The organism is Phascolarctobacterium sp. (assembly GCF_045124115.1).
Classification (GTDB): Bacteria; Bacillota; Negativicutes; order Acidaminococcales; family Acidaminococcaceae; genus Phascolarctobacterium_A.
Map to the genome: position 1 here is coordinate 1 of NZ_JBGVLF010000018.1, position 80,971 is coordinate 80,971.

79 protein-coding genes and 5 tRNA genes are annotated in these 80,971 nt (G+C 45.1%); 42 read left to right on the forward strand and 42 right to left on the reverse strand.

Annotated features, from left to right (window positions below):
* Positions 1–153: 153 nt before the first annotated feature.
* Complete coding sequence (locus ACJMM4_RS02645; RefSeq protein ID WP_405378842.1) at positions 154–693, reverse strand: flavodoxin family protein; 540 nt, start codon at positions 691–693, stop codon at positions 154–156.
* Positions 694–888: 195 nt separating this feature from the next.
* On the opposite strand from ACJMM4_RS02645, the gene ACJMM4_RS02650 reads away from it, so the two are divergent.
* The 4 genes from ACJMM4_RS02650 (at position 889) to ACJMM4_RS02665 (ending at position 6,140) form a co-directional block, all read left to right on the forward strand.
* A complete protein-coding gene (locus ACJMM4_RS02650; RefSeq protein ID WP_405378845.1) occupies positions 889–2,160 on the forward strand; it encodes a metallophosphoesterase in 1,272 nt (423 codons plus the stop codon).
* Positions 2,161–2,609: 449 nt separating this feature from the next.
* Complete coding sequence (gene serC, locus ACJMM4_RS02655) at positions 2,610–3,683, forward strand: 3-phosphoserine/phosphohydroxythreonine transaminase (RefSeq protein WP_405382940.1); 1,074 nt, start codon at positions 2,610–2,612, stop codon at positions 3,681–3,683.
* A 227-nt stretch (positions 3,684–3,910) separates the two neighbouring features.
* Positions 3,911–5,497 (forward strand): phosphoglycerate dehydrogenase, encoded by a 1,587-nt coding sequence (serA, locus tag ACJMM4_RS02660; RefSeq protein WP_405382942.1) that lies wholly within the window; start codon positions 3,911–3,913, stop codon positions 5,495–5,497.
* 1 nt (position 5,498) lies between these two features.
* Complete coding sequence (locus ACJMM4_RS02665) at positions 5,499–6,140, forward strand: histidine phosphatase family protein (protein WP_405382944.1); 642 nt, start codon at positions 5,499–5,501, stop codon at positions 6,138–6,140.
* A gap of 83 nt (positions 6,141–6,223) precedes the next feature.
* On the opposite strand, the gene ACJMM4_RS02670 is transcribed toward ACJMM4_RS02665, so the two are convergent.
* The 3 genes from ACJMM4_RS02670 to ACJMM4_RS02680 all read right to left on the reverse strand — a co-directional run bounded on the left by ACJMM4_RS02670 (position 6,224) and on the right by ACJMM4_RS02680 (position 9,592).
* Entirely contained in the window at positions 6,224–7,264 is a 1,041-nt protein-coding gene (locus ACJMM4_RS02670) for a virulence RhuM family protein (protein WP_405382946.1), read from the reverse strand.
* An 87-nt stretch (positions 7,265–7,351) separates the two neighbouring features.
* Positions 7,352–8,437 (reverse strand): M48 family metallopeptidase, encoded by a 1,086-nt coding sequence (locus ACJMM4_RS02675; protein ID WP_405378861.1) that lies wholly within the window; start codon positions 8,435–8,437, stop codon positions 7,352–7,354.
* 12 nt (positions 8,438–8,449) lie between these two features.
* Positions 8,450–9,592: a CaiB/BaiF CoA transferase family protein gene (locus ACJMM4_RS02680; protein WP_405382948.1), complete on the reverse strand. Its 1,143-nt coding sequence runs from the start codon at positions 9,590–9,592 to the stop codon at positions 8,450–8,452.
* A 137-nt stretch (positions 9,593–9,729) separates the two neighbouring features.
* Between ACJMM4_RS02680 and thiW the strand changes: the two genes are divergently transcribed.
* Both thiW and ACJMM4_RS02690 read left to right on the forward strand, forming a co-directional pair.
* Entirely contained in the window at positions 9,730–10,221 is a 492-nt protein-coding gene (thiW, locus tag ACJMM4_RS02685) for an energy coupling factor transporter S component ThiW (RefSeq protein WP_405378867.1), read from the forward strand.
* A gap of 1 nt (position 10,222) precedes the next feature.
* Positions 10,223–10,504, forward strand: coding sequence for a hypothetical protein (locus ACJMM4_RS02690; RefSeq protein WP_405382950.1), 282 nt, complete (start codon positions 10,223–10,225; stop codon positions 10,502–10,504).
* A gap of 402 nt (positions 10,505–10,906) precedes the next feature.
* Here the strand turns inward: ACJMM4_RS02690 and pdxT are convergent, their stop codons facing one another.
* Positions 10,907–11,479, reverse strand: a complete 573-nt coding sequence (gene pdxT / locus ACJMM4_RS02695) for a pyridoxal 5'-phosphate synthase glutaminase subunit PdxT (protein WP_405382998.1) — start codon at positions 11,477–11,479, stop codon at positions 10,907–10,909.
* The gene (gene pdxS, locus ACJMM4_RS02700) at positions 11,476–12,348 is read right to left on the reverse strand and encodes a pyridoxal 5'-phosphate synthase lyase subunit PdxS (RefSeq protein ID WP_405382952.1); all 873 of its coding nucleotides are present in this window, start codon (positions 12,346–12,348) and stop codon (positions 11,476–11,478) included. Before pdxS ends, pdxT begins: the two co-directional genes overlap by 4 nt.
* A 191-nt stretch (positions 12,349–12,539) precedes the next feature.
* Between pdxS and ACJMM4_RS02705 the strand changes: the two genes are divergently transcribed.
* Positions 12,540–13,952, forward strand: a complete 1,413-nt coding sequence (locus ACJMM4_RS02705) for a PLP-dependent aminotransferase family protein (protein ID WP_405382954.1) — start codon at positions 12,540–12,542, stop codon at positions 13,950–13,952.
* 1 nt (position 13,953) lies between these two features.
* On the opposite strand, the gene ACJMM4_RS02710 is transcribed toward ACJMM4_RS02705, so the two are convergent.
* On the reverse strand, positions 13,954–14,574 hold the full coding sequence (locus ACJMM4_RS02710; RefSeq protein WP_405382956.1) for a YigZ family protein: 621 nt from the start codon (positions 14,572–14,574) through the stop codon (positions 13,954–13,956).
* 234 nt (positions 14,575–14,808) lie between these two features.
* On the opposite strand from ACJMM4_RS02710, the gene ACJMM4_RS02715 reads away from it, so the two are divergent.
* The 5 genes from ACJMM4_RS02715 (at position 14,809) to ACJMM4_RS02735 (ending at position 20,699) form a co-directional block, all read left to right on the forward strand.
* Positions 14,809–15,789 (forward strand): bile acid:sodium symporter family protein, encoded by a 981-nt coding sequence (locus ACJMM4_RS02715; protein WP_405382958.1) that lies wholly within the window; start codon positions 14,809–14,811, stop codon positions 15,787–15,789.
* 162 nt (positions 15,790–15,951) lie between these two features.
* Entirely contained in the window at positions 15,952–16,422 is a 471-nt protein-coding gene (locus ACJMM4_RS02720; protein ID WP_405382960.1) for a pyridoxamine 5'-phosphate oxidase family protein, read from the forward strand.
* Between the two features lie 18 nt (positions 16,423–16,440).
* Positions 16,441–18,459 (forward strand): TonB-dependent receptor plug domain-containing protein, encoded by a 2,019-nt coding sequence (locus tag ACJMM4_RS02725; RefSeq protein ID WP_405378887.1) that lies wholly within the window; start codon positions 16,441–16,443, stop codon positions 18,457–18,459.
* Positions 18,460–18,538: 79 nt separating this feature from the next.
* Entirely contained in the window at positions 18,539–20,101 is a 1,563-nt protein-coding gene (locus tag ACJMM4_RS02730) for a ClC family H(+)/Cl(-) exchange transporter (protein WP_405378889.1), read from the forward strand.
* A 223-nt stretch (positions 20,102–20,324) separates the two neighbouring features.
* Complete coding sequence (locus tag ACJMM4_RS02735; RefSeq protein WP_405378892.1) at positions 20,325–20,699, forward strand: PBECR2 nuclease fold domain-containing protein; 375 nt, start codon at positions 20,325–20,327, stop codon at positions 20,697–20,699.
* A gap of 280 nt (positions 20,700–20,979) precedes the next feature.
* Here the strand turns inward: ACJMM4_RS02735 and ACJMM4_RS02740 are convergent, their stop codons facing one another.
* The 19 genes from ACJMM4_RS02740 to ACJMM4_RS02830 all read right to left on the reverse strand — a co-directional run bounded on the left by ACJMM4_RS02740 (position 20,980) and on the right by ACJMM4_RS02830 (position 40,323).
* Positions 20,980–24,609: a YadA-like family protein gene (locus ACJMM4_RS02740; protein WP_405382962.1), complete on the reverse strand. Its 3,630-nt coding sequence runs from the start codon at positions 24,607–24,609 to the stop codon at positions 20,980–20,982.
* 470 nt (positions 24,610–25,079) lie between these two features.
* Positions 25,080–26,384 (reverse strand): diaminopimelate decarboxylase, encoded by a 1,305-nt coding sequence (locus tag ACJMM4_RS02745; RefSeq protein WP_405382964.1) that lies wholly within the window; start codon positions 26,382–26,384, stop codon positions 25,080–25,082.
* Between the two features lie 5 nt (positions 26,385–26,389).
* Positions 26,390–27,085, reverse strand: coding sequence for a TrmB family transcriptional regulator (locus ACJMM4_RS02750; RefSeq protein ID WP_405382966.1), 696 nt, complete (start codon positions 27,083–27,085; stop codon positions 26,390–26,392).
* A gap of 348 nt (positions 27,086–27,433) precedes the next feature.
* Positions 27,434–29,182, reverse strand: a complete 1,749-nt coding sequence (locus tag ACJMM4_RS02755) for a Na(+)/H(+) antiporter subunit D (RefSeq protein WP_405382968.1) — start codon at positions 29,180–29,182, stop codon at positions 27,434–27,436.
* Entirely contained in the window at positions 29,175–29,414 is a 240-nt protein-coding gene (locus ACJMM4_RS02760; RefSeq protein WP_405380876.1) for a hypothetical protein, read from the reverse strand. The genes ACJMM4_RS02755 and ACJMM4_RS02760 overlap by 8 nt, the downstream gene beginning before the upstream one ends.
* On the reverse strand, positions 29,415–30,920 hold the full coding sequence (locus tag ACJMM4_RS02765) for a monovalent cation/H+ antiporter subunit D family protein (RefSeq protein WP_405380878.1): 1,506 nt from the start codon (positions 30,918–30,920) through the stop codon (positions 29,415–29,417). It lies immediately after the preceding gene.
* Positions 30,917–32,410 carry a monovalent cation/H+ antiporter subunit D family protein gene (locus ACJMM4_RS02770; RefSeq protein ID WP_405382970.1) on the reverse strand — a complete coding sequence of 498 codons (1,494 nt, stop codon included), beginning with the start codon at positions 32,408–32,410 and terminating at the stop codon, positions 30,917–30,919. Before ACJMM4_RS02770 ends, ACJMM4_RS02765 begins: the two co-directional genes overlap by 4 nt.
* Entirely contained in the window at positions 32,407–32,784 is a 378-nt protein-coding gene (locus tag ACJMM4_RS02775) for a sodium:proton antiporter (RefSeq protein ID WP_405380882.1), read from the reverse strand. The genes ACJMM4_RS02770 and ACJMM4_RS02775 overlap by 4 nt, the downstream gene beginning before the upstream one ends.
* Positions 32,765–33,217, reverse strand: a complete 453-nt coding sequence (locus ACJMM4_RS02780) for an MnhB domain-containing protein (RefSeq protein ID WP_405380884.1) — start codon at positions 33,215–33,217, stop codon at positions 32,765–32,767. Before ACJMM4_RS02780 ends, ACJMM4_RS02775 begins: the two co-directional genes overlap by 20 nt.
* Positions 33,214–33,540, reverse strand: coding sequence for a hydrogen gas-evolving membrane-bound hydrogenase subunit E (gene mbhE, locus ACJMM4_RS02785; RefSeq protein ID WP_405380889.1), 327 nt, complete (start codon positions 33,538–33,540; stop codon positions 33,214–33,216). Before mbhE ends, ACJMM4_RS02780 begins: the two co-directional genes overlap by 4 nt.
* Positions 33,540–33,782 (reverse strand): Na(+)/H(+) antiporter subunit B, encoded by a 243-nt coding sequence (locus tag ACJMM4_RS02790; protein WP_405380891.1) that lies wholly within the window; start codon positions 33,780–33,782, stop codon positions 33,540–33,542. The genes mbhE and ACJMM4_RS02790 overlap by 1 nt, the downstream gene beginning before the upstream one ends.
* Before the next feature lies 1 nt (position 33,783).
* Positions 33,784–34,215, reverse strand: a complete 432-nt coding sequence (gene mnhG, locus ACJMM4_RS02795) for a monovalent cation/H(+) antiporter subunit G (protein ID WP_405380893.1) — start codon at positions 34,213–34,215, stop codon at positions 33,784–33,786.
* On the reverse strand, positions 34,212–34,475 hold the full coding sequence (locus tag ACJMM4_RS02800) for a monovalent cation/H+ antiporter complex subunit F (protein WP_405380895.1): 264 nt from the start codon (positions 34,473–34,475) through the stop codon (positions 34,212–34,214). The genes mnhG and ACJMM4_RS02800 overlap by 4 nt, the downstream gene beginning before the upstream one ends.
* A complete protein-coding gene (locus ACJMM4_RS02805; protein WP_405380897.1) occupies positions 34,475–35,050 on the reverse strand; it encodes a Na+/H+ antiporter subunit E in 576 nt (191 codons plus the stop codon). The genes ACJMM4_RS02800 and ACJMM4_RS02805 overlap by 1 nt, the downstream gene beginning before the upstream one ends.
* Before the next feature lie 181 nt (positions 35,051–35,231).
* A complete protein-coding gene (gene murI, locus ACJMM4_RS02810) occupies positions 35,232–36,035 on the reverse strand; it encodes a glutamate racemase (protein ID WP_405382972.1) in 804 nt (267 codons plus the stop codon).
* 144 nt (positions 36,036–36,179) lie between these two features.
* On the reverse strand, positions 36,180–37,337 hold the full coding sequence (locus ACJMM4_RS02815; protein WP_405380901.1) for a type III PLP-dependent enzyme: 1,158 nt from the start codon (positions 37,335–37,337) through the stop codon (positions 36,180–36,182).
* A 178-nt stretch (positions 37,338–37,515) separates the two neighbouring features.
* Positions 37,516–37,833 (reverse strand): helix-turn-helix domain-containing protein, encoded by a 318-nt coding sequence (locus ACJMM4_RS02820; RefSeq protein ID WP_405380903.1) that lies wholly within the window; start codon positions 37,831–37,833, stop codon positions 37,516–37,518.
* A gap of 237 nt (positions 37,834–38,070) precedes the next feature.
* Positions 38,071–39,351: a serine--tRNA ligase gene (gene serS, locus ACJMM4_RS02825; protein WP_405381464.1), complete on the reverse strand. Its 1,281-nt coding sequence runs from the start codon at positions 39,349–39,351 to the stop codon at positions 38,071–38,073.
* Positions 39,352–39,450: 99 nt separating this feature from the next.
* Positions 39,451–40,323, reverse strand: a complete 873-nt coding sequence (locus ACJMM4_RS02830; protein WP_405381462.1) for an NAD(P)/FAD-dependent oxidoreductase — start codon at positions 40,321–40,323, stop codon at positions 39,451–39,453.
* Positions 40,324–40,496: 173 nt separating this feature from the next.
* Here ACJMM4_RS02830 and ACJMM4_RS02835 point away from each other — a divergent pair.
* The 11 genes from ACJMM4_RS02835 (at position 40,497) to ACJMM4_RS02885 (ending at position 45,000) form a co-directional block, all read left to right on the forward strand.
* A tRNA-Lys gene (locus ACJMM4_RS02835) sits at positions 40,497–40,572 on the forward strand.
* Positions 40,573–40,578: 6 nt separating this feature from the next.
* Positions 40,579–40,653 (forward strand) — tRNA-Glu (locus ACJMM4_RS02840).
* Positions 40,654–40,660: 7 nt separating this feature from the next.
* A tRNA-Val gene (locus ACJMM4_RS02845) sits at positions 40,661–40,736 on the forward strand.
* Between the two features lie 50 nt (positions 40,737–40,786).
* A tRNA-Asp gene (locus tag ACJMM4_RS02850) sits at positions 40,787–40,863 on the forward strand.
* Positions 40,864–40,867: 4 nt separating this feature from the next.
* Positions 40,868–40,943, forward strand: a tRNA-Phe gene (locus ACJMM4_RS02855).
* A gap of 73 nt (positions 40,944–41,016) precedes the next feature.
* Positions 41,017–41,193 carry a hypothetical protein gene (locus ACJMM4_RS02860; protein WP_405381460.1) on the forward strand — a complete coding sequence of 59 codons (177 nt, stop codon included), beginning with the start codon at positions 41,017–41,019 and terminating at the stop codon, positions 41,191–41,193.
* A gap of 82 nt (positions 41,194–41,275) precedes the next feature.
* Positions 41,276–41,971 (forward strand): uracil-DNA glycosylase, encoded by a 696-nt coding sequence (locus ACJMM4_RS02865; protein WP_405381458.1) that lies wholly within the window; start codon positions 41,276–41,278, stop codon positions 41,969–41,971.
* The gene (locus ACJMM4_RS02870; protein ID WP_405381456.1) at positions 41,968–42,765 is read left to right on the forward strand and encodes a threonine/serine exporter family protein; all 798 of its coding nucleotides are present in this window, start codon (positions 41,968–41,970) and stop codon (positions 42,763–42,765) included. The genes ACJMM4_RS02865 and ACJMM4_RS02870 overlap by 4 nt, the downstream gene beginning before the upstream one ends.
* 27 nt (positions 42,766–42,792) lie before the next feature.
* Positions 42,793–43,287: a threonine/serine exporter family protein gene (locus tag ACJMM4_RS02875; RefSeq protein ID WP_405381454.1), complete on the forward strand. Its 495-nt coding sequence runs from the start codon at positions 42,793–42,795 to the stop codon at positions 43,285–43,287.
* A gap of 9 nt (positions 43,288–43,296) precedes the next feature.
* A complete protein-coding gene (locus ACJMM4_RS02880; protein WP_405382974.1) occupies positions 43,297–43,854 on the forward strand; it encodes a manganese efflux pump MntP family protein in 558 nt (185 codons plus the stop codon).
* 18 nt (positions 43,855–43,872) lie between these two features.
* The gene (locus ACJMM4_RS02885) at positions 43,873–45,000 is read left to right on the forward strand and encodes a M20/M25/M40 family metallo-hydrolase (RefSeq protein WP_405381450.1); all 1,128 of its coding nucleotides are present in this window, start codon (positions 43,873–43,875) and stop codon (positions 44,998–45,000) included.
* A 242-nt stretch (positions 45,001–45,242) separates the two neighbouring features.
* Here ACJMM4_RS02885 and ACJMM4_RS02890 read toward each other — a convergent pair whose 3' ends face one another.
* Together ACJMM4_RS02890 and gluQRS are read right to left on the reverse strand one after the other, a co-directional pair.
* The gene (locus ACJMM4_RS02890) at positions 45,243–45,461 is read right to left on the reverse strand and encodes a hypothetical protein (RefSeq protein WP_405379443.1); all 219 of its coding nucleotides are present in this window, start codon (positions 45,459–45,461) and stop codon (positions 45,243–45,245) included.
* Positions 45,462–45,485: 24 nt separating this feature from the next.
* A complete protein-coding gene (gene gluQRS, locus ACJMM4_RS02895) occupies positions 45,486–46,460 on the reverse strand; it encodes a tRNA glutamyl-Q(34) synthetase GluQRS (protein ID WP_405382976.1) in 975 nt (324 codons plus the stop codon).
* A gap of 181 nt (positions 46,461–46,641) precedes the next feature.
* On the opposite strand from gluQRS, the gene ACJMM4_RS02900 reads away from it, so the two are divergent.
* Entirely contained in the window at positions 46,642–47,214 is a 573-nt protein-coding gene (locus ACJMM4_RS02900) for a hypothetical protein (RefSeq protein ID WP_405379441.1), read from the forward strand.
* Between the two features lie 245 nt (positions 47,215–47,459).
* Here the strand turns inward: ACJMM4_RS02900 and ACJMM4_RS02905 are convergent, their stop codons facing one another.
* Positions 47,460–48,107 (reverse strand): HAD family hydrolase, encoded by a 648-nt coding sequence (locus tag ACJMM4_RS02905; RefSeq protein WP_405379440.1) that lies wholly within the window; start codon positions 48,105–48,107, stop codon positions 47,460–47,462.
* Between the two features lie 142 nt (positions 48,108–48,249).
* On the opposite strand from ACJMM4_RS02905, the gene ACJMM4_RS02910 reads away from it, so the two are divergent.
* The 3 genes from ACJMM4_RS02910 to ACJMM4_RS02920 all read left to right on the forward strand — a co-directional run bounded on the left by ACJMM4_RS02910 (position 48,250) and on the right by ACJMM4_RS02920 (position 52,539).
* Positions 48,250–49,056, forward strand: a complete 807-nt coding sequence (locus ACJMM4_RS02910; protein ID WP_405379439.1) for an HAD-IIA family hydrolase — start codon at positions 48,250–48,252, stop codon at positions 49,054–49,056.
* Between the two features lie 10 nt (positions 49,057–49,066).
* On the forward strand, positions 49,067–50,296 hold the full coding sequence (locus tag ACJMM4_RS02915; RefSeq protein ID WP_405379438.1) for a M24 family metallopeptidase: 1,230 nt from the start codon (positions 49,067–49,069) through the stop codon (positions 50,294–50,296).
* 227 nt (positions 50,297–50,523) lie between these two features.
* The gene (locus ACJMM4_RS02920) at positions 50,524–52,539 is read left to right on the forward strand and encodes an AAA family ATPase (RefSeq protein WP_405379437.1); all 2,016 of its coding nucleotides are present in this window, start codon (positions 50,524–50,526) and stop codon (positions 52,537–52,539) included.
* A 183-nt stretch (positions 52,540–52,722) separates the two neighbouring features.
* Here ACJMM4_RS02920 and ACJMM4_RS02925 read toward each other — a convergent pair whose 3' ends face one another.
* The 4 genes from ACJMM4_RS02925 to ACJMM4_RS02940 are packed head-to-tail and all read right to left on the reverse strand — an operon-like array spanning position 52,723 to position 55,673.
* Positions 52,723–53,199 (reverse strand): DUF4446 family protein, encoded by a 477-nt coding sequence (locus ACJMM4_RS02925; protein ID WP_405379436.1) that lies wholly within the window; start codon positions 53,197–53,199, stop codon positions 52,723–52,725.
* 13 nt (positions 53,200–53,212) lie between these two features.
* Positions 53,213–53,908, reverse strand: a complete 696-nt coding sequence (locus ACJMM4_RS02930; RefSeq protein ID WP_405382978.1) for a DUF554 domain-containing protein — start codon at positions 53,906–53,908, stop codon at positions 53,213–53,215.
* 18 nt (positions 53,909–53,926) lie between these two features.
* Complete coding sequence (locus ACJMM4_RS02935; protein WP_405379434.1) at positions 53,927–54,919, reverse strand: ParB/RepB/Spo0J family partition protein; 993 nt, start codon at positions 54,917–54,919, stop codon at positions 53,927–53,929.
* Positions 54,912–55,673 (reverse strand): ParA family protein, encoded by a 762-nt coding sequence (locus tag ACJMM4_RS02940; RefSeq protein ID WP_405379433.1) that lies wholly within the window; start codon positions 55,671–55,673, stop codon positions 54,912–54,914. The genes ACJMM4_RS02935 and ACJMM4_RS02940 overlap by 8 nt, the downstream gene beginning before the upstream one ends.
* Before the next feature lie 210 nt (positions 55,674–55,883).
* On the opposite strand from ACJMM4_RS02940, the gene ACJMM4_RS02945 reads away from it, so the two are divergent.
* On the forward strand, positions 55,884–56,408 hold the full coding sequence (locus ACJMM4_RS02945) for a hypothetical protein (RefSeq protein WP_405379432.1): 525 nt from the start codon (positions 55,884–55,886) through the stop codon (positions 56,406–56,408).
* A 134-nt stretch (positions 56,409–56,542) separates the two neighbouring features.
* Here the strand turns inward: ACJMM4_RS02945 and ACJMM4_RS02950 are convergent, their stop codons facing one another.
* From ACJMM4_RS02950 to rpmH, 9 genes are all read right to left on the reverse strand, one after another.
* Entirely contained in the window at positions 56,543–57,421 is an 879-nt protein-coding gene (locus tag ACJMM4_RS02950; RefSeq protein ID WP_405379431.1) for a ParB/RepB/Spo0J family partition protein, read from the reverse strand.
* Between the two features lie 11 nt (positions 57,422–57,432).
* Positions 57,433–58,152 carry a 16S rRNA (guanine(527)-N(7))-methyltransferase RsmG gene (rsmG, locus tag ACJMM4_RS02955; RefSeq protein WP_405379444.1) on the reverse strand — a complete coding sequence of 240 codons (720 nt, stop codon included), beginning with the start codon at positions 58,150–58,152 and terminating at the stop codon, positions 57,433–57,435.
* Positions 58,152–60,032 carry a tRNA uridine-5-carboxymethylaminomethyl(34) synthesis enzyme MnmG gene (gene mnmG, locus ACJMM4_RS02960; protein ID WP_405379430.1) on the reverse strand — a complete coding sequence of 627 codons (1,881 nt, stop codon included), beginning with the start codon at positions 60,030–60,032 and terminating at the stop codon, positions 58,152–58,154. The genes rsmG and mnmG overlap by 1 nt, the downstream gene beginning before the upstream one ends.
* 447 nt (positions 60,033–60,479) lie before the next feature.
* On the reverse strand, positions 60,480–61,856 hold the full coding sequence (gene mnmE / locus ACJMM4_RS02965) for a tRNA uridine-5-carboxymethylaminomethyl(34) synthesis GTPase MnmE (RefSeq protein ID WP_405379429.1): 1,377 nt from the start codon (positions 61,854–61,856) through the stop codon (positions 60,480–60,482).
* A 58-nt stretch (positions 61,857–61,914) separates the two neighbouring features.
* Positions 61,915–62,841, reverse strand: a complete 927-nt coding sequence (gene jag, locus ACJMM4_RS02970; RefSeq protein WP_405379428.1) for an RNA-binding cell elongation regulator Jag/EloR — start codon at positions 62,839–62,841, stop codon at positions 61,915–61,917.
* A 20-nt stretch (positions 62,842–62,861) separates the two neighbouring features.
* Positions 62,862–63,491 carry a YidC/Oxa1 family membrane protein insertase gene (locus tag ACJMM4_RS02975; RefSeq protein ID WP_405379427.1) on the reverse strand — a complete coding sequence of 210 codons (630 nt, stop codon included), beginning with the start codon at positions 63,489–63,491 and terminating at the stop codon, positions 62,862–62,864.
* A 41-nt stretch (positions 63,492–63,532) separates the two neighbouring features.
* Positions 63,533–63,742, reverse strand: a complete 210-nt coding sequence (gene yidD / locus ACJMM4_RS02980) for a membrane protein insertion efficiency factor YidD (RefSeq protein WP_405379426.1) — start codon at positions 63,740–63,742, stop codon at positions 63,533–63,535.
* A gap of 11 nt (positions 63,743–63,753) precedes the next feature.
* Positions 63,754–64,113 carry a ribonuclease P protein component gene (gene rnpA, locus ACJMM4_RS02985; protein WP_405379425.1) on the reverse strand — a complete coding sequence of 120 codons (360 nt, stop codon included), beginning with the start codon at positions 64,111–64,113 and terminating at the stop codon, positions 63,754–63,756.
* 57 nt (positions 64,114–64,170) lie between these two features.
* Positions 64,171–64,305, reverse strand: coding sequence for a 50S ribosomal protein L34 (gene rpmH / locus ACJMM4_RS02990; RefSeq protein WP_021718820.1), 135 nt, complete (start codon positions 64,303–64,305; stop codon positions 64,171–64,173).
* Positions 64,306–64,674: 369 nt separating this feature from the next.
* Here rpmH and dnaA point away from each other — a divergent pair, with 369 nt between their 5' ends.
* From dnaA to ACJMM4_RS03060, 14 genes are all read left to right on the forward strand, one after another.
* Positions 64,675–66,066: a chromosomal replication initiator protein DnaA gene (dnaA, locus tag ACJMM4_RS02995; RefSeq protein WP_405382980.1), complete on the forward strand. Its 1,392-nt coding sequence runs from the start codon at positions 64,675–64,677 to the stop codon at positions 66,064–66,066.
* A gap of 264 nt (positions 66,067–66,330) precedes the next feature.
* Complete coding sequence (gene dnaN, locus ACJMM4_RS03000) at positions 66,331–67,440, forward strand: DNA polymerase III subunit beta (protein ID WP_405379423.1); 1,110 nt, start codon at positions 66,331–66,333, stop codon at positions 67,438–67,440.
* An 18-nt stretch (positions 67,441–67,458) separates the two neighbouring features.
* Positions 67,459–67,686: an RNA-binding S4 domain-containing protein gene (locus tag ACJMM4_RS03005; protein WP_405379422.1), complete on the forward strand. Its 228-nt coding sequence runs from the start codon at positions 67,459–67,461 to the stop codon at positions 67,684–67,686.
* Positions 67,683–68,822, forward strand: coding sequence for a DNA replication/repair protein RecF (gene recF, locus ACJMM4_RS03010; protein WP_405382982.1), 1,140 nt, complete (start codon positions 67,683–67,685; stop codon positions 68,820–68,822). The genes ACJMM4_RS03005 and recF overlap by 4 nt, the downstream gene beginning before the upstream one ends.
* The gene (locus tag ACJMM4_RS03015) at positions 68,812–69,582 is read left to right on the forward strand and encodes a DUF721 domain-containing protein (protein ID WP_405379420.1); all 771 of its coding nucleotides are present in this window, start codon (positions 68,812–68,814) and stop codon (positions 69,580–69,582) included. Before recF ends, ACJMM4_RS03015 begins: the two co-directional genes overlap by 11 nt.
* The gene (gene remB, locus ACJMM4_RS03020) at positions 69,569–69,808 is read left to right on the forward strand and encodes an extracellular matrix regulator RemB (protein WP_405379419.1); all 240 of its coding nucleotides are present in this window, start codon (positions 69,569–69,571) and stop codon (positions 69,806–69,808) included. Before ACJMM4_RS03015 ends, remB begins: the two co-directional genes overlap by 14 nt.
* 39 nt (positions 69,809–69,847) lie before the next feature.
* Positions 69,848–71,788, forward strand: coding sequence for a DNA topoisomerase (ATP-hydrolyzing) subunit B (gene gyrB / locus ACJMM4_RS03025; protein ID WP_405382984.1), 1,941 nt, complete (start codon positions 69,848–69,850; stop codon positions 71,786–71,788).
* 14 nt (positions 71,789–71,802) lie between these two features.
* Entirely contained in the window at positions 71,803–72,102 is a 300-nt protein-coding gene (locus ACJMM4_RS03030) for a hypothetical protein (protein ID WP_405382986.1), read from the forward strand.
* Positions 72,103–72,140: 38 nt separating this feature from the next.
* Positions 72,141–72,806, forward strand: coding sequence for a thiamine diphosphokinase (locus tag ACJMM4_RS03035; RefSeq protein WP_405382988.1), 666 nt, complete (start codon positions 72,141–72,143; stop codon positions 72,804–72,806).
* A gap of 21 nt (positions 72,807–72,827) precedes the next feature.
* A complete protein-coding gene (locus ACJMM4_RS03040; RefSeq protein WP_405382990.1) occupies positions 72,828–73,604 on the forward strand; it encodes a sulfite exporter TauE/SafE family protein in 777 nt (258 codons plus the stop codon).
* 29 nt (positions 73,605–73,633) lie between these two features.
* Positions 73,634–76,078 carry a DNA gyrase subunit A gene (gene gyrA / locus ACJMM4_RS03045; RefSeq protein ID WP_405379414.1) on the forward strand — a complete coding sequence of 815 codons (2,445 nt, stop codon included), beginning with the start codon at positions 73,634–73,636 and terminating at the stop codon, positions 76,076–76,078.
* 216 nt (positions 76,079–76,294) lie between these two features.
* Positions 76,295–76,699, forward strand: a complete 405-nt coding sequence (locus ACJMM4_RS03050; protein WP_405382992.1) for a (deoxy)nucleoside triphosphate pyrophosphohydrolase — start codon at positions 76,295–76,297, stop codon at positions 76,697–76,699.
* Between the two features lie 17 nt (positions 76,700–76,716).
* Positions 76,717–79,596, forward strand: a complete 2,880-nt coding sequence (locus ACJMM4_RS03055) for a DUF3427 domain-containing protein (RefSeq protein ID WP_405382994.1) — start codon at positions 76,717–76,719, stop codon at positions 79,594–79,596.
* A 340-nt stretch (positions 79,597–79,936) separates the two neighbouring features.
* Complete coding sequence (locus ACJMM4_RS03060) at positions 79,937–80,845, forward strand: Rpn family recombination-promoting nuclease/putative transposase (RefSeq protein ID WP_405382996.1); 909 nt, start codon at positions 79,937–79,939, stop codon at positions 80,843–80,845.
* Positions 80,846–80,971: the final 126 nt, after the last annotated feature.

Genomic DNA, 80,971 nt, shown 5'->3' on the forward strand with positions numbered 1-80,971 from the left:
TTGATGAATTGTGGTATCTTGAGATTGATCCATGGTGGTCAGTCCTTTCTGCTGATTTTGTGTAGCAACTTTATTTTAACAGAAAGATACCACCATGGATCTTTTTTATTCAGTTGTGCAACTTCATTTTACAACTAACCAGAATAAATATTATTAAATTTTCCCACCCATTTCTCTAGCTTCTTCCATATACTTGGTAGAATTAACTTCACCGGGTTTCCACACGCCCATAGCATAGATAATACCGCGTTCTTGGGTACCTTCTAAGCACAAATCACTAAAGCCGCGCAGTGCATCAATAACACGCTCCACATTAGCTTGCTCATCATCAGCAGCAGTAATGATAAAATAGAACTCTTTGTTAGTCAGCTGGGTATAGATGGGAACAGTGCGGTCAATTAAAGTCTTCAGTTGAGCGCTCATGCTGTAGAAATATACAGGAGTTGCCAAAACGATAACATCCGCTGCCAACATCTTATCCAAAATTTCCGGTGCATCATCCTTCTGCACGCATCTAGCAGTAGTGGTGCAGGCTCTGCAGCTCAAGCAGTAATTAACTTCATAATCACGCAGGAAGATTTTTTCTACACTATGCCCTGCTTCCTTGGCACCTTTGGCAAATTCATCACAGAGAGTATCGGAATTACCATATCTTTGGGGACTGGAAGAAATAATTAAAACTTTTTTGCTCATATCAAAAGCCTCCTTTGTTAGCTCAATTATACTACCTGAACCATACTTTAAGTCAAGGGAAAGCGTCAGATTAACTTGCGTACTTTCTTCCGCATCTCCAATATCTACACGAAAAAAGTATTGACCTAAAGCTTACTTTAGATGCTAGAATATAGACACAATATAAGCTTAATTTTGCAAACTTGGAGGAAGCATATGAAAAAATTTACTAAACTTTTATTATTGCTCCTGTGCCTAATGCTACTCTTTACCGCAGGCTGCACAGACGGAAGTTATAATTCAAAGGAAATTCAAGGCAACGACAGCGCTGTAGGAGTACAGCATGTGCGCCAAATTGTTGCTGCCGATAATAAAACCGGTCGCACTATTATGTGGCAGGCAGAAGCAGAACAGGAATATACTCTAGAATACCGCCTTGCTGGCAGCAATGACAGCAAAACCATCTCTACTAAAAAGAAAACTTTTCAGGAAGCAGGCACAACCTACATCCAATACGCTGCCTCTTTAAGCGATCTTGAAGCAGGTAGCAAATATCAATACCGCATCAACACCGTCAAGGAAAAAGGCGCGTGGCATGAGCTAACCACGGATAGCGGCAAAAACTTTACCGCCCTCATCTTCCCTGACTCCCAAAGCAATGACTACAGCGGTTGGCAAAAGCTAGCTCGCGATGCACAGACGCGCCACCAAGAAACACAGCTTTATATCAACTTAGGCGACTTGGTGGACAATGGACAGGATGCCAGCCAATGGCGTGCTTGGTTCAACAGCGTAGAACCATTTAGCGATAAATTAGCCTTTGCTCCTGTTATCGGCAACCACGAAGCCTATTCCCTCCAATGGAAGACTACGCAGCCTGTATCCTACACTAACCTTTTCCAAGTTCCTGCCAATGGCTTAGCTAAATACCCTAACCAATTCTACAGCTTCGATTACGGCCCTGTCCATTTCGCAGTGCTAAATACTAATTTTTATGAAGCCAAGGATTGGCAGCCCCAACTTTTACAAGACCAACTTCAATGGCTCACCCAAGACTTAGCTCAAAGCAAAGCCAAGTGGAAAGTAGTTTTACAGCATCGTGACATCTTTATGTACACCTTTGGTAAAGAATCAGGCAGACCTCAACGTCCTACAGAGTTTCTCGACTTTAGCAGAGAATTAATCCCCATTTTTGAAAAATATAACGTGGATGCAGTCCTTAGCGCCCACTTGCACACCTATCGTCGCAGAGTTCCCTTGCGTAACTTTGTCCCTGCAAACGATGGTATTACATATATTTTGGCAGGCGTAGCAGGCAACGTGCGCTATCCCAAATTGTGGGGCGAATTTGCTTGGGATGCAGCACGCGCTCCCCAACCGGAAACAGCCAATTATATGACTTTGGAAGCAGAAGCCAATAAACTAACCTTTAAAGCCTACCTCTCTGACGGCAAGCAATTTGACGAAGTCGTTATTAGCAAAGGCTAAAACGAAGGCCAAAAACAGCAAAATATTGTAACCTTTTATACAAAAAGCGTAAATTCTGTGTATACATACGGATTTTACGCTTTTTTGCTTGACCTTATGAAGGAACGTGCTATAATCAACCTTAATACAACACAGCAACGCAAAGAAGGAGAAGCTGTTTGCCAAGTCTTTCAGAAAGTTGGCGGTTGATGCAAGCCAACAGCAAGGTAAATCAGTTCCGCTCCGGAGCGGTAGGTGAAGAATCTAACGGGTGCGCCCGATACAGCGTGCAAAAGTTGGCCGTTGGCAAGTTGGGTGGCACCGCGAGATAGAAGTTCGTCCCATGAGGGATGGGGCTTTTTTTATTTTAGGAACACGTAACAGACGGCAATTTGGGTGGTACCGCGAGAACAAGAGAAGCTCGTCCCAAAGGGACAGCTTCTCTATTTTTATATCAAGGAGTACGAATCATGAAAAGAGCCTATAATTTCAACGCCGGTCCTTCTGCCATGCCTTTGGAGGTACTGCAGGAAGCCCAAGCAGAATTTTTAAACTACGCCGACACCGGCATGAGCATTATCGAAATGAGCCATCGCAGCGCTGACTACGCAGCCATGCACGCAGAAACAAAAGCCCTCCTGCGTGAGCTAATGGAAATCCCCGAAGATTACGAAATCCTCTTCATTCAAGGTGGTGGCAGTACCCAATTCTTAATGACCGCTGCCAACTTCCACACTAAAAAATACGCCGCCTATATTAACACCGGCGTATGGGCAAAAAAAGCTATGGCCGAAGCCAAATTCTTTGGCGAAGCCTACGAAGCAGCCTCCAGTGCTGACCGCAACCACTGTTATATTCCCCAAGAATATAATTTCAAGGAAGATACTTCCTACGTCCACATTACCGCCAACAATACCATCTATGGTACCGAATGGCAAAGCTTCCCCAAATTTGACGTTCCTGTAATCTGCGATATGTCTAGCGACATTCTCTCCCGTAAAGTCAACGTAGCAGACTTTGATCTAATCTACGCAGGAGCGCAAAAAAATTTGGGACCTGCAGGCGTAGTTATCGTCATTGCAAAGAAAAGCTTCTTGGCAACAGCACGCAAAGAACTGCCCACCATGCTTAAATACAGTACTTTTGCCGACAATGACTCCCTCTACAACACGCCCCCCGTCTTCGCCATCTACATGGTTAATAAAACCTTACATTGGATTAAGAACCAAGGCGGCGTAGACGCCGTTGCGAAAAACAACGCAGCCAAAGCCAAAGTCATCTATGATGTAATCGACAACAGCAATGGCTTCTACAAAGGTCATGCAGATAAAGATGCTCGCAGCCTCATGAACATCACCTTCAACCTGGCAGCACCGGAGATGGAAAAAGATTTTGTTGCTAAAGGCAAAGCTGCCGGGTTCGTCGGCATCGGCGGACATCGCTTAGTAGGCGGTTGTCGTGCATCCACCTATAACGCAGTTCCCATGGAAGCCTGCGTGGCTCTCGCCGAATGTATGAAACAGTACCAAGCAGACCACCAATAGTAAATTGAGCAATTGCTATATTTCGGAGCGAATAGAACTTTTAGCTCATAAGTGCTTAGTACAATAGAAGCAAGGGTGCAGGAAAGTATAATCCTCTGCTAACAGATTTTTCCCGCAGCTTCGTTATTGTACTGCACGCAATGAGCGTTAAGAAAGCTCTTCTGAGCGCAGAAATATACAATTGCGAATCACATACACTGAGCGAACATATTAAGGAGGAACATAAAATGAAGATTTTTGTAAGCAACGATATTAGTGAAAAAGGCGTAGCATTGCTCCGCGAACATTTCGACGTAGACGTAATGCCTAATATGAAGCCCGAAGAACTCATTAAAGTAATCAATAACTACGACGGCCTCGTTACCCGCTCCATGACCAAAGTCACCAAAGAAGTAATCGAAGCCAGCACCCGTCTGAAAGTCATCGGCCGTGCAGGCGTAGGCGTTGACAACATCGACATCCCCGCTGCTACCGCCAAAGGCATCGTTGTCCTCAACACCCCCGAAGGCAACACCATGGCTGCTACCGAACACACCGTAGCCATGATGATGGCCATGACCCGTCACATCCCCCAAGCCCATCAATCCATCCAAGAAGGCAAATGGGACCGTAAATCCTTTGACGGCATCCAAGTACAGGGTAAAACCCTGGGCATCATCGGCGTAGGCCGCATTGGTAGCCGTGTTGCCAAACGTATGCAGGCTATGGAAATGACCACCATCGGCTATGACCCCTACATTACGGAAGAACGCGCTAAACAGGTTGGCGTAGAACTGGTTGATTTTGACACCCTGCTGGCAAAATCCGACTATATCACCATCCACACCCCTTTGACCAAAGAAACTGAAAAAATGCTCAACGATGAAGCCATTGCCAAGATGAAAGACGGCGTCCGCATCGTTAACTGCGCTCGCGGTGGCTGCATGGATCCCCAAGCCATTGCTGACGGTGTAAAAAGCGGTAAGATTGCCGGCGCTGCCATCGACGTATACCCCAGCGAACCCCTGACCAAAGAAAACAACCCCTTCCTGGGCCTGTTCAATGTAGTACAAACTCCCCATTTAGGTGCATCCACTATCGAAGCACAAATCGGTGTAGCTGTGGACGTTGCTTATGGCGTAATCGATGCCTTAGAAGGTCGTCCTGTTATGACCGCTGTTAATATGGCTCCCATTCCTAAAAGCGTTGCTGCCGTTATCCAACCCTACTTCGGTCTGGCAGAACGCATGGGCACAGTTGGCATCTACTTGGCAGAAGGCCCCATTAAGAGCGTAGAAATCGAATACACCGGCGACTTGGCTGCCACCGAAACCGGCGCCCTAACCACTGCCTTCCTCAAAGGTCTGCTGAACCCCATTCTCCAAGAAAGCGTCAACTTCGTCAACGCTCCCGGCATTGCTAAAAAACGCAACATCGAAGTTAAGGAAGTTAAAGCTAACCGCGCAGGCTACTTTACTACCGCTATTAACGTCAAGATTACTACAGAAAAAGGCTCCCACAAAATTGAAGGCACCCTTTTCGACGGCAAAACTCCGAAAATTGTCCAACTGGACCAATACTATCTGGACTTCAAACCCGAAGGCTACCTGCTGCTTGCTCCCCACATTAACAAACCCAATATGATCGGTCAAATGGCTACTATTTTGGGTAAAGCAGGCATCAACATCAACAGCATGCAGGTTGGCAGCACTACCAAATCCGACACCAATATTATGGCCATCGCCGTTGCTAACGACATCCCCAATGATATTATGCTCCAGCTCCGCGGCGTAGAAGGCATTATCGATGTAAAACTTATTAACTGCGAGGGTTAAGATGACAAGAATTATTTTAGTTCGCCATGGCGAAACCACTTGGAATATTGAAGGCCGCTATCAAGGGCAAGAAGACACTCCCCTTAGCGAACGTGGTCTAAAGCAGGGACACCTGCTAGCGGAAGGTCTGCGCAACATCCCCATCGATGCTGCCATCTCCAGCCCCTTGCAACGCTCCTTCCAAACCTGCAAATTCTGCGCTGACTTGCACAATCTCCCCGTTGCCACGGATGAGCGTCTTTTGGAAATCAACCATGGTAGTTGGGAAGGCGTTTTGGCAGGAGATATTGCCAAAACCTATCCGGTAGAATTTGCCCAGTGGCATTCCACTCCTGAAAAAGTGCAAATGCCCGGTGGTGGCGAAAGCTTGGAGGACGTGCGCAAACGTGCTCGCGCTGCCTTTGATGAATACGCTACAAAGTACGCAGGCAAAACACTCTTAGTAGCAGCCCACGATGCAGTCAATAAAGCTATTATCTGCGATTTGCTGGGCCTAGGCATGGAACACTTCTGGCAAATCAAGCAGGATAACACCTGTATCAATGTGCTGGAATACAACGAAGGCGTGTGGCGCGTGGTACTCTTAAACTCCACTAACCATTTAGGTTTTCTCTTTAGCGGTATCGAGCAAGCCGGACTATAAAACAAACGAGGCTGTTCACGAAAAGTGAACAGCCTCTACTTTTTCTGTTTACTTGTACCAATCTACAAATTCACTCAGCTACTTTACTTATCAATACCGGCAGAAGCAATGAGTCTATCAAAATCGCTTTGATATAGCTTATCCTGAATAACTCTGTACTGCTCAAATTCACTTTCTGCAAAAGCTTTTGCAATAGCTGCAGTGACCTTACCTTTATCCTGAAGAATCTCAGCATCATTAAACTGTAAAAATGCATCTAATTTAGAAGCCCAATCTGCCATTGTCATAGGAATATGACGCCGCGCCTGACGTGTAGCATAATCAAGATACATAGTAACTATTTCATTTAATTCTTGAATTTCGCTTACAGATAAATAATTCTTGGCAACTGCTACATCTGCTTTTACAATTTTCCCATAAGGCGCATTATGCCATGACGTCAACCCCATATGCTCCTTGGTATGGTCTGCTCTTGCCATAATAACCTCAGCTGCGGTATTACCATGAACAGCGTAATGCATCTTATTTTGAACCGTTGCAAAAAAGCTCTTTGTAGTTTTGCTGTCTAAAGAATAGTCTACAGCTGTAGCGTATATATCAGTAATCTTTTGATAGAAACGGCGCTCGCTGGCACGAATTTCTTGAATCTCAGAAATAAGATGTTCAAAGTAATCTTCGCCGAAAACCTGTCCATTAACTAATCTATCCTTATCTAATACATAACCTTGCTGAGCAAAAGTCTTTAGAACCTTTGTTGCCCATTGCCGAAACTGCAAGGCTCTATCAGAATTGATACGATAGCCAACAGCAATAATAGCAGCCAAGGAATAGAACTTATAGCGATAAGTTTTTCCATTATCCGCAACTTGTGCAAAATTTGCACAAGTTGAAATTTCAGCTACCTCCCCACTCTCATAGGCGTTTTTTAAATGTTTTGAAACAACGCTCCTATCTACAGCAAAAAGCTGCCCTATCGCTTTTTGGGTAAGCCAAACATCGTTATCTTGTACGCGAACTTCAATACCTTCTTCATTAGCATCTCTTGTGAAGACAAGAAAATCAACGGTACTGTTGCGTACTTGCAAACTATTATCACCCTGAGATGAGGTTTGCTTTGTTTTCATTTTTCGACAACCCTTCTTTGCTTTCATTATTTCTTAGCTACAAAAATTACACGCTAGAAATTTGATAGCTAGATCACTTTCCAGCCCCTACTTTTTCTTCTTATCCTTGGCTACTTTAGCCTTAGCATCGTTGGCGTTAGCGATAGCTGCCCAATCACGTAGCATATCGGCACATGCGCTGGCGTAGGCACCGGCACTGCCAAAAGCGCCTGCATCCTGATTATACAAGGTCAACACTTGGATATCATCATAATAGATGTGAGCATAACTGCCATTATCATAAACCACAAAATAGTTAGGATTAATGGTACCACGTTGGCGCACCGTCCACAAATTACCTGCCAACATATACGCACGATATTTTGCCTTGGTATTGCCAATACTTTGGTTAATATTGAAGCTCCAACTACCTTCCGTAACAGTAGCGTAATCATCATCCGTAACTGCTACATCAGGATGAATATTGTAGCTTTTCAACTGCTTCATAACGCGTTTCACACGTTCTTCCGGTTCCGGATGGCTGCTGAACAAGCCATAGGAAGCACCGCCGCCCTGCTTGGACAAATCATCCAGCTTCTGCACCGTAACCAACATAGCATAAGGATTGAAGCCTGCTTTAATAGTATTATTAACGCCTTCCTTATCGGCACCACGTTCATCCGTACGGCTGTAACCTGCAAACAGCGCTGCCTGTGCAGCCTGTACCAAGCCCAGACCTTGACCTCTGGTCGCTACTGCCAAAAGCAGCGTGGTCCACATCTGCTTTTCAATAGCATTTACCGTATGCTTTTTGGCAACGTGACCAACTTCGTGGCCTAATACCCCGGCTAACTCTGCATCAGTAGGCATATAATCCAACAACCCGCGGAAAACATAGATAAATCCACCGGGACAAGCCAAAGCGTTGACTTCATCGCAGTTCAGTACTTTGAAGGAATAACTGATTTCGTTACGTCCGCACACCGCTGCCAAACGCTGACCAATGCGGTCAACACGTTCTTGGGCATAACTATCCTGGGAAAGACCATACTTTGCTTCCAAGGACTGGGCTGTTTCCCTGCCCATCTTGATTTCATCTTCCAGACTAATCATGCCTGCCTCAGCCGGATTGATGCCTACAAATACGCAGCAAGCCACGGCAAAAGCCAGTAACATTCTATATAGCTTCTTCATAGAGTCATCCTCCTAAATTGCTCCTTCTTCCTGCAGCGCAGCCACTGCCGCTGCATCATAGCCCAAATCCGCTAAAACTTCCTTAGTGTGCTCCCCAAGGTAAGGTGCTCTGCGGCTAATAGTGCTTTGGGCATCGCTGAACTTGACAGGTCCCCCCATATAGCGCAGCGTACCTAAATCGCACTCCGCTTCCTGCAGGATATGTTCCTGCTCCGTCAGTTGGCTTTGCAGCGCTTCATCAAGACTGCACACAGGCGTAACGCAGAACTCTGCCCCGCCAATCAGCTCCAGCCACTCTGCCTGAGTCTTGGTGGCAATTTTAGCAGCGATAAAATCCTGCAATTCTTCACCATGAGCAAAATCGTATTGACTCTTTTCCAGTTCAGGACACTCAAGCAAATCGCAGAAACGCTGCCAAAACTTGGGCTCAATGGTACCTACAGTGAGGAAACGGTCATCCTTAGTACGGTAAATATTGTAATAATGGGCAATGCGTCCGAAAGGTTTATCCCCTGTTTCCTTACAGCCCCACAAAGAGCTTACCCCTGTCACCTGCATGGATAAGGCTGTAGCGTAAAGGTTGACATCCAACCATTGGCCTGCTCCCGTGCGTTCCCGTGCCAAAAGCGCCATGGCAATACCGCTTAAAGCGTTCAAGCCACTGCCAATAGCGCTCACCTGCACTTCACTAACGCAGGCACCGCCCACATCGTCAAGACTGTTGAGTCCTGCCAATCCAATAACGTTCAAATCATGGGCAGGTTTATGGCAGTTCTGCCCGAAGCCTGTAATAGAACAGTACACCAGTCGGGGGTTAAGCTTATGAATCGTTTCGTAATCCAAACCGTAGCGGGCAAGATAACCGGGACGAAAGCCTTCGAGAAACACATCCGCCTCCGCAAGCAGCTTGCGTAACAACTCCGCGCCCCCTGCCTTTTTGATGTTTACTGCTACGCCCCGCTTGTTGCGGTTCAGCATCAAATGCCAATAGCTCATGCCAGGTGCTTTCTCCGGCCAAAACTTGCGGGTAGCATCCCCAGCTAAATCTTCAATCTTAATTACATCAGCACCGTAGTCACCAAGCAGCATACCGCAGTATTGCCCGGGCAACCATTTGGAAAAATCTACAACCTTGATGCCTTCCAATAATTGCATATATCTCACTCCAATTTACAAAGGTAATTGCTCTAACTAATTCTACAAAAATGTAGCTTTTCCCTTTAGGAATCATCCACGAAGTGAGAAAAAATGGTATAATAAAAATGAAAATCCTATGAAAAGAGGTATCCTCCATGCAAGCACGTAAATTGACATCCGCAGCGCTCTTGGTAGCCATTGGCACTCTCAGCGCCCACTTAATCTATATTCCTGCAGGCGTTTCTAAATGTTTCCCTGTCCAACACACCATCAACGTTATCGGTGCCGTACTTTTAGGTCCGGAATACGCTGTGTCCATCGGCTTTTTGATTGCCTGCCTGCGCAATATGTTCGGTACAGGCTCCCTTTTAGCTTTCCCCGGCAGTATGATTGGCGCTCTTATCGCCGGTCTTGCCTATAGCAAATGGAAAGCCATCCCTGCAGCTATGGCAGGCGAGATCTTCGGTACAGGCATCTTGGGAGGTTTGGCTGCGTGGGTAATTGCCAGCGCTGTTTTAGGCAGCAAAGCCGCAGCTTGGTTCTTCATCCCGCCCTTCCTCGTAAGCACCATTGGTGGCAGCATTATCGCCGGGTTGCTTTTGAAAAGCGGTCTCTTTGCGCAGATTATGGCAAAGGAAGGTAAATAAGATGTCCTTCAGCCAAATAGTTACCTACCTGCTCTACGGCCTCAGCGGGTTCTTCTTCGGCATCTTCGCCTCCCGCTACAGCGTTCTCAGCTGTCTGCATATCCGCAGCAAATATCAAGAAGAAGGCATCAGCTGCTTATTTAGCTGCCTTCCCCAACTGCTTTTCCTAAGCTGCAGTTTCTTCCTCTTCCCCAGCTGGTTCGCCACCAGGACCACTACAGGAGCATTCTTCTACTATGCCTGCCTGCTGTTTTTCTACAGCAAAGGTATGCGCAGCAAATAACATTGCAAAAACATAACGCCCTTGACCATCGGTCAAGGGCGTTCCTTTTATGTGTTTCTATTTTTTGTTTTTGAGTTTCAGTCTTTCAGCAAGGCTTATTCAAAAGCGCACATAACAACCAGTGCAAACAAGAATACACAAGTAACACCAACAGTCGTGAACATAGTGCTTCACCTCCACATGCCTTTCACCATCATATTTCTATCACCTTTGCAGGTGACGATCTCAATCTTCATCTTGAACATATTATACCACAGTTTTGTATTTTGTATACAATATTCTTGCGAAAATTTTCTGTTATTTTTGCAAATCCTGTGTTTTAGGATATGGCTTTTGTGCACACTAAAAAGAGTGGAACACTTTGCCCCACTCTCTTCATTCACACTATGATTTTTAATGTATTTACTCCTTACACATTTGCCGGAAAAGCTTGTGTACTGCAACACTTTCCTGTACATCTAACTCCGGATGGAACGCTAAGGCTAATTGCTTGCCATAGCGTGCAGCCACAACCTTATCATCTACTGTAGCCAACACTTCTACCCCCGCACCAACCTTTTCAATATAGGGAGCACGAATAAAAGTCATGGGCACGCTGCCCAATCCGGCAAAATCACCGTAGGTTCGGAAACTACCTAATTGACGGCCATAGGCATTACGGCGTACAGTAATAGGCATAGTAGCAAAGTGTACCTTGTCATCATTGCTCAAATGCTCTGCCAATAAAATCATCCCTGCGCAAGTTGCCAATACAGGCAGACCTTGCTCAATTTTCTGCTTGAGAATATCGTACATCCCCAGTTCACGGAGCAATTTTCCCTGCACGGTACTTTCCCCACCGGGAAGGACAACCCCCGTTAAGGGCAGCTCCAAATCCTTGGCTTGGCGCAGTTCTACGCAAGTTGCCCCCAAGGACTCCAACGCCTTAATATGTTCGACAAAAGCGCCCTGCAGCGCCAGTACGCCAATCATTATTTACCACGCTCCGCCATCAACAGTTGGATTTCTTGTTCGTTGATACCAACCATGGCTTCGCCCAGATTTTCGGAAAGCTCTGCCAACATCTTGGCATCACGGAAATTAGTTACTGCTTTCACAATAGCCTGGGCACGTTTAGCAGGATTGCCGGATTTGAAAATACCGGAACCTACGAATACGCCTTCTGCTCCCAACTGCATCATCAAAGCTGCATCGGCAGGAGTAGCTACACCGCCTGCAGCAAAGTTGACAACGGGCAGACGTTTATGCTCGTGTACGTATTGCACCAAATCATAAGGAACTTGCAATTCTTTCGCAGCATTAAAGAGTTCGTCTTCACTCATAGCAGCAATTTGGGCGATTTGACGGTTCATCATGCGCATGTGGCGCACAGCTTGCACTACGTCACCGGTACCGGGTTCGCCCTTAGTACGGATCATGGAGGCACCTTCGCTAATACGACGCAGCGCTTCACCTAAATCCTTCGCACCGCAAACAAAAGGCACTTTAAATTTAGTCTTATCTACATGGTAAACATCATCCGCAGGGGACAGCACTTCACTTTCGTCAATATAGTCTATTTCCAAAGCTTCTAAAATTTGCGCTTCTACAAAATGACCGATGCGCACCTTAGCCATAACAGGAATGGTTACGGCATTTTGGATTTCTTTAATCAGCTTAGGGTCGCTCATGCGGGCTACACCGCCTGCTGCACGGATATCCGCAGGAATACGCTCTAGAGCCATAACTGCACAAGCACCTGCTGCTTCCGCAATTTTAGCCTGCTCCGCATTGGTAACGTCCATAATGACGCCACCTTTCAGCATTTGCGCCAATTGCGCATTTAATTTATAACGTTCATTCATTTTGATTTCCTCCTTGATATTTTGTAGTTATATTTTCTCGCCCACGAGAAAATGTAACCTAACGTTGCCATTTGTAAAATAGATTTAACTTTACAGCAACAATTATACGTAGTATTATACTAGCATCTGAATATAACAATATACTCATTTTTTAACAAGTTTCTAATACCAGTTGGAGGAAATTCCGCAAAATGCTTACCTATAGCTTTGCTAATTTAAAAGGCGTCAGCATGTACGCCCACCTTTATCAATGCATTAAAAACGATATTGTCGCAGGCACACTGAAGGCGCAGGAAAAGCTCCCTTCCAAGCGCACTTTAGCTAAAAATTTAGGCATCAGCCTTATCACCGTAGAAAACGCCTACGCCCAGCTTTTAGTGGAAGGCTATATCTATTCCAAACCTCGCCGCGGCTACTTCGTCGCCAGTCTGGAGCAACAGACACCACTGCCCCAAAAACAACTCCCCACTCCGATACAGAATCCTTCCCCAGAGCGTACTCTGACCAGCTTCGTCCGCAGCAGCGTACCTCCCGACACCTTCCCTTACAACACTTGGGCGCGCCTATTGCGCCACACTTTGACCAGTGCTGACGAACACGCCCTCATCAGCGACAGTTCTGCCGGCGGTGTACTTGCTTTGCGCCAAGCTTTAGCCAAGCACTTGTACCAATTCCGCGGACTCAATGTCAACCCGGAACAGATTATCATCGGCGCAGGCACCCAGACACTGTACAACTTGATTGTACAGCTTTTAGGCCGCAACCGCATTTACGCCTTAGAGGATCCCGGTTATCCCCAATTGGCAGCCATCTACCGCACCAATGACGTATTCTGCCGCTACCTGCCTATGGACGAGAAAGGTATCACTGCCGATGTTCTCGCAGTCAGCGGTGCAGATATTCTGCACATTACTCCGTCCCACCAATTCCCCACAGGCATCACTATGCCCGTTAGCCGCCGCTACGAACTACTGCGCTGGGCAAACGCAGGCACTAGCCGTTACATTATTGAAGATGACTATGACTGCGAATTCCGCCTTTTCGGCAAACCAGTACCACCCCTGCAAAGTATCGACCACGGCGAAAAGGTTATCTACATCAATACCTTCTCCAAAACACTGGCACCCACCTTCCGTATCAGCTATATGCTGCTGCCTCTCCATCTGGCTACACTTTTTTATCAAAAACTGGGCTTTTATTCCTGTACCGTATCCAATTTTGAGCAATTTACCTTAGCAAAATTTATTGAAGACGGTTATTTTGAACGCCATTTAAACCGTATGCGTACCTATTACCGCAATAAACGCGATACCTTGCTCAACTATCTGGCTACCTGCCCCGCTGCTCCCGCCCTGCAGGTGGAAGGAGAAAACAGCGGCCTGCACTTTTTGCTCCGCTTAAAAACAGAAGCCGGCGACAGCCTGTTAAAACAGGTCGCCGCCGACGCAGGTTTAGAGATTAAATTTTTGTCCGATTATTATCACGAAAAGCTTAACGATACCAGCCACACCATGCTGATGAATTACACAGGACTGGAGGATGCACGGCTGTACCCCGCCTTGGACAAGCTTTTCACCGCACTCCTGCCCTATTTAAAGGTATAAGCTACTTTACAGGCACTTCCGCGTATTCGCTGCCTTCTAGCTCCAGTTCCATGGGCATATTCAACCGCTCCGTCAGCCACGCTTCTGCTTCTTCTTTCTGGCTGTGCTGCATGCCTAAAATCACCTTGGCACGCAAGTCGTACTCTACATCCGCCACAGTGAATAAATTCTGCTGGTAGAGAATGTTCAAAATACGGCCTACGCTGTTCACGTCGCAGCGGAAACTGAATTTGCTCATAAGGATTTTTTCCGCAATGCCGCATTCTTTGACCGCTTGGGCCACACTGCCGCTGTAAGCGCGGACTAAACCGCCTGCCCCCAGCTTGATACCGCCAAAGTAACGGGTGACAACTGCTGCCGTACCGGTCAGATTGTTCTTCCGCAGCACCTCTAGCATGGGGATGCCTGCCGTACCGCTGGGCTCGCCATCATCACTGGAGCGTTGCGCCAAATCATCCACAATATAAGCAGAGCAATTGTGAGTTGCATCCCAATACTCTTTCTTTATAGCACGGATAAACTCCTGAGCCTCCGCTTCGCTGGCAACTTTTTTCAAAGTACAGATAAAGCGGGACTTTTCAATCACTATTTCATTGCGATAATCCTTCACTATCGTATACAAGCAGTGTACCTCCGTCCCTTGATTTTTTCCAAATTATGATACTATTATAACACATTTACCCATTACAAGTAAAATTTTACACTTTTTTCACCATTTCTCTTCCTTTTTTGTCACAATTATTGTATAATAACGTACGTTTAATACAGAGAAGAAAAGTGCCCCCACACTTATTCTTCCTAGGGCAGCTGCCCTGCATTTATTTTATTTTTAAGGGAAAGAAAGAAGGTTTTCGTAATGAAACAAATCTGTGCAATGATCGGCAAGTTCTTCGGCATCATCGCCTTAGTCTTCCTGATCCTGGGTATGACCATGCCCCAAAACTTCTTGTGGGTACTGGGTAAAGTTGGTGGCTTCAGTGTATTGAGCTGCTTACTTGGTGTCGTAATGTTTGGTATGGGTACCACCTTGGACCTGAAAGACTTCGCTTTAGTTTTGAAACGCCCTGTGGACGTGCTTGTTGGCGCTTGCGCACAATTCTTGATTATGCCTTTCTTGGCATACCTGTTAGCTACTGCATTTAATCTGGACCCTGCTCTGACCGCAGGCGTTGTACTGGTTGGCACCTGCCCCGGCGGTACTTCTTCCAACGTAATCACCTTTATGTCTAAAGGCGATATTGCTCTGTCCGTAACCATGACCAGCGTATCCACCGTCCTGAGCCCTATTTTGACTCCTTTCATCACCTATTTGATTATCGGTCAAAAAATCGCTTTCGACCCCGTTGGCATGTTCTTCTCCATCGTTCAAATCGTAATCCTGCCTATCTGCTTGGGCTTGGCTGTTAAATCCTTCCTGCCTGCTTTGGCAAAAACTGCTACCGATTACCTGCCTGCAGTTTCCGCTATCGCCATCTCTCTGATTATCGCTGGCGTTATCGGTGCAAGCCGCGACCTGATCCTGAAGACCTCCGGTCTGATCATTCTGGTAGTTGTACTCCACAACTGCTGTGGTTACGCTCTTGGTTTCGGTATTGCCCGCCTGTGCGGTATGAGCTGGAAAAAGGCTATTGCCCTCTCCGTTGAAGTTGGTATGCAAAACTCCGGTCTGGCTACCGGTTTGGCTAAAGCTCACTTTGCAGCAATGCCTGCAGCAACCGTTCCCGGTGCTGTATTCTCCGCTTGGCATAACCTGTCCGGTGCAATGCTGGCATATATCTTCCAAAACTATCTGAACCCCAAATATCATCCGGAATACACCGGTGAAGAAGAAGCGTAACCGTCCCCATCCAAAAAATTTGGCAGTCTGCAAAAGCAGGCTGCCTTTTTTACAATATTCAGCAAATTCATGCAGCAAAACTTAGTTGCAGTCTAATTACTGCGTCTGGGTATTATGTTATAATATTTGAAACAATGATTAAAACTTAGGAGGTTATAAATTATGAGAAGAAAAGATAGAGAAGTTACTGATGTCGCCAAAATCAATGAAATCATCTCATCCTGCGAATGTATGCGCGTAGGCTTTAATGACGATGGTCAGGTGTATATCGTTCCCCTAAATTATGGTTATTCCATTGTTGAAGGCAAATATGTTTTTTATTTCCACGGAGCCAAAGAAGGAAGAAAGATAGACTTGATTCATAAAAATCCTTACGTTGGCTTTGAAATGGATACTAATGTGAAGATAAATACAGCAGATGTTGCCTGCAACCATTCTACTCGTTTTCAAAGCATTATTGGCAATGGCAAAATGAGTATTGTAGAAGATTTTGTGGAAAAGAAAAACTGCCTGTTAGCAATTATGAAACAAAACACAGGCAAAGCAGATTGGGACATTCCCGATAGGGCTATAGATGCTGTTTGTGTCTTCAAAATGATTGTATACCAACTCTCCTGCAAAGAACACGCCTAAGAAAAGGAGAATATAACAATGACAACAAAGATTTCCAAGAAATCTTTGCAACTTTTAGCTATCTGCGTACTATCCTCTATAGGAACTACAGGTAATGCGGCAGATGCTGAACTTATGACCTTCGAGGTCCCAGAATACATTGTTACTGCTACCAAAACCAAGCTGAATAGCAAACAAGTTCCCATGACCATAGAAGTTCTAGAGCAAAAAGATATCCAAAACCTTGGTGCCTATAGCGTACAAGATGCGTTGCGTCTTTCCCTGAGCTTAAACGTACAAGATAATGTTATGAGCGGTAATCCTAACAGTATGTCCGGAAATCAAGTGCAGATACGCGGCATGGAAACACGACATACTTTGATTTTGATAGATGGTAAAAGAGTTGCCAGCGAGAATACCGGTAGCACTACCAATGTCTATGAGTTGAACCGCATTAATATAGCGGATATAGAACGTATTGAAATTATCCGCGGCAATGGTAGCACTTTGTATGGCTCTGATGCCTTAGGCGGTGTAATTAATATCGTTACTAAGAAATATAGCAAGGAAAGCGGTAGCATAAACTTTCATACCGGCACTCAGCGCAATGGCACCAATTTTTTCTACTCAAGTGGTAAAGAAGGCAAGATAAGCACTAAAATTAACGGTGGTATTGAAAAAGTTCGTAAACAAGAAGATTCCTACTACAGCGCCACTGCCGGCGGTGAAGCCACCTCTTCCAATATGTACGGGTCACGCCGTTACTTGCACACTACCTTTGCCTATGATTTTGACGAAAATCGTTCTTTAGCACTGGATGCCAACTTTATGCGTGAACAGTTTCTAGCGGACAGTTCTACTCCAGACAATGTTGGTCGTTATAATTTTGATAACAACCGCAGCGATTACGCCCTGACATACAGCAACACCGACTACCGCCATGACTACAGCCTACGTGCCTATTATAGCAATTACCGCAAAGTGAATACGGACTACGAAAATAACCAATTCACCGATTTCGATAATTCAGTATATAAAACCATGGTTTTCGAAGGCAAGGATACATGGAATTGGGATAAAAACAACAAGTTAACCTTTGGGGCAGAATACAAGGAAAACTCCATGCAGGGCACACGCTTTGGCGGTGGTGGTGACGAAAAATACGAGCAAACCATAAATGGTATCACTAAACCGGGCTCCCAAAAATCTACGGACTCCTATTCTATCTACTTGCAGGATGAAATCAATGTAGGCGATAAGCTACTTGTTATTCCTGCTTTGCGATATGATCGGTACGCTTCCTTTGGTGGCGAAATGACTCCCAAACTCGGTGCTACCTATAGCTTTAGCGACAAATGCCGCATCAAAATGAACTACGGCAAGGGTTTCCGCGCCCCCACTATTTATGAATTATATGCCACCATGGAGAAACGTATGGGATTTATGAATGTCATTGTAGATGGTAATCCTAATTTGGAAGCAGAGGAAGCCAAAAACTTTGACATCAGCATTGAAGGCGAACGTGGCAAAGCTAGCGCCAAGCTAACCTACTTTCATAACAAAGTTGATAATTTAATTGAAACCAAAATTCTTAGCTCCGGTTTTGAGCCTAGCATGGGGATGGTACTTCGCTCCACCTACGTAAATATTGGCAAGGCAACTATCAAAGGTACGGAAGCGGAAGCAGACTACCGTTTCGACAAGCATTGGCGTGCTAAAGTAACCCACACTTATCTGGATGCCAAGGACTCTAACAACAATATCCGTTTGGACAACAGAGCAAAGCAAACCGGCACCGTGCAGTTATCCTACACTAACGTTAAAGAAAGCCCTTTAGTAGCAACCCTGTGGACGCAATACCAAGTAGATTATCTTTATGATGGCAACGCCTACACCTTTGCTACCACCAATTTAGTAGTGAATAAGGCCATCAATAAAAACTTCAATATCTACGTAGGTATTGATAATATTTTTAATAAGAAACTCTTTAGAGATGATGACCACACCTACGCTATTGCCGAACGTTGCTGGCGTATGGGTACATATTTGACCTTCTAATCTTGCAAGAGATAAGTTATAATGTAGGAGAAGCATTATATCCCTAAAGCTTCCATCTTAGTTATTTGGAGATAAATTTATGGAAAGCAAAAAACAAATCATCGGCACTTATAAATCCATTAGTAATTGGCACAAATTCCGCCTCCGCCTTTTCCTTGAAGGCATTCTAACAGGTATTTTCGCGGGTCTAGTCATTAGCCTTTTCCGCTTCGGACTGACGGAAGCAGAAGCTTGGCGCGAAAGTTTCTATGAGCAATTGCGCGGCAGCGACACCTTGCTCAGTGCAGGTTGGTTTGCCGCACTTGTAGCCATTGCCTTTATCCTCTACAAACTTACTACTTATGAGCCCATGGCCGCAGGCAGCGGTATCCCCCAAGTAAAGGGCGCCTTGCTAGGCTTGATGAAAATGCGGTGGTTCTCCGTTATGTGGGTTAAGCTCAGCGCAGGCATTATGGGCATCGGTGCAGGCTTGTCCTTAGGCCGTGAAGGCCCTAGCATCCAGTTAGGTGCAGTAGCAGCCCAAGGTGTCAGCCGTATGTTGGGACGTACCCGTATGGAAGAGCGCTACTTGCTCACCAGTGGCGCCAGCGCTGGTTTGGCAGCAGCCTTCAACGCCCCCTTGGCAGGCGTTATCTTCGCTTTGGAAGAACTCCATCGCAACTTCTCCATTATGGTGTTGCTCCCCTCCATGGCTGCAGCCATGACAGCAACCGTCATCTCCCGCGCCCTCTTCGGCCGTGCTTCCGTCTTTGATATCCCTGATTTGCAACTGCTGCCTCTTAACTACTACGGTATTGTGATTCTTGTAGCGCTGGTAGCAGGCTTGGCAGGCGTTATCTTTAATAAAGGACTGCTCAACATCGGTCGTTTTTACGCACTGCCAATCTTTAAAAGCCAAGTCCACAAGATTATCTTCGCCCTGCTCACTGCAGGCGTGTTGGGTTTCTTCCTGCCGGAAGTTTTGGGCGGTGGCAATAACCTTATTAATCACTTGGCACAAACGCCCGTGTCCTTGCAGATGCTTCTGCTCTTTTTGGCAGGCAAGCTGCTCTTTACCCTTATCAGCTATGGTTGCGGCGTTCCCGGCGGGTTCTTCCTGCCCATGCTAGTTATTGGTGCTTTAAGCGGCAGCATCTGCGCCAACGTGCTGATTAGTCTGCACCTTATCGAACCTATTTATGCTGCTAATATTGTAGTCATCGCTATGGCAGCCCTCTTTTCTTCTTCCGTACGTGCACCCATTACAGGCACGGTGCTGATTATGGAAATGACCGCCTCCTACCAACAACTGCTCACCTTGGCTATTGGCGCCATGGTGGCCTTCGTTATTGCGGAACTGTGCCAAAGCAAGCCTATTTATGAAGAACTGCTCACCAGAATGCTGAATAGCAATAAGCCTGCTCCTGCCACCTTGGAACAGCGCAACGTAGTAGAGCTTGCCGTATGCAGCGGCAGCCCTGTTGCTAACAAGTTGATTAAGGATATTCAATGGCCTGCCAACACCCTTTTAGTAGACATCAAACGGGGAGAACAGCAACTTGTTCCCTCCGGTGATACCCTGCTTATGCCCGGGGATTTCATCTACGTCTTTACGGAAAACGAGCACATCGAAGAACTCCAAGCACTTGTAAGTGGGGAGTAAGTTTACAATGTTGTTTTAGTATGATATACTTAGCGTAGTTGCATAATCTACGGTTTGTATTTTATGCCCGATTAAGAAAATCGGTAGCACCTGCTGAGCTTCAGTAGGTGCTTTTTTGCTAAATAGCATAAAATAATAAGTTGGATAAGTGAACTATCAAGTAATCCTTTACGGTTCATTTTATTATGAAATACGGCAATTTTTCTAGTTCGAGAGGATACCCATGCATTTTATAGGAAAATTAGATGTTAGATTATATAGTTGCGTCACTACGGATATAGTAGATGATATAGTCATTATAACAGATGCTCAAATTCAACACATAAAGGAACGCCATCCAAACATATATGAAAAATTTTCTGATTACTTCAACGAGATAGTGCAAAATCCAGACTATATCATAAAAGGTAACAAACCTTTTACCGCGCTTATTCTTAAAGAAATAGTTGTGGCAAATGAGTGCTTTAAAACTGTTTTACGTTTAGTTACATCTACTGATCCAAATGGTTATCATAATTCAATTATAACGTTCATGAAAATTGATAAAAAAGAGTGGAACCGTCTAATTCGAAATAAAGCAATCCTTTACAAGAAATAATATCCGTTGTATAATCAAAGTAGCAAACAGGTTTACTTGAGGTGGAAAATTTCGTCCGATCCACACGCCGCTGGTACTGACAGGGTTGACACCCGAGAGATGCAGGAGCCCCGGACGCCTGCCAAGTATTCCTGTTTCGGTTGTAAACTAGCACGCCAATCAACAAGGCGTGCTTTTCATTTTATAGCAACACAAAGGCACCGTAGGCGCTCCCCCGCAGGGAAGCACTCACGGTGCCTTTTACTGTGCTTATTTAGTTGTTACGGGAAGAACGCTACGCTTATTTGGCAGCTTCAGCCTTGGGTTGGATAGGAGTGCCATATACGTCGTAGAATTTCTTCTTAGCTTTGTTGTCCTCGTTGTTAACGCGAACACGTTCAATCTTATGTCTGTCATCGTCTTTGCCGGCGATACGGTCAACACGGATGCGGCTCATTTCTTCAGCAAATTCATCAGTGAGACGAGTATCCAGTTTTACGCCTTTCAGCAATGCACGATCCAGCATAGCTGCAAATTCATAACGAGTCATGGTACGGTTACCGTCGAAATAACCACTGGGATAACCTTCGATAATACCGCGTTCAGCAAGGTCTTTAACATATGCATAAGCCCAATGATTTTCTGGAACATCTGGGAACATTTCGTGACTTGCCAAAGGTTTACCGGTTAAGGTAGATACCATTTCTGCCAGTTGACCAATAATTTGGTCTTGACGCGCTACATGTTCGCGCAAGTCGAGAATTTCTCTGCCCATTGCAGTACGGGATTGGGTTACATGGCTAACACGGTCCAAGGAGAAACTCATGCCTACATTTACCATGTTTTCACCATTGCCTGCAGTACCGCCAACGCTAAGCATAGTCTTTTCATCCGGACGGTAGAAGGCGCCAATTGCAGCAGCGTTTTCGCCTGCGTAGTTGCCCATGCCTGCGGAGAAGGTCAGCTTGTCATCAGGATCGAAATCCAGCGGATGCAAAGCAGCCAATGCAGCAGCGCCTGCACCAACTTTGTTAATCTTGCTATCCAGTCTGTTTACACGATTATTAACCATGTTGATATTTTGAGTGTTCATATCAACCTTTTGGTTAACAGCACTAAGTTGGCTTACGTTAACAGCGTCAGTCGGTTTTACGCCAGGAGCTACGTTAGTAATAACTTTGCTACCTGCATCAATACCATCTTTGCTAACGGACGGACCTGCATTTTTACCGTCTTCACCTTTGAAAGACAAACCATTTTCGTTGATGATGGTGTCGCCTACTTTAACGCCTTCATTATTGATAGTAGTATTGCCAACGTTGATGTTATTTGTAGTAATACCATCTTTGTCAATGGTGGTTTCACCTGCTTTGATGCTACCATCTTTTCCAAGGTCAAGGTCTTTGTTCAAAGACAAATCATAGTGCAATTGACCATTAGTATTAGTTTCTTTTACAACGATATTCTTCTCATCTTTAGCTGCGCTAACAGTAGTATGCTTGCCTGCCAAGGCTTCTACTTTCTGGATGTTTTGGTCAAGCTTGCTAATGGATTGTACAAAAGTATCGCCATCTGCAATGTAATTGTGGGAAGAATAGTTATTAGTTATGGTAGTAGAACCATCTTGATTAGTAATTACAGTAGAACCTAAGCTATTCTCAACGATATTATCAACGTGATCAGTAAGGTTATCCAAAGCTTGCTTGCTAGCAACGTCATTGATTACTGCAGTGTCAATCTGAGCGCCAGTACCATCAACGATATTGAGAGTTACTTTACCATCACTAGAAACTGCATAATCTTTTCTAGCTTCGAGGTGCTTGTCTGCAGCAGTTACTTCGTTCTTAACATTAGTAATTTGATCCTTCAAAAGGTCAACGTTAACCGCTTCGCTACCATTGGTCATATCTGCGTAAGCTACATTGGTAATATGAGTACCACCGTTATAAGTAACTGTTCCGTCATTATTTACAGTCTTATTATAGGTATCCCCACGCAAAGTAACGCTATCATACCCAGTATCACCATCATATTTAACTGCTCTATCATCCAATTCTTGAATTTTATTGTAGTTATTAGTAATAGCTCCTTGAATAGTAGTGTTAATTTGCGGTTTATTCACGTCACCTTCATTAATGATAATACCCGCAGAACCAACTTTTATGCTATCAGAATAAGATTTACCAGTATTGTCAGTAACAGTAGTTGTAAGATATTCATTATTATCGCCAGTCAAACTATGATCCAAATCCACAATATGTTTATCAGTAAATTCAAACGGCACAGGCTTTCCATCAATTATTTGAGTAATGGTGTACTTGTCACCCTCTTGTTTAATCGTTTGCAAATACTTCTTGGTAATATTCTCAATATTAGTCGTATTGTTTGTAATGTTGTTATAGCTGTTATTAATAGCTTGTTCGATAGTAGTATAAGTTTTATTGCCCTCTTTATCAATAACAGTAACACCGGCATTACCAACCTTAACGCTACCAGTATAAACAACATCTTTACCATCTTTATCTTTCATGTTAGTGGTAATTACAGTATCGATGTTTTCGTTATTCGTTCCACCTAAACTTTGTGTCATACCAGTAATGTGCTTATCGGTATAGGTTTTCGTTTCTGTTGTTATGCTACCATCTTGATTTACAACATTTTGGATATAAGTAATCTCGTCACCTTTTGCGCCACCAATAGAGATATTTTTCACATATTGCTTTTTAATATCGTTAATGGTGGTATAGTTATTGTTAATTGCGCCACCGATAGTTGTAGTATTGCCACCAATGGTAATTGTAGCATTTTGCGCCTCGTTGAAAATCTTGCTACCTACATAACCACCGATATTGACAGTTTGAGTATACCCATTATCAAAATTGTTAGTGATAGTGGACACAATATCACCATTGTCAGTTACTGTTCCATTTGCATCCTTCGTATAAGTAGGACCAGTCTGCGTGAAATTAGTTATATGCTTGTCTTTGTAAGTAACTTCTGTGGGCGTTCCACCAACAATCTGAGTTACCTTATATTCATCAGTATTATTGATTTTGCTAATATTTTTAACATAATTTCTCTTAACTTCATTAATGGTATTGTAGTTATTAACAACTTGGTCAGTAGTATTTACTACATTAATAGTACCATCAATATGAACAAACTTCTCAGCGTAATGCGTATCGCCCCAAGCTTTAAGGTCTACAGAACCCTGTACTACATTTCCTGCAGTATCTTCTGTTACCATGGTAAGTAAACCATTTTGAGTCAACCCCAAACCTGTAGTACTCGGTTTAAGTTTAGTGTCCTGTCCATTAACAAATTGACTTAAGTCTATTTCAGTACTAATAGAGCTCTGGTCTGCATAACGATCAAGAGTAACAGTCAGCTTATTATTTGCAATATTGCTACTAATCCCCTTAATATCATCCTTATGCAACAAATTATCCTGTTGTACACGAATTTCAGATTCAAAACCAGCCATAGTAGCAGCATAATCCATAGCATAAAGATGTTCAACATTACCCCAGGTAGGATTCCACGTTGCAGGAGCTGATGCTGCCGGTAACGTTACACCATTAATCGTATCAGTACTCCAAGTATTCAAATTAAGTACTAATTTATATTCAGTTACAGTATTACCATTCTCATCAGTTACAACATTACCACTCGCATCCTTCACCGGAACTGGTACCTTAGTTCCGTAAATTGTACCACCGCCATAGGAGTACGAGTACATATTTGTCTGTCCTTCAACCAATGTACCAGTTCCTAACTGCTCTGCAGAAAACACAGTACCATCTATGGCAGTTACTGTTCCATCTCCCAAAACGCTAAAATAGGCACCATCCCAAGTAGCAGAATCACGAATAGAAGGTTTAATAGTATCGTTATAGTTAGAAGTACTAAATGCCCCCCCCATTTTCCGCATACACCGGACTCATCACAGCAGCAGAAAAAGCCATCGCCATTATTGTCGCCAAAATTCTTGCCTTTACTGTTTTTCTCATAATCATCACCCCGTAAACATTAATTACCCAATTAATTTATGATAGAAAAAGAATAAACTTTAAATAGAGTTTTATCCTTATATAGTACAACTGTGCTTTGTAAGCATATTATATATCACTCAACAGCAATATGCAAGGCACTACTCCGCCATTTCCAGTGTATACAACCGCCATTTTCCAAAATTCAGATAAAATTAATAAAAAAAGTAAAGAATGTACACTTTTTAGTATACATTCACAACAATCCTCACTTTTCACAAAAAGTTTTCAAATGTTCAAAACATAGTAAAATTTTCACGTAGAAACACATAACGCCAGTCGCTCCCCTTCCCGAGAGCAACCGGCGCTACAATAAAAACAGCTTTCAATATTTAGTTAAAAGTTTAGCCTCTTATTTGCTTGCAGGCATCTTTACTTCTGCTTCCTCTGCCAGCTTCGCGCCGAACTCAGGGCTGAAGTCGAAGGTTGCAAAATAATCTGCCGGAGTTTCTGCACGGCGAATCATCTTAGCGGTGCCATCTTCCTGCAGCAGGATTTCTGCACTGCGCAGCTTGCCATTGTAGTTGTAACCCATAGCAAAGCCATGTGCACCTGCATCATGGATGAACAGCTTGTCGCCAATATCAATCTTAGGCAGCATACGGTCTACAGCGAACTTATCACTGTTTTCGCACAAGCCACCGGTAACATCATACTTATGGTCGCAGGGAGCATCTTCCTTGCCCATAACAGTAATGTGATGATATGCACCGTAAATAGCAGGACGCATCAGGTTAGCTGCGCAAGCATCACAACCGATGTATTCCTTATAGGTGTGCTTTTCGTGAATAGCTGTAGTAACCAAGCCACCATTAGGAGCCAACATGAAACGACCTAATTCAGTGAAAATCTTCACATCGTCCATGCCTGCAGGCACAAGAATCTCCTCATAAGCTTGACGTACGCCTTCACCAATAACCATCAAATCGTTATCCTCTTGCTCCGGACGATAAGCAACGCCAATACCACCGGACAGGTTGATGAACTCAATATGAGCACCGGTCTTTTCCTTCAGCTCTACAGCAACTTTGAAAAGCACACGTGCCAGTTCCGGATAGTATTTGTTGGTAACAGTGTTAGAAGCCAGGAAAGCATGCATACCGAAGTGTTTAACGCCTTTAGCCAGCAGTTTTTTGTAAGCTTCGATAATTTGCTCATGGGTCATGCCGTATTTAGCATCACCAGGGTTATCCATAATATTGTTTTCCAAAATAAAGTGTCCGCCGGGGTTGTAACGGCAGCTTACAGTATCAGGAATATCAGCAACCTTCTCCAAGAAGTCAATATGGGTAATATCGTCCAAGTTAATGGTTACGTTCAGCTTGCGAGCCAATTGAAAGTCCTCTGCAGGAGTAGCATTGGAAGAGAACATAATCTCGCTCTCTTTAAAGCCTACAGCATCGCTCATCAAAAGCTCGGTGTAGGAGGAGCAGTCAGCGCCACAGCCTTCTTCACGGAGGATTTGCAGCAGGTACGGGTTAGGAGTTGCTTTAACAGCGAAATATTCTTTAAAGCCCTTATTCCAAGCAAAAGCTTTGTTCAACAGGCGCGCAGTGCGGCGGATGCCTGCCTCATCATACAAATGGAACGGGGTCGGAAATTGTTCAACAATCTTATCAAGTTGTTCTTTAGTCACAAAGGGTACTTTCTTAGACATACAGCTCACCTTTCTGTTAATTTTATCAGTTCGATTTCGTTCTTTAATGCTTCTTTAAATAAATCGACCAGATTGCGCTTACAGGAATATAAACAGCTAGAATCCTTAGCATCTTCCAAGTCCCCGGTCAACACCGTGCGGGAATCAGCAATCAAGCGGATTTGCTCCGTCTGCTTGCTGGTGCCGTAACAAACAGCTCCTGGTAGATGGAAGGACCTATCCCCGATAACCACAACCTTGAGGCCTTTAGCGACGGCCTGGGACAATTCTCCCCGCAACAGCTCCAGCACTCTGCCGTTACCGGATACGTAAATACGCTCCTTAGCTTGTGCCACAGTATTGCGCAGCTTGTCCACAATCTCCTGCTCACCTTTAATGGTGATGTAGCCGTCCACCGTAGTGTTATACGTAGGCAGCTGCTGCAGGATGTCCTGCTTGATTTCCCCCAGACGGCGGATTTTGTTAGCGCAGAACTCCTCCGGTGCTACCGGAGTGTAGCGGGTTACCTTGCCCTCTTCCAGCACGTAGGCAGCGCCCTTTTCCACCAGTCCGGCCAAAGCCGTATAGGTGTTGGAACGGGAAATCCCTGTCTGCTTGGCAGCCTCGTAGCCTGTCAGCGTGCCTGCCTTTAACAGCTGCACGTACAAGGTAGCTTCCTGCTTAGTTAGGTTAAATTTTGTCAGTCCTTCAATAAGATCCATAATCCCTCATTTAGCTCTTCTCTTATATTGTTCCTGTTTAAGAACACTATACTATTTTTTACTGCAGTTGTCAATGGCTAACTGCAAAAAATTGCATTTTAGGCATACAAAAACGCCACGCAAAACTGCGTGGCGCTTTAAACCCCCTGTCGCTTCGCGACATCCCCCTAACAGGGGGAACGAGGCACTATAGCGTTCTTCCTTTAGCGTACTTAGAGTATTTAGTAACCATGCGAAAGAAATCCAAAAGTGTCCTGGCTCCCCTGCTAGGGGAGCTGGCAGCAAGCCGCTTCTGCGGCGCAGCTGACTGAGGGGTGGTAATATAACAGTTGGCTGAGGGAGCGTTAACTATTGCATCGTAGCAATAAAGTAAGCGATACTGCTTACCAGTACGGTCAGCGTAATCATCATGGGGTCAGCGATGGAAGTACGGTAGTTTTCAGGATTGTAGTGGCTGCGTTTGCGGAAAGGCTTAGCATCCAAGAAATCCATGGGGTTGGAAGTCAAATCCATGAACTTTTCATAGATTACACCCCAAGCACCGCCCAAGCCTGCGCACAGGGCGCAGAACAAAGCGCTGAGTCTGCCAACGATGAAGGCAAAGGGACGACGATAGAACCAATCTGTATCCAAGCTAATCGCAGTATGGGGTTCCATCTTGTTCAAGTACATCATGAAGGGGATCATAGCCATACCCAGCATCTGTACATATTGGAGAATATGGGGACCGGTAAAAGGCACATAAGGCTCCATTTCAAAGGGCAGATGACGATACAGCAAATCCGGATATACGCCATAGAGGAAGCACAGGAAAGCGCTGATGCTCATGGCAATCTTCATGTTGATGGGCAAAGGATTAATTACCGTAGCACCTTTATCGTCGCTACGCAGGAAGATGAAGTAGCCCATCTTCAAGGGAATGGACAAAAAGGTACCGATAGCAGCCAGTTCCAGCAAAGTGTAGACCACAGAATGACCTGCAGCAGCTGCTGCGTTTACGGTAATCGCCTTACTGATAAAGCCGTTGAACAGCGGAATACCGGCGATGGAGAAAGCTGCGGAGAAGAAGCATACGCAGACCAAAGGCAGCTTCTTAGCCATGCCGCCCACTTTGTTAATCTCTTTAATACCTGTAGCGTAGATAACTGCGCCTGCGCACATAAAGAGCAAGGATTTAAACAGAATATCGCAGAAAGCATGGGCAGTAGCACCGTTCATAGCCATTGCCGTACCAATGCCGGCACCGGCAACCATGAAGCCTGTCTGGGAGATAATATGGTGAGCCAAAAGCTTACGCATATCATTTTCCATAATAGCGTACAATGCACCATACAGTGCCATCAGCACACCGCCCCACATCAGGAGCTCTGTGCCGCCGAAGACGCGGATTAAAGCGTAAACGGCAACTTTGGTAGTCAAGCAGCTCATGAAAACGCCACCGGTAAGGGTAGAGTTGGCATAAGCATCAACCAGCCAAGCATTTACAGGAGGCATTGCCACGTTGATGAACATGCCCAGCATTACCAGCCAATATGCCCAACCTTGAGGTCTGTTGGTAAGGCTTTGGATAATCAAATTATGGTCGGTATAGTTGATCAGGAAGATACCTGCCAAAAGAATACCGCCGCCCAGCATATGCACCAACATATAGCGGAAACCTGCGCGGGTTGCCTCATAGGTGGGGTTGCACCATACCAGGAATAAAGAGGTTACTGCTAAAGACTCCCAGAAGAAGATAAAGGTGAGCCAGTCCTGCGCCAAGCAAACGGAAATAGCACCGCCGGCGTAGCACATGCAGCACAGCGCCTCCATCCTGTTTTCGTTATGGGCAGCGTAGATACCGCTGACCAAAGCCAAAACGGAGAAGATGAAGGAGAAAATCCAGCTCAGCTTATCTACATACATTATATGGAGCTGCAGATCATGGACGAAGGGAACAACAACCTCCGTACCGATTTCCAACTGCAAAGCAGCGTACACTGCAGCCAGAGGTCCCAACGCCAACACAAACTTGCGCAGCATCTTGGGCACCAGCATAGCAATCCAGCCCACTGCCATGAGGATAAAACCGGGGTGAAGCATTAACGCGTTATTCATAATCGTCTTCACTCCCTTCATGGTAGTAGTTCGGATCCCTTTGCAGCAAGGAAGCCATTACTATCTTAGAAACAAAAATCAAAATCCAGCAGCCCACAAAGCCGAAGAAAATGTCATAGCCAAAAGGCAAGGGCCACCATGCGGGAGCGTGGAGATGGATGCCGCTGATTTCTGCTACAGCGGAAAGCACCAGCACAGCTGCCACAAGCAGGTAAACGTTTTTCTTAGTCATTTACAGCCACCCCCCGTGCCAGCCTGCGCATACAGCGTTGGAGGCCATAGTTGCCAATTTGTAGAAATGGGGGTACACATCGGGTACACAGCCCAAAACAATGGCAATAATAGTAGTGATGCAAATAGGAATCAACATGGAGTAGCTGATTTCGCCATATTCGCGGAAACCTTCCTGCGGGTCCTTGCGGAAGAAGGCCATTTGGGAAACAGGAATCAAGTAAGCTGCAGCCAACAGACCGCTGGCAACCCACAAGAGTACGTATAAAGGCTTGCCTGCCTGCAATGCGCCCAAGCACAGGTTCCATTTACTAATGAAGCCTACTAGGAAGGGCACACCGGCAATACCTAGGGATGCTATGGTAAAGCAGGTCATAGTAACAGGCAGCTTCTTACCGATGCCGTACAGCTCACTGATGTTCTGCCTATGGGTACGGGCTATAATCAAGCCCGCGCACATAAAGAGGGTAATCTTCATAACAGCATGGGCAACAAGATGCAGGTAGGCGCCCTTAATGCTGATAGGGGAAATCAAAGCTGCACCTAAAACGATGTAGGACAATTGGCCGATAGTGGAAAAAGCCAAACGACGTTTCAAATGGTCTTGACGCAGAGCGATCAAGGAAGATACCAAAATACTGATGGCAGCAGCCCAAGCCAATACATCGGTAACACCGATTTCTGCCAAAAGTTTAGGGCCAAAGACGAAGCCGATAATACGCAGCACGGCGAAAACGCCGGTCTTAACAACGGCAACGGCATGCAGCAGTGCGGATACAGGAGTAGGCGCAATCATCGCTGCAGGCAGCCAGCCATGCAAAGGCATTACGGCAGCTTTTACGGAACCTGCCAAAATCATCAGTACGAAAACTGCTTGCAGTACCCATTTAGGCGCCATAGCGGTAGTCAGGAAACCACCTGCAGTAAAGTCCATGGTACCGCTGATGCAGTACACAGCGATGGTGCCTGCCAAGAAAAGCTGGCCGGAAATCAAGGTGTAAATCAAATATTTACGGCTGGCCATCAAAGCTTCTGCATTACGTTTGTGCAGAACCAAGGGGTAGGACGCCAAAGTCAGCAGTTCGTAGAAAATGAAGAAGGTCAACAAGTTCTTCGCCATAGCGATACCCATAACAGCGCACATGCAAACTGCAAAGGCTGCAAAGTAACCTGTTTGCTCGCGCTCCTTATTGGTACGCATATAGCCGATGGAGTAGAAGTTCATGGGCACCCACAGCATGGAGGCCAGCACGGCAAAAATCATACCGGCAGGGTCCGTGCGCAGTGTCAGGCCCACAGTATCAGTAATTTGGCACAATGTCCATTCATAAGCATTGCCTGCTAAAACAGCAGGGAGCATGGATAGAATAATACCAAACTTAATTACGGAAGCGATGGCGCTCCAGGTTTCACGCAGGTTGGGCCAGCGTCTGCTGAAGGCAATCAAAATGGCGGCCAAGAAGGAAACACCTACTGCCAAGAAGGGTCTGCAATCTATAATAGTCATCTCAGAAACACCTCCGGCAAGCCTAATTTAATGATATCCGTAACAATGTCTACGCTGTAGAAGCCCAAAGCCAAAATGCCGATACCCATTACCAGGATGGGCAGTACCATTGCAAAGGGCAGGCCCAGCTTACCCTTATGGGGATGAATCTCGGTAAGGGAAGCTTCACGCTGGATAAACAGCTGCTCAATGATACGGAAGAAGTAAATAGCGTTGAGCAGGGAGCTGATAACCAGAACCGCAATGTAGAAATATTGCTGACCGGTGTAAGCACCCAGCATCAGGTACCATTTACTGAAGAAACCGCAGGTAGGCGGCAGGCCGATCATGGACAACGCCGCTAAGGTTACGGTAATGGTGCTGATGGTCATCTTCTTGTTCATGCCGCCTAAACGGTACAGGTTAACCTCGCCAAAGCGGTGCTCGATACCGCCGATAACAAGGAACAAGCTGCATTTCATGAAAGCATGGTTGATGATGTGGAGTACAGCGCCAACAAAGCCGTACAGGTTGCCCATAGCGATACCGATAGCGATGTAGCCGATTTGTGCTACAGAAGAATACGCCAACATACGGCGGAAGTCGTACTGAGCCATCGCCATGATGGAGCCAATTAGCATACCGCAAACGCCCAAGATACCCAATACGTTCAACGCACTGTGCATAACGGGGCTGTTTACTTGGAAGATATAGTATACGAAACGGATTAATGCATAAGCAGGAGCCTTACTCATGCAGCCTGCGATGAATGCTGCAGCACCGGGATGAGCAAAGGTGTAGGCATCAGGCTGCCAACCATGGAGGGGGAACAGCGCCATTTTGATACCAAAGCCGATAATGAAGCAGGCAATGGCAATAGCAAAGAGCGGAGAACCAACAAAAGGAACTACGCGATGGGCCATATCAGCCATATTCAAAGTACCGGTCAACGCATACAGGTAACCGATACCCAGCAGGTACAAGGACGCGCCGATGGTACCGATGAGCAGGTAGCGGAAGGCTGCCAGCATGGATTTCTTGCCACCCAAAGCAATCAAACCATAACCGGATAAGGACATGATTTCCAAGAATACGTACAGGTTGAAAAGGTCGCCTGTAATGATCATGCCGCAAAGGCCAACGGTCAACAGACCAAAGAGGGTGTAATAACCGCCCACATGGAGCCAATCCTCTTCTTTAACGAAGGGACGGGAGTAGAGGGCAACCATCATGGAGATGAAGGTTACTAGCACTGCCAATACGCTGTTCAACGGATCCAAGGCAAATTCGATGCCGATAGGAGGAGCCCAACCGCCCATCCAATAATGCCAAGTTTCACCGCCGCTGGTAACTACTTTATGGAGCACCGTGCAGGCGCTAAGGAAAGCACCTAAGATGGACGCCATAACAATGTAGGAGCCTAAGTCCTTTTTAATGCGGCTGAAAAGCATGCACAAAAGTGATGCAGTCAACGGCAGAAGTACGATTAAGACAGGAGCATGCTGTGTCATTTACTTGCCCTCCTCAGTACCTCTACCTCTTCTACAGAGCCGTAGATTTCTTTAATACGCATGAGAAGCGCAATCGCAACACCGGTTGTACCAAGGCTTACTACGATAGCAGTCAGCATCAAGCCATGGGGCAAGGGGTTGATATAAGCGTTAGGGTCCGTGGTAATGCCGTTTTGAATAGGGATCATGGCCCCATCCTTTTGCGCAAAGCACAGATAAAAGAAGATTACTGCAACCTGCATAACGTTCATGGCCATCAACTTCTTCATATAGTTTTTGCTGAGAACCATACCATACACGCCAAGGAAGAACAGGATCATAACCAGGGAGTAGATGCCTTTAGTTTTTAAAAACTCATTTAACACGTCCATCATCGTCACCCCTTTTCACAATAGCGTCTAACAAGTTAATGGTTGTCATCATTACGCAGATGGCAACACCGATTTCAATGAGGAAGATACCCATAGCATGCATTTCATGTTTAGGCTCCAGATGAATCGGCATATAGTCGTAGTTGAGGAAAAAGTCCGCACCACCGAACAAAGTCAGCCAACCTGTGAAGGCATATAGGAAGGTACCTACGCCTGCCAGGACCACGGAATTTTTACCAAGAATGTTGAATTTTGCGTCTGCACCGCAAATCAAACGGGAGAGCAGCACACCCACTGCCAAAAGTGCGCCGGCCTGGAAGCCGCCGCCGGGGGAGTACTCGCCCAAGCACAGTACATAAATACCATAGACGATGGTAAAGGGTACCAGCATACGGAAGGCCACATTCAGGATAAGGCCACCAAATGGATTCTTCATTTGATAATCTCTCCTTCCTCCGGATCTTCCGGTTCTTCTTCAGGTCTGCGACCAACAGGATTGCTGGTGAGCACCAGCACCGTAGTCAGACCTGCAATGAACATTACCGAAGTTTCCCACATAGTATCGAAGCCACGATAGTCGATGATGACGCCGGTGACAATGTTGGGAGAACCCGTATCCTCCGCACTGCGGGAAATATAGGTCGGGGTAACATGCTGGTTAGGCGCCGTATTGGCATCGCCAATCTGCGGCAGATAGGTTACTACGGAGCAGAACATACCCGTAATAACTGCAAGGATAACTGCTACTAAGCCACGCATTATTTACACCACCTGTCGATTTTTTTCAGAGAAGCTACATAGAAGATTGTGGATACTGCACCAATAACTGCTTCCGTAAAGGCAACGTCCGGAGAGCCCATCATCAAATAAAGCAGCACGGCGCAGAAGCTAAAGCCGCTATAAATAATGGCTGCGCTCAAAATATCCTTACAGAAAATAACGGCACAGGTAATCAGAATGAGGAAAACTAACAAAACTGCTTCAATAACATATATCTGCATCTTATTTTCCCCCCTTCTTTCTCTTTCTTTTAACCGGTCTAACGTGTCCTACAGGCTCATCAGCATCATGGTTAGGACCTTCCAGTCCTACCAGCTTTTTCGCACCCTTACTTTCCAGTGTCCAAACAGGGTGCCCGGATTTATAGGCAGCCTTGCCCAAGATATGGGAGCCAATAGGGTTAGCCAGGAAAACAATCAGGAATACAAAAGCCATCTTCACGGCTGTCAGCGTCGGTCCTTCATAAATAATCAACCCGATAAAGGAAAGCATACAGCCCAAGGTTTCACTGTTACCGGAAGCATGGATTCTGGAGTAGAAATCCGGCAGACGCAGCATGCCGATAGCAGAGCCGATGAAGAAAATAAGTCCGCCAACCATAAAGATTCCGGCGATAACTTCTCTGAGAGTAACACTATCGATTCCACAAATCATATGTCCTTACCTCCCAGATATTTTGCTACAATGACAGAACCGATGAAGCCCAAGAACGCATAGGAAATAGCAATATCCACGTACATATCCGGGCGGCCGTCAACATAACCGAAAAGTACCAAAAGCAGGATGGTATCCGCACCGATGACGCCTAAACCGTTCATTCTGTCGTAAATGGTGGGTCCGTTAAACAAACGCTGCAGCATAGCGCCGATTACAAAGAGGATGGCAATCATAACTGCAAAGAAAATAATATTCATTATGCATCCTCCTTAGCTACAGCAAAATCAAATTTTTCTCCGTACAGATCTGCGACCTTTTTCTGCATGGAGCCGTCCAGCACGCCTGCTGCCGCACCCTTGGTCAGAGCGTGGATTTCGTACAGTCCGTCATCAGTAACATTGAGAGTTACAGTGCCCGGAGTCAGGGTGATGGAGTTGGCAAGTACTACAGATGCCATGGGGTTATCAGCCTTAAAGTAGAAACGTACTACTTTGGGGTCGATTTCCAACTCTTGGGAAGTAGTTGCCAGCAGCACGTCGATATTCGCCAGCACCAACTGCCACATCAGCCAGAAAAAGTACCCGATAAATTTAGGAATCGAAACACCGAAAACGTAATACAGCTTGCTGCCTTTCTTGTTAGGAACAAGCAGCAAAGGATAGGTAACCCAGGTAGTTACGAGCGCAGTGATAATTCCGTAAACAATAAACTTTGTCTCCGTTCTTCCGGCAAGCACCATCCAGAAAAAGAAGAGCACCAAGGCTAGGCAAAGCTTATGTACTGCGGGTGAGCCCACAATATTCTTGTTGTTTAATACTCCCTGCTTTTCCACAGCTACCACCTTTCTTTATAATATTTTTATAGATTTAGAATGTAATCTGCACTGCTGCAAAATACTCCTGAAACTAACTAAAATAACACACAAAAGCAAGAGCCTCGTATGGCTCTTATATTATGTGAAATTTGACAAAAAGGGAAAACTTCCTGCCTAAACAATAACTTTAATTGTAAAATTATTTATCTGCTAAGTTAATTTCTTTGAATTGGCAATCTTCCACTGGCAGCATGCGTTCTGCCAAACGACGGACACGGTCAATATCAGCAGTACCGCAGACAGTTACCTTGCCTGCGCCGTCTTCCCGCAGCGCCCCAATTTCCTTAAGGGCATCAATAGCCAAATAGCTGGTTGCTTCCGCAGGGTCGATAACAGTTACTTCCGGACCGAATTCTGCTTCAATTTGTTTTTTAATGAAAGGATAATGAGTGCAGGAAAGGATGAGAGCATCTATGCCTGCTTCCTTTAAAGGAGCTGCGTATTCCGCAATAGCAGCAGGCAGCTCAGGACTGTCAAACTGCTCGCCCTCAATCAAAGGAACGTATTTAGGACAGGGCATGGGATAAACTTCGGCCGTGGGGTCCGCTGCCAAAATAGCCTTTTTGTGAGCCTCCGTGCTGATGGTGAAAGGAGTAGCGAACACGCCGATCTTTTTCTTCTTACTAGCTTCTAAAAGCAGCTTTTCACCTTTGGACATACCCACGATAGGGAATTTGTGGTCGCCTTTAAGAGAATCAACCCCCAACATAGTCAAGGTGTTGCAGGCAATAACTACTTCCTTAACGCCTTGAGCTGCCAGCCAATCAATAATTTCCGCTACAAAGCCACGGATTTCTTGTTCAGGACGGGTGCCGTAGGGGGTGCGGGCAGTGTCGCCCACATATATAAAATCCTCGTGCGGCAGCAACTGGTGCAAGCATTTAAGGACGGACAAACCGCCTACGCCAGAATCCAGTACGCCGATAGGTGCATTTTTATTCACAACCAAAACCTCCTTTGCTACTTTAAAGCAGTAGCCTTTTATATCACTATAATTATAGCACTTATTCCCTGTCAAGACTACAAAAAGAAGGATAGAAGATGAAAAAGAGGATGACAATACATCATCCTCTTTCAGGCATATCTATTATTCTGCTAAATCTAAAGTTTCTTTAACTTCTTCCCAAACTACGAAACGTGCTTTGCTAAAGCCGTTAAAGGTAGTTGCAGAAGCGGAAGTGTAGGCACCACAGCTGGGAACAAGTAACAAATCCCCTACCTCCAACGGAGCAGTCATGCGACCGCGGAACATGATGTCCAAGCTGTCGCAGCTGGGGCCGGCGAAAGTCGCAGGAATCTTTTCTGTCTCATCCTTAAAGCTGAGCAGCTTGAAATCCCATTGGTCAAATAAAACACCGGAGAAAGTACCATACAGACCTTCATCCAAGAAGTACCAAGGCTGACCGCCACGCTCAGTTACGCCTACAACACTGGTAATCAGATTTACTGCAGTACCGCAGATGTAGCGACCTGGTTCTGCCCAAATTTCCGCATCAGCAAAATCTTCTTCTAAACGTGCGTTAATTTGCTTGAGCATTTCCGGCAGATTAAACTTAACCTTGGGCTCAGGAATGGGGAACCCACCACCGATATCTAAAATACGCAGGTGCAAACCTACTGCTTCCGCTTCTTCAAAAAGCTCGCGAGTAATATCCAACGCACGCAGATATGGGTCTGCGCTAACAGTTTGGCTACCTACATGGAAGGCAATACCTGCCATGTCTAAGCCTGCATCCTTAGCATACTGCATCAGTGCTAAAGCGTTTTCACGGGAAGCACCGAATTTCTTGTTTAAATCTACATGAGCAGAAGAATTATCAATACGCAACCGCAACAGAACTGTAGCGTTAGGGCATTGCTTTTTAATTTTATCTATTTCGCTGGCGCTGTCGAAGGTCATTTTTGTAACACCGCAATCGCAGCATGCCTTCAAACCCACACCCAGCTTAACCGGGTTAGCATAAATCATCCTACTGCCTTCCACACCCATGGCGTTCAAGGTGCGGATTTCGCCGTCAGAAGCAACGTCGAAACAGGACCCTAAATCACGCATCACTTGCAAGATTTCCGGATGGGGGTTAGCCTTAATCGCGTAATGAACGCGTACCCGGGGCATATACTCTCTTAAAACATTATAGCTTTTCTTAACTTCTTCCAAAGAAAGAACCAACAGCGGGGAACCATACTCCGCCGCCAATTTTTCTACAGCCTCACGACCGATTTGAAAATGTTTATCTCTCTTCATATCCACTCTCCCCTTGCATTAGCATTTACTTTCTAAATTTTACCACAATCGTCAGAAAGTACAATAGGAAAAGGGCCGAAAATCGAATTTTTTTGAGGAGTTCGGCAAAATTTTACAAAAACAGCCAATTAACCTTCTTTGCAAGGAAAATTTGCCATTTTTGGGAAGAAATCCTGATTTATTTTTTGCTTTCCCTTAGCAACCGTACTAACTCATTAAATTCTTTTACCGAAATTTTTTCGTCTTCATCATCTTTTTCTTGCATTTTAACTTCGTCTATATCCACAAAGAAATTAGCACATGAACAATCTAAAGCCTTGTGCAACTTAATCAGATTAAGCAAAGTTAACCCTGCACGGCCGTTTTCAATATTACTCAAATGCGTCTGGGTTACATCAATCTGTTTAGCAAGTTCTGTTTGGGAAATATTCCTACTAATACGAATTAGCTTAACACGTGTACCGATGATTTTGTTGTAATCTACAGTCATTTCCATACACCTTCCTAAAGCAATATTTTACTATACATCATAAAGTTTAGATTTTTTTGTATACATACGCTTAAATTATATCATAGCTAAAATTCATACACAAGCACAACTGAACAAATTTTGAAAAAACTGTAAATTCTTGTAACGCATTATTTACTGAAAAAACATCCTTGTACTAAAACATCATCGAAAAATAAAAAAGCCGGACAGCCATAAAGGCTATCCGGTTACAAAAACGACTGGTTATTTTTTAGGAACCTCGATTACGTCGCAGCCCATGTATTTGCGCAAAACTTCAGGCACTACAACACTGCCATCGGCTTGTTGGTAGTTTTCCAAAATTGCAGCTACGGTACGGCCTACAGCTACGCCGCTGCCGTTAAGGGTATGTACAAATTCCGGTTTAGACTTAGCGTCACGACGGAAACGGATGTTAGCACGGCGTGCTTGGAAGTCCAAGAAGTTGGAGCAGGAAGAAATTTCACGATAGCAGTTAGCTGCAGGCAGCCATACTTCCAAGTCGTAGGTGGTTGCAGAACTGAAGCCCAAGTCACCGGTGCACAGACGTACAACATGGTAGGGCAGGCCCAAAAGTTGCAGAACTTCTTCAGCGTCGTTAGTCAGCTTATCCAGCTCAGCCCAGGATTCTTCCGGTTTAGTGAACTTAACCAATTCAACCTTGTTGAATTGATGCATACGGATCAAACCACGGGTATCACGGCCTGCTGCACCTGCTTCTGCACGGAAGCATGCGCTGTATGCGGTGTATTTCAAAGGCAGTTGGTCACCGGTCAGCATATCATCGCGATGATAGTTGGTAACAGGAACCTCTGCAGTAGGAATCAAGTACATATCGCCGTTTTCCAGCTTGTACATATCTTCAGCAAATTTCGGCAGTTGGCCGGTACCTTGCATGGAAGCGCCGTTAACGATGAAAGGCGGGAAGAATTCAGTGTAGCCGTGTTTTTGGGTGTGCAGATCCAGGAAGAAGTTGATTACTGCACGTTCCAAACGGGAGCCCAGACCTTTGTAGAATACATAGCGAGCACCGCTAACTTTTACGCCGCGTTCAAAATCCAGAATGCCCAGCTTTTCGCCGATTTCCCAGTGGGGTTTGGGTTCAAAGTCAAATTTAGTAGGCTCGCTCCAAGTGCGAACTACAGGATTGCAGGTATCGTCAGCACCGATAGGTACATCTTCAGCAGGAATGTTAGGAATGGTCAGCAGGATTGCTTTCAAACGGTCTTCAATAGCTTTCAGCTCTTTATCATCGTCAGCGATTTTGTCGCCTAAAGCACGAACTGCTGCCATTTGTTCGGTAGCGTCCTGACCTGCTTTTTTCAGCTTGCCAATTTCCATGGAAGCAGTGTTACGTTCTTTTTTCAGCGCCTCAACTTGTTGGGTCAGTTCACGGCGTTTCTTGTCCAAATCAAGGAATTCAGTCAAATCAAGATTGCCACAACGATTTTTTACAGCTTCAACAACTTTGTCCGGATTTTCGCGGACAAATTTCATATCTAACATAATAGATTCCTCCAAATCATCAGAAAGCTTCTACTAACGCTTTCCTAGAATATCATAAACTATATTTTATCACAAATTACCGTGATAAAAAAGCTTTCCTTAATAATTTATGCCCTCATCACGACGACCTAAATAGCGGATAGCGCTTAAAGCAGCCTTTTGCCCTTGACCTGCAGCACGATTTACCTGCCAAGGCTGACCGGTGCAGTCACCGCCGGCAAAAACGCCCTCAATATTGGTTTCTGCCTGATCATCAACATAGATACTGCGGCCACGGATTTCCAAACCGGGCAAGAAGCTGTTCAAAGGATCGCTGGCACGGAAAACAAAAGCAGCTTGAACGCTGTAGAAATCATCCCCTGCACGCAGACCCGTAACTTTATCCGTACCGGTAATTTCCGTAGGAGTATCGAGAACAACAGTAATATTTTTCTTTTTGGGAGGCACAAAGCCTTGATAGCGGGGGAAGAAGAAAACCTGCTCCACTTGATCCGCCAAATATTCAATTTCATTCAAGGCATCAGGAACCGTAGCAATAGCAGCAACACGTTTATGTTTAAATTTAGGAGCGTCCACTAAAGCGCAGTAGCTTACGCCTTTGCCCAAGAATTCCTTTTCACCTGGAATCAAGGTAGAACGGGAAATACCTGTAGCCAGCACAACAGCATCAGCTGTATAATCACCGGTGGGGGTGCCCAGCACAAAGCCTTCACCAACCTCACGCAAAGAAATAATTTTTTCTTCAACAACATCTGTACCGGATTGGAAAAGATGTTTGACAAAAATATCCATCAGCTCCGTACCGGAAACATCAGGAATACCCATATAATCAGAAATCTTCGCTACACTGCGCAAACGGGGGCTGAACCCGTGAGCTTCAAAGAGGATAACTTTGCGACCTTTGCTGGCTGCGGTAATAGCGGCAGAAACGCCTGCAGGGCCGCCACCAATAACGGCAATATCGTATTGCATAACAATTCCCTCCATATAACAAAATCAATAGATCTAAAACAACTGGTTTTATATGCTTATTATAGCATACTAAAAGAGGAAAGAGAACACACGCAAAAAACTTCTAAACTTTTTAAAAAAAGTTGTTGACAAAGTTCCTGATATCGTGTATGATATTCAAGTAACGTGACCACGGCCCATTAGCTCAGTTGGTAGAGCACCTGACTCTTAATCAGGGTGTCGTAGGTTCGAGGCCTACATGGGTCACCATTATTTGGCCGGTTGGTCAAGCGGTTAAGACACCGCCCTTTCACGGCGGTATCGGGGGTTCGATTCCCCCACCGGTCACCAAATACACGGGCGCTTAGCTCAGCTGGGAGAGCGTCTGCCTTACAAGCAGAATGTCAGCGGTTCGATCCCGTTAGCGCCCACCATATTCGCTTATGACGGAAACTTACAAAGCTTCCGTTTTTTATTTACAAATGGCCCGGTGGTTCAGTTGGTTAGAATGCCGCCCTGTCACGGCGGAGGTCGTGGGTTCGAGTCCCATCCGGGTCGCCATTCTGCCTCGGTAGCTCAGTTGGTAGAGCAAAGGACTGAAAATCCTTGTGTCCACAGTTCGATTCTGTGCTGAGGCACCATTGGAAAGTTAACACCTGCTTTTGGGCGGGTGTTTTTTTATAGGCTGTGCAATTTTTGAAAGGAGAAATCACCATGTCCCCAGATACCTTTGCAGCTTTTTATCACGAAGTTGATACACCCATAATGATTTTCTTAGGCATCGTTGCCCTGCGTGCCATCTATCGTTCCATAAAGCATAAGGATTTTGTCCATGCCGCTGCTTTTGTGCCTGTACTAGCGGCAGCAATTTATATCCTTTATTTCGCTTAAAACCTGTGCTCCCCATCAGCGGGGAGCTTTTTTTATTGCCCCGCTGCACGGCTTTAGAGTATAATAAAGGAATGGAGGAGTTATGATGGACATTACTACTTTTATCGATAAATTGCAAAGCTACCAAAGCCCTTTAGTTTTCAACCCTTGGCGGGAGTACGCCCCTAGCTGCGACATCGGACCCGAAGCTCCGGTAATCCGCAGCGCCAATCTGCGCCGTTATCTGGAACTGCGGCAGGACGCCCACTATCTTTTTATTGCGGAAGCCTTGGGCTATCAAGGCGGTCATTTCAGCGGCATCGCCATTACCTCGGAACGCATTTTGTTAGGCAATCACGCCGACGTAGAACAAGAAAGCGTTTTAGGCACCTGGCAGTACCGCCGCACCAGCGACCCTAAGAGCGAACTTTTAAACAATACTCAAAAGCTTAAAGGGTTCAACGAGCCTACGGACACCGTAGTTTGGAACGCCTTAAACCGCCATGGTTTGGCAGCAAGGGATGTTATTCTTTGGAACATCTTCCCTTTCCATCCTTTTAAAGAAAGCAAACTACTCAGCAACCGCACACCTACCACTCCTGAACTCGATGTAGGCGTTGAATATGCTAAAATGCTTTTGGAACTGGTACCTAAGATGCAGATTGTTGCCATCGGACAAAAGGCAGCTACAACCTTGCAGCGCTACGAAATCGACTGCACAGCAGTCCCCCATCCATCCATGGGCGGTGCTAACCGTTTCCGCGCTGCCGTAGCGGAGCTGTTAGGAGGTACGCCATGACTACACCTTTGCAGGAAATCTCCAGAGAGCAAACTTTGAATCTTGCCTTGGCTATGGGCAAAGTGCTGTTGCGCAGCGGTGCAGAAACATCCCGCGTAGAAGATACTATTATGCGTTTCTGCCACAACCGCGGCTACCACGATATTAACGTATTCGTCACCCCTACGGTTATACTTTTAGGCGACGAATACTCTTATCACCCCAATCTGATTAGCCGTATCCGTTATCGTAGCACTAACTTAAGCAATATTAGCGCTATTAATGATTTTTCCTATAATATGAGCAAAACCGCCATTACCTACGAAGAAGCTATGGCCTATATGGAAGGCTTGCTCAACAAGGAACCTCCCTACGGGAATTCTGCCATCTGTTGGGGCTCTGCCATTTGCTCCGGCGCTTTTGCCGGCATGATTGGCGGTAACAGCCACGATTTTGTGGCTGCCTTTATTACAGGTGGTCTAGCTATGCTGCTCTTGAAAACTTTAGGCGGCTACCGCCCCAGCGCCTTTTGGGAAAACGCTTTAGCAGGCGCTGCCATTGGCGTTGTAGCCATTGCCTGCTGTGCCGTCAGCGTGCAGTGCACCCAAACCAATATTATTGTAGGTTCCTTGATGCCCTTTTTGCCCGGCGTAGCTTTTACCAACGGCCTGCGTGACTATATGGCAGGCGACCTTGTCAGCGGCAACAGCCGTATTGCGGAAGCACTGCTCTTTGCTACATCCATCGCCATCGGCTTAGCTTTCAGCTTGCTAGCTTGGTATCATTGGGGTTGGCCGCTCTGGCCCATGGACTAAAAAATCTGCAGCTGAGGAGGTATCGCTGTGCCTATTAATTATCCGGAAACATTTTTCTTCGCTGTGGTCACTACAGCTGCTTTTGCCGTACTTTTCCAAGCACCCAAAAGTACTCTGCTGCAAAGCGGACTCATCGGCGGTGTAGGTTGGGTTGTTTTCTGCCTCATGCGCCATAGTATGGAAGTAGATTCCTTCTACGCCAACCTGATTGCTACCATTGTCCTCGCTATTTTAAGTGAGTTGGCAGCCCGCGTCTTTATGCACCCTGCCACAGTTTTTGTTATTCCCGGCATCTTCCCTATTGTCCCCGGTCTCGGTATGTACAGGGGCATGGCAAAATTAATTGAAAACCATTACGATGAAGGCATGGCTATTCTATTAGCCGCTGCCAAAGATGCTGCTGCCATTGCCATAGGCATTATGTTCGTAGCCAGCTTCTTCCGCGTTATTAAAATCAGCAGGGAGCAGCAGCACTTGCTGCAACTATTGCGCATGGAAAAGAAAAAACAAGTTGAAAAGTAAGGAGAAAATATGGGTTTTATTGAGTTATTGCTACTATCCGTAAGTTTAGCTATGGATGCTTTTGCTGTTTCCATCTGCGGCAGCATGGTCCTTACCCCTGCCAATCGTTTGGCAGGCGCCTTGCGTTTCGGCATCTGGTTTGGTTTCTTCCAGTTCCTGATGCCCGTAATCGGCTACTACGGAGCAATTTCCTTTATTGATTATATTACTGCCTATGACCATTGGCTCGCCTTCGCCCTGCTTGCCTATTTGGGCATCAACATGATGCGTGAAGCCACCGAAGCCTGCAGCATAAAAAAAAGCTATACAACGAAGGAGATGGCTGTCCTAGCTGTTGCTACCAGCATTGATGCTTTAGCCGTAGGCATCAGTCTCACTTTTTTAAATACCAATATTTGGTTGGCTTCCACCATGATCGGCGTAGTCACCTTTGCCATTGCTGCCTTTGGCGGCTTGGCTGGCTTCCGCTTAGGCTCTGCCGTAGGCAAGAACGCCAATATTATAGGCGGCCTGGTTTTAATCGCTATTGGTGTGAAGATTGTTTTAGAGCACACCGGTATTTTGTAATTGCAAGGAGGTTTATCTATGTTACAAGTCAACAAAGAGCGTATGCTCGCTGAATTTAAAGAAATTGTGGCTATCCCTTGCCACACCTTGCAGGAACGCCCTGTTTTTGATTATTTGGCTGCCAAGCTGACCGCTATGGGCTTTACTGTAGAAGAAGATGAAGCAGGCAAGCTTTTAGGCGGCAACTGCGGCAACCTGTGGGCTTTTCTCCCCGGTACTAAGGCAGGTGCAACCCGCGTACTCCTTTCTGCCCACATGGATGGTGTTGAACCCTGCGGCGGGACCACCGTTGTGCAAAAGGACGGCATTCTCTACAGCGACGGCACCACTATTTTAGGCGGTGATGACAAATCCGGCGTCAGCGGTATTTTAGAAGGCCTCCGCCTGTTGTTGGAAGATGGCTACGACCACGGTGATATCCAAATTTTGTTCACCATTGCGGAAGAAGGCGGCGTAAACGGCTCCCGTTCCATGGACAAGTCTAAACTGCGTGCTGATGTGGGCTACGCTCTGGACGGCGAAGGTGCTCCCGGTGAAATCGTAGTAGGCGCTCCCGGCCAATATAAATATAAAATTGAAATCCACGGCAAAAAGGCCCATGGCGGTCTGGAACCGGAAAAAGGCATCAACTCCATTATGATTGCCGCTAAAGCTTTGGCTGATGTTCAACGCTATGGCCGTATTGATGAAGAAACCACTGCCAACATCGGCATCATCGGTGGCGGTGTAGCCACCAATGTGGTACCTGATTTAGTAACTATTGAAGGCGACGCCCGCAGCCGCAATAACGAGAAGCTGGTTGCTATTCGCGATGAAATCGTCAACACCATTGTAGCCAGTGCCGAAAAATACGGCGCTAAAGCTACTGCCCACGTGGACCACAAATACGATTCCTTCTTAGTTGCCGAAGACAGCAAGGTTGTAGAATTGGCAAAGAAATCCTGTGCAGCCTGCGGTTTTGTTCCCGTAGTTGATTTGACCGGTGGCGGCAGTGACGCTAATTTTATCAATGCTTATGGTGTGCCCTGTGTAATTTTAGGTACCGGCATGGCCAACGTCCACACTGTAGATGAATTCTTAAAAGAAGAAGACCTGTACAACAGCGCTATGATGGTTTACGGCATCCTCCGCGCTGCAGCAGAATAAAGGCATACAAAAAGAGGCTGTGACACCTGTCAGAGCTGTCATATCCCTGACGAATCATTTGCGATTTTAGCTCATAAGTGCTTAGAATCACCGAAGTGAAGCGAACCGAACAGTAAAAACTACTGCGAACAAGATCGGCCGCGAATCTTCGTCGTGATTCTGCACGCAATGAGCGTTAAGAAATCGCACGTGAGGAAGGGATAGACAGCATGACAATATAGTCACAGCCTCTTTAGTTTTTCTTAGCGGTACTTATTGGTGTGTTTTTTGCGTTGGTGCTCAACGCGGTAATCTGCTTGTACTTGGTACACTTGGTAAATGTACAGAACGCACAAAGGCAGAGCAATAATCAAGCCCAGCCAACGGTTGTTAAAGAAATGACTGCCTGCCATACCGGCAACCAAGCTCATAATAACAACAAAAAGCATGTTAACTTTGTACTTCATCAAAAGCTTCTTCATAAAATCCTCCTCTAAAATTCAACTTTATAATTGCAACAGTTCCTTGGGAACCACTATATTATGCTTTGGTATCTTCTCTGTAGCAAAAATAGGCAGCAAATCCTCCGCCTGCACAGGCTCCGGTTTTGCCAGCTGCCCCGCCATATAGGCTAAAATACCAAGTATCGGTTCCGGACTGCCAAAATGCCGGCGCAACACCCCTAGCTCCAAATCTCCATCACGCTTCGCCAACCTGCGCCCGTCAGGCGCGGTCAGTAGCGGAATATGGAAAAACTCCGGTGGCGTAAAGCCCAGCAACCGGTACAAATAAATTTGGATAGGCGTAGAACTTAAAAGGTCGCAGCCGCGCACTACTTGGTTGACACCCATTAAAGCATCATCCACCGTCACTGCCAACTGATAAGCATAAACACCATCACTGCGACGAATAATGAAATCGCCCCATTCTTTGGCAAGCTCGTAACTTTGCAAGCCATAGTGGCCATCAACAAAGGATACTACTTCGTCATCCACCTGCACCCTATAAGCAGGACGGCGTGTCTTGGCTTTCGCCTCCCGCTCCGCAACAGTCAAATGGCGACAGGTACCTGCATAAAGAATACGCCCGTCGCTTAGGTGGGGCGCTTCCGCTGCATGGAGTTCCGCCCTACTGCAAAAGCAAGGATAGACCAAATCTTGGTCTGCCAACTTAGCAAAGTATTGCCGATATATCTCCGAGCGCTGGCTTTGAAAATACGCTTCACTGTCCGCCCCTACATAGGCACCTTCATCCCAAGTGAGCCCTAACCATTCCAAATCTTTGGCTAGGACATCTGCGTTCTGCCGCGGGCAACGCTGGGGGTCCAAGTCCTCAATACGCAGGATAATCCTGCCTCCCTTGCTTTTGGCACTAAGCCAAGCCAAAAGGCTGCAGAACAAATTACCCAAATGCAGGAAACCGCTGGGAGTAGGTGCAAAACGACCTACAGGAACAGTATGCGGTTGCAGCTTAGCTTTCATAAGCATTCTTCCTTTGCTCAAGATGGATTATACCTTACTATTGTAACACATCCAACGGTGAATGTGTAAAATATTTGTGATTAAAGTCAAAAAGTCGAAAACGGTCACAATTTATGATATAATAGCTTTATAGACACGAAAAGTTCCTTGGCATGGATATTTTTATAAAAGAGGTGCAATTATGGCAGAAACCAGAATTACCGATGGCTACAAAGACAATATCGACGTTGAAAAAGAAGCGGAAAAAATTTGCCGCTGGGCAGCTGCCCGTGCCGGCGTCATTGTTGTGGCTCCCCTCGTGGGTACCATGACCCTCATGGCTAACGAAGTGTACATGATTACCCGCTTGGCTGAACTCCGCGGCATCAAGCTTAGCGAAAGCGCTGTATTGGGCTTGTTGGGCTCCTTGGGCGCTACCTTCGTAGGACAAACCCTGGTGACCTTGATTCCCTTCGCTCCCATCCAAATCCCTGTGGGCATTTCCGTAACCTATGCTGTAGGCAAAGTTGCCAACGCTTGGCTCAAGGCAGGACGCCCAGAAGACATTGCTGCCTTTAAAGAAGTGTTTGACGAAGCCCGCTCCGAAGGCATGAAACACTTTAAAGAATTTGGCAATATGGATTGCAAGGATAAACCTTTGGGCGATGAAAGCAAACGCTTTAAAATTGACTCCCAAGAAATTTTCGACACTGTCACCCGCAAAGCTGATGAAGCAGAATACAAATTTGAAGATGCAATGCGCAAAATGAAATAGTAAAGAATAAATACAACGTTATGGCTAGGATGAAACCAGTCATGATTACCATATCCCTAGACGAATCATTGCGATTTTAGCTCATGAGTGCGTAGAATCACAGAAGTGAAACGAACCGAACAGTAAAAGTTCCTGCGAACAAGATTGGCCGCGAATCTTCGTTGTGATTCTGCACGCAATGAGCGTTAAGAAATCGCACGTGAGGAAGGGATATGGTAACATGACTACATTCGTCCTAGCCTATTTTATTTACACAGCTCCAAGACATCCTCTACCCGCTCTGCCAAAATTGTCGCGCCATGTGCTACTAAAAAGTCACGCCCACGGAAGCCCCAGCAGGCACCAATGCAGGGTACGCCGGTGTTAGCGGCAGTAAGTAAATCCGTATCGGAATCGCCTACATAAACAGTAGTGGCAGGATCCGCCCCCAACTGCTTCATTACAGCTAGCAGCATATCAGGAGCAGGTTTACGGGCAATGCCCGCCTGCTCGCCACAGGCAGCATCCAAAAATCCGGCAAAATATTCTTTAGCAAGTTCCTGCACAGCAAAATCTGCTTTGTTAGAAACAATGGCTGTTTTGCAGCCTGCAGCACGCAAAGCCGTAAGCAGCTCCATAACTCCCGGATAAGTCCCGGTAGTATCCTTGCAATGAGCCTTGTAGAAAACAGTAAAATCCTGCAAAACCTTTTCCCGTAAATCCACTGCCGTACCTTTAGGCACAGCACGTTCAATCAGCTTGCCAATACCATTACCCACAAACATGCGCACTTCCTCAATGGTGCGCAAAGGCATATTATTTACTTTTAAGGCATGATTGGTAGCATCTGCCAAATCCTGCAGAGTATCCAGCAGTGTACCATCTAAATCGAATATTACTGTCTTATATTTCATAAGCATACTCCCATCTTTTTGATTGTATCTAGTTTATCACAAATAACAGCTTTTGACATCTCCACCTGCCTTTCCTATTGGTAAAATTCTCCAAATGCTATATAATAGAGGTATGATGTAAAAATGGGACGGAGGCAAAATTATGACCTATGATTATGCACGTATTGCAAAAATAAAATGCTTTTTATTCGACATGGATGGAACCATTAACTTGGGCAACGAATTGATTCCCGGTATGGAAGGCTTCTTTGACAAGCTTACTGCTGCAGGACGTAAATACTACCTGCTGACCAACAATTCTTCCCGCAGCCACGAACATTATGTAAACAAGATGAACGGCTTAGGCGTACCCGTGACCCGCAAGGAGGTTTTGATTTCCTCCGATGCGCTGACTAACTGGATGAGCCACCATAAGCCAGGTGCACGCCTTTTTGTTTTAGGTACTCCTCAACTTTTAGATACCATTAAGGAAGCAGGCTTCACCCTGACCAACTCCCTGGAAGAAGAAACGGATTATGTAGTAGTCGGCTTTGACCAAACCTTGACCTATGACCGTTTGACCATTGCCTGCCGTTTGATCGACAAAGGTGTTCCCTACGTAGCAACCCACCCTGATGTACGCTGCCCCATTGAAGGCGGTGAATTCATCCCTGATACAGGTGCTATGATCGAATTAATCAAAACTGCTACAGGAAAGTCCCCGGAGCTGATCTTTGGCAAACCCTACCAATACATGGTAGATGTTGTTTTAGACAAAACAGGCTATAGCAAGGATGAAATCGCCATGGTTGGCGACCGTCTGGCTACAGATATCGCCTTTGGTTTGAACAACGATATTCTTTCTATTATGGTGCTCACAGGCGAAGCGACCATGGAAGATGTAGAAAAAGGCAATATTAAACCGGACATTATTCTTGACCACGCTAAAGAAATTTTAAACTATCTGTGAGGGATGCATTATGGCAATTCTAGAGAAAGACACCGTTTTTACTGACTCTATCCGACCTGTTCCTGCCAGCGAGCTGGAAGCACGTCTGCAAAAGTTCCGTACAGCTATGGAAGCAGAGCACCCGGGCTGGGAAATGGTAGCCATTAACCATAAGGTTGCCATGTATTACTTTACGGGCACCATGCAGGATGGTGTATTGATTATCCGTCCTCAGGATGCTATCTTTTGGGTACGCCGCAGCTATGACCGTGCCTGCAAAGAATCCCATTTCGACGATATCCGCCCCATGCACAGTTTCCGCGAAGCTGCAGCTTTCTATGGCCATGCCCCCAAGATTATGTACATGGAAGTACGCAAAGCCACTGTAGATTGGGAACGTATGCTCCGCAAATACTTTCCCTTTGACGAAATCGGTTCTATCGACAGCATTATCCAAGATTTGCGTATGATTAAGAGCAAATACGAGTTATCCATGATGGAAACAAGTGGCGCTATTCACGAAACTGTTCTGGATGTTATTGCCCCCAACATGATTAAAGGCGGTATTAGCGAAGCGCAATTGGCTATTGAGCTTTACAGTGAAATGGTTGCCCGCGGTTCCCACGGCATCGCCCGCTTCAACCTGCCTATGGGCGAAGAAGTTATCGGTATTGCTGCCTTTGGTAAAAGCGGCTTAGTCCGCACTGCCTTTGACGGCCCCGGTGGCACTAACGGTACCTGTATCGCCGTACAATCCATTGGTAACGCCTTCCGCAAACTGCAGCCCGGACGCTTAGTCTACCTTGATATTCCCTGCGGTTTTGATGGCTACCACACTGATAAAACCGTAGTCTACTACTATGGCGACATTAATAAGGATGAGCAGGGACAAAAGATTTTGGCTGCCCAAGAACGCTGCTTAGAACTGGAGCAGGAAGTTGTTTCTATGATGGCACCGGGTGTGCCTATCGAAAGCCTTTATCTGCGCACTATGGCACGTTTCAACAACGTCTATGGCGACAGCTTTATGAACGGCGGTAAATTTCTCGGCCACAGCATCGGCCTTGTGATGGACGAAGCACCTGCCATTGCCAAAGGGTTCAAGCAGCTGCTGCAGCCAGGCATGACCTTTGCCGTAGAGCCCAAAATCGCCCTCCCCGGTCTGGGCATGGTAGGTACGGAAAACACCTACGTCATCACAGAACGCGGCGCTCGTTCCTTAACCGGACGCAGCCACAATTTGCGCATTGTCGAACGCTAAAGCACAACTTAATATAATTACCCATAATTTAGTCATTGTTACCATATTACTAGACGAATCATTGCGGTTTAAGAGCATACGCTATAAAAATCGCACGTGAGGAAGGGATATGGTAGCAATGACTATTTCTTTTTGCGTCAATTATCAATGTACATATTTTAGTACCTCTAACATGTTATATATATTAATGTAAAGACAATGAAGATGTGTTAACAGGAGGTAATAGTATGCTGTTTTTTAAAGTTGAAGGAACTATTACGAATCAGGCGGCTTATGATGATGACAGTCGTCAAGCGCGTAGGGAAAGAACGCGCGAAATTTCCAATAGAAGCGATGCTTTTAACCAAAAATTTTGCAAGGATTCATTCTATTTTATCTACGCCGTTGAAGACGGCGTGCTGAATATGGGCGTAATCTGCAACCGCTCTGAAGATTTAGACCCCACCCTAGCTAACTATTTAAAATATATTAACTATGAACTTAAAGATGTAATCATAAACGAAATCACCATTAGTGAAACAGAACATCTTTTAAATAATGCCTTTCATGATGACTACATCCCCGATAATGATGAAATCATGGAGCGTTTTGGTATCGATAAAGTCACCGGACGTTTCAGCCGCAGGCTTGAGTATGATGAAAAAATAATTAATGAATCTACCAAAGAAAGTATCTACAGTTCTGCTCAAAAGCTTTTATTAAACAAAAAACTGCTCCCCGAACTGAAACGCATTTATTCCGGCACTGCTACGGACAAACCCTATGGTCATCCTGTCCACTATATCATTCAAACTGATGATATTTCCACCCGCAAAGAAACTTTAACTGTGCTCATGCAAGCACTTTATGATAATAAACGCCTCCACAGCAAACGTTATTGCTTATTAAATTTTGAGGCTGATGAAGATTTTTATTCTATACTTTACGATAAACTGTATGCCATTTGTGATGGCTGCACTGTAGTCGTCAACTATCAGGCAAACAACGAAACTGAAGATGGTGAATTTGCTAGCAGCGAACGGGATATTATTGAAAAGCTTTGTGAAATGGCCAAACGCTATCGTAATAAAGTATTGACCATCCTCTGCCTGCCTCGCGAATGTAAAGCCACTAAAGCCTTATTTTACGAAAATCTAGGCAGCATGTCCTTCGTAGAATTTCAAGAAGACTTTGTTAACGATAGCAAAGCTACGGATTTCTTGAAAATGTTGGCAAAAGAAAATCATATCCGTACGGATAAGCATTTATTTGCCAAGGTAGAAGCAGGCAAAGGCTACCTAGCACCTGACTTGCATCGACTTTTTGCTGAATGGTATGATTATAAGCTAAAAACCTCCATTTATCCCCAATATAAAAAGATTACAACAATTGGTAAGAAAACACTTAAAGAGGCACCTAAGGGCAACGCTTACGATGAGCTGCAGGAAATGATTGGTTTAAGCGAAGCTAAAGCGGTCATTCAAAAAGCCCTCAACTACTACAAGATTCAAAAGCTCTACGCAGACAAGGGCTTTAAATGGGACACCCCTGCCATGCACATGATTTTCTCCGGCAATCCCGGTACCGCCAAAACCACGGTAGCACGGCTCTTTACTAGGATTATGAAGGATAACGGCCTTATCTCCAAAGGACAGCTTATTGAAGTTGGCAGAGGCGACTTAGTAGGCAAATATGTGGGTTGGACGGCAAAAACGGTGCAAGAAAAGTTTAAAGATGCCTCCGGCGGCGTCCTCTTTATCGACGAAGCCTATTCCCTAGTTGATGACCGCGATAGCTCCTTTGGCGACGAAGCCATTAATACCATCGTGCAGGAAATGGAAAATCACCGCCACGATGTAGTAGTTATTTTCGCAGGCTATCCCGATAAAATGGAAGGCTTCCTGCAGAAAAACCCTGGACTCCGTTCCCGTATCGCCTTCCATGTTCCCTTTGCTGATTACAGTGCCGCAGAACTTTGCCAAATCGCTACCCTTCTTGGCAAAGGCAAAAACATTACTTTTGACGAAGAGGCTATGGTTAAATTAAAAGCTGCCTTTGAAGCAGCAAGAAAACAAGGAGATTTCGGTAACGGCCGTTACGTGCGCAACCTGTTGGAACAAGCGCGGATGAACCAAGCCACCCGCCTACTGGAATATGACTTTGATGCTATCACTGCAGCAGAAATTGCTACCATTAAAGCGGTGGATATCATCATTCCCGAAGTTCCTAAAATCGTAAAGCGAAGCATTGGTTTTGCAAGCTGAAGGAAGCTTTGACGAACTAAAGCTATATCCAAATAGAAAGAGACGACATTCAAGCTTTTTTGAGTGTCGTCTCTTTTGCTCTATATTCACTTCGTATTATTCTCGACCTATCCACCGCAAGTAAAACAGTAAGAAGGGGTCAAGTATGTATGGACATTGCCGGTTATACTCCAATGCATTGCTTTACAGCAATTGCTTTTCTTCGTCTGCCAAGGGATGGGAGGATTGACCATCTTTAATAGCTTTAGCATAGCAACGGCTTTCGTCCCTGCCATAAATGCTGGTCAGAAGCACACCATTTTTCTTGGCATCGCTTAAAAGCAGGGAGTAGCTCATTTCGCCACCCATAGCGTCAAAAGCATCGTAACGGACCAAGTCAGCATGTTGCAGACAGCCTTGTACCTGCTCGTATAGCTTAGCGTGTTTCTCCTGCAAGGCTGCTAACTCTGCCTTCGTAGCCTGCAGTTCCTGCAAAGTGTTAGTCAACACTGTATCAATATTAGCTTCTTCACCTTGAGTAAAGAAATCATATTTAGCCTGTAATGCGTTCAGCTTGCCTTTCAGCTGCACCAGCATCACTGCCAAAATCACTACTACCAACGCCAATACACCTAGAATAGCCACTAGATTATTGGCTGCTGCCAGATTTGCTTGTTCCACGAAATCGTCTCCTTTACAAAAAATACTGTGCCAACACTGCCGCAAAGAACATTCCCGGTAACATATTGCCAATGCGGATCTTGGTCAAATGTAGCATATTGGCACCAATAGCCATAATCATAATACCACCGGAGGCAGTAATCTCCCGCAGCATAACATCCGTAATCCACGGGCCGGCGACACCGGCCAGCAAGGTAATACTGCCTTGGTAGATGCCTACGCTGACTGCTGATAGCGCCACACCGATACCTAAATTGGCACTCATAATCAACGCCAGAATGCCGTCCAAGGTGGACTTAGCAAACAGCGTAGTATGGTCGCCCGTAAGACCATCCTGAATACTGCCAAAAATAGCCATAGCACCGCTACAGAAAAGGATGGAGGCACTAACAAAACCAGTAGCAATGGCTGCCGCTGCAGAAGCATCGCCTTTGCTCAGCTTATTACCTAAGCACTCTCCTAATCTATTCATGGCGCCTTCGATATCCATGATCTCGCCTAAAATAGAGCCCAATACCAAGCTAATAATAACAATAATAATGTTTTGTGTCTTTAACGCCATCTGCACACCGATGACCAAAATACACAGAGCTACACTGCTCATCATGGTCTGCTGCCATTTTTCCGGCAGACCTTTTTTAAAGACTAAGCCCAGCAAAGCGCCTACAAAAATGGCGGCGGCGTTAGCCATTGTTCCTAACCCGGGCATAGTTTCTCCTTTTCTTGCTTAAACGTGCAAACGGTGCGGCGGTTGCGCTGCAGGCAAAGATTCTTCATTGCCCTGTTGCAACACCTCATAAATACGCTCTAAATCTTCTGCAGAATAATATTCGATTTGGATGGTACCGCCTTGGCGCCCATCCTCCTCCGGTTTCGGCAAAACTTTAACCTTGGTACCCAGCAATTCTACCAAACGCTGCTCAAAATCATGGCAGAAGACATCGTTGGCAGAGGGTTGTTGTTTACGCTTCTTCTCTTTGGGTTTTTCGGCAACTGCTTCCACTATTTCCCGGGCAATTTTTAATTGTTTCCCTTCTTTAAGCTTACGGACAACTTCCTCCGTCATGCGGGAGCTCCAACCATTGGCAACAATAGCTTGTGCTACTTCCAGCATCTGCTCCGGTTTGGGCAGACCTAAAAGCTGTTTAGCCTGACCCATGTTGAGCACGCCGTTGATAATCATATCTTGGATTTCTTGGGGCAAGTTCAACAAACGCAGAATATTAGTAACAGCTACGCGGCTGCGCCCTACCTTTTGGGCTGCCTGCTCTTGGGTCAGCTTAAACTCGCTCATTAAGCGGCGTAAGCCCTGCGCTTCTTCAATAGGATTCAAATCATGGCGCTGAATATTTTCAATCAGCGCAATTTCCATCATCTTAGCGTCATCATATTCGCGGATGATAACAGGCACTTTGGTCATGCCTGCCAGTGTTGCCGCACGCAGACGACGTTCACCTGCTACCAATTGATAGCCTTTACCATGCTTGCGCACTACTAAAGGCTGTACCACGCCAAACTCTTTAATGGATGCAGCCAGTTCTTGCAGTTTATCCTCGTCAAAAACTCTACGTGGTTGATAAGGATTAACGCTGATATCGCTTGCAACAACTTCTTGGGGTTTGTTTTCCGCAGCAGCAGTTGCTACGGTTTCTTGCACCGCACTGGTATTTTCACCAAAAATAGCGCCTAAGCCTTTGCCCAGACCACCCTTCTTACTCATCTTCCAGCACCTCGTTAGCTAATTCCATATACACTTGCGCGCCCTTGGACTTAGCATCGTAATCAATAACAGGCTGTCCGTGGCTGGGAGCTTCGCTCAAGCGCACATTGCGGGGGATAATTGTTTGATACATCTTGGTTTTGAAATATTTCTGTACTTCTTCCACTACCTCTTGGGAAAGATTGGTACGGCTGTCATACATGGTCATCAGTACGCCTTCCAATTTCAAGGCAGGATTTAAATTGCGCTGTACCAACTGAATAGTGTTCATCAGCATGGTAACACCCTCCAAAGCGTAAAATTCGCACTGGATAGGAATCAAAACACTGCTAGCGGCAGTAAGGCCGTTAATAGTGAGCAAGCCTAAGGACGGAGGACAGTCAATCAGCACATAATCATAATTATGCTTTACTCTTTCCAAAGAGTTCTTTAAGCGACCTTCCCTGTTCATCAAAGACACCAATTCGATTTCCGCACCGGCAAGCTGAATGGTAGCAGGCACTATATCCAATCTGTCGTAAGCAGTATGCTTGATTACATCCTGCATGGGTACATCATTAATAATCGCGTCATAAATACATTGCTTAATATCCCGTTTATCAAAACCTAAACCACTGGTAGCATTGCCCTGGGGGTCGCTGTCAATTAAAAGGACCCTGCGGCCGCACGCTGCCAGACACGCTGCCAAATTTACGGCTGTAGTGGTCTTGCCTACGCCGCCCTTTTGGTTAGCCATCGCAATTACCTTTACCATTGTATCCTTCACCTCGATCAAAACTTTTCTTAGTAAAAAATCTATCATCTAGCATTATTCGATAGAATCTCTAGCATATATTTTATCACATTTTCTACCTTTTCCCCACCCTTTTTTCGCCTAAGGGTGGGGATTTTTCTAATTTATCATGGTATAATCAGCTTAGTTAGAGAGATTACAGCTCTTAGTGATTAAGGAGGACTGGATATTATGAAAAAATTTGTTGTCGGAATTTTGGCTGCAGCTGCTCTTTTGGGCTTTGTCCCCGGAACTAGCACCACCTTTGCACCCTTGAACTCTGTTGCTCATGCGGAGAAAATTGTTATTGAGGGCGATATTAAGACGGAAGCGCAGGCAAGAGAATTTTTGCTTGGTTATTTTGCGGAATGTCCTGCCAAGGAAGTAGAAAAATATCGCAATTGGCAGGCTGATGGGTTAACACTCTATAAAATGAGCGAAGGCTTTGTAAATGAACAAGAATGGTATGATGGATATGTTTCCATCGGCAGCTTCCCTGCTGAAAAAAAAGGCATTAAGATGTGGTATTATCGTCTGCAAGAAGGAGAAGGCTTTGAAAATGTAAAGGTTAAAGGCCTTTTCGTTGTTGATGAATACGGAGTTACCTATGTATACGATTACTTTAGCCGTAAATTCTATCAACAGCACATGGAAGGTAACTATAAAGCAAATGTGAGATTTTCCGGTGACATTTTAGTTACTACACCCTACGAATAAAAAACTTTACTCCAGCCTTCGGTCATAGCAAAAGGACCGAAGGCTATTTTTATGCAAAAAAGCAGCCACTGTTTCACGTGAAACAATGGCTGCTAGGTGCTGGAGTTTTATGTTGAATTTTTTGGGAGCTGCTATTAGAATAGGGGCTTGCTGTTGCCTCCTTTGGGCTTCTTCTGGTTACGGATGCGCAGGCTCACTACAACATCCTCCCCATCTACAGTCTGCTCCATGTTAACAGGAATACCCACGTCTTTAATCGCATTCACTACTTGCTTGATGCTGTTTAAATAGATGCGCACATCGTTAACGATTACCAAGCGTTTCTTCTTTTCCTGCTGCTTTTCATTGAGCAGTTTCTCAATATATTCCTCCGTCTGGCGCACGCTGTAATTACGCTCAATTACCACTGCCAAGACCTCTAAGCGTTTGGCTTCGTCATCAAGCTTGAGCAAAGCACGGGCATGACGTTCGCTTAGACCATTATCCACTAACAGTTTGCGTACTTCCGCAGACAGGCGCAGCAGACGCAGCTTATTGGCAATAGTGCTCTGCTTCTTGCCCACTCTGGCAGCCATAGCCTCCTGGGTCAGGTGGAACTGCTCCATCAGCTGCTCATAGCCTTCTGCTTCCTCAAGGTAGTGCAAATCCTCACGCTGCAGATTTTCAATCAGTGCAATTTCCGCAATCTGTTGGGAAGTATACTCGCTGATGATCACAGGAACTTCCTGCAGCTTAGCCATGCGGCTGGCGCGCAAACGGCGTTCACCGGCAATAAGCAGATACTTGCCATTTTCAGCAGGCGCTACCAGCAAAGGCTGCAATACGCCATATTGGGCAATGGATTCGGAAAGCTCTTTTAAAGCGTCATCATCAAAGGTTTTTCGGGGTTGGTAGGGATTGGGGAAAATCAGCTCGATAGGAACCTTTACTACCTTCACCTCATTAACGGCCTGACGGTCGCCAATAATACCACAATCAGTATCCAATACGGAAAAGCCATCGTCGACTAACATTTTTTCTCCCCCTATCTAGCGCCCAAGGGCTGCTTGTCCGGCGTACCTGCTTTGCGCGGGTATTGAGCCGGCGTGGTTTTAATCTTCTCTATCTTTATTATAGCACGACCATCATCAAGACCGGGTAATTTTACAGGCTCAGCGCTAATAATTTTTCCGCCTAAAATTTTTACTGCCTCCGTACCCTCGGCAATCTCGTCAGCATATTTACTGCCCTTCAAGGCAATAAAACGACCGCCTTTCTTTACCAAAGGCAGACAATATTCGGAAAGCACGCTTAAACGGGCAACAGCGCGGGCAGTAACGAGATCGTACTTTTCACGATGCTTCTTATTACGCCCTGCATCCTCCGCTCTAGCGTGTTCACAGGTAATGTTTTTGAGGCCCAGAGCATCAATCACATTCTGCAAAAACTTCAACCGTTTGCCCAAGGAGTCAATAAGCACTACCTTCAGCTCCGGACAGAAAATCTTCAAAGGAACACCCGGGAACCCTGCACCTGTGCCCACATCAGCCAAAGTCTTGCCAGCCATAGTATCATCATAAGCCAAAAGGCTGTCGATAAAATGTTTCACAGCAACTTCTTCAGGCTCCGTAATCGCCGTCAGATTCATTACCTTATTGGTCTCCACCAGCATTTCGTAGTAAGTGGTGAACTGTTCTAACTGCACAGGAGTAAAGCCCAAGCCTGCCTCCTCACCCTTTTGCTGTAAAATCTCGGCAAAAGTCATCATTCCTGCTCCTTCCTACGTTTAAGCTCCAAAGCAATCATCAACACGCTGATATCTGCAGGAGAAACACCGCTGATACGGGAAGCCTGACCAATATTGGTAGGACGAACCTTATCCAGTTTCTCCGCTGCTTCGCTGGAAAGCTCTTTAATAGCATGGTAATCAATATCTGCAGGCAGGCGTTTATTTTCCAATTTCATAAAGCGCTCTACCTCTTGGCGTTGTTTAGTAATATAGCCTTCGTACTTAGCAAAGATTTCTACCTGCTCCGCAGTTTGGGGCGCCAGCTCCGGCAAATTGAATGCTTCCTGCAGTTTGGCATAAGTAATTTCCTTACGGCGCAACAAATCCAACATGCTGATACCGCTACGTAAAGGCGTACTGCCCATAGCGACCAGCTTAGCATTATTTTCACTATTGGGAGCAATGTTCAGCTTGCCCAGTTCCGCAATGCTGCGTTCCATAGCGCTACGTTTTTCCGTAAAGCGCGCGTAGCGGTAATCATCCACAAGACCGATTTCTCTGCCCTTCTCCGTCAAACGCAAGTCGGCATTATCCTGACGCAGCAGCAGACGATATTCTGCGCGGCTGGTCATCATACGGTAGGGTTCATTGGTACCCTTAGTAACAAGGTCATCAATCAAAACACCGATATAGGCTTCATCACGGCGAAGCACCAAAGGCTCTTGGCCCTTAATCTTCATCATGGCGTTGACGCCTGCCATTAAGCCTTGGGCTGCAGCTTCCTCGTAACCGCTGGTGCCGTTGGATTGACCGGCACTGAAAAGACCGCTGATGGCCTTATGCTCCAGACTGGGCTTCAACTGCAAAGGATTCAAGCAATCGTAGTCAATGGCATAGCCTGCGCGCATCATCTTGCAATGCTCCAAACCGGGAATGGTCTGCATAAACTGCAGCTGAATATGAGCAGGCAGGGAAGAACTCATGCCCTGCACATACATTTCGTTAGTGCTGCGTCCTTCAGGCTCGATAAACAATTGGTGGCGCTCCTTGTTGGCGAAACGCACAATCTTGGACTCAATGGACGGGCAGTAACGGGGACCTACGCCCTCTACCATACCGTTGAACATACCGGAAAGGTGCAGATTATCCCTAATTATCTTATGAGTATTCTCGTTAGTATATGTCAAATAACAAGGAACCTGTTCCCTAGTCTTAATATCGCTGATAAAGGAGAAGTTACGCACTTCTTCATCACCGTATTGGGGTTCCATCTTGGAATAATCAAGGCTGCGTGCGTCAATGCGGGCAGGGGTGCCGGTTTTAAAACGCATCAGCTCTACCCCATGCTCTGCCAAGGAAGCAGAAAGCTTGGTAGCACTACGCAAACCATTAGGACCGCACTCATAATTTACTTGGCCGTAAACAATACGACCGCGCAAATAAGTACCGGTAGCCAAAATAACGCATTTAGCTTCAAAAACTTCGCCTGTTTCCGCCTCTACGCCCACTACTTGGCCATTTTCTACCAACAGCTTGTCAATCATCAGCTGCTTTAATTCCAAGTGCTCCTGTTCTTCCACAATCTTCTTCATCAAAGTGTGATAATAAGGCTTATCTTCCTGACCGCGCAGAGCGTGTACAGCATAGCCTTTGCCTGTATTCAAAAGGCGCATCTGAATGCAGGCCAAGTCCGCACTAATACCCATCTGGCCGCCTAAAGCGTCCAGTTCCCGCACCAAATGACCTTTAGCAGGACCACCGATGGACGGATTACAGGGCATCAACGCCACATTATCCAAGCTCAAGGTAGCCAGCAAGGTTTTACCGCCCAAACGTGCCGCAGCCAAAGCTGCCTCCACGCCGGCATGACCTGCACCAACTACCACAACATCAAATGAATCTGTAATATATGCCATAATGTATAATACCTCAAACAACAATTATTTCATCCATAAGTGACTATTAGCGATTTTAGCTCAGGAGTACCTAAAACCATAGAAACGAGGACTCTATATAGTAAATTATACGTCCAACAAATTTTTCCGCAAGTTTCGTGATGGTTCTGTACGAAATGAGCGTCAAAATCGCGAGGAACATTGGATGAATAATTGCGTAAATTTATCTTAAAAGCTATTTACCAATACAGAATAATGTACAATATCCTAAACAACAATTATTTCATCCATAAGTGACCATTAGCGATTTTAGCTCATGAGTACCTAGAACCATAGAAACGAGGACTCTATACAGTAAATTATACGTCTATCAAATTTTTCCGCAAGTTTCGTGATGGTTCTGTACGAAATGAGTGTCAAAATCGCGAGGAACGTTGGATGAATAATTGCGTAAATTTATTTTAAAAGCTATTTACCAATACAGAATCTGGAGAAAATCTCGTTAATAATTTCGTCCTGAACTGTATCGCCGGTAATTTCTCCCAGTAAATCGATGGCAGTACGCACATCAATAACAATACAGTCATAAGGAAGCATATTATCCGCAGCAGTTGCTGCATCCTCCAGTGCGGAAAGTGCCTGACGCAACAAATTCTCCTGTCTGCTATTTTGGATATAAGCACCTTCGCCTAAAGTACCCTCGCTACCATAAACGTAGTTCTTGAGCCAAGCGCTAAAGGCTTCCACACCGCTTAAAGTTTTAGCGGAAAGGGTCATCACCTTGTCTTCGCCAAAGCGTTTTTGCAGCGCTACCAAATCCACCTGCATCCCTAAGTCGCTCTTATTAACAATTATTACGCAGGGTTTACCTTCCGCAGCCTTGAGGATTTCCTCGTCCTCTCCTGTCAAGCCTTCGCTGCCGTCCACTACGCAGATTACCAGTTCCGCTTCCTGCAGCAGTTGGCGGCTTTTCTCTACGCCAATCTTTTCTACGAAATCATCGGTAGAACGAATACCTGCAGTATCTGCCAAAACCAACGGCACACCATCTAAAAGCAGCTGCTCTTCAATTACATCGCGGGTAGTGCCTGCATACTGGGAAACAATGGCCCTATCCTCCTTGAGGAGGGCGTTCAAGAGACTGCTCTTGCCTACATTAGGACGACCAACAATGGCGGTACGCAAGCCTTCGCGGAGAATCTTGCCTGTATGGGCGTGGGCCAGAAGATTACTAATCGCATCAGTACAACTGCCCAAGCTTTCCTGTACTCTGCCGTAAGTTACGTCTTCAATATCTTCTTCCGGATAGTCAATAACTGCTTCTAAATTTACTACTACATCCACCAAATCCTTACGCAGACGGCGCAGTTCCCCTGCCAACTGGCCTTGCTGTTGGCGTGCCGCTAGCTTCAAACTTGCTTCGCTGCGGGAACGGATAATATCCATCACAGCCTCTGCCTGGGTAAGGTCAATGCGTCCATTTAAAAAGGCACGCTTTGTAAATTCACCGGGTTCTGCAGGACGGGCGCCTGCAGTATAGGTCAACGCCAAAATCTTCTTTAAGGACTGCAGACCGCCATGGCATTGGATTTCTACTACATCTTCTGCCGTATAGGATTTAGGGGCACGCATATATACAGCCAAAACTTCGTCCACAAGACTGCCGTCAGCATCAAAAACATGACCATAGACTAAAGTGTTGGGAGCATAAGTGCCCAAAGCCTTACCGGAAGCAGCCTTAAAAAGCTTTTCCCCCACTGCCAAAGCACCTTCGCCGCTAACGCGCACAATACCTACAGCGCCTTCACCTAAGGCAGTTATTACCGCACTGATTGTATCTTCCATAATCTTTTCTCCATTGTAAAAAATATAACCCAGTAAGTACATACTGGGTTATACATCTTTATTTTTTCAATTCAATTACCACATGGCGGTACGGATCATCGCCCTCGCTAAGGGTCGTAACCCGGCGATCGCCCTGCAGGGCCATGTGAATGATCTTGCGCTCATGGGGATTCATGGGCTCTAAAGCCACACGTTCACCGGTGCGCTTAACCTTGTCAGCCAAGCGGGTAGCCAAGCGGGTCAAGGTTTCAATGCGGCGGTCGCGGTAATCCTCTACGTCGATGATTACACGTACACGCTCATTGCTGTTCTTATTAGCAACCAGATTGGTCAAATATTGGAGGCTGTCCAAAGTTTGGCCGTGCTTGCCAATCAAAATGCCCATGCCGTCGCCATGGAGTTTAAAGGTAACGCTGCCATCGTTCTTGTTAATGAATTTCTCCATAACAACATCGAGCTTCATAGCGTTGAAAATCTTTTGTAAAAATTCCTTAGCAGCATTTACTGCTTCATCATTTACAGCATATTTACGAGGTTCACGAGGACCACGCTCGCCTCTTTCCGTCTTTTCGCCTTTCCAGGATTCCAAAGTGGAAATAGCGGAGTCAATAGCATCATTCTTGGCAGCTTCTGCTTTCTTGTTGAATTCATCAACTCTTTCAGCTGTTTTTTCAGCAACATCAGCTTTCACTGCTTCTGCTTTTTTGCTAACATTGGCAACTGCAATATCAGCAGCTTCTTTAGCTGCCTTTACTGCTTCGCCGGCTGCTTCTTTAAAGGTCTTTTCTACGGGAGCAGCAGTTTCTGCTTCTACTTCCTTAGTGGTTACGCGAACTACAGCATCACTGCCAAAGAAACCGAAAATGCCTTTTTTAGCTTCTTTTACTACTTCTACAGTAACTTGGTCAGCAGTAACGTTCAATGCTTTTAAAGCTTCGGCAACAGCTTCTTCAACGCTTTTGCCGGTCTTTTCAACAACAGCCATCTGTATCACTCCTTACTGGCTTATTTAGCTGCTTCCTTGTTCATCAGTGCTTGTTGGCCGATCTGCATAATGTTCATAACAACCCAGTACAGTACCAAGCCTGCAGGGAAGGTTAAGCTGATATAGCCGATAAACAGGGGCATGAAATACAGCATGATTTTGTTTTGAGGATTACCGGTATCAGGCATGGTTTGCTTGGACTGAATAAAGGTAGTCAAAGCGGACAGCACCGGCAAAATGTAGGTGGGATCGGGAGCAGCAATGCTCTCCATCCACAGGAAGGAGGTAGAACCTTCATATTGGAAATCGCGGATACCATAGAAAATACCAATCATAATAGGCATCTGCACTACCAAAGGCAGGCAGCCAGCCAAGGGGTTAACGCCCTCACTCTTATACAGGTTGGCAAGTTCCATGTTCAAGCGTTGTTTGTCGTCCTTGTATTTTTCCTGAATAGCCTTCATTTTAGGCTGCAGCTCCATCATAGCCTTAGTAGACTCGATTTGCTTTTTAGACAGGGGATACAGCAACAGCTTCACGAGAATGGTCATAACAACAATGGCAACGCCATAGTTTGCTACACCGAAGCTACTGATGAAATGATAGATTATAGTAATAACCTGTTGGACAATGTTGCTGAGAAAATCCAAAATATCACTCCTTAAAGATAAAGTGGTAGCTTATTATACTATTATTCGACAGGGTCATAGCCGCCGGGATGATAGGGATGGCATCTGCAAATACGTTTTATCGCCATCCAAGTGCCTTTAATAGGCCCCTTTTTCTGAATCGCCTCGATAGCATAAGCCGAGCAGGTAGGATAATACCTACAGGTCGGCGGAAACAAAGGCGAAATAAAGAGCTGGTAGAACCTGATACCTAGAATCAAAAACCTGCTCACAGAAAATCACCTTAATCCTGCAGTAATGACGCTCTTTTTGCCAGTCTTAAAAAAACACGCTCAAAAGTCTTATAATCGGCCTTCGTCAGCTTACGACGAGCCACCCAAACTATATGATATCCTTTTTTAAGCTCTGCACGATGCATACGGAAAACTTCCCGCATCATTCGTTTGACCTTGTTGCGCACCACAGCGCAGCCCAATTTCTTGCCCACTGCCAAGCCGATCTTCAAATCGTCGCCTTGGTTGGCGAGAATGTAAAAAACAGACATACCATCCACGACAGTACGCCCTTTGCCATAGACAAATTGGAAGCTTTTCTTCGATTTAAGTCTATTAATTTTTTTTAAAGTATACTTTTTCTTTTGCATTAAATGCACCTGCCCGCATGGAAAAAATAGGCCACTTGCGCGGCCTATTTTATAATGTTATGCAGACAATTTCTTTCTGCCTCTAGCACGTCTTCTTTTAAGAACTTGACGACCGCCCAAAGTTTTCATTCTCTCTCTGAAACCATGAGTTCTTTTTCTTCTGAGATTGTTAGGTTGAAAAGTACGTTTCATTCAGTATTCCCTCCTTATCCACCGCAAAATTTTATCAAATTCCATTTATCTGAATTGATAGCTGTTAATACTGAACCGCAGAGCCGCAAAAGCCGTGAAAACAGCGGAATCTGCGTCAGTGCAAGGTTTTACTAAATTATTATATTGGAAAATAAAAAATTCGTCAAGTAGAAATCATTGATTTTTAGGGTTTTTTAGGCTTTTAAAGATTTTTCTTGAGAAATTTGCGAAGTTATCCACAACCTGCTAAAATATTAATTGGATAACTATGCTCTGACAGATATTTTTCGGCACTTACCCAGCCCCCAGCGGACTGTGCAGGCTGTCGTTTTTATTTTTTATAAATCGTATAAGGAAAGGATGTTCTGTATGAGTTCCTATGATTTAGCGGAAATCTGGGTAAAGTTCAAGGATAAATTTAAGGAATCCGTTAACGAATCCATCTTCAATGTATGGATCAAACCCATTGTTCCCCTAGAAGTTACTGATGAATACTATAAAGTAGCGGTAAAAAATCTCTTCTTTAAAAATATGCTGGAAGAAAATTACGCCTCCGTCATCGAAGGTATTTTATCGGGGATTATGGGTAAAAACGTCAAGCTGGTAATTGAAACTATGGAAGGCAGTTCTGATAACGCCGCAGCTGCCGACGAAATTCCCGCTGCCCCGCCTAAAACAACACAACAGCAACAGCTTTTCACCGATAAGCAAGTGAAAGAGCCCGAGGCGGAATATGATGACAGCAATCTGAATCCTAAATACATTTTTGAAACCTTCGTTATTGGCAACTCCAACCGTTTTGCCCATGCTGCTGCCCAAGCTGTAGCCGCTAATCCTGCCCACGCCTACAACCCCCTGTTCCTCTACGGCGGTGTTGGTCTGGGCAAAACCCACTTGATGCACGCTATCGGCAACAGAATCAAGGAAAACAACCCTGGGATGAAGGTTCTCTACACCACCAGTGAAAAATTCACTAACGAGATCATCAACTCCATTCAAAATAAAAATACGGAAGCCTTCCGCCAAAAATATCGCAATATTGACTGCCTGATCATCGACGATATCCAGTTCTTGAAAGGCAAAGAGCAGACCCAGGTTGAATTCTTCCACACTTTCAACGCTTTAAAGGACGCAGATAAACAGATTATCATCTCCAGCGACCGTCCCCCCCGCGAAATTGAAACCTTGGAAGACAGGCTCCGTTCCCGTTTCGAGCAAGGTCTTACTGCTGATATCAGCGCCCCGGATCTGGAAACACGTATTGCCATCCTGCGCACCAAGGCTGCATCCATGAATACGGACATTCCCAACGAAGTAATTACCCTGTTGGCTACCAATATCACCACCAACATCAGAGAGTTGGAAGGCGCCATTACCAGAATCGTGGCTTTCTCCTCTTTAATGAACATGCCTGTTACCATTGAATTGGCGCAAAAGGTACTTTCCGACATGGGTAACTCTGTTAAGACCAAAGTCATCACCTTTGATGATATTATCGCTGTGGTAGCAGAATACTACAATGTCAAGAAGGAAGAGCTGTTTGGCAAAAAACGTACGCAAAATATTGCCTTCCCCCGCCAAATCGCCATGTATCTGAGCAGGGAGCTGGCAGACCTTTCCTATCCCCGTATTGGTGAAAGCTTCGGCGGCCGCGACCATACTACCGTTATCCACGCTTACGAAAAAATCAGTAAAGCACGCACCTCTGATATGTCCCTGCAAAAGGAATTACAGGAAATAACAGAACGTCTCCGTCAATAGAATTTAATGATAAAAAGTTATCCACAGAAACTGTTGATAACTCACCTCTAGTTGTGGAAAACTTTTCCTGAAAGTTGATAAAAATTTCCCTTGTAGATTGCGTGGATAATATTTCCCAGTTATACACAGCTTTATCTACATTGGGAAATAACCGCCAGTACTGGGCTGAAAGGACTTTTCCCCATTACTAACAACCCCTACTACTACGTCGACTACCTTTTATAAATACAATAGTAATCATTTACCAAGGAGGACTGTGTACAAATGATAATCACCTGCAATACCAACGCACTGAATAAAGCAATTCAAACTGCACAAAGAGCCATCATTTCCAAACCCAGCACACCTATTTTTTCCTGCATTCACCTCTTTACTCAAGAAGGAAAACTCAGCGTACAGGCTATGGATTTAAATATGGCTATTTCCTGTACTTTAGATGCAGATATTACCCAAGAAGGGGAAATAGTTGTTTCTGCAAAGCATTTGTCCGAACTGATTCGTAAATTGCCCAGCGAAACACTGACTATTGCCAAGAATACGGAAAATAAGACTATTAAAGTTACTTCCGGGAAATCTGAATTCCAACTGCTGTTGATGAATGAAGAAGATTATCCTAAATTCCCGGACTTTAATGGTGACAAGACTATTACCATCGCTGATGAAAAAATCAAAGAACTGATTAAGAAGACTATCTTCTCCTGCTCCAATGACGAATCCCGTCCTCTGTTCACCGGTATTCTGGTAGAAGCAAAGGATAACAAGATTACCTTTGTTGGTACCAACACCCATCGTTTGGCAATCAAATCCTTAGAACAAGAAACTGCCGAGCCTATGAGCATGATCATTCCTTCTAAAGTATTGTTGGAAATTTCTCGTAATCTGACCGGCGAGCTACCGCAAGAAGTAAAAATTTCCTTGCTCAACAACCAGATTATGGTAGTTATTGATAATGTTGTTATTGTTTCCCGTTTGATTGAAGGCAAATTCCCTGACTACAACCGCGTTATTCCTGCTAAATTTGCTGTCAACTGCAAAGTAAATGCCAAAGAGCTGGCAGGTGCTGTTGAGCGTGTAGCCTTGTTCTCTACTGAAGGCGATTACAGCATCGTCAAACTGAGCGTTACTGCGGAAGAACTGACTTTGACTTCCAGCAGTCCCGATGTAGGTACCGGTCGTGAAACCATTGCCTGCGCTGCTACCGGTGATAAGTTGAACGTAGCTTTCAATTCTAAGTATCTGCTGGACATTCTGAAAAATATTGATGCTGACGAAATCAATATGGCTATGAACACTTCTCTGAGCCCTGTCTGCATTACCTGTGAAGCAGAAAAAGACTATATCTACATCGTTACCCCGGTAAGGGTTGTTTTTTAATAAAAAGAGGTCAAGATTATGCAGAAAGAAACTATTGAAATCACTACTGCTACTATTGCTATGGATAAGCTCCTAAAATTCTCCGGTGTTGCTGACACCGGCGGCCAAGCTTTTATGATGGTGGAAGACGGTGTTGTCAAACTCAACGGCGTTACGGTTACGGAAAAACGTAAGCAAGTACGCCCCGGTGATGTTGTCAATATTGACGACCAAATCGAGCTGACCATTATCGCTGCACAAAAATGAGGATTAAGGAGCTTTACGCTGTTAACTTTCGCAATTACGCGAACTGTCAGCTAGCGCTGCCTGCCATGATCAATGTCTTCTATGGTGCTAATGCCCAAGGAAAAACCAATCTTTTGGAGGCTATTTTCTACGGCGCCTTTGGCATGAGCCATCGTACTAACCAGGAAGAGGATTTGCTCAAACTGGGCAATGATGCTATGGCAGTGGGTGTAGTTTACGAAAGCTTCAGCGGTAACCATGAGGTAAAGCTAAAAAAATATAAGCAGCAGGAACGCTGGAAAAAGGAAATTCTGCTGGATGGTGCCAAGGTGCGCCCTAAGGAGCATTACGGTGCTTTAAATGCGGTGATGTTCTCCCCCGAGGATTTGCAGTTGGTAAAGGGGGAACCAGCTCTGCGCCGCCGTTTTTTCGATATGCAGATTTCCCAGACGGACCCAGTGTACTATGATTTATTGGTCAAGTATAACCGGGTACTGCTGCAGCGGAACCGTCTTTTAAAAGATTTGCGCGACAATGGCGGCAATGTTGCCGTCCTGCAGCCGTGGAACGAGGAGTTTATCCGTTTAGCCGCTGCTATTACCGCCAAACGCATGGGGGCACTGGGGAACTTGGAGGCTATTGCTACGGAAGTCTATGCTTCCATTACGGAGCATAAGGAGCAGTTGACTGTGGGCTACGAGTTAAAGGCCAATAATGGCGAACTCCTCTACCCTGGCACTGCTGCGGAGATTGGCGAAGCTTTTTACCGCAGCCATTTGGCAGAGCGCCAGCGCATCGACATCCTGCGTGGGAATACGGGCATCGGCCCTCACCGCGACGATTTGCGCCTGCTTTTAAACGGCGTGTCCTTACGCTCCTTTGGCAGCCAAGGTCAGCAGCGCAGCGGTGCTTTGGCTTTGAAGCTGTCCCAGCTGGAGTATGTCCATAGGCAGATTGGGGAATATCCGGTGCTGCTTTTGGACGATGTTATGAGCGAATTGGACAACAACCGCCGCGCCCAGCTGTTACGCTTTATTGACGGCAGAGTGCAAACCTTTATAACGGTTAACGATCGGGAGCTGATACCTCCTTTGGCAGGCAATGCCTACTATTTCATTGCTAATGGAAAGATTAGCGAGGTAGAAGATGGACAATGACAGATTAACTAATGTGGATGACGTGCTTACTAAGCTGATGGATCCACGCAGGCCTAATAGGTACGTGTCCCGTTCGATTCAAACTATTTACCTAAATCATTTGCTGGAAGCCGATTGGCAGCAGATTTGCGGCAGCAATTTGGCACGGCAATGTCTGCCGGAAAAACTGGTAGGACAGGAACTGCACATTAAGACTGCTAACTCCATGCTTGCTAACGAGCTGTATATGATGCAGAGCCTTTTCCTGCAGAAGGTGAATACCTTCTTGGCAGGGCGCGCTGTAGTCAAAAAGCTGTATTTCCATACGGGGAGCCTAAACCGCAGGCAGAGCAGACGTAAGGCTGCCCAGGCGGTGGCGGCAAAAGTGTTCGCTTATACTACCTGCCCTAAATGTGGTGCCAAGATGCTGCAGGGAGAAACTGTCTGCAGTATTTGCCAGCGGGCGGAGCGGGACGAAATGCGGGCTAAAGTGGCAGAGCTGCTGCGGATTCAGCCGTGGTTGCGCTATGAAGATTGTCTGACTTACTACAAATGTGATAAAATATTATTTACTGCTGTTAAGGATAACCTAAAGAATTACTACTTTGAGCAGGTGCGCTTAGGCTTTGCAGATAAGCGCCAAAGCATGCTGGCGGTAATGTTTTTAACGGAAAAACAGCCCCAGGAGATTACCCCTGCCCTGTATAGTAATGTGTTGGAATTTTTACGGAGGGATCAAAGTGTATCTGCATTTGGGAGCAGACTGCATGGTAAAAAATAGCGAGATTGTGGCTATTATTAATTTATGCCATCCCCAGTCCGAAGCTTGTCAGGAATATGTGGAGAAATATAAGGATGCTTATAAGCTGGTAGATGCTACGGAAGGTGGCGAGGCTTCCAGCCTAGTGCTGACAGAAGATACACTGTACCTTTCCGCAATTTCTTCCCTAACTTTGAAAAAACGCGCCTCTGACATCTGGTTGGAGGACGCTGCTTATACCAGGTAGTACTGCTGCCTGAGCTTGAAAATAAAAACGGAGGTAAATATGACCCAGGATATTGATATTGAAGAAGCAACTGCAGTCAACGGCAACTATAACGCGGAGCAGATCCATGTTTTAGAGGGCCTTGAGGCAGTACGCAAAAGACCTGCTATGTATATCGGCAGTACCTCTGCCCGCGGTCTGCACCATTTGGTGTACGAGGTTGTGGACAACAGTATTGACGAAGCCTTGGCCGGTCACTGTACGGATATCAAGGTAACTATTCATGCGGATAACAGCATCACGGTTGAAGATAACGGCCGTGGTATCCCCGTGGATATGATGAAGAAAGAAAAGAAACCTGCTGTAGAAGTTATTATGACTGTGCTCCATGCCGGTGGTAAGTTCGGCGACGGCGGTTACAAGGTTTCCGGCGGTTTGCACGGCGTAGGCGTTACTTGCGTTAACGCTTTGAGCGAGCACATGGAAGTAGAAGTGCGCCGTGGCGGCAAATGTTACGGTATCGAGTTCAAGCAGGGCAAAACCAGCAAAAAGCTGTATGAAAAAGGTTCTGCCGATACTACCGGTACCACTGTACATTTTAAGCCCGATGCTACTATTTTTACGGAAACGGAATATAGCTACGATACTCTGCGTCTGCGTATTCGCGAGTTGGCTTTCTTAAACAAAGGCATTACCATTTCCTTGAAGGATGAACGTCCTGAAGGACGCAGTGAAACCTTCCATTTTGCCGGCGGTATTATCGAGTTCGTCAACTTTGTTAATGCCAATAAGGACCCCATTAATGCTAAGCCCATTTATTTGGAAGGCGAAAAGAACAACATTATTGTGGAGGTTGCTATGCAGTATAGCGATACCTACACGGAGAATGTGTTTACCTATGTTAACAATATCAATACGGAAGAAGGCGGTACTCATTTAAGTGGTTTCCGTAAAGCCCTCACCCGTACTATTAACAACTACGCCCGTAGCAATAAGATTTTGAAAGATAATGAAGACGCTTTAAGCGGTGATGATGTGCGTGAAGGCTTGACTGCGGTATTGAGCTTGAAGGTGCCCAATCCCCAGTTTGAAAGCCAGACCAAGATTAAATTGGGCAACAGCGAGGTTATGCCCATTGTGGATAGCCTTGTGGGCGACACGTTGGCGGAATTCATGGAAGAAAATCCTGCTGTAGCGAAAAAGATTGTCGAAAAAGCTATTATGGCGGCACGTGCCCGTCTGGCTGCCCGTAAAGCCCGCGAACTGACTAGACGTAAGAACGCTATGGATTTGGGCGGTCTGCCCGGTAAATTGGCGGACTGCAAGAGCCGTAATGTGGAAGATACGGAAATCTATCTGGTCGAAGGTGACTCTGCAGGCGGTAGCGCTAAGCAGGGACGTAACAGTGATTTCCAAGCCATCCTCCCCTTGCGCGGTAAAATCTTAAACGTAGAAAAAGCACGTCTTGATAAGATTTTGAGCAATGCGGAAATCCGTAGCATGATTACTGCTTTCGGCTGCGGTATTGGCGACGATTTCAATTTGGAAAAAGCACGTTACGGGAAAATCATTATTATGACTGATGCCGACGTAGACGGCGCCCATATCCGTACCTTGCTTTTAACTTTCTTCTATCGCTATATGCAGCCTTTGATTAAAGAAGGTCATGTATATATTGCCCAACCGCCTCTGTATTTAATCCGCAAGAATCAAAAAGAGCATTATTATGCTTATAGTGATGAAGAACTGCAGGTTATTTTGGACAAAGTAGGCCGTGACAGCAATCCCTACGTACAGCGCTACAAAGGCTTAGGCGAAATGAACCCGGGACAGCTGTGGGAAACTACTATGGACCCTGCAGGACGCACTATTTTGCAGGTACAGTTGGAAGATGCTGCGGAAGCAGACAGCATTTTCTCCATCCTTATGGGCGATAAGGTTGAACCTCGTCGTCGCTTTATCGAGGAAAATGCTAATAACGTACGTAATTTAGACTTGTAAAAGAGGTTTTGAAAATGGCTAAGATTAAAAAAGGTTTATCCGATGAGGATATGCTGAAGGGCTTTAGCGAAGATTTGACCTTTGAAAACGGCATGTACGCTGATGAAAAGGTTCGCCAAAGCAAGATTAAGGCTGCTAAGGCTCCGGCGAAGAAGGAGCTGCTGCTGCCGGAAGAAGCCCAAGAGCGTTTAAACCGTTTCCTCTTGGAAATCAGCATGGAATGGTTGAAAAATAAAAATGGCAACTGCACTTGGAAGGTGCTGAAGGAAAATGGTCAGATTGTGATCAAACCTGTTGCCGTAACTAAAAAATAATGGCTGAGAAAGTTTTTGTGCTGCCTGGGGTGCGCGTAATGTTTCACGTGAAACAGGAACCGCAGTTGCTAACTGCGCTGGCTGTTGCAGGTGGTCGCGCTCCCAGCCAACTTTGGCTGCAGCAGGCTGCTATGGGTTTAGCCGCGTACTGCGCTGATAGAGGTGCAGCCTACGCTTTAGCTGCAGGCTTATCCCCCACCCTGGTGGTTGGCGATGGCGACAGCGCTACTACCGCAGTGTATGCAGAAGCGGAAGGTGCAGGTGCTGCTTTAGACATCCACCCCCCTGCTAAGGATGATACGGATTTACAGTTACTGTTAAGCAAACTGCCCCAGGGTGATTTGCTTGCTACCGGCATCTGGGGCGGTCGCTTTGACCATCTCTATAGCAATGTGTATTCTTTGCTGGCTTGGAAGCAGCAACGCCAGAGCCAGGTGCTGCTGGCGGACGATAAGGAGCTGATGGTGCTGCTCGGCGAGGGCGAGAGGATGAAGGTGGAGCTTGGGAAAAAGGCTAAGGCGATTTCGTTGCTGCCTCTCTCCCCTACCTGTACCGTTACTATAGACGGAGTACGCTGGCCTTTGGCGCAGGCGGAACTTACTCAGGCTAAACCTTACGCTATTAGCAACGAGGCTGTGGGCAGCGAAGTAAGCTGCACCTGCCATAGGGGCAGCGTGGGACTATATATTTGCTGGGAAGAATAAAAAGTAAATGAGGGGAAGATTTTGGAAACATTTACTGCGTCTTTAGACTTTTGGAACGTGGCGTTCCTGATTATTGCAGGTTTTATTTCCGCTTTTATTGATTCGACTGTAGGCGGTGGCGGTTTGATTTCTACTCCCGCACTACTGAGCATGGGGCTGCCTGTGCCCTACGCTTTGGGTACCAATAAGGTAGCAGCCTCCATGGGCGCGTTGACCAGCGTTATTTCCTTTTGGCGGGCAGGCAAGATCAAAAAGGCAGCCTTTACTTTGATGCCTTTGTCTTTCCTTGGCTCTGCTTTAGGTGCCTACGTGGTCTATCTGCTGCCGGAAAAACTCATGAAGAATATCATCGTAGTGCTATTGGTGGCTGTGGCCATTTACACTTACCGCCGCAAGGACTGGGGCGACAACTCCACCATTAGGGAGCTAGGTCTACAGGCACTTTTAGGCGCTATTGCCATGGCGTTTACCATTGGTTTTTACGATGGCTTCTTTGGCCCCGGTACAGGGTCCTTCCTGATCTTTGGCTTCCTGTATTTAGGCTATGACTTCGTTACGGCCGCAGGCAATGCCAAAGCGTTGAATTTTGCCAGCGGCATTGGCGCGTTAGCAGCCTTTGCCATGAGCGGCACTATTGTGTGGAGTTACGGGATCATCATGGCTTGCGCTATGATTGTAGGCGCTATCTGCGGTTCCCGTTTGGCTATACAAAAAGGGGCTTCCTATGTGCGGCCTCTGTACTTGCTGGTGACTACTTTGCTCATCGGCAAGCAGGTTTATGAAATTTTGTTAAAATAAAGTTAGTGGTGTAAAGGATAGGTGATAAAGTGGACGAACAGAATACCCCTGTTGGCAAGGTTTTGCCGGTATACATTGAAGAAGAAATGCAGAAATCCTATATCGATTATGCCATGAGCGTTATTATCCAGCGCGCCCTGCCCGATGTACGTGACGGCTTGAAGCCCGTACACCGCCGCATTCTCTATGCGATGCAGGAAGCAGGCATGACGCCGACGAAGCCCTATAAGAAATCAGCACGTATCGTCGGTGAAGTTTTAGGTAAATATCATCCCCACGGCGATAGCTCTGTATATGACGCTATTGTGCGTATGGCACAGGACTTTTCCACCCGTTACCTGATGGTTGACGGTCATGGTAACTTTGGTAGTATCGACGGCGACAGCCCTGCAGCAATGCGTTATACGGAAGTACGTATGGCAAAAGTTGCGGAAGCTATGCTGGAAGATATTGAAAAAGACACAGTTGATTTTGTGCCTAACTATGATGAATCTTTAAAAGAACCCAGCGTACTCCCTGCTAAGGTTCCTGCCCTTTTGATCAACGGCAGCGCAGGTATCGCTGTAGGCATGGCCACCAATATTCCGCCTCACAATTTAGGCGAAGTTGTGAATGGTTTGGTAATGCTAATCGATAATCCCGATGTGGAAATTCCCCAATTGATGACCGCTATTAAAGGTCCGGACTTCCCCACCGGTGCCTGCATTTTGGGCAAGGAAGGTATCACCAGCGCCTACACTACCGGCCGCGGTGTAGTCAAAATCCGTGCCAAGGCAGAAATCGAGCCTGCAGCTAAAGGTAAGCACCATATCATTATTACGGAGATCCCCTACCAAGTTAATAAGGCAAATCTGATTAAAGATATTGCTGACTTGGTTAAAGAAGGCGCTATTGAAGGCATCACCCACATTGATGACTATTCCAACTTGAAGCATGGTATCCGTATTGTAATCGAACTGAAAGCTGATGCCGTACCTGATGTGGTTTTGAATCAGCTGTATAAGCATACTGCTTTGCAAAGTTCTTTCGGTATCATTATGTTAGCCTTGGTTAACGGCCAACCGCGCATTTTGAACTTGAAGCAGATTTTGGAATATTATCTGGCACACCAAAAAGAAGTCGTTACCAGACGTACCCGTTTCGAATTGGGCAAAGCTAAAGACCGCGCCCACATTTTGGAAGGCTTGAAGATTGCTCTGGATAATCTGGATGAAGTAATCACCACTATCCGTAGCAGCGCTACAGCGGACATTGCCCGTACTTCCTTAATGGACAAATTCAAACTGAGCCAACGCCAAGCACAGGCTATTTTGGATATGCGCCTGCAGCGTCTGACCGGTTTGGAGCGCAAGAAGATTGATGACGAATACATTGATGTTTTGGAAACCATTGATTGGTTGGAGAGCGTTTTGGCAGACGAGCGCAAAGTGCTGAATATTATTAAAGACGATTTGCTGGAGATGAAGAAGAAGTTTGGCGATGAACGCCGTACGGAAATCTCCCGCGATACTTCCGAAATGGAAGTAGAAGATCTGATTGCCGAAGAAGATATCGTTGTGACCATCAGCCACCAAGGCTATATTAAACGTCAGACTTTGGATAACTTCCGCAACCAGAAACGTGGCGGTGTAGGCAAAACCGGTGGCAGTGGCAAGAAGGAAGACTGCGCAGAGCATCTGTTCCTTTCCACCACCCATCATAATATTTTGTTCTTCACAACTAAAGGCCGCGTCTATCGCCAAAAAGGCTACGAAATCCCCGAAGCAGGACGTACTGCCAAAGGCACTGCTATTATCAACCTGCTGCCTTTGGAACAGGGAGAAAAGATTACGGCGGTTATCCCTGTGAAAGAGTTCCTGGATGAGCAGTTTATGTTCATGGCTACCAATAAAGGTACTGTGAAGAAGACTAATCTGAAGGATTTGGGCAGTGCCCGCAAGGCTGGCTTAGTAGCAATTAATCTGGATGAAAACGAGGATTTGATTGGTGTTGAGCTGACCGACGGCAATAGCGAGATTATTCTGGCTACCCGTAACGGTATTGCTATCCGCTTTGACGAGCAGGATGTGCGTCCTATGGGGCGTACTGCTCACGGTGTTAAAGGTATTTCCCTCAACTACGGCGATGAAGTTGTAGCTATGGATAGCGTGCCCAACGAGGAATACGAGGTGCTGACTGCTACGGAGTTCGGCATGGGCAAGCGTACCGCTGTAACTGATTATCGCAAGCAGACACGTGGCGGCAAGGGTATTATCAATATCAAGATTACGGAAAAAACCGGTGCTGTAGTTGGCATGCGCGTTATTAATCCGGCGCAGGAGATTATGATGATTACCTCCGCAGGTATTATTATCCGTATTGATGTGGACAGCATCAGCCAGTATGGACGTAATGCCCAAGGCGTAAAGCTGATGACTTTGAATGAAAATGACAAGGTTGTTTCTTTGGCTGCCATTCATCACGAAGAAGAATAAAGTACGATGCTGAATAAAGAAGGCGTTCTCCCCTACTCTACAGTTGGGAAGAACGCCTTTTTGTATGCAAAACTAAACTTTTTTAGCGTAGTAGCTTTTATAGTTGCTACGCTATTTTTATTAGCTGTTTAGAAAGTAAAACCTTTGGAAAAGATCTTTATCTGTTACCGGAGCATGTAGTATAATTAAGACATAAAAATAAAGGAGATGATATCCTTGAAACATTATGAAGTTGTTGCTGCAGTTATTGAACATAATGGACAAATTCTTTGTATGCAACGTAATAAAGGAAAGTATGATTATGTTAGTTATAAATTTGAGTTTCCAGGTGGCAAAGTAGAAGTTGGAGAAGAAAATCATACTGCTTTGGAACGGGAATTGAGAGAAGAAATGGATATGGATATCAGCATCATGGAGAGTGATTATTTGATGACTGTTGAACACACATATCCCGATTTTGCCATTACTATGCATACTTATTTATGTAAGTTAGCACATCCTAAATTCGTGATGAAGGAACATGTTGCTGCAAAATGGATGGTACCGCAGGAAATGGGCAAATTAGATTGGGCAGAAGCAGATAAGCCTATTGTAGAGCGTTTGCAGGAGCTTTATAAGTAAGGATAGGAGTAAAATCTATGAATAGTAGTGAATTAGCTTTATATTTAGAGGCTGGTTTTATAGATTTTAATATTGGGACGGATGAGCGCTTTCTTCCAAAAATTTTAACCAATAATCAACAAAAACAAGTTAAAGTTCTAGAGAGTTTATTGGTTGAAATGGAAAGTTGTGATGATTTTTTCTTTTCCGTAGCATTTGTAACTAATAGTGGCATTGCTTGCCTTATTGATACCCTTCAAGAGTTGCAAAATAGAAATATTAAGGGAAAGATTCTAGCATCTCAATATCAAAATTTTACTGAGCCTAGGGCATTAAGGCGTTTGCTACAGTTTCCTAATTTAGAGTTAAAAATCATTACTTCTGATTATAATTTTCATGCCAAAGGCTATTTGTTTCATTCTTTAGCAACACAAAATACAGAAGAAAATTACACTATGATTATAGGTAGTAGTAATCTTACTCAAAGTGCATTAACGATTAACCGTGAATGGAATGTACGGCTTTCTTCTATGAAGGATGGCGCTTTAATTAAGCAGATGCAGGCTGAATTGGAAAAGGCTTGGGATGATGCAACTCCGGTTACAGAAGAATGGATTAATGTATATGAGAAAATTTATCACGAAGCAAAAACTCAACGCAATAAGGCTGAAACGCAAATTTTAAATCTTTATAAGATTAATCCCAATAAGATGCAAACAGCTGCTTTGCAAGGCATTGCACAACTACGTGCTGAAGGAAAGGATCGTGCTTTACTTATTTCTGCTACAGGCACAGGTAAAACATTTCTTTCTGCTTTTGATGTGCGAACTGTAAATCCTAAGCGTTGTTTATTTGTAGTTCATAGAGGCTTAATTGCTCGCAATTCTTTGGCAAGTTTTAAACATGTTATAGGTTCAAAGAAATCCTTTGGCTTATATAGTGGAGCAAAAAAAGAAACTAATGCGGATTATTTATTTGCTACAGTTCAGACATTGTGCAAAGATGAAAACTTGCATAGCTTTGCACCTGATGAATTTGATTATATTATTGTGGATGAAGTACATCATGCAGGGGCAGAAACGTATAGGAAAATCTTAGATTATTTTAAACCTAAATTTTTGTTAGGTATGACAGCAACGCCGGAACGTACAGATGGCTATGATATATTTAAAGCCTTTAATTACAATATTGCTTATGAAATACGCTTGAATGAAGCACTGGCTGAGAATATGCTGGTTCCGTTCCATTATCATGGCGTTAGCGAGATCGTTTTAGAGGGTGAAGTTTTAAGCGACCATAGCGATTTCAATAAGCTTGTTTGTGAAGAACGCGTTAAACATATTCTAAAGTATGCTGATTTTTATGGCTGTGACCAAGGAAGAGTCAAAGGGCTTGTGTTTTGTAGCCAAATTGATGAAGCGAAAAAACTTTGTAACGCTTTTAATGAACATGGTAAAAAGTCAGCATGGATATCCGGAGAAACGTCAGAAGTAGATAGAAAAAAACTTATTGAATGTCTAGAAACTGATGATAAAAATAATAATGATGCTTTGGATTATCTCTTTTCAGTAGATGTTCTAAATGAAGGCGTCGATATTCCCTCAGTCAATCAAATAATTATGCTACGCCCGACGGAATCTGCCATTGTTTTCGTACAGCAGTTGGGACGCGGACTGCGCAAAAATAAGGATAAACGCTATTTAGAGGTTATTGATTTTATAGGTAACTATGAAAATAACTATTTGCTGCCCATAGCTCTTTATGGTGATCGTTCTTATAGCAGGGAACATGTCCGTCGTAATATGCATAATAATTTTCTTCCCGGAGCATCGACAGTTCATATTGACGATATTGCGAAAGAGCGCATTTTCAAGAAACTTGATACTGTAAATTTAAAATCTATGAAAACCCTAAAAGAAGCTTATTCCTTAGTTAAGTTTAAATTAGGGCGTGCTCCTATGATGATGGATTTTGTCAATCTTGGAGATAGGGATCCGTATCTTTTTGTGGAAGCCAAGAAATCGTATTATGAATTTAAACAATGTGTTGATTATGAGCAAAGCACATTGACTAAAGAACATCTACAGATTTTGCAATTTATTAGTTTGGAAATAGCCAATGGCAAGCGATTGGAAGAAATTATACTGTTAGAGAGATTGATACAAAGTAAAGTTATCAAAAAGAGCGATTTTTTTGCTTATATGCATAATAATCTGCAGTTAGACACTTCTGAAGCAACTTTAAAAGGCGTAGAAAATGTTTTATCATTGGACTTTTTTAAAGATGCAGACAAAGTTAAGTACGGTAACCAAGCTTTAATTGTAAGCACAGATGATACGATTGCTTTGAGTTCCTATTTTAAAAATCTTTTAGGTAATAGTGAGTTTATGCTTTATTTAAAGGATACTTTGGCCTATGGCAAACATCGTTTCTTAGAGGATTTTGATAAGAGTAAATTTTATCATGGCTTTAAACTATATGGCTCTTATACGCGCAAAGATGCATGCAGAATTTTGAATTGGCCGAAAGATGAAAGCTCTACTGTTTACGGGTATAGAGTAAAATATGGCACTTGTCCTATGTTTGTTACCTATAATAAGAGCGAAGGTATCAATCAAAGTATTCAGTATGAGGATGCGTTTATCAATAATGCTCATTTTCATTGGTGGACGAGAAATAGAGTAGATATTGAATCTAAAGAAGTCTATGCTATTCAAAATCCTGAAACGCTAAAATTACTTTTTATTAAGAAAAGTGATGATAATGGTTCTGAATTTTATTGTATGGGTGCAGTAACTTATCAAAAATGTGTCGGCAATACTATTATGAGTAAAGGGAAGAAGCTTTCTATTGTAGAAGTGTTCTATGCTATGGACGTTCCTGTAGAAACAAAAATTTACAAGTATTTTGTGGGTTAACTCCCCTACCCCATTCAAAAAAGGCGTTCCTCCCTACTTTGGGAAGAACGCCTTTTGTTTTCAAAATTCGATGTTTGTGCTATACTGAAGGTGAAACGTAAAGTGGGTGCACCCCTAAGATGGAAGTGCACGTGGGCTTTTCTATAGTAGAAGTGCATTTAGTGATTCACTAAGTGTTAAAAACCGTTGCAGAAGTGGCTTCGGTAGTAGTATCGATTTACGTTGGTCCCGTATATGGGATGATGCTACTACTGCGCCCAAATGTAAGCCCGGTTTGAAAATGCCAATAGCAGTATCATCCTACGAAAAACTTTCGTGTTTCAAGAAAGGATGAGAACTATTGGGAGCAAAAGATGTTTCCGAAAAAATTCTTGTAGCCTACAGTGATGTTGCGGCAGATATTTTGAATGTTCTAGTCTGTAACGGACAAAGGTTGTTCGAGCCTGAGATGCTGCAGGAAGCAAGCGTTGTATCGCAGTACAAAATGGATGGTAAGCTTCATCATCAAGAGCGTGATGTTGCCAAGTTTGTTATTGATAAAGCAACAAATGCCATCATTACTTGCTGTGGTTTTGAAAATCAAACTAAAGTGGACAACAGAATGCCATTGCGTGTTATCGGTTATGACGGTGCAAGCTACCACAACCAACAAAACGAAGCAGAGCCCTACGAAGTGGTTACGTTCGTGCTTTATTTTGGAGAGCATCGTTGGCACGCACCACGCAATTTGCAAGGATGTATTAAACGCAGGTGTGATAAGATTCCTGATACAATGCGCAATGACTACAAGATAAACGTATTTGAAATCGCCTATCTTTCTCAAGAGCAGATAGATATGTTTCAAAGTGATTTTAAATACGTTGCTGAATACATGGTTCAAAAGCGTACTAACAAAGAATACCAACCATCTTCCGGTGTTGTTAAGCACGTTGATGCGGTTTTGAAATTGTTAAGCGCTGTTTCCGGCAATCCTAATTTTGAGTTGATTATTCCAGATGTTGAAGAAGGAGGTTTGGTTACTATGGATGCGATGATAGCTAGATTTGAACAAAGAGCTGAGGCACGCGGCGAGGCTCGTGGTGAAGCACGTGGCAGAGCGGAAGGCGAAAAGTATGGTGAAGCTCGTGGTATGCTGCAAAAGGCTTTAACTATAGCCACCAATCTGAAACGCAGTACAAACATGAGTGACGAGGCTATTGCGGAGCTTACGGAACTGCCTCTTGAACAAGTTAAGGCGATTTCTGTATAAGCTACTACAACTTTATCCTTCAACTTTTAGTTATAATTTTAGCGTCCGTATCGTAATTTTGATGCGGACGCTTTTCGTTCTCCTTTTTCTATGCAAAACACACTTGTTGTGCTATACTGAAGATGA

Coding starts and splice junctions, on each gene's coding strand:
- ACJMM4_RS02645 (WP_405378842.1), bottom strand. CDS start 693: ATGAGCAAAAAAGTTTTAATTATTTCTTCCAGTCCCCAAAGATATGGT.
- ACJMM4_RS02650 (WP_405378845.1), top strand. CDS start 889: ATGAAAAAATTTACTAAACTTTTATTATTGCTCCTGTGCCTAATGCTA.
- serC (WP_405382940.1), top strand. CDS start 2,610: ATGAAAAGAGCCTATAATTTCAACGCCGGTCCTTCTGCCATGCCTTTG.
- serA (WP_405382942.1), top strand. CDS start 3,911: ATGAAGATTTTTGTAAGCAACGATATTAGTGAAAAAGGCGTAGCATTG.
- ACJMM4_RS02665 (WP_405382944.1), top strand. CDS start 5,499: ATGACAAGAATTATTTTAGTTCGCCATGGCGAAACCACTTGGAATATT.
- ACJMM4_RS02670 (WP_405382946.1), bottom strand. CDS start 7,264: ATGAAAACAAAGCAAACCTCATCTCAGGGTGATAATAGTTTGCAAGTA.
- ACJMM4_RS02675 (WP_405378861.1), bottom strand. CDS start 8,437: ATGAAGAAGCTATATAGAATGTTACTGGCTTTTGCCGTGGCTTGCTGC.
- ACJMM4_RS02680 (WP_405382948.1), bottom strand. CDS start 9,592: ATGCAATTATTGGAAGGCATCAAGGTTGTAGATTTTTCCAAATGGTTG.
- thiW (WP_405378867.1), top strand. CDS start 9,730: ATGCAAGCACGTAAATTGACATCCGCAGCGCTCTTGGTAGCCATTGGC.
- ACJMM4_RS02690 (WP_405382950.1), top strand. CDS start 10,223: ATGTCCTTCAGCCAAATAGTTACCTACCTGCTCTACGGCCTCAGCGGG.
- pdxS (WP_405382952.1), bottom strand. CDS start 12,348: ATGAATGAACGTTATAAATTAAATGCGCAATTGGCGCAAATGCTGAAA.
- ACJMM4_RS02705 (WP_405382954.1), top strand. CDS start 12,540: ATGCTTACCTATAGCTTTGCTAATTTAAAAGGCGTCAGCATGTACGCC.
- ACJMM4_RS02715 (WP_405382958.1), top strand. CDS start 14,809: ATGAAACAAATCTGTGCAATGATCGGCAAGTTCTTCGGCATCATCGCC.
- ACJMM4_RS02720 (WP_405382960.1), top strand. CDS start 15,952: ATGAGAAGAAAAGATAGAGAAGTTACTGATGTCGCCAAAATCAATGAA.
- ACJMM4_RS02725 (WP_405378887.1), top strand. CDS start 16,441: ATGACAACAAAGATTTCCAAGAAATCTTTGCAACTTTTAGCTATCTGC.
- ACJMM4_RS02730 (WP_405378889.1), top strand. CDS start 18,539: ATGGAAAGCAAAAAACAAATCATCGGCACTTATAAATCCATTAGTAAT.
- ACJMM4_RS02735 (WP_405378892.1), top strand. CDS start 20,325: ATGCATTTTATAGGAAAATTAGATGTTAGATTATATAGTTGCGTCACT.
- ACJMM4_RS02740 (WP_405382962.1), bottom strand. CDS start 24,609: ATGCGGAAAATGGGGGGGGCATTTAGTACTTCTAACTATAACGATACT.
- ACJMM4_RS02745 (WP_405382964.1), bottom strand. CDS start 26,384: ATGTCTAAGAAAGTACCCTTTGTGACTAAAGAACAACTTGATAAGATT.
- ACJMM4_RS02750 (WP_405382966.1), bottom strand. CDS start 27,085: ATGGATCTTATTGAAGGACTGACAAAATTTAACCTAACTAAGCAGGAA.
- ACJMM4_RS02755 (WP_405382968.1), bottom strand. CDS start 29,182: ATGAATAACGCGTTAATGCTTCACCCCGGTTTTATCCTCATGGCAGTG.
- ACJMM4_RS02760 (WP_405380876.1), bottom strand. CDS start 29,414: ATGACTAAGAAAAACGTTTACCTGCTTGTGGCAGCTGTGCTGGTGCTT.
- ACJMM4_RS02765 (WP_405380878.1), bottom strand. CDS start 30,920: ATGACTATTATAGATTGCAGACCCTTCTTGGCAGTAGGTGTTTCCTTC.
- ACJMM4_RS02770 (WP_405382970.1), bottom strand. CDS start 32,410: ATGACACAGCATGCTCCTGTCTTAATCGTACTTCTGCCGTTGACTGCA.
- ACJMM4_RS02775 (WP_405380882.1), bottom strand. CDS start 32,784: ATGATGGACGTGTTAAATGAGTTTTTAAAAACTAAAGGCATCTACTCC.
- ACJMM4_RS02780 (WP_405380884.1), bottom strand. CDS start 33,217: ATGAAGAATCCATTTGGTGGCCTTATCCTGAATGTGGCCTTCCGTATG.
- mbhE (WP_405380889.1), bottom strand. CDS start 33,540: ATGCGTGGCTTAGTAGCAGTTATCCTTGCAGTTATTACGGGTATGTTC.
- ACJMM4_RS02790 (WP_405380891.1), bottom strand. CDS start 33,782: ATGCAGATATATGTTATTGAAGCAGTTTTGTTAGTTTTCCTCATTCTG.
- mnhG (WP_405380893.1), bottom strand. CDS start 34,215: ATGATTTGTGGAATCGATAGTGTTACTCTCAGAGAAGTTATCGCCGGA.
- ACJMM4_RS02800 (WP_405380895.1), bottom strand. CDS start 34,475: ATGAATATTATTTTCTTTGCAGTTATGATTGCCATCCTCTTTGTAATC.
- ACJMM4_RS02815 (WP_405380901.1), bottom strand. CDS start 37,337: ATGAAGAGAGATAAACATTTTCAAATCGGTCGTGAGGCTGTAGAAAAA.
- ACJMM4_RS02820 (WP_405380903.1), bottom strand. CDS start 37,833: ATGGAAATGACTGTAGATTACAACAAAATCATCGGTACACGTGTTAAG.
- serS (WP_405381464.1), bottom strand. CDS start 39,351: ATGTTAGATATGAAATTTGTCCGCGAAAATCCGGACAAAGTTGTTGAA.
- ACJMM4_RS02830 (WP_405381462.1), bottom strand. CDS start 40,323: ATGCAATACGATATTGCCGTTATTGGTGGCGGCCCTGCAGGCGTTTCT.
- ACJMM4_RS02860 (WP_405381460.1), top strand. CDS start 41,017: ATGTCCCCAGATACCTTTGCAGCTTTTTATCACGAAGTTGATACACCC.
- ACJMM4_RS02865 (WP_405381458.1), top strand. CDS start 41,276: ATGATGGACATTACTACTTTTATCGATAAATTGCAAAGCTACCAAAGC.
- ACJMM4_RS02870 (WP_405381456.1), top strand. CDS start 41,968: ATGACTACACCTTTGCAGGAAATCTCCAGAGAGCAAACTTTGAATCTT.
- ACJMM4_RS02880 (WP_405382974.1), top strand. CDS start 43,297: ATGGGTTTTATTGAGTTATTGCTACTATCCGTAAGTTTAGCTATGGAT.
- ACJMM4_RS02885 (WP_405381450.1), top strand. CDS start 43,873: ATGTTACAAGTCAACAAAGAGCGTATGCTCGCTGAATTTAAAGAAATT.
- ACJMM4_RS02890 (WP_405379443.1), bottom strand. CDS start 45,461: ATGAAGAAGCTTTTGATGAAGTACAAAGTTAACATGCTTTTTGTTGTT.
- gluQRS (WP_405382976.1), bottom strand. CDS start 46,460: ATGAAAGCTAAGCTGCAACCGCATACTGTTCCTGTAGGTCGTTTTGCA.
- ACJMM4_RS02900 (WP_405379441.1), top strand. CDS start 46,642: ATGGCAGAAACCAGAATTACCGATGGCTACAAAGACAATATCGACGTT.
- ACJMM4_RS02905 (WP_405379440.1), bottom strand. CDS start 48,107: ATGAAATATAAGACAGTAATATTCGATTTAGATGGTACACTGCTGGAT.
- ACJMM4_RS02910 (WP_405379439.1), top strand. CDS start 48,250: ATGACCTATGATTATGCACGTATTGCAAAAATAAAATGCTTTTTATTC.
- ACJMM4_RS02915 (WP_405379438.1), top strand. CDS start 49,067: ATGGCAATTCTAGAGAAAGACACCGTTTTTACTGACTCTATCCGACCT.
- ACJMM4_RS02920 (WP_405379437.1), top strand. CDS start 50,524: ATGCTGTTTTTTAAAGTTGAAGGAACTATTACGAATCAGGCGGCTTAT.
- ACJMM4_RS02930 (WP_405382978.1), bottom strand. CDS start 53,908: ATGCCCGGGTTAGGAACAATGGCTAACGCCGCCGCCATTTTTGTAGGC.
- ACJMM4_RS02935 (WP_405379434.1), bottom strand. CDS start 54,919: ATGAGTAAGAAGGGTGGTCTGGGCAAAGGCTTAGGCGCTATTTTTGGT.
- ACJMM4_RS02940 (WP_405379433.1), bottom strand. CDS start 55,673: ATGGTAAAGGTAATTGCGATGGCTAACCAAAAGGGCGGCGTAGGCAAG.
- ACJMM4_RS02945 (WP_405379432.1), top strand. CDS start 55,884: ATGAAAAAATTTGTTGTCGGAATTTTGGCTGCAGCTGCTCTTTTGGGC.
- ACJMM4_RS02950 (WP_405379431.1), bottom strand. CDS start 57,421: ATGTTAGTCGACGATGGCTTTTCCGTATTGGATACTGATTGTGGTATT.
- rsmG (WP_405379444.1), bottom strand. CDS start 58,152: ATGACTTTTGCCGAGATTTTACAGCAAAAGGGTGAGGAGGCAGGCTTG.
- mnmG (WP_405379430.1), bottom strand. CDS start 60,032: ATGGCATATATTACAGATTCATTTGATGTTGTGGTAGTTGGTGCAGGT.
- mnmE (WP_405379429.1), bottom strand. CDS start 61,856: ATGGAAGATACAATCAGTGCGGTAATAACTGCCTTAGGTGAAGGCGCT.
- jag (WP_405379428.1), bottom strand. CDS start 62,841: ATGGCTGTTGTTGAAAAGACCGGCAAAAGCGTTGAAGAAGCTGTTGCC.
- rnpA (WP_405379425.1), bottom strand. CDS start 64,113: ATGCAAAAGAAAAAGTATACTTTAAAAAAAATTAATAGACTTAAATCG.
- rpmH (WP_021718820.1), bottom strand. CDS start 64,305: ATGAAACGTACTTTTCAACCTAACAATCTCAGAAGAAAAAGAACTCAT.
- dnaA (WP_405382980.1), top strand. CDS start 64,675: ATGAGTTCCTATGATTTAGCGGAAATCTGGGTAAAGTTCAAGGATAAA.
- dnaN (WP_405379423.1), top strand. CDS start 66,331: ATGATAATCACCTGCAATACCAACGCACTGAATAAAGCAATTCAAACT.
- ACJMM4_RS03005 (WP_405379422.1), top strand. CDS start 67,459: ATGCAGAAAGAAACTATTGAAATCACTACTGCTACTATTGCTATGGAT.
- recF (WP_405382982.1), top strand. CDS start 67,683: ATGAGGATTAAGGAGCTTTACGCTGTTAACTTTCGCAATTACGCGAAC.
- ACJMM4_RS03015 (WP_405379420.1), top strand. CDS start 68,812: ATGGACAATGACAGATTAACTAATGTGGATGACGTGCTTACTAAGCTG.
- remB (WP_405379419.1), top strand. CDS start 69,569: ATGGTAAAAAATAGCGAGATTGTGGCTATTATTAATTTATGCCATCCC.
- gyrB (WP_405382984.1), top strand. CDS start 69,848: ATGACCCAGGATATTGATATTGAAGAAGCAACTGCAGTCAACGGCAAC.
- ACJMM4_RS03030 (WP_405382986.1), top strand. CDS start 71,803: ATGGCTAAGATTAAAAAAGGTTTATCCGATGAGGATATGCTGAAGGGC.
- ACJMM4_RS03035 (WP_405382988.1), top strand. CDS start 72,141: ATGTTTCACGTGAAACAGGAACCGCAGTTGCTAACTGCGCTGGCTGTT.
- ACJMM4_RS03055 (WP_405382994.1), top strand. CDS start 76,717: ATGAATAGTAGTGAATTAGCTTTATATTTAGAGGCTGGTTTTATAGAT.